The sequence below is a fragment of the Streptomyces sp. NPDC030862 genome (assembly GCF_055571835.1).
On the sequence record NZ_JBVIEN010000004.1, the window covers coordinates 166370 to 279452 of the forward strand.

The 113083-nt window shown below is 73.5% G+C and carries 104 protein-coding genes (1 of these 104 only partly in view); 54 read left to right on the plus strand and 50 right to left on the minus strand.

Annotated elements, in window-relative coordinates; genetic code table 11:
- Nucleotides 1-130: 130 nt before the first annotated feature.
- The 4 genes from ACZ42X_RS12585 to ACZ42X_RS12600 form a co-directional block, all read right to left on the minus strand.
- Nucleotides 131-1123: a TIGR04222 domain-containing membrane protein gene (locus ACZ42X_RS12585; RefSeq protein WP_468287807.1), complete on the minus strand. Its 993-nt coding sequence runs from the start codon at nt 1121-1123 to the stop codon at nt 131-133.
- Nucleotides 1124-1128: 5 nt separating this feature from the next.
- The gene (locus tag ACZ42X_RS12590) at nt 1129-2502 is read right to left on the minus strand and encodes an MbnB/TglH/ChrH family RiPP precursor modification enzyme (protein ID WP_468288747.1); all 1374 of its coding nucleotides are present in this window, start codon (nt 2500-2502) and stop codon (nt 1129-1131) included.
- A gap of 123 nt (nt 2503-2625) precedes the next feature.
- The gene (locus ACZ42X_RS12595) at nt 2626-3387 is read right to left on the minus strand and encodes a DUF4142 domain-containing protein (protein ID WP_361424818.1); all 762 of its coding nucleotides are present in this window, start codon (nt 3385-3387) and stop codon (nt 2626-2628) included.
- Between the two features lie 66 nt (nt 3388-3453).
- On the minus strand, nt 3454-4122 hold the full coding sequence (locus ACZ42X_RS12600; protein WP_468287811.1) for a peptidyl-tRNA hydrolase: 669 nt from the start codon (nt 4120-4122) through the stop codon (nt 3454-3456).
- 166 nt (nt 4123-4288) lie between these two features.
- On the opposite strand from ACZ42X_RS12600, the gene ACZ42X_RS12605 reads away from it, so the two are divergent.
- Complete coding sequence (locus tag ACZ42X_RS12605) at nt 4289-4480, plus strand: hypothetical protein (protein ID WP_468287814.1); 192 nt, start codon at nt 4289-4291, stop codon at nt 4478-4480.
- Nucleotides 4481-4501: 21 nt separating this feature from the next.
- Here the strand turns inward: ACZ42X_RS12605 and ACZ42X_RS12610 are convergent, their stop codons facing one another.
- From ACZ42X_RS12610 to zapE, 5 genes are all read right to left on the minus strand, one after another.
- Nucleotides 4502-4768, minus strand: coding sequence for a DUF2087 domain-containing protein (locus ACZ42X_RS12610; protein ID WP_468287818.1), 267 nt, complete (start codon nt 4766-4768; stop codon nt 4502-4504).
- A 59-nt stretch (nt 4769-4827) separates the two neighbouring features.
- Entirely contained in the window at nt 4828-5673 is an 846-nt protein-coding gene (locus ACZ42X_RS12615) for a polysaccharide deacetylase family protein (protein ID WP_468287821.1), read from the minus strand.
- 94 nt (nt 5674-5767) lie between these two features.
- Nucleotides 5768-7123 carry an alkaline phosphatase PhoX gene (locus ACZ42X_RS12620; RefSeq protein ID WP_361424700.1) on the minus strand — a complete coding sequence of 452 codons (1356 nt, stop codon included), beginning with the start codon at nt 7121-7123 and terminating at the stop codon, nt 5768-5770.
- Between the two features lie 226 nt (nt 7124-7349).
- Nucleotides 7350-7775: an OsmC family protein gene (locus ACZ42X_RS12625; protein WP_468287824.1), complete on the minus strand. Its 426-nt coding sequence runs from the start codon at nt 7773-7775 to the stop codon at nt 7350-7352.
- A 41-nt stretch (nt 7776-7816) separates the two neighbouring features.
- The gene (gene zapE / locus ACZ42X_RS12630) at nt 7817-8881 is read right to left on the minus strand and encodes a cell division protein ZapE (protein ID WP_468288750.1); all 1065 of its coding nucleotides are present in this window, start codon (nt 8879-8881) and stop codon (nt 7817-7819) included.
- A 60-nt stretch (nt 8882-8941) separates the two neighbouring features.
- Between zapE and ACZ42X_RS12635 the strand changes: the two genes are divergently transcribed.
- From ACZ42X_RS12635 to msrB, 4 genes are all read left to right on the plus strand, one after another.
- Entirely contained in the window at nt 8942-9739 is a 798-nt protein-coding gene (locus tag ACZ42X_RS12635) for a pyrimidine reductase family protein (RefSeq protein WP_468287827.1), read from the plus strand.
- Nucleotides 9740-9875: 136 nt separating this feature from the next.
- Nucleotides 9876-10361: an indole-3-glycerol phosphate synthase gene (locus ACZ42X_RS12640; RefSeq protein WP_468287830.1), complete on the plus strand. Its 486-nt coding sequence runs from the start codon at nt 9876-9878 to the stop codon at nt 10359-10361.
- Between the two features lie 43 nt (nt 10362-10404).
- Complete coding sequence (gene murC, locus ACZ42X_RS12645) at nt 10405-11835, plus strand: UDP-N-acetylmuramate--L-alanine ligase (RefSeq protein ID WP_468287833.1); 1431 nt, start codon at nt 10405-10407, stop codon at nt 11833-11835.
- A gap of 10 nt (nt 11836-11845) precedes the next feature.
- Nucleotides 11846-12253: a peptide-methionine (R)-S-oxide reductase MsrB gene (gene msrB / locus ACZ42X_RS12650; protein ID WP_468287836.1), complete on the plus strand. Its 408-nt coding sequence runs from the start codon at nt 11846-11848 to the stop codon at nt 12251-12253.
- On the opposite strand, the gene ACZ42X_RS12655 is transcribed toward msrB, so the two are convergent.
- From ACZ42X_RS12655 to ACZ42X_RS12670, 4 genes are all read right to left on the minus strand, one after another.
- The gene (locus ACZ42X_RS12655) at nt 12213-13700 is read right to left on the minus strand and encodes an alpha/beta hydrolase family protein (protein ID WP_468287838.1); all 1488 of its coding nucleotides are present in this window, start codon (nt 13698-13700) and stop codon (nt 12213-12215) included. The two genes, msrB and ACZ42X_RS12655, sit on opposite strands and share 41 nt — an antisense overlap.
- Nucleotides 13697-15010 carry an MFS transporter gene (locus ACZ42X_RS12660; protein WP_468288753.1) on the minus strand — a complete coding sequence of 438 codons (1314 nt, stop codon included), beginning with the start codon at nt 15008-15010 and terminating at the stop codon, nt 13697-13699. Before ACZ42X_RS12660 ends, ACZ42X_RS12655 begins: the two co-directional genes overlap by 4 nt.
- A 309-nt stretch (nt 15011-15319) precedes the next feature.
- Nucleotides 15320-16150 (minus strand): PaaX family transcriptional regulator, encoded by an 831-nt coding sequence (locus ACZ42X_RS12665; RefSeq protein WP_468287841.1) that lies wholly within the window; start codon nt 16148-16150, stop codon nt 15320-15322.
- 33 nt (nt 16151-16183) lie between these two features.
- Entirely contained in the window at nt 16184-16582 is a 399-nt protein-coding gene (locus ACZ42X_RS12670; protein WP_361424727.1) for a VOC family protein, read from the minus strand.
- Between the two features lie 49 nt (nt 16583-16631).
- Between ACZ42X_RS12670 and ACZ42X_RS12675 the strand changes: the two genes are divergently transcribed.
- Both ACZ42X_RS12675 and ACZ42X_RS12680 read left to right on the plus strand, forming a co-directional pair.
- Complete coding sequence (locus ACZ42X_RS12675; protein WP_468287844.1) at nt 16632-17267, plus strand: nucleoside/nucleotide kinase family protein; 636 nt, start codon at nt 16632-16634, stop codon at nt 17265-17267.
- A 99-nt stretch (nt 17268-17366) separates the two neighbouring features.
- Complete coding sequence (locus ACZ42X_RS12680) at nt 17367-18491, plus strand: M24 family metallopeptidase (RefSeq protein WP_468287847.1); 1125 nt, start codon at nt 17367-17369, stop codon at nt 18489-18491.
- 16 nt (nt 18492-18507) lie between these two features.
- Here ACZ42X_RS12680 and treZ read toward each other — a convergent pair whose 3' ends face one another.
- Both treZ and ACZ42X_RS12690 read right to left on the minus strand, forming a co-directional pair.
- The gene (gene treZ, locus ACZ42X_RS12685; RefSeq protein ID WP_468287850.1) at nt 18508-20262 is read right to left on the minus strand and encodes a malto-oligosyltrehalose trehalohydrolase; all 1755 of its coding nucleotides are present in this window, start codon (nt 20260-20262) and stop codon (nt 18508-18510) included.
- A gap of 129 nt (nt 20263-20391) precedes the next feature.
- Entirely contained in the window at nt 20392-21300 is a 909-nt protein-coding gene (locus ACZ42X_RS12690) for a GNAT family N-acetyltransferase (RefSeq protein WP_468287852.1), read from the minus strand.
- Nucleotides 21301-21429: 129 nt separating this feature from the next.
- Here ACZ42X_RS12690 and ACZ42X_RS12695 point away from each other — a divergent pair, with 129 nt between their 5' ends.
- Entirely contained in the window at nt 21430-21987 is a 558-nt protein-coding gene (locus tag ACZ42X_RS12695; protein ID WP_468287855.1) for an FHA domain-containing protein, read from the plus strand.
- A 25-nt stretch (nt 21988-22012) separates the two neighbouring features.
- On the opposite strand, the gene ACZ42X_RS12700 is transcribed toward ACZ42X_RS12695, so the two are convergent.
- From ACZ42X_RS12700 to treY, 3 genes are all read right to left on the minus strand, one after another.
- Entirely contained in the window at nt 22013-24859 is a 2847-nt protein-coding gene (locus ACZ42X_RS12700; protein WP_468287858.1) for a M48 family metallopeptidase, read from the minus strand.
- A 5-nt stretch (nt 24860-24864) separates the two neighbouring features.
- Nucleotides 24865-25416 carry a hypothetical protein gene (locus tag ACZ42X_RS12705; RefSeq protein ID WP_468287861.1) on the minus strand — a complete coding sequence of 184 codons (552 nt, stop codon included), beginning with the start codon at nt 25414-25416 and terminating at the stop codon, nt 24865-24867.
- Between the two features lie 142 nt (nt 25417-25558).
- A complete protein-coding gene (gene treY / locus ACZ42X_RS12710) occupies nt 25559-27883 on the minus strand; it encodes a malto-oligosyltrehalose synthase (protein ID WP_468287863.1) in 2325 nt (774 codons plus the stop codon).
- A 90-nt stretch (nt 27884-27973) separates the two neighbouring features.
- On the opposite strand from treY, the gene ACZ42X_RS12715 reads away from it, so the two are divergent.
- Complete coding sequence (locus ACZ42X_RS12715) at nt 27974-29188, plus strand: MFS transporter (protein ID WP_468288756.1); 1215 nt, start codon at nt 27974-27976, stop codon at nt 29186-29188.
- Here the strand turns inward: ACZ42X_RS12715 and glgX are convergent.
- Nucleotides 29185-31353, minus strand: coding sequence for a glycogen debranching protein GlgX (glgX, locus tag ACZ42X_RS12720; RefSeq protein WP_468287865.1), 2169 nt, complete (start codon nt 31351-31353; stop codon nt 29185-29187). The genes ACZ42X_RS12715 and glgX overlap by 4 nt on opposite strands.
- A 414-nt stretch (nt 31354-31767) precedes the next feature.
- Between glgX and ACZ42X_RS12725 the strand changes: the two genes are divergently transcribed.
- Nucleotides 31768-33009, plus strand: coding sequence for an SAV2148 family HEPN domain-containing protein (locus ACZ42X_RS12725; protein ID WP_468287868.1), 1242 nt, complete (start codon nt 31768-31770; stop codon nt 33007-33009).
- Nucleotides 33010-33128: 119 nt separating this feature from the next.
- Entirely contained in the window at nt 33129-33863 is a 735-nt protein-coding gene (locus ACZ42X_RS12730; RefSeq protein WP_468287871.1) for an exonuclease domain-containing protein, read from the plus strand.
- A 7-nt stretch (nt 33864-33870) separates the two neighbouring features.
- Here the strand turns inward: ACZ42X_RS12730 and ACZ42X_RS12735 are convergent, their stop codons facing one another.
- Nucleotides 33871-34719, minus strand: a complete 849-nt coding sequence (locus tag ACZ42X_RS12735; RefSeq protein WP_468287874.1) for an alpha/beta fold hydrolase — start codon at nt 34717-34719, stop codon at nt 33871-33873.
- A 41-nt stretch (nt 34720-34760) separates the two neighbouring features.
- Complete coding sequence (locus tag ACZ42X_RS12740; protein ID WP_468287877.1) at nt 34761-35612, minus strand: phosphotransferase enzyme family protein; 852 nt, start codon at nt 35610-35612, stop codon at nt 34761-34763.
- Nucleotides 35613-35786: 174 nt separating this feature from the next.
- On the opposite strand from ACZ42X_RS12740, the gene ACZ42X_RS12745 reads away from it, so the two are divergent.
- From ACZ42X_RS12745 to mgt, 4 genes are all read left to right on the plus strand, one after another.
- Nucleotides 35787-36743 (plus strand): carbohydrate ABC transporter permease, encoded by a 957-nt coding sequence (locus ACZ42X_RS12745; protein WP_468287880.1) that lies wholly within the window; start codon nt 35787-35789, stop codon nt 36741-36743.
- A gap of 122 nt (nt 36744-36865) precedes the next feature.
- On the plus strand, nt 36866-37807 hold the full coding sequence (locus ACZ42X_RS12750) for a carbohydrate ABC transporter permease (RefSeq protein WP_468287884.1): 942 nt from the start codon (nt 36866-36868) through the stop codon (nt 37805-37807).
- On the plus strand, nt 37807-39105 hold the full coding sequence (locus tag ACZ42X_RS12755) for an ABC transporter substrate-binding protein (RefSeq protein WP_468287887.1): 1299 nt from the start codon (nt 37807-37809) through the stop codon (nt 39103-39105). The genes ACZ42X_RS12750 and ACZ42X_RS12755 overlap by 1 nt, the downstream gene beginning before the upstream one ends.
- Before the next feature lie 56 nt (nt 39106-39161).
- A complete protein-coding gene (gene mgt / locus ACZ42X_RS12760; protein ID WP_468287890.1) occupies nt 39162-40361 on the plus strand; it encodes a macrolide-inactivating glycosyltransferase in 1200 nt (399 codons plus the stop codon).
- A 43-nt stretch (nt 40362-40404) separates the two neighbouring features.
- Here the strand turns inward: mgt and ACZ42X_RS12765 are convergent, their stop codons facing one another.
- Nucleotides 40405-40833: a VOC family protein gene (locus ACZ42X_RS12765; protein ID WP_468287893.1), complete on the minus strand. Its 429-nt coding sequence runs from the start codon at nt 40831-40833 to the stop codon at nt 40405-40407.
- Nucleotides 40834-41421: 588 nt separating this feature from the next.
- Here ACZ42X_RS12765 and ACZ42X_RS12770 point away from each other — a divergent pair.
- From ACZ42X_RS12770 to ACZ42X_RS12780, 3 genes are all read left to right on the plus strand, one after another.
- Nucleotides 41422-42624 (plus strand): S8 family peptidase, encoded by a 1203-nt coding sequence (locus ACZ42X_RS12770; protein WP_468287896.1) that lies wholly within the window; start codon nt 41422-41424, stop codon nt 42622-42624.
- 76 nt (nt 42625-42700) lie between these two features.
- The gene (locus ACZ42X_RS12775) at nt 42701-43261 is read left to right on the plus strand and encodes a DUF1697 domain-containing protein (RefSeq protein WP_468287900.1); all 561 of its coding nucleotides are present in this window, start codon (nt 42701-42703) and stop codon (nt 43259-43261) included.
- Complete coding sequence (locus ACZ42X_RS12780) at nt 43254-43661, plus strand: nuclear transport factor 2 family protein (RefSeq protein ID WP_468287903.1); 408 nt, start codon at nt 43254-43256, stop codon at nt 43659-43661. Before ACZ42X_RS12775 ends, ACZ42X_RS12780 begins: the two co-directional genes overlap by 8 nt.
- On the opposite strand, the gene ACZ42X_RS12785 is transcribed toward ACZ42X_RS12780, so the two are convergent.
- The 16 genes from ACZ42X_RS12785 to ACZ42X_RS12860 all read right to left on the minus strand — a co-directional run bounded on the left by ACZ42X_RS12785 (nt 43654) and on the right by ACZ42X_RS12860 (nt 61884).
- On the minus strand, nt 43654-44514 hold the full coding sequence (locus ACZ42X_RS12785; protein ID WP_468287906.1) for an aldo/keto reductase: 861 nt from the start codon (nt 44512-44514) through the stop codon (nt 43654-43656). The genes ACZ42X_RS12780 and ACZ42X_RS12785 overlap by 8 nt on opposite strands.
- 38 nt (nt 44515-44552) lie before the next feature.
- Entirely contained in the window at nt 44553-45287 is a 735-nt protein-coding gene (locus ACZ42X_RS12790; RefSeq protein ID WP_468287909.1) for a sirohydrochlorin chelatase, read from the minus strand.
- A gap of 5 nt (nt 45288-45292) precedes the next feature.
- Complete coding sequence (locus tag ACZ42X_RS12795; protein WP_468287912.1) at nt 45293-46192, minus strand: ABC transporter permease; 900 nt, start codon at nt 46190-46192, stop codon at nt 45293-45295.
- Nucleotides 46179-46970 carry an ABC transporter ATP-binding protein gene (locus ACZ42X_RS12800; RefSeq protein ID WP_468287915.1) on the minus strand — a complete coding sequence of 264 codons (792 nt, stop codon included), beginning with the start codon at nt 46968-46970 and terminating at the stop codon, nt 46179-46181. The genes ACZ42X_RS12795 and ACZ42X_RS12800 overlap by 14 nt, the downstream gene beginning before the upstream one ends.
- A 64-nt stretch (nt 46971-47034) precedes the next feature.
- Entirely contained in the window at nt 47035-48150 is a 1116-nt protein-coding gene (locus ACZ42X_RS12805) for an aliphatic sulfonate ABC transporter substrate-binding protein (RefSeq protein WP_468287917.1), read from the minus strand.
- 229 nt (nt 48151-48379) lie between these two features.
- A complete protein-coding gene (locus tag ACZ42X_RS12810) occupies nt 48380-49714 on the minus strand; it encodes a sulfate adenylyltransferase subunit 1 (protein ID WP_468287920.1) in 1335 nt (444 codons plus the stop codon).
- Nucleotides 49715-49716: 2 nt separating this feature from the next.
- Nucleotides 49717-50658, minus strand: coding sequence for a sulfate adenylyltransferase subunit CysD (gene cysD / locus ACZ42X_RS12815; protein WP_361424802.1), 942 nt, complete (start codon nt 50656-50658; stop codon nt 49717-49719).
- Nucleotides 50655-51212, minus strand: coding sequence for an adenylyl-sulfate kinase (cysC, locus tag ACZ42X_RS12820; protein WP_468287923.1), 558 nt, complete (start codon nt 51210-51212; stop codon nt 50655-50657). Before cysC ends, cysD begins: the two co-directional genes overlap by 4 nt.
- Nucleotides 51212-51913: a phosphoadenylyl-sulfate reductase gene (locus ACZ42X_RS12825; RefSeq protein ID WP_468287926.1), complete on the minus strand. Its 702-nt coding sequence runs from the start codon at nt 51911-51913 to the stop codon at nt 51212-51214. The genes cysC and ACZ42X_RS12825 overlap by 1 nt, the downstream gene beginning before the upstream one ends.
- Nucleotides 51910-52089, minus strand: a complete 180-nt coding sequence (locus ACZ42X_RS12830) for a hypothetical protein (RefSeq protein ID WP_468287929.1) — start codon at nt 52087-52089, stop codon at nt 51910-51912. Before ACZ42X_RS12830 ends, ACZ42X_RS12825 begins: the two co-directional genes overlap by 4 nt.
- Entirely contained in the window at nt 52086-53783 is a 1698-nt protein-coding gene (locus tag ACZ42X_RS12835; protein WP_468287932.1) for a nitrite/sulfite reductase, read from the minus strand. The genes ACZ42X_RS12830 and ACZ42X_RS12835 overlap by 4 nt, the downstream gene beginning before the upstream one ends.
- Nucleotides 53784-53909: 126 nt before the next feature.
- Nucleotides 53910-53993, minus strand: coding sequence for a putative leader peptide (locus ACZ42X_RS12840; protein WP_312846103.1), 84 nt, complete (start codon nt 53991-53993; stop codon nt 53910-53912).
- 130 nt (nt 53994-54123) lie between these two features.
- On the minus strand, nt 54124-54702 hold the full coding sequence (locus ACZ42X_RS12845; protein WP_468287935.1) for a GNAT family N-acetyltransferase: 579 nt from the start codon (nt 54700-54702) through the stop codon (nt 54124-54126).
- Between the two features lie 43 nt (nt 54703-54745).
- Nucleotides 54746-58651 (minus strand): wHTH domain-containing protein, encoded by a 3906-nt coding sequence (locus ACZ42X_RS12850; protein ID WP_468287939.1) that lies wholly within the window; start codon nt 58649-58651, stop codon nt 54746-54748.
- On the minus strand, nt 58648-59943 hold the full coding sequence (locus ACZ42X_RS12855) for a helix-turn-helix domain-containing protein (RefSeq protein ID WP_468288761.1): 1296 nt from the start codon (nt 59941-59943) through the stop codon (nt 58648-58650). The genes ACZ42X_RS12850 and ACZ42X_RS12855 overlap by 4 nt, the downstream gene beginning before the upstream one ends.
- A gap of 303 nt (nt 59944-60246) precedes the next feature.
- Nucleotides 60247-61884, minus strand: a complete 1638-nt coding sequence (locus ACZ42X_RS12860; RefSeq protein ID WP_468287942.1) for an acyl-CoA dehydrogenase family protein — start codon at nt 61882-61884, stop codon at nt 60247-60249.
- A 17-nt stretch (nt 61885-61901) separates the two neighbouring features.
- Between ACZ42X_RS12860 and ACZ42X_RS12865 the strand changes: the two genes are divergently transcribed.
- From ACZ42X_RS12865 to rsgA, 7 genes are all read left to right on the plus strand, one after another.
- Nucleotides 61902-63101: a YihY/virulence factor BrkB family protein gene (locus ACZ42X_RS12865; protein ID WP_468287945.1), complete on the plus strand. Its 1200-nt coding sequence runs from the start codon at nt 61902-61904 to the stop codon at nt 63099-63101.
- A 117-nt stretch (nt 63102-63218) separates the two neighbouring features.
- A complete protein-coding gene (locus tag ACZ42X_RS12870; RefSeq protein WP_468287948.1) occupies nt 63219-63911 on the plus strand; it encodes a response regulator in 693 nt (230 codons plus the stop codon).
- Nucleotides 63904-65019 carry a sensor histidine kinase gene (locus ACZ42X_RS12875; RefSeq protein WP_468287951.1) on the plus strand — a complete coding sequence of 372 codons (1116 nt, stop codon included), beginning with the start codon at nt 63904-63906 and terminating at the stop codon, nt 65017-65019. The genes ACZ42X_RS12870 and ACZ42X_RS12875 overlap by 8 nt, the downstream gene beginning before the upstream one ends.
- 123 nt (nt 65020-65142) lie before the next feature.
- Nucleotides 65143-65724: a DM13 domain-containing protein gene (locus ACZ42X_RS12880; RefSeq protein ID WP_468287953.1), complete on the plus strand. Its 582-nt coding sequence runs from the start codon at nt 65143-65145 to the stop codon at nt 65722-65724.
- A 70-nt stretch (nt 65725-65794) separates the two neighbouring features.
- The gene (locus ACZ42X_RS12885; RefSeq protein ID WP_468287955.1) at nt 65795-66265 is read left to right on the plus strand and encodes a cation:proton antiporter regulatory subunit; all 471 of its coding nucleotides are present in this window, start codon (nt 65795-65797) and stop codon (nt 66263-66265) included.
- A gap of 1 nt (nt 66266) precedes the next feature.
- Nucleotides 66267-67532, plus strand: coding sequence for a cation:proton antiporter (locus ACZ42X_RS12890; RefSeq protein WP_468287958.1), 1266 nt, complete (start codon nt 66267-66269; stop codon nt 67530-67532).
- A gap of 277 nt (nt 67533-67809) precedes the next feature.
- Nucleotides 67810-68961 (plus strand): ribosome small subunit-dependent GTPase A, encoded by a 1152-nt coding sequence (gene rsgA, locus ACZ42X_RS12895; RefSeq protein ID WP_468287961.1) that lies wholly within the window; start codon nt 67810-67812, stop codon nt 68959-68961.
- A gap of 146 nt (nt 68962-69107) precedes the next feature.
- On the opposite strand, the gene ACZ42X_RS12900 is transcribed toward rsgA, so the two are convergent.
- Nucleotides 69108-70010 carry a hypothetical protein gene (locus ACZ42X_RS12900; protein ID WP_468287963.1) on the minus strand — a complete coding sequence of 301 codons (903 nt, stop codon included), beginning with the start codon at nt 70008-70010 and terminating at the stop codon, nt 69108-69110.
- Between the two features lie 228 nt (nt 70011-70238).
- Between ACZ42X_RS12900 and ACZ42X_RS12905 the strand changes: the two genes are divergently transcribed.
- Nucleotides 70239-73589: a tetratricopeptide repeat protein gene (locus ACZ42X_RS12905; RefSeq protein WP_468287966.1), complete on the plus strand. Its 3351-nt coding sequence runs from the start codon at nt 70239-70241 to the stop codon at nt 73587-73589.
- Nucleotides 73590-73779: 190 nt separating this feature from the next.
- Nucleotides 73780-75063 (plus strand): bifunctional transcriptional activator/DNA repair enzyme AdaA, encoded by a 1284-nt coding sequence (locus tag ACZ42X_RS12910; protein WP_468288764.1) that lies wholly within the window; start codon nt 73780-73782, stop codon nt 75061-75063.
- A gap of 2 nt (nt 75064-75065) precedes the next feature.
- Here the strand turns inward: ACZ42X_RS12910 and ACZ42X_RS12915 are convergent, their stop codons facing one another.
- Nucleotides 75066-75548 (minus strand): DUF456 domain-containing protein, encoded by a 483-nt coding sequence (locus ACZ42X_RS12915; RefSeq protein ID WP_468287968.1) that lies wholly within the window; start codon nt 75546-75548, stop codon nt 75066-75068.
- A gap of 42 nt (nt 75549-75590) precedes the next feature.
- Nucleotides 75591-76616 carry a helix-turn-helix domain-containing protein gene (locus ACZ42X_RS12920; protein WP_468287971.1) on the minus strand — a complete coding sequence of 342 codons (1026 nt, stop codon included), beginning with the start codon at nt 76614-76616 and terminating at the stop codon, nt 75591-75593.
- A 156-nt stretch (nt 76617-76772) separates the two neighbouring features.
- Here ACZ42X_RS12920 and ACZ42X_RS12925 point away from each other — a divergent pair, with 156 nt between their 5' ends.
- From ACZ42X_RS12925 to ACZ42X_RS12935, 3 genes are all read left to right on the plus strand, one after another.
- The gene (locus ACZ42X_RS12925) at nt 76773-78035 is read left to right on the plus strand and encodes a protein phosphatase 2C domain-containing protein (protein ID WP_468287974.1); all 1263 of its coding nucleotides are present in this window, start codon (nt 76773-76775) and stop codon (nt 78033-78035) included.
- 37 nt (nt 78036-78072) lie between these two features.
- On the plus strand, nt 78073-79818 hold the full coding sequence (locus ACZ42X_RS12930; protein ID WP_468287977.1) for a pyruvate dehydrogenase: 1746 nt from the start codon (nt 78073-78075) through the stop codon (nt 79816-79818).
- 163 nt (nt 79819-79981) lie between these two features.
- Nucleotides 79982-80401 (plus strand): ATP-binding protein, encoded by a 420-nt coding sequence (locus tag ACZ42X_RS12935; RefSeq protein WP_468287980.1) that lies wholly within the window; start codon nt 79982-79984, stop codon nt 80399-80401.
- Between the two features lie 82 nt (nt 80402-80483).
- Here ACZ42X_RS12935 and ACZ42X_RS12940 read toward each other — a convergent pair whose 3' ends face one another.
- Together ACZ42X_RS12940 and ACZ42X_RS12945 are read right to left on the minus strand one after the other, a co-directional pair.
- Nucleotides 80484-81596, minus strand: a complete 1113-nt coding sequence (locus ACZ42X_RS12940; RefSeq protein ID WP_468287983.1) for a DUF2637 domain-containing protein — start codon at nt 81594-81596, stop codon at nt 80484-80486.
- Between the two features lie 201 nt (nt 81597-81797).
- Nucleotides 81798-82760 carry a (2Fe-2S)-binding protein gene (locus ACZ42X_RS12945; protein ID WP_468287986.1) on the minus strand — a complete coding sequence of 321 codons (963 nt, stop codon included), beginning with the start codon at nt 82758-82760 and terminating at the stop codon, nt 81798-81800.
- Between the two features lie 149 nt (nt 82761-82909).
- Between ACZ42X_RS12945 and ACZ42X_RS12950 the strand changes: the two genes are divergently transcribed.
- The 3 genes from ACZ42X_RS12950 (at nt 82910) to ACZ42X_RS12960 (ending at nt 86162) form a co-directional block, all read left to right on the plus strand.
- On the plus strand, nt 82910-83719 hold the full coding sequence (locus tag ACZ42X_RS12950) for a GntR family transcriptional regulator (RefSeq protein ID WP_468287988.1): 810 nt from the start codon (nt 82910-82912) through the stop codon (nt 83717-83719).
- A complete protein-coding gene (locus tag ACZ42X_RS12955; RefSeq protein ID WP_468287990.1) occupies nt 83716-84843 on the plus strand; it encodes a WD40 repeat domain-containing protein in 1128 nt (375 codons plus the stop codon). The genes ACZ42X_RS12950 and ACZ42X_RS12955 overlap by 4 nt, the downstream gene beginning before the upstream one ends.
- Before the next feature lie 89 nt (nt 84844-84932).
- Nucleotides 84933-86162, plus strand: a complete 1230-nt coding sequence (locus ACZ42X_RS12960; protein ID WP_468287993.1) for an SGNH/GDSL hydrolase family protein — start codon at nt 84933-84935, stop codon at nt 86160-86162.
- Nucleotides 86163-86229: 67 nt separating this feature from the next.
- Here ACZ42X_RS12960 and ACZ42X_RS12965 read toward each other — a convergent pair whose 3' ends face one another.
- On the minus strand, nt 86230-87441 hold the full coding sequence (locus ACZ42X_RS12965) for a L,D-transpeptidase (RefSeq protein ID WP_468287996.1): 1212 nt from the start codon (nt 87439-87441) through the stop codon (nt 86230-86232).
- A gap of 212 nt (nt 87442-87653) precedes the next feature.
- On the opposite strand from ACZ42X_RS12965, the gene ACZ42X_RS12970 reads away from it, so the two are divergent.
- From ACZ42X_RS12970 to ACZ42X_RS12995, 6 genes are all read left to right on the plus strand, one after another.
- Nucleotides 87654-88823 carry a lipid II:glycine glycyltransferase FemX gene (locus ACZ42X_RS12970; protein WP_468287999.1) on the plus strand — a complete coding sequence of 390 codons (1170 nt, stop codon included), beginning with the start codon at nt 87654-87656 and terminating at the stop codon, nt 88821-88823.
- Entirely contained in the window at nt 88820-90544 is a 1725-nt protein-coding gene (gene murJ / locus ACZ42X_RS12975; RefSeq protein WP_468288001.1) for a murein biosynthesis integral membrane protein MurJ, read from the plus strand. Before ACZ42X_RS12970 ends, murJ begins: the two co-directional genes overlap by 4 nt.
- 89 nt (nt 90545-90633) lie before the next feature.
- On the plus strand, nt 90634-91320 hold the full coding sequence (locus tag ACZ42X_RS12980) for a response regulator (RefSeq protein WP_468288004.1): 687 nt from the start codon (nt 90634-90636) through the stop codon (nt 91318-91320).
- Between the two features lie 125 nt (nt 91321-91445).
- The gene (locus ACZ42X_RS12985; RefSeq protein ID WP_468288006.1) at nt 91446-92924 is read left to right on the plus strand and encodes an ATP-binding protein; all 1479 of its coding nucleotides are present in this window, start codon (nt 91446-91448) and stop codon (nt 92922-92924) included.
- A complete protein-coding gene (locus tag ACZ42X_RS12990; RefSeq protein ID WP_468288009.1) occupies nt 92921-93505 on the plus strand; it encodes a hypothetical protein in 585 nt (194 codons plus the stop codon). Before ACZ42X_RS12985 ends, ACZ42X_RS12990 begins: the two co-directional genes overlap by 4 nt.
- Nucleotides 93506-93632: 127 nt before the next feature.
- Entirely contained in the window at nt 93633-94802 is a 1170-nt protein-coding gene (locus ACZ42X_RS12995) for a DUF4241 domain-containing protein (RefSeq protein WP_468288012.1), read from the plus strand.
- Between the two features lie 36 nt (nt 94803-94838).
- On the opposite strand, the gene ACZ42X_RS13000 is transcribed toward ACZ42X_RS12995, so the two are convergent.
- The gene (locus ACZ42X_RS13000) at nt 94839-95573 is read right to left on the minus strand and encodes a hypothetical protein (RefSeq protein WP_468288015.1); all 735 of its coding nucleotides are present in this window, start codon (nt 95571-95573) and stop codon (nt 94839-94841) included.
- A gap of 158 nt (nt 95574-95731) precedes the next feature.
- Between ACZ42X_RS13000 and ACZ42X_RS13005 the strand changes: the two genes are divergently transcribed.
- Nucleotides 95732-96580 (plus strand): arylamine N-acetyltransferase family protein, encoded by an 849-nt coding sequence (locus ACZ42X_RS13005; protein ID WP_468288018.1) that lies wholly within the window; start codon nt 95732-95734, stop codon nt 96578-96580.
- On the opposite strand, the gene ACZ42X_RS13010 is transcribed toward ACZ42X_RS13005, so the two are convergent.
- Nucleotides 96567-96755: a DUF397 domain-containing protein gene (locus ACZ42X_RS13010; RefSeq protein WP_468288021.1), complete on the minus strand. Its 189-nt coding sequence runs from the start codon at nt 96753-96755 to the stop codon at nt 96567-96569. The genes ACZ42X_RS13005 and ACZ42X_RS13010 overlap by 14 nt on opposite strands.
- The gene (locus ACZ42X_RS13015; protein ID WP_468288024.1) at nt 96752-97573 is read right to left on the minus strand and encodes a helix-turn-helix domain-containing protein; all 822 of its coding nucleotides are present in this window, start codon (nt 97571-97573) and stop codon (nt 96752-96754) included. The genes ACZ42X_RS13010 and ACZ42X_RS13015 overlap by 4 nt, the downstream gene beginning before the upstream one ends.
- A 130-nt stretch (nt 97574-97703) precedes the next feature.
- On the opposite strand from ACZ42X_RS13015, the gene ACZ42X_RS13020 reads away from it, so the two are divergent.
- The 4 genes from ACZ42X_RS13020 to ACZ42X_RS13035 all read left to right on the plus strand — a co-directional run bounded on the left by ACZ42X_RS13020 (nt 97704) and on the right by ACZ42X_RS13035 (nt 99669).
- On the plus strand, nt 97704-98144 hold the full coding sequence (locus ACZ42X_RS13020) for an ATP-binding protein (protein WP_468288027.1): 441 nt from the start codon (nt 97704-97706) through the stop codon (nt 98142-98144).
- A 22-nt stretch (nt 98145-98166) separates the two neighbouring features.
- Entirely contained in the window at nt 98167-98388 is a 222-nt protein-coding gene (locus ACZ42X_RS13025; RefSeq protein WP_468288030.1) for a hypothetical protein, read from the plus strand.
- Between the two features lie 203 nt (nt 98389-98591).
- Complete coding sequence (locus ACZ42X_RS13030) at nt 98592-99002, plus strand: RidA family protein (protein ID WP_468288033.1); 411 nt, start codon at nt 98592-98594, stop codon at nt 99000-99002.
- Between the two features lie 88 nt (nt 99003-99090).
- A complete protein-coding gene (locus ACZ42X_RS13035; protein ID WP_468288036.1) occupies nt 99091-99669 on the plus strand; it encodes a TetR/AcrR family transcriptional regulator in 579 nt (192 codons plus the stop codon).
- A gap of 14 nt (nt 99670-99683) precedes the next feature.
- On the opposite strand, the gene ACZ42X_RS13040 is transcribed toward ACZ42X_RS13035, so the two are convergent.
- From ACZ42X_RS13040 to ACZ42X_RS13050, 3 genes are all read right to left on the minus strand, one after another.
- Nucleotides 99684-101108: a hypothetical protein gene (locus ACZ42X_RS13040; protein ID WP_468288038.1), complete on the minus strand. Its 1425-nt coding sequence runs from the start codon at nt 101106-101108 to the stop codon at nt 99684-99686.
- Between the two features lie 70 nt (nt 101109-101178).
- A complete protein-coding gene (locus tag ACZ42X_RS13045; RefSeq protein ID WP_468288041.1) occupies nt 101179-101940 on the minus strand; it encodes a hypothetical protein in 762 nt (253 codons plus the stop codon).
- Nucleotides 101941-102117: 177 nt separating this feature from the next.
- A complete protein-coding gene (locus ACZ42X_RS13050) occupies nt 102118-103386 on the minus strand; it encodes a hypothetical protein (protein WP_468288043.1) in 1269 nt (422 codons plus the stop codon).
- 112 nt (nt 103387-103498) lie between these two features.
- Between ACZ42X_RS13050 and ACZ42X_RS13055 the strand changes: the two genes are divergently transcribed.
- From ACZ42X_RS13055 to ACZ42X_RS13100, 10 genes are all read left to right on the plus strand, one after another.
- Nucleotides 103499-104491, plus strand: coding sequence for an ABC transporter substrate-binding protein (locus ACZ42X_RS13055; protein WP_468288046.1), 993 nt, complete (start codon nt 103499-103501; stop codon nt 104489-104491).
- A 56-nt stretch (nt 104492-104547) separates the two neighbouring features.
- On the plus strand, nt 104548-105483 hold the full coding sequence (locus tag ACZ42X_RS13060) for a FecCD family ABC transporter permease (RefSeq protein WP_468288767.1): 936 nt from the start codon (nt 104548-104550) through the stop codon (nt 105481-105483).
- Nucleotides 105480-106493, plus strand: coding sequence for a FecCD family ABC transporter permease (locus tag ACZ42X_RS13065; protein WP_468288048.1), 1014 nt, complete (start codon nt 105480-105482; stop codon nt 106491-106493). The genes ACZ42X_RS13060 and ACZ42X_RS13065 overlap by 4 nt, the downstream gene beginning before the upstream one ends.
- Before the next feature lie 4 nt (nt 106494-106497).
- Complete coding sequence (locus ACZ42X_RS13070) at nt 106498-107337, plus strand: ABC transporter ATP-binding protein (protein WP_468288051.1); 840 nt, start codon at nt 106498-106500, stop codon at nt 107335-107337.
- Between the two features lie 77 nt (nt 107338-107414).
- Nucleotides 107415-107552: a streptamidine family RiPP gene (gene amiA / locus ACZ42X_RS13075; RefSeq protein WP_468288054.1), complete on the plus strand. Its 138-nt coding sequence runs from the start codon at nt 107415-107417 to the stop codon at nt 107550-107552.
- A 177-nt stretch (nt 107553-107729) separates the two neighbouring features.
- The gene (locus ACZ42X_RS13080) at nt 107730-108527 is read left to right on the plus strand and encodes a hypothetical protein (protein ID WP_468288057.1); all 798 of its coding nucleotides are present in this window, start codon (nt 107730-107732) and stop codon (nt 108525-108527) included.
- Nucleotides 108524-109906 carry a CocE/NonD family hydrolase gene (locus ACZ42X_RS13085; RefSeq protein WP_468288060.1) on the plus strand — a complete coding sequence of 461 codons (1383 nt, stop codon included), beginning with the start codon at nt 108524-108526 and terminating at the stop codon, nt 109904-109906. Before ACZ42X_RS13080 ends, ACZ42X_RS13085 begins: the two co-directional genes overlap by 4 nt.
- Nucleotides 109903-111252 carry a YcaO-like family protein gene (locus ACZ42X_RS13090; protein WP_468288062.1) on the plus strand — a complete coding sequence of 450 codons (1350 nt, stop codon included), beginning with the start codon at nt 109903-109905 and terminating at the stop codon, nt 111250-111252. Before ACZ42X_RS13085 ends, ACZ42X_RS13090 begins: the two co-directional genes overlap by 4 nt.
- A complete protein-coding gene (locus tag ACZ42X_RS13095) occupies nt 111252-112379 on the plus strand; it encodes a nitroreductase family protein (RefSeq protein WP_468288065.1) in 1128 nt (375 codons plus the stop codon). The genes ACZ42X_RS13090 and ACZ42X_RS13095 overlap by 1 nt, the downstream gene beginning before the upstream one ends.
- A protein-coding gene (locus ACZ42X_RS13100; protein WP_468288067.1) for an ABC transporter ATP-binding protein/permease crosses the window boundary here: on the plus strand, nt 112376-113083 show its 5' end (the start). 1026 nt of this gene lie beyond the right edge of the window; only the first 708 of its 1734 coding nucleotides appear in the window; its start codon is at nt 112376-112378; its stop codon lies off the right edge, out of view. Before ACZ42X_RS13095 ends, ACZ42X_RS13100 begins: the two co-directional genes overlap by 4 nt.

The following is a 113083-nucleotide window of genomic DNA, read 5'->3' on the forward strand; positions in this document are numbered from 1 at the left end:
CGGGACCCCCCCCCCCCCACAAACCATGAAAGGCAGAAGGCGGGACGCCGCCCCCCACCCCCCCACCACCCCCTTTCCACCCCCCGCTCCCCCCCCCCCCCCCCCCCCCCGCACCGGCGTCCTCAGAAGGCTACGAGCTGGAGCCGCCACCGCAGCTCGATCCGCCGCTGCTTCCGCAGCTCGATCCGCCACTGCTCCCGCAACTGGAGCTGCTGCCGCCGCTGCTTCCGCAGCTCGATCCGGTGGAGGAGCCACAGCCGGAACCGGAGCCACAGCTCGAACGCCCGGGGTCGGAGCCTCCGCACCAGATGCCGCCCGGCGCACCGTCGGCGAGCAGCGCGGCCGAGGACGAGCCGCTGCCCGAGCCGCCGCCCCCGTACATCCGGCCCACAGCGGTCAAGGGCCCCCGGAGGCCCGCGTCCGGGACCGCCCGCACCCCGCGCAGCGCCACCAGATGTGCCGGGTCGCCGAGGTGGGCGTGCCTCCTGCCGTACGCGGTGAGGGCCGTGCGGCCCTCACGTGTGCCGAGCGCGGCGGCGAGGCGCCCGCACCAGAGGGCGACGACACCGCCGACGGCGAGGGCCGGGCCCACCGTGACGATGAGCGGCAACGGCGGGTCATCGTCCACCATGCGCCACATCAGCTGCACCAGGGTCACGGGAATGCCCGCGAGGAGCAGCAGGAGGCAGACCATCCCCTGGGCGAAGCTCCACCTGCGCCACAGGCGCCCGCTGCCCGGCGGCATGAGCAGGCCCCGGGCGGCCAGATCGTCCCCCACCTCCTGCACCACCGGGTGGCGCATGGCGGCCGACCGCACCAGGTACAGCGCGCTGCTGGGCGCCGCCTGGTAGGCGTCGATCACGGCGCGCTCGATCGCGTCGCGCGGCACCGGACGCGGTACGGAGACGACGCCGGGCCCGGCGACGACCAGGCGCCCGTCCGCGTGGAGCGCGGCGATCGCGGCGTCCACGACGCGGGCGGGCCCGCCGCTCAGGAAGGCGGCCTCCGCCCAGTCGTGGACGTCTCCCGTGGAGCCGCGCGGCCGGGAGGCGAGGGTGCCCCACAGGAGCACCGCGGAGGAGACCAGGACGCCCGCGACGATCACGAGGGCGATGACGTCCACGGCGCTCACCGCCGGGCCAGCACGGACCGGACGAGACGGGTCATGCGCCCCGGTGGCCGGGCCCCCGCGCGCTCCTTCCACCACCGGGTGAGCCGCCGCCGCGCGACCGGGTCGGCCGGCTCGTCTGCCGCGAGCAGGTGCTCGACGAAGTCCAGCGCGTCGCGCCGGTAGCCGCCGCGCATGGGCCGGGCCAGGGCGTACTCCACGAACGAGGCGCGGTAGCCGTCGCCGAGGATCTCCGGCACCTCGGGCGCGAGCTTGGCCACCACCCGGGCCCGCTTGGCCGCCAGCGCCCGGCTCTGCACCCGCACCCGCGCCCGGTCGAACCCCTCGGGCACGGGCGTCCCGGCGACGAGCGCGGACAGCAGGGCGGTCTGCGCGACCCACAGCCGCTCGCGGGCCGCGCCGGGCGCGCCGTCCTCGCGGGGGCGGGGCGCGGCGGGGGCGGGGACGCGCGCGCCCCTCCCGACGCCCGCGCCCACGCCCGCACCCACCGGTGTCGCCACCGGTATCGCCGCGGCCACCGGTATCGCCGCCGGTGTCGCCGCACCCCGCCGTACCGCGTGCGCCCCGAGGCGCACCGTCTCCCGTATCGCCGTCAGCTCCGCGGCCAGCTCCGCCGCCGGCGGGAAGTCGTCGTCGCGCTCCAGCAGGACGCCCGGCGGCGAGACGCGGGAGGACAGGTCCGCGAGGATGTCGAGGACCGGGCGGGGGACGGGGTGGGCGTGGGTGTCGTGCCAGACGCCGTCCCGTTCGACGCCGCCCGCGACGTGGACGTACGCGATCGCCTCGACGGGGAGCTCGTCCAGCGCCTTCGCGGGGTCCTCACCGCGGTTGACGTGGTTCGTGTGGAGGTTGGCCACGTCGATCAGGAGCCGCACCCCCGTGCGGGCGACCAGCTCCGCGAGGAACCGGCCCTCCGTCAGCTCCTCGCCCGGCCAGGAGACCAGCGCCGCGATGTTCTCCAGCGCCAGCGGCACCGGCAGCGCGTCCTGCGCGATGCGGACGTTCTCGCAGAGCACGTCCAGCGCGTCCCAGGTGCGGGGCACCGGCAGCAGGTGCCCCGCCTCCAGCGGCCCGGCGGGGCCCCCGGCCCGTACGAAGGCGATGTGCTCCGTGATCAGCGGCGCGCCCAGCGCCTCCGCGGTGGCGGCGAGGGCCGCCAACCGCCCCGCGTCCGGGCGGTCCGCGCCGCCCAGGCCGAGGGACACGCCGTGCGGGACGACCGTGACCCCGCGCTCGCGCAGGCGCAGCAGCGGATCGGGGAGGTGGTCGGCGCAGGTGTTCTCGGCGACCACCTCCACCCAGTCCACCCCGGGCAGTCCCGCCACCGCGTCCGCGATCTCCGGACGCCAGCCGATGCCGGTACCCAGCCTCAGTTCCGTCATGTCCCTGTCCCCCTCTGCACGTTCGTGGAGGGGTGATGGCCCCGGGGGGGAGTGATCAACCCACCCCGGGGAAGGTTCAGAGGTTGATTTGAGCTTCCGCCCGCCGGAGGGGCCTTACGGGCGGTTGGTGTTGATCGCGGTCGGCGGCCCGGGCTGTGTCGAGGGCCGGGAGGTGAACTGCTGGTCGCCCGAGGGGACGGCCGGCGACGGCGCCGGCGGCAGGTTGCCGTTGGGCGCCGGGGGACCGGACGGGCTCGCGGTCGCCAGCCCCGCCGCCTCGTTGGCGATCGCGTCGAAGTCGACCTTGCCGGTGGCTTCCAGCATCGTGATGTGGTCCAGCACCGTCTGGTTGGCGTCGCTCGCGAGCTGCCGTATCAGCGTGTTGCGGGTGGTGTGCCGCACCTGGGCGACGAGCGCGAAGACCTTGCCGTGCGCGTTGCGCAGCAGGTTGGCGAACTTCCGCTCGTACTCCTCGCCGCTCGCCGCCGACAGCTCCCGCAGCCATCCCTGCTGCTGCTCCGACGGCTGGTTCGGCAGCTCCACGCCCAGCTTCGCCGCGACGTCCCGCGCGCGCTGGTCCAGATCGGTGTGGCCGACGACGAGGTGGTCGCCGGCCTCCTTGATGGCCTGGCTGGGCGCCCGCTCGATCGCCTGCTGGCCGGCCGGCAGCTCCCACAGGCCGGCCAGCCGCACCTTCACCAGGAAGTCCCGGTCGGTCGCCGACAGCGGGCCCCACTGGGTGGCCACGGTCGACGCGTTGAGGTTGGCCTCGCCGGTGCCGGAGCGGTCGGCGTACGACCAGACCGGGAACGCCAGTGCGCCGACCGTGGCGACCAGTGCCGCGATGATGAGTGCTGTGCCGTTGATGCGTCGCAACAACAAGGTGGTGCCTCCCGAACCGAATGGCATTACTGGGAGGTACGTATACCGGTGGTGCGGCGTTCAGTTGACCCGTACGGAAAAGTCGGCGACGACCGTACTGCTGTTTGGAGCGACCTCCGTGAATCCGGCGTCCCGCACCACGGGCCGCCCGCTCGCGGTCAGCTCCGCCCACCGGCCGGGGTCCGCGGTGCGCACCGCGAGCGGGAAACCGGCCTCGCGCCAGGCCTTGCGCCGGGCGTCGTCCAGGGCCCACCACAGCAGCTGCGCGCCGTGCCCCACCTGGGCCATCTCCTTGCCGGTCGACATGCGCAGCCCCGGGTTGAGCCACAGCACCGCCTGGCCGGGCCCGACGTCCGGCAGCGCTCCGGTGTCGTCCAGTTCCGTGCCGGAGACTTGGAGCTTGGCCAGCTCCTTGGGCCAGCCGTCCACCGGTACGGGCGGGAAGACCCGCACCTCGGCGGTGCCACCGGTGACGGTGATGCCCGGCAGCTGCGACGCCTTGCGCCACTCCGCGCCGCGCGCCCGGCGCACCACCTTGCGGATCCGCGCGTCCTCCCAGTCCCGGACGGCCTGGGCCCAGGCGCCGTCGCCCAGGGACCGGTCGTCGGAGAGCATCACGACCACCGCGCGTGCCGCGGTCTCGAGGGCGTCGGTACGCGCGGGCGGACCGTCCCGCTCGATGCGGACGACGAGGGGGAGGGCGAACTCGGGGGCTTCACTGCTGGTCACCCGGACAGTGTGCCAGCCTGGCCGAAGCCCTCGCCGCGCCGCCGGCCCCGGTCGTCACGGGCTCCCTCGGCGGCACGGCCGGGTACCACTGGCGGGCCCTCGCGGCGGTGGCGGCGCTGCGGCCCGCCCGGCTCACCGCGTGGCGCGAGTGAGTACGCTCGTATGTATGGACGATCCGTACGACGACGCGTACTGCGAGACGGAGACGAAGCCGGTCCCCCCGGTCGCCGGCGACGGGCCGTACGCCGCGTGCGTCCTGTGCCAGGAGCCGACCGAGTACCCGGAGTCGACCAAGGGCATCACGCTGTGCCCGGTCTGCGAGTGGCGCGAGGCCGAGCGCACCGCCTGCTCCGGCTAGTCTCCGGCGGCGCCCCGCGTCCTACGCGGCGCGGCGGTAGCTGCTGCCGTCCCTGGTACGGGTCAGCAGTCCCGCCACCACCAGGTACCGGCGCAGGGCGGAGCAGTCCTCGTGGACGGTCAGCAGCGCGTCGTTGACCTCGCGCTCGGTGTAGCCCCGGTCCCGCTCGAACAGCGTTTCCGTCAGGTGGTTGAGCAACTGCTCGCGGCGGGCCGCCTTGCGCGGGATGGCGGTCAGCCGGCCGCGCGAGAAGAGGGCGGCCACGCCGCCGTGGGTGTTGTCGGACATGACCGGAAGCCTGGCAGCCGGGCCTCCGTCCGGGCAACGCCTTTTCGTACGACGCCGTTTCACCTGCCCATCAGCTCCGACACCTTCACGAACCGGTAGCCGCGCCTGCGCAGCTCCGGCACGATCGTGCGGACCGCCTGTTCGGTCACGGGCGCCGCGCTGCGGGTGCAGTGCAGCACCACCAGGGAGCCGGGTCGCACCCTGGCGAGGACCTGTTCGGCCACCGCGTCCGGGTCGGTCGCGAAGGCGTCGCCGCCGACCACGTCCCACTGCACGGCGGTCACCCGCGCAGGCGCGAGGGCGCGCAGCGCGTCGTCGTCGTAGCAGCCGCCGGGGAAGCGGAAGTACGGCACCACGTTGCGCACGCCCGCCGCCCGGAAGGCGTCGAAGGCGCGGCGTACGTCGGCGGCCATGGCCCGCCCGTCGCCGGCCTCCAGGGCGGGGAGCCCGTAGCAGGGCGCCTTGAAGGCGTAGTGGCTGTAGGAGTGGTTGGCGACCTCGAAGCGCGGGTCGGCGCCGATGGCCTTCGCCTGGTCGGGGTACTGCTCGGCCCAGCGGCCCGTCATGAAGATCGTCGCGTCGACCTCCAGGCGCTTGAGCGTGGCGATCAGCTGCGGGTTGTCGAACCGCTCGCCGCTCGCCGCCCGCGGCCCCTGGCCGGCCGTCATGTCGGCATCGAAGGTCAGGGCGACCGTCTTCTCGGTCCGGGCGGGTCCCCGGGTGAACACGGGCGTGAGGCCGCCGGGGCCGGGCGCCATCGTCGGCGGCGTACGCGGGGCGACGCGTGCGGGGGAGGGGGACGGCGAGGCGGTCGACGACCCGGCAGGCGGCGGGGCGTGTGCGACGCCGGAGCCGCTCCCGCCGCAGCCGGTCAGAGCGGCGGCGAGAGCGGCGAGAGCGGTCACCGACGACAGCTTCCGGGCAGCACACCGTACAGGTTCGATCACATAGTGAAACTATATGATTAATGGACGTATGGGGCGGAGCGCTGCGCCCGTGTCACCGCCACGGACCGGTGACGGCGAACGTCGTCCCCGGGGAGTAGCAGTTCACGTACATCGTCCCGCCGTCCGGCGAGAAGGTGACGCCCGCGAACTCGCCCCACTCCGGCGCCTCGGGCGTACCGATGTTCTGCGCGTTGCGCGCCATCGGGTACACCTCGCCGTGCTTGGTCAGCCCGTACACGTGCTGACCGCCGTCGCCGTCCTCGCACACCATCAGCCCGCCGCTCGGCGCCAGACAGATGTTGTCGGGCGACTCGCCCGGCAGCTGGAGGTCGGTGCTCGGCCCGAAGACGACGACCAGCGTGAGCCGGCGCCGGTGCGGCTCGTACCTCCACACCTGGCCGTAGTGGTCGGCCGCCGAGCCCTGCGAGGCGCGCGCGAAGCTGGAGACGAAGTAGACGGACCGGCCGCCCCAGTAGCAGCCCTCCAGCTTCTGGGCGTGCGTGATGCCCTTGCGCCCGAAGTCCTGGATCCGGATCGGGGTCTCGCGCGCCTGCGGGTCCGGTACGGGCACCCACTCGATGCCCTCGAACACCGCCCCGGTCTCCTGGATCGCGGACAGGTCCGGCACGCCCGGCACCCGCATCGCCTCCAGCTCGCCGCCCGCGCGCAGCGAGCCGGTGCCGCCGAGCGGCTTGTCCGGCAGGAAGCGGTAGAAGAGGCCGAACGGCTGCTGGAAGGCGTCCTCCGTCTCGTACACGATCCCGCTGTACGGGTCGACGGCGATCGCCTCGTGCTGGAAGCGGCCCATCGCGGTCAGCGGGACGGCCCCGGTGCGCCGCGGGTCGACGGGGTCGACCTCGAAGATGAAGCCGTGGTCCTTGGTGTAGCCGTTGGTGCCCGCCTTGGACTCGTTCTCCTCGCAGGTGAGCCAGGTGTTCCAAGGGGTGGGCCCGCCCGCGCAGTTGACGGCCGTGCCGGCGACGCCGACGCGCTCGCCGAGGACGTTGTTCCGTGCGTCGAGCTCTATGACCGTGCAGCCGCCCCGGGCCCCGGGGTCGTAGGTCAGTCCCCCTATCGTCGGCACCGGGGCTCTGCCGCTGTGGCTGTTCTCGTGGTTGCGCACGAGCAGGACCCGGCCGCGCGGGCCGCGGAAGGCGCCCATGCCGTCGGGGTTGCTCGGCACCCGGCCCTCGGAGCCGAGCGGCCCTCCCTCGCGGGAGAGGACCTTGTAGCGGAAGCCCTTCGGCAGGTCGAGCAGGCCGGCGGGATCGGGTACGAGCGGGCCGTAACCGGCGTGGCCGCGGGCGGCGGCCGTACCCGCGAAGAGCTCGGAGACGGCCCCGGTGAAGGCGATGGAGGCGACGGACGCCCCCGTACGGGCCAGGATCTGACGGCGTGTTGCGGACATGAGGCACCAACTCCCTGCTGGCGGACAGGAGGTGTGACGTGACCCGCACGTGTGTATCACGCGGTCTGGTGACACGTGAACAGTGCAGACGGTGTGAACCGTGCGGACCGTGCGGGCCACGTCGCCCCATCCGTACGAGAACAGCCGGACGGAAGCGTCAGGCGACCGTCAGGCGGCCGTCAGGCGCCCGACAGGCGGAGAGACAGGTGGAGCCTCGGGCGGAGCGTCAGGCGAGCTTCGCCGTGAGGGTGATCTCCGTGCCCGTGAGCGCCTGGCTGACCGGGCAGCCCGCCTTCGCGTCCTCCGCGGCCTTGACGAAGCCGGCCTCGTCCAGCCCCGGCACCTCGCCCTCCACGGTGAGGTGGATGCCCGTGATGCCCTTGCCGGGCTGGAAGGTCACGTCGGCCTGGGTGTTCAGGCGGGTGGGAGGGGTGCCCGCCTTGGTGAGGGAGCCGGTGAGGAACATCGAGAAGCAGCTGGAGTGGGCGGCGGCGATGAGCTCCTCCGGGCTCGTCTTGCCGTTCGGCTCCTCGGCGCGGGCCGGCCAGGAGACCGGGTAGCTGCCGATGCCGGACGAGTCGAGGGACACGGTGCCCGTGCCCTCGGTGAGGTTGCCTTCCCAGACGGTGTGCGCGTGACGCGTGGTGGCCATGTGGGTTCCCTTCGGAAGGACGGTCCCGACTGGCCCCAAACCTACTGCTCCACCAACCGCTTCGCGTCGCGCGCCAGCGCGGTGAGCCGCGAGATCGCCCGGAAGTACTTCTTGCGGTACCCGCCGTTCAGCATCTCGTCACTGAACAGCCGGTCGAACGGCAGCCCGGAGGCGAGGACCGGCACCTCCCGGTCGTACAGCCGGTCGGCCAGGACGACCAGGCGCAGCGCCGTCGACTGGTCCGGCACCGGCTCCACGCCCGTGAGGCAGACCGCCGCGACGCCGTCGGTCAGCGCCCCGTACCGGCTCGGGTGGACCCGGGCCAGGTGCTCCAGCAGGCGCGGGAAGGAGTCGAGCGACGCGCCGGGCGTGGCGTGCGCCGCCTTCGCCACCTGCTCGTCGGCGTACGGCGGCGGGGCCTCGGGCAGCCCGCGGTGGCGGTAGTCCTCGCCGTCGATGCGCAGCGGCCGGAAGTGGGCGGAGAGACCCTGGATCTCGCGGAGGAAGTCCGCGGCGGCGAACCGGCCCTCGCCGAGCTTGCCCGGCAGCGTGTTGGACGTGGCGGCCAGCGCCACGCCCGCGTCGACCAGCTTGCCGAGGAGCGTCGACACGAGCACGGTGTCGCCCGGGTCGTCCAGCTCGAACTCGTCGATGCACAGCAGCCGGTGCCCGCTGAGCGTGGCGACGGTCTGCTGGAAGCCGAGCGCCCCCACCAGGTTCGTCAGCTCCACGAAGGTGCCGAACGCCTTGAGCGACGGCTCCGCCGGGGTGGCGTGCCACAGCGAGGCCAGCAGGTGCGTCTTGCCGACGCCGTACCCGCCGTCCAGGTACACCCCGCGCGGCGCGGCGGGCGCGGCGGGCTTCCGCTGGAACCAGCGGCGCTTGCCGGCGCCGCTCGCGTGCGCGCCTCCCAGCCCGGCGGCGAACGAGCTCAGCACCTCGACCGCCTGGGTCTGGCTGGGCTGGTTCGGGTCGGGGATGTACGTGTCGAAGCGCACCGCGTCGAACCGCGGCGGCGGCACCATCTCGGCGACCAGCCGCTCGGCGGGGACGCGCGGCTCGCGGGCACACAGGGACAGCGGGGCCGGGGCCGCTTCGGTGGTCATGGCACGGGGGGCACTGGTGGACACGTTTCCCACTCTAAGCGCCGTGTCAGACTGCACGGCATGCGACGCCTGTTCCCTGTGACCGACCCGACACCCGCGGCGGCCGAGCACCGCGAGTGGTCCCTCGACGAGCTGGCCGAGGCCTACGCGTACCCCGACCGGCCGGGCCCCCGGCCCGGTGCCTCTCCGGCAGGGCCGTCGTGGCTGCGCGCCAACATGGTGTCCTCCCTGGACGGGGCCGCCCAGCACGACGGCCGCTCCGAGCCCATCTCGTCCGCCGCCGACATGCGGATCTTCGGCACCCTGCGGGCGCTCGCCGACGTGGTGATCGTCGGCGCCGAGACCGTACGGGCGGAGGGCTACCGCCCGGCACGCGCGCGTGAGGCCTTCGCGGCGCGCCGGGCGGCGGCCGGACAGGGTCCCGCGCCCGCGATCGCGGTGGTCAGCGCTTCGCTGGCCCTGGACTTCTCGGCTCCGCTGTTCACGCAGCCCCTCGTGCCGACGCTGCTGCTCACCGGGGCCGCGGCGCCCCCGGAGCGGGTGCGGGAGGCCGAGCGGGCGGGCGCCGAGGTGCTCGTCGCGGGCGACGGGCCGGGCGTCGAGCCGGCGCGGGCGGTACGGGTGCTCGCCGAGCGCGGCCTGTCCCGGCAGCTCACGGAGGGCGGCCCGCGGCTGCTGGGGCAGCTGGTGGCGGCCGGGGTGCTGGACGAACTGTGCCTGACGGTTTCGCCCACCCTCACTGCGGGGAACGCGCAGCGCATCGCCGGCGGGCCGTCGCTGGCGGTGCCGGAACGTTTCGCGCTCGACTCGATCCTGGAGGAGGAAGGTTTTCTCTTCACCCGGTACCGGCGCCCCTGAGGGCGTGCCCCGGGGACCCTCCCGCTGGTGGCAATAAGCGGAATAGGTCGTTCCGGTTCGCTCCGGGTGGGCACACTAATCTCGCAGTCCCCGTGCGGCCACGGGGAAGGATGGTTTCCGCAGAAGGGCATCCGAGGTGTTCACAAGCGTTCTCATGATCGAAAAGCCGCTGTCCCGGGTGGACGTGGATTTCGTCACGGACCTGCACGGAGACGAGGGCGCTTCCTTCATCGTGCTGATGCAGCCCCGCGGCGACCAGTCCGTCGTCCTGCTCCGGGCCATCGACGACGTCGCCATGGGCGACCTGAAGGAAGCGGTCCGTGAGGGCAAGCAGCCCGAGGGAAGAGCCGCCGAGCTGCCCGCCCAGCAGGCCCTGGAGCACTCGCTCCAGGCGCTGCGCGACGCGGGCTGCGAAGCCGTGGGCCAGGTCGTCGAGGACCACCCCCTCGACAAGCTGAAAGCCGTCGTGGAGGAGGCGCAGGCGGACGAGGTCATCGTGCTGACCGCACCCCACTACGTCGAGGAGTTCTTCCACCGCGACTGGGCCTCCCGCGCCCGCCACAAGGTCGGCGTACCGGTGCTGAAGCTGTTCGCGCACAACGACGAGGCGCCGACCGAATAGGCTGGGGCCGCTCACGTACCGCCACACCCGGGGAGACACACGCATGGCACCCGCCATCCCTGCCGCCGCTGCCGCGATTCCCGCAGCCATGGAACGGCCGCACTTCATCGGCATCGGCGGCGCCGGAATGTCGGGCATCGCCAAGATCCTCGCCCAGCGCGGGGCGAAGGTCGCCGGCAGCGACGCGCGCGACTCCGAGACCGCCGCCGCCCTGCGCGCCCTGGGCGCCACTGTCCACATCGGGCACGCCGCCGAGCACCTCGCCGCGGACACCAGCTGCGTCGTCGTCTCCAGCGCCATCCGCGCCGACAACCCGGAGCTGGCCCGCGCCACCGAGCTCGCCATCCCCGTCGTCCACCGCTCCGACGCGCTCGCCGCCCTCATGACCGGCCAGCGCTCCATCGCCGTGGCCGGCACGCACGGCAAGACCACGACCACGTCGATGCTCGCCGTCGCCCTCACCGAGCTCGGCCTCGACCCCTCGTACGCCATCGGCGGCGACCTCGACGGGCCGGGCACCAACGCGCTGCACGGCGACGGCGGGATCTTCGTCGCGGAGGCGGACGAAAGCGACCGCAGCTTCCAGAAGTACGACCCCGAGGTCGCCATCGTCCTCAACGTCGAGCTGGACCACCACGCGAACTACGCCTCCATGGACGAGATCTACGAGTCCTTCGAGGCCTTCGTCGCCAAGATCCACCCGGGCGGGACCCTGGTCGTCGGCGAGCACGCGGGCGCCCGCGAGCTGGCGGGCCGGGTCTCGGGCCGGCCGGACCTGCATGTGGTGACCGTGGGCGAGGCGGAGCACTCCGACGTCTGGATCCGCAGGATCACGCCCAAGGGCATGACCAGCGAGGTCAGCGTGGTCCTCCCGGACCACCACGACGAGATCGTCTTCACCGTCTCGGTGCCCGGCCGCCACTACGCCCACAACGCCGCCGCCGCCCTCGCCGCCGGCGCCCGCCTCGGCATCGACCCGGCCGCCCTCGCCCAGGCCCTCACCGCGTACACCGGCGTCGGCCGGCGCCTCCAGCTCAAGGGCGAGGCGGCGGGCGTCCAGGTCATCGACTCGTACGCGCACCACCCCACCGAGATGACCGCCGACCTGGAGGCGATGCGCGCCGCCGCCGGGTCCGAGCGCCGGCTGCTGGTCGTCTTCCAGCCGCATCTGTTCTCCCGCACCCAGGAGCTGGGCACCGAGATGGGCCAGGCGCTGGCGCTCGCCGACGCCTCCGTGGTCCTCGACATCTACCCGGCCCGCGAGGACCCGATCCCGGGCGTGACCAGCGCCCTGATCATCGACGCGGCCCGCGCGGCGGGCGCCGACGTCACGCCGGTCTCCGACAAGGCCACCGTGCCCGACGTCCTCGCGGGAATGGCCGGGCCCGGCGACCTCGTTCTGACGATGGGCGCGGGCGACGTCACGGACCTCGGGCCGAGGATCCTGGACCGCATCGCCCGCCTGGCGAACTGAGGAGGGCCCGATGGCGTACGAGGTCGAGAAGCCGGACGAGCAGTGGCGTGCGGAGCTGTCCCCGGAGGAGTACCACGTCCTGCGCGAGGCCGGCACGGAGCGCCCCTTCACCGGTGAGTACACCGACACCAAGACCAAGGGCGTCTACTCCTGCCGGGCGTGCGGCGCGGAGCTGTTCACCTCCGAGACGAAGTTCGCGTCGCACTGCGGCTGGCCCTCCTTCTACGACCCGAAGGACAGCGACGCCGTCGAGCTGATCGAGGACCGCTCCTACGGCATGGTCCGCATCGAGGTGCGCTGCGCCCGCTGCGGCTCGCACCTCGGGCACGTCTTCGAGGGCGAGGGCTACCCGACGCCGACGGACCAGCGGTACTGCATCAACTCGGTGTCGCTGCGCCTCGTCCCCGACGGGGACTGAGGAAGCCCGCGACGGGGGCCGAGGTGTCCCCGCGGTGGGCGAGGTCGTACGGCCGCGGGTAGGGGCCCGGGCGGTACCGCACGTAGCGGGGCTCGGTCGTGGGGTCCGCCTGCCGCGCACGGGCGTTGAGCATGCCGGGTGCGGTGTCCCAGCGGCCGGTGTCCAGGCGGTGCTCCAGGGTGCGCAGGGCGCCGAGTACCTCGCCCGGCGTGAAGGTGCAGTGCCCGGGGCGGTCGACGTAGGCCTGGCTGAGCAGAGCGCCCGCACCAGCGGCGTTGGCGGCCCGCCGGTAGGCGCTCTCGGACTGCACCGGGATCAGCGCGTCGCCGGTGGTGTGGACGGTGAGCTGCGGGTCGCTCAGCCGGCCCGTGAGGACACTGGTGTGCCGCATCCACCGTACGGCCGTGGGGTCGGCGGAGATCCGGGGAGCGCGGGCCAGGGCCGTGAGGTCGGCCGCCAAGGACAGGCCCGCCTTCCGGTAGAGCGCCGACACCTCGGCGTACCCCGGTGAGCGGTGGAGCATCGCCGTGTAGTCGACGCCCGTGTTCCAGGAGGGGTTGCCGCCCGCCCGGTGCTCGGCCTCCTGCCGCCAGCCGAAGGCGGGGAACTGGAGGAGCCCCCTGACGGCCGCGTACTGGTTGGCCTGCCGGGCCTCCCAGTCGGTCGGTGCCGGCTCGGCCTGCGCGACGTCGTTGTGGCCGGGGATGCGGTGCAGGGCGGCGGCGAGCGCGATGCGGGCACGGCCCTCGGGGGTCTGCTGGGCGGCGGTGACCTTCGAGGTGAGCGCGTCGGCGGCGCTCCGCGCGGCCGCCTGGTCGGCGAACCCGGTGAGCGGGATGTCCGTACGCGGAGCGAGCAGCGTCTTCAGCGCGAACACCGGATCCAGCGTGCTGTTCCAGTTGGCGACTCCGCCCTGTACGAGCCCGCACATGGACAGGGAGCCGTCGAAGCGGTCGGCGTGCCGCTCGGCGAGCCTCGTGGTGACCAGCCCGCCGTACGAGGTGCCCCAGGCGAGCGTCCGCCGCGCCGTGCCGAACTTCTCCGTGAACAGGTCCAGGGTGGCGAGTTGGTCGGGCACCGCGTCCGTCACCGCCCAGCCGTTCGTCGCGTACGAGGAGCCGATGAGCGCGTATCCCCGGGCGAGCAGCCTGGCCCGGGCCTCCGGACTCGGAGCGTTCTCGGCGGGGTTGGGCCACCCGGCAGCGCGGTAGCCGTGGCTGTAGAGGAGGACGGTGCCGTTCCAGGCGGCGGGCACGTCCATCAGGTACGCGGCGCCGGAGGGCAGCTTGCCCTCGACGTGGGCGTCCGTGGCGGCCTGCCTGGCCTCGGCGGCCCGTGTGAGCGGCGGGGGCAGTGCGGTCGCCACGCACAGGGCCAGGGTGAGCACGGCGGTACGGGCACGGGTCCGGGATCGGCTGCGGCTGCGGGTACGGGGTCCGGTTCTCAACGGGGTGTTCCTTCCGAGATCGGGGTGGCGTCGGCTCGGTGCGCGGGGGAGTCCAGGGCATCCGCGTGTGTCTCGCGCAGGCGCCACACGGCGAGTGCGGTGATCGCCGCGCCGCCGCACAGCAGCAGCGAGACCGGTGTGCCGCTGCCGCCGTACGACGCGACGAGGCTGCCGGCGATCAGCGGCGAGAATCCGGCGCCCACCAGCGTCGCCGCCTGGTAGCCGAGGGAGGCGCCGGTGTAGCGGACGCGGGTGCCGAACATTTCGGTGAGCAGGGCGCCGAGCGGGCCGTACATCGTGGACTGGGCGACGCCGTGACCGAGGACGAGGGCGAGGATCAGCAGGCCCGGCGCGCCGGAGTCCACCAGGGCGAGCACCGGGAAGGCGAGCGCGGCCGAGGCGACGGCGCCGGCGAGGACGACGGGGCGGCGGCCGACCCTGTCGGAGAGTGCGGAGGCGGCGGGCAGCACGAGCAGGGCCACGCAGGAGGCGATGGTCACCGCCGTGAGCACCTGCGGTCGGCTGTAGCCGCGGTCGACCGCGTACGAGATCATGAAGCCGGTCAGGAGCGACTGGGCCGTGAACGCGCCGATGCCGGCGCAGGCGGCGCGGAGCACCGGCTTCGGACGGCGCAGCACCTCGACGACCGGCGGCCGGTCGAGCGGCTCGCGCCTCATCTGCTCGAACAGCGGGCTCTCCGCGACCTTCAGACGTACGAACAGGCCGACGGCCAGCAACACGATGCTCAGCAGGAACGGCACGCGCCAGCCCCAGGAGCGGAAGTCGTCGTCGGGGAGAGCGGAGACCACGGTGACCACCCCGGCCGAGAGCACGGAGCCGAGCGGGGCGCCGAGCTGGGTGAAGCTCGACCACAGCCCCCGGCGGCGCGAGCCCTGGGCGTGTTCGGCGTGCTCCACGACCATCAGGGTCGCGCCGCCCCACTCGCCGCCGATCGCGATGCCCTGCACGACGCGCAGCGCCACCAGCAGCACGGGCGCCCACACACCGATCGCGTCGTAGGTCGGCAGCACGCCGATGAGGAAGCTGCCGCAGCCCATCAGGGCCATGGTCAGCAGCATCATCGACTTGCGGCCGAGCCGGTCGCCGAAGTGGCCGAAGACGATGCCGCCCAGCGGGCGGGCCACATAGCCGGCGGCGAAGGTGCCGAAGGCCGCGATGGTGCCGACCGCGGGGTCGGCGTCGGGGAAGAACAGGTCGCCGAAGACGAGCGCGGCGACGGTGCCGTACACGAGGAAGTCGTAGAACTCGACTGCCGTGCCGAGCAGTCCGGAGAGCGCGACACGGCGCAACTGCCCCGCATCGGATGCGGGGTGGGGGGTGGTGGAAGGGGCGTGGGCGGATGAGCGGGATGGCTGCACGACGAGCTCCCTTGGTGCCGGTGCCGTGACGGAGCCCCGAAGTTAGGCAAAGATCGTGCGGCCGTCAATCTTTTGCACAACCTCAGAAGACAGGTAGACGCGTGGCCGGGGCCCCACCGGTGAGCGGAGCCCGGTGGCGAGGGCGGCCTGGGGCCCTGTGCGGAGGGGTTGTCGTGGGTCCCCGCGTGCTGGCGTGCTTCCCCGCAGTGCTCGCGTGTTCCCTCGCGTGCTCGCGCGCTGCTATGCGTGCTCGTCGCGTACGGGTACGAGGTCGAGAAGGCGCGCGGAGGCATCCTCGGCGAGTGGCGTGAGCCGCTCGTGCACCGTGCGGAACGTCTTCTCCGCCTGCTCGGCCGGCCACGCGGCAGGCAGGTGCTCGACCGGCAGACGCGGGTCGCGGCGGATGACCTCCAGCCACTCCGTCTGGAGCCGCAGGCGCAGTGCGAGGGCGTCGTCCGCCTCCGGCGGCTGCGTCTCCCACGGCCGCCAGCGCAGTGCGAACGCCTCGTAGCGCGCCGCCAGTTCGGTCAGCTCCCAGGTCTCCCCGATCATCGCGCCGATGTCCATGCCGGCGTCGGCGTGCGCGCGGAAGACCTTCACGTGCCCGGACAGGCCGAGCTCGGCCACCAGTGACGACACGTCGACCTCGCCGGGTGCGATCCACAGGCCGCTGAACAGCGGTCCGAAGCCGCTCCAGGTCAGCTGCGAGCGCAGGTCGTGGCGCTGGCGCTGCCAGGACTCGGGCAGCGAGAAGCCGAGCAGGGTCCAGGTGCCGTCCCAGTGCCGGTTCACGGCACCCGTCCGCCAGATCCGCTGCTCGCCGTCGCGCAGCACGGCCGCGGAACGTTCGGTCAGGCCGAAGTACATCCGGCGGCCCTCCCGCTGACGGCGCAGCAGTCCCCGGGCGGCCATGCGGGTCAGCGTCGAGCGCGTCGCCTGCTCGCCCACCCCGGCGCGGGCGAAGACCTCGATGACACTGCCCGAGTACACGCACACGTCTCGCCCGAGCACCTGGTCGCCCAGGAACGTCAGCATGAGGGACTGGGGCCGCAGCGACTCTTGCGTGGTCACGCGGCCACCGTACGCCCCCGCGTCAACCAGGAGTCACGCGGGCTGCAGCAGGTCCCAGCGGTTGCCGTACAGGTCCTCGAAGACCGCCACCGTGCCGTACGGCTCGTGGCGCGGCTCCTCCAGGAAGCGCACGCCCGCCGCGCGCATCCGGGCGTGGTCGGCGGCGAAGTCCCCGGTGTGGAGGAAGAACCCGACGCGCCCGCCGGTCTGGGCGCCCACGCTCGCCTCCTGCTCCTCGCCCGCCGCCCGGGCGAGGAGCAGCCCCGTGCCCGCGCCGGCGCCGCGGGGGCGGACGACCACCCAGCGGCCGTCGTCCGGCCGGGGGCTGTCCTCGACGAGCTCGAAGCCGAGTGCGCCGGTGTAGAAGGCGAGGGCTTCGTCGTAGTCACGGACGACGAGGGTGACGAGGGCGATGTACGAGGTGGGGCTCATGGAGTCAGGTTATACGTATGATGGGCACCAGGTGGGGCACCTGGGAAGAATGCCGTCCATGGATGCGCAGCAGCTCGCCGAGCTCACCGCCCGTGCCCGCCGCCTCGCCGTGCCCGGGGCCCGCCGCGTCCTGGGCCTCGCCGGCGCACCCGGCGCGGGCAAGTCCACGCTCGCGGGCCGCCTGGTCGACCGCCTCGACGGGCTGGCCGTCCTCGTCCCGATGGACGGCTTCCACCTTGCCCAGGCGGAGCTGCGGCGCCTCGGTCGCGCCGACCGCAAGGGGGCCCCCGACACCTTCGACGCCGCCGGATACGTCGCCCTCCTCACACGGCTGCGCGCCGCCGAACCCGGCGTCACCGTCTACGCGCCCGCCTTCGACCGCGCCCTGGAGGAACCGGTCGCCGGCAGCATCCCCGTCGCCGCCGACGTCCCGCTCGTCATCACCGAGGGCAACTACCTGCTGTACGACGAGGGGGAGTGGGCCGCCGTGCGGGGACTCCTCGACGACGTCTGGTTCCTGGAGCTGGACGACCGCCGCCGCGTCCGCCGGCTCGTCGAACGCCACGTCCGCTTCGGCAAGGCGCGGCCGTACGCCGAGCGCTGGGTACGCGAGTCCGACGAGGCCAACGCCCGCCTGGTCGCCGCCGGCCGCGACCGCGCGGACCTCGTGGTGCCGGTGTCCTGAACGTTTCGCACGTGGTCGTCGGTCGCGAGCGTCTCGGTTGCGCGGCCGGCGAGCCGCCGCGGAGGATGGCCTGGCCGAGGACCAGGGAGGAAGCACCCCATGGACAGCACGCCCGCTCCGTTCACCGCCGACGACTACCGTGCCCGCATGGCCCGCGCCGCCGACGCCGCGGCGTCGGCCGGGCTCGCGGGGCTGCTCGTCGCGCCCGGCCCCGACCTGGTGTACTTCACCGGGTACCGCGTTCCCGCCGACACCGAGCGGCTCACGCTCCTCGTGCTCGTGCCCGGCGAGGAGCCGGTGCTCGTCGTACCGGCGCTGGAGGCGCCCGACGCGGCGGGGGCCGCGGGCGCCGCCGCGCTCACGCTGCGGGACTGGACCGACGCCGTGGACCCGTACGCCGTCGCCGCGCCGCTCCTCGACCCCAAGGGCCGCTTCGGCGTCAGCGACAACGCCTGGGCCATGCACCTCCTCGGGCTGCAGCGGCGGCTGCCCGACAGCGGGTACGCCGCGCTCACCGAGGCGCTGCCCATGCTGCGCGCCGTCAAGGACGCACGGGAGCTGGAGCGCATGGCGGCGGCCGGGGCCGCCGCCGACGCGGCGTACCGCGAGATCCTCAAGGTGCGCTTCTCCGGGCGCAAGGAGACCGACGTCGCCGCCGACCTCGCGGCGCTCCTGCGGAACTTCGGCCACTCCCAGGTGGACTTCACCGTCGTCGGCTCCGGCCCCAACGGCGCCAACCCGCACCATGAGGCGGGCGACCGCACCATCGAGGAGGGCGACATGGTCGTCCTCGACTTCGGCGGCCTGAAGCACGGGTACGGCTCCGACACCTCCCGCACCGTCCACGTCGGCGAGCCCACCCCCGAGGAGCGCCGCGTCCACGACGTCGTACGGGAGGCGCAGCAGGCCGGGTGCGAGGCGGTCCGGCCCGGGGTGGCGTGCCAGGAGGTGGACCGGGCCGCCCGCGCCGTGATCACCGAGGCGGGGTACGGCGAGCACTTCATCCACCGCACCGGCCACGGCATCGGCGTCACCACGCACGAACCGCCGTACATGATCGAGGGCGAGGAGCTGCCGCTCGTCCCCGGCATGTGCTTCTCCGTCGAGCCCGGGATCTACCTCCCGGGCCGCTTCGGCGTGCGGATCGAGGACATCGTCACGGTCACGGAGGGCGGTGCCCGCCGCTTCAACACCACCCCGCGCGAGCTCGCGATCGTGGAGTGACCGCGGGTGGACGCGCTCAGTGGTCGGTCGCGTCCGTGAGGACCACGCAGGACTCCGGGGGCAGGAGCACCGTCCCCTCGCCGTCCGGGTCCTCGACCGGCTCCCAGGCCGCCAGCACCCGCGCCGGCGCCCCCAGCGGCACCCGGGCGGGCTCCTTCGCGAAGTTGACGACCACGCGCAGGTCTCCGCGCCGGTACGCCAGCCAGCGCGCCGACGCGTCGTAGGAGACGCGGATCGCCGCCAGGTCCGGGTCGGTCAGATCGGGCTGGGCGGCCCGCAGCGCGATCAGCTCCCGGTGCCAGGCCAGCAGCCGCGCGTGCGGCTCCCGCTCCCGCTCCGCCCAGTCCAGGCAGGACCGGTCCCGCGTGGCCGGGTCCTGAGGATCCGGCACGTCCTCCTCGGCCCAGCCGTGCGCCGCGAACTCCCGCCGCCGCCCGTTGCGTACGGCCTCGGCCAGCTCCGGGTCCGTGTGGTCGGTGAAGAACTGCCAGGGTGTGCCCGCGCCCCACTCCTCGCCCATGAAGAGCATCGGCGTGAAGGGCCCGGTCAGCACCAGTGCCGCCGCGCACGCGAGCAGCCCGGGGGAGCAGGACGCCGAAAGCCGGTCGCCGGTGGCGCGGTTGCCGATCTGGTCGTGGGTCTGGGCGTAGCCGAGGAACCGGTGCGCGGGCGTCGTCTCCCGGTCGACCGGCCGGCCGTGTGTGCGGCCCCGGAAGGTGGAGTAGGTGCCGTCGTGGAAGAAGACGTGCTGGAGCGTCTTGGCGAGCGCGGCGAGCGGGGCGCGTGCGAAGTCGGCGTAGTAGCCCTGGGACTCGCCGGTGAGCGTGGTGTGCAGGGCGTGGTGGAAGTCGTCGTTCCACTGGGCGTGCAGCCCGAGGCCCCCCTCCTCGCGCGGCCTCGTCGTGCGCGGGTCGGCCTGGTCGGACTCGGCGATCAGGAACAGCTCACGGCCCTGCTCGGCGGCGAGTTCGTCCACCGCCGCCGACAGCTCCTCCAGGAACGGCAGCGCTCGCGTGTCGGCGAGCGCGTGCACCGCGTCGAGGCGGAGGCCGTCGATCCGGTAGTCGCGCAGCCAGGCGAGCGCGCTGCCCAGCAGGTACGCGCGGACCTCGTCCGACCCGGGCGCGTCCAGGTTCACGGCCGCACCCCACGGGGTGTGGTGGGTGTCGGTGAAGTACGGACCGAAGGCGGGGAGGTAGTTGCCGGACGGGCCCAGGTGGTTGTGGACCACGTCCAGCACCACGCCGAGGCCCAGGCCGTGGGCGGTGTCGACGAACCGCTTCAGCGCCTCCGGGCCGCCGTAGGGCTCGTGCACCGCCCACAGCGACACCCCTTCGTAGCCCCAGCCGTGCCGGCCGGGGAAGGGGCACAGCGGCATCAGCTCCACGTGCGTGATGCCCAGCTCGACGAGGTGGTCCAGCCGCGCGGCCGCCGCGTCGAACGTGCCCTCGCGCGTGTACGTGCCGATGTGCAGCTCGTACAGCACGGCGCCGCGCAGTCCGCGCGGGGGCGAGCCGTGCCGCCACTCGTACGCCGCGTGGTCCACGACCGCGCTCAGCCCGTCGGGCCCGTCGGGCTGGCGGCGCGAGCGCGGATCCGGCAGGACGGGCCCGCCGTCCAGCGCGAAGCCGTACCGCGCGCCCTCACCGGCCGCCGCCTCGGCCAGCCACCAGCCGTCCCGCCGCATGTCGCGCGCCATGGGGTGCCGGGCACCCTCCAACTGGAGCTCGACCCGTTCCTCCGCCTCCGGCGCCCACACCTCGAACAGCACTGGCGATCCCCTTGTCGTCGAATCCCCCGATGCCTCCATCCTGGCAAGATCGAGAACCGGAAGCACGACACTTGGCCGAACGCGCGAGCCGCGTCGCGAGGCGCGTCGCGAGTTCGCGTCGGCCGTCGGTCACACCAGGTGCACGCGCTCCTGCACGATGGGGTGGTTGGCCCGGGCGAAGTGCTTCGCCATGGGGAAGTTGCCCTGGTCGGTCGCCCCGGCGATGAACTGCGCGCCCCGCTCGGCCAGGAAGTGCGTGCACTCGACCAGCAGGTCGTACGCGTACCCGTGTCCGCGCTGCTCCGGTACGACGCCGATGAAGCCGACGATCGGACCGGCGGTGTTGCGCGCGGGTATCTGGAGGCCGACGACCTCGCCGTCCGGCGTGTACGCCACCTGCCACCACTCGCGCGGCGACGGCCACCAGCGGAAGAAGTCCAGCTCCTCCTGCGCGGCCGCGTCCGGGCCGCCCTTGGCGATGGCGTGGAGCGCGTGCGCGTCCAGCGTGACGGAGTGGACCCGGCGCAGGATCTCGAAGATCACCTCGTCGTCCGGCTCCGGCCGGAACTCCAGCCGGCCGGGCCGCTCCGGGAGCCCGCACTCCGGCGTCCAGTGGTACCGGAACCGCTCGACGAGGAGCCGCATCCCCGCCGCCTGGGCGGCCGCTATGCGTGCCTCACCCGCCGCCCGCACGTCGGGCTGCTCGCGCCACCCGGCCGGCAGGATCAGTTCGTACTCGGTCCGGTGTGCGGCGCGGCGCAGCAGTTCGGCGCCGGCCTCGTCCTCGCCGTCGGCGAAGTCGAACCAGTTGAGCAGTATGGGCTCGGTGTCGTCCGGCCCGCCCCACCAGGCGGCGCGGGCGACCACCTCGCCGTCCCGCTCGGCGACCCAGGTCCACTCCGGGCGGTAGTCGCCGCCCTCCGCCACCGTGCGGTAGTCGACACCGGTGATGACCCGGCCCACCAGCCCGGGGTCCCGCAGCGTGTGGAACAGCTGCGCCTCGTCCTCGTCGAGAGCGCGTACGGTCAGATCGCTCATGTGCTCTTCTTCCCCCTGGAGTTCCCCGCGGTCCCCTCGCAGGGAGCACGTATCAAGACCGTACCAAGGGCCTCTGACAACGGGGTTCTGTCTGGACACCCAGGCCCGACCGGGCCGACAATCACACATGTGACGTCGCATTCCGAGTTCCACACGTATTCCGCCCGGCTGTCGGACGCCGAACGGGACCATGTGCTCGGGATGCTCCGCGAGGGCGCCGCTCAGGGCAAGCTGTCGCACGACACCTTCCTGCACCGCATGGAGCTCGCCCTCGTCGCCCAGCGCCCCGACCAGCTGGCCGCGCTCACCGCCGACCTGCGCACCGAAGGCCGCTGGGCGAAGCGGGTGTTCGGCGTCGTCGAGCGGATGTCCGCCTTCACCGTACGGCTGGGGCGGGCGTGGCAGGCCGAGCGGCTGCCGAAGCTGCTGCTCCCCGAACCCGGCCCGTACCCCCTGCGCATCGGCCGCGACCCCGCCAACGGCCTGCGGCTCAGCCACGAGACGGTCTCCCGCATGCACGCGGAACTGTCCCTGCGGGGCGACCACTGGCTGCTGCGCGACCTCGGCTCCACCAACGGCACCACCGTCAACGGCCGTCGCGTCACCGGCACGGTCGTCGTACGGGCCGGCGACCTGGTGGCGTTCGGACAGATGAGCTTCCGCCTCACCGCGCGCTCCACCCGCTGACGCGCGGTCCTCCGCCCCCGCCGGGTCAGGGCCGTCCTGTCCTGGTCGCGGTCACCCATGCGGTGACCGAGGCGCCCGCGCCCGTCGCCTGCGGCAACCTCTCCAAACCGGCGGCGATGAGGGCGTTGTTCTTCTGCGCGAGGCCGGTCAAGCAGTCCTCACCGGCTCGGGCCGCCGTGGTCGTGAAGGTTTTCCAGCTCGGCTGTACGTGAGGGGCGGGCACGGGGAAGTAGGACTCGGCGTCCTCGGCGATCGCCCCGAACTCGGCGCAGATCGCCGGAAGCCTGGACTCGATCAACGCTTGGGCGTCCGAGGGCCGCTGCTGTCCTTCTTGCCCGAGAGCACGCAGCTTCGCGAGGTTGTCGTTGTAGCGGACGATAAGTTCCCGGCCGCCCAAGCCGTACCAGGCTTCGGCGAAAATCGACGCCGTCTGCGCTGCGAACCGCGGATGTGCGGCGGTCCTCGCGCGTGACGCAGTGGCGCCGTGGCGAGAGGGCTCCGGGAAGGACAGGACCGCGGCGGACATCCCGAGGGCTCCCGCGCACAGCACCCCTACGGCCAGGCGGCGCGGGAGCGGCCGCCGCGGCTCCCGCCCGGCCTGGGTGGAGGCCCGCGCGGGGAGGGGCGACCGCGGGAACCCCCGTCGGGCGGCGGAGACGACCGCGGCCGAGGCGATGCCTCCGAGGGTGACGAGAATCAGGACGATACCCAGGAGGTACTGGAACGCCTGCCAGGCCGCCACCGGCCTCCAGTCGCAGGCGGACGCGAAGATGCTGATGCTCGCGACGCAACCGTCCGACGCGGTCAGCACCCACACGCCGCCGTAGCCCACCAGCGCGGCGGCATGGGCCGCGACGAGCGCGGCGATCAGCCGGTAGCGGACGGCGAGCAGACTGGCGGCGAGCGCCGCGACCGCGGCTCCCGCCAGAAGGGCGGCGCTCACCCCGTACTGGTACAGGAGGGCACCGGCGACGCCCCGGAGCCGGACCGATGGCTGCCAGGCGTGCATGTGGGCCTTCACCCCCACGACGCCCACCCAGCACACGACGCCGCCGAGCAGTCCGGCGGACAAGACCCGACGCAGCGGCGGCAGAGACCCGTCGGGGACCGCCGGCCCATCGGTGACCGGCGCGGCGTCGCGCCCGCCGGCCGGGGACAGCTTACGAACCGTCCAGGCCAGTAGGGGCAGCAACCACAACACGGCGACCGCCGGCAGCGCGAGCGGGACGGCGACCGTCGTGCTCAACAGCGCTTGCGTACGTTGGGCCGTGGTGAGGATCGCGGTGTGCTCCCCGGTGGGGTCGAGCACGAGTGCGCCGGAGCCCTGCCCCAGGACGTTCGTCAGGAGCCCGGGCATGTTGGCCAGGATCACACCGGAGTCCTGCCACCACCAGAACCACGCGCACAGTGCCAGGCACCCTCCCGCCAGGGTCGGCAGCATCGGCGTGCGGATCGTTCGACCGCGCCAGGCAGTGGCCCACAGGGAGGCACACTGGGTCACCCACCAGGTGAACGTCAGTGCCGCGAGCGCCGACAGCAGCAGCACCACGGGATTGCCGGGCAACCAGCGGAAGATCGCGACCCGGTTGCCGAAGAGTTCCCCGACCATCATCCCCATGCCGAGCCACAGGCCCGCCCACGCCCCGGACAGCCTGCGGCGCCCGTGCAGCAGCCGGTGTACCGCCGAACGCCACAGGACCGTGCCCACGACCCCGGTGACCAGCACGGCGGGCGGAAGCGCCATCACCACGTTCCACTCCCACCGCCCCACACGGGCGATGTCCCCGACGAAGAACCACAGCTGACCGTTGACCGTGACGACGGCGGCTCCCGTCAGGAACATCAGCAGCGCGGGCACCTCGAACAGCGGTGTGGAGTCGGCCAGGGCCTCCCGCCGGAAGTCCCACCGCGGGTGCGTGCGCCAGAGCTCCGTGAACGACCGCAGCGCGCGAGGCAGCACCCGCGCGGGCGGAGCCGGCTCGACGAAGCCCCAGATACGCGGGTCCGCACCCCAGCGGGCAGCGGTGAGGTCGGCATGGAGCTCCCGGCTGCGCAGCACGTCCGACCTCGCGAGGTAGACGACCACCGTCATGAACAGGGGCAGGACGAGGGCACGCCACGCGGGAAGCGCGACCTCGTAGGCCGGCCTCTCGACGGCGTACGAGTGGGAGACGAGGATGCCGAAGCCCACCGCGTAGGGAACGAGTACGGCGCCGAGGAACGTCCTCCACAGCGCGACCGTGGCCCAGGTGAGAGTGACGTCGCGATTGCGGATGTGGGCCAGCTCGTGCAGCAGCACCGCCTCGAACTCTTCGGGAGCCGACGCCCGGCGGGCGAGGAGACCACCGTGCAGGCACACGGTAGGCCGGCCGGTGCGGCCGAACACCGCGGCTCCGGTCGACGCGGCGGACGGATCCACGACGACCCGCGGCACCCGCTTCAACCCGGCGATCCGCGACAACTCGCCCAGGTGCCGCAGGATCCGGCCGTCGTGATCCACCGCTTCCAGGGGGACGACCCGGTTCCCGCGCGCCTTCCACAGCGGAAGGGCGAAGAAGAGCCCGCAGGCCAAGGCCAGCAGAACACCGGGCACGGCCGGCCCGATCCACCAGGGCAGCATCCCGTGCTCGTCGACGCACGCCCGGTAGGCCTCGCTGCGAAGAACGTCGTCACCGGGCAGTTCGCCAGGGGCGACACCAGCCGCGTGCAGGCAACCGCTGCCCTTGTCGAGTCCGGCGGCGGTGAACGCCACGGGCACCAGGGAGACGCAGCTCGCGAGCATCAGGACGACCAGCAGGACGAAACGCATCGTCGTACCGGCCGGGAGACCCGACTCGTCCGGCCCCGCCCGGAGAGTTCCTTCGGCGGCCACCGCTCTCAGCGTTCGCCCGAGGCGTCGCCGTCGGCCGGATCGTCCCGTCTCTCCGGAGCCGGGTCCGCCGACGTGAGCGCCAGCCTGGCCACCACCGCGTCGGCGACCGCCTCGGCGCACTCCGCGGTCAGACCGCGGCGCGTCGCGGTCTCCAGCACGCGCGTACGCACCTCGATGAGCTGAGCGGTGGTCAGCGGAGGCACCACCAGCGGCTCTTCAGACCTGCGTAACGCCTTGCGCAGCACCTTCCGGGCACCCCTGAGGGATCCGTCCACCGCGGACTCCGCGAACTTCCTCGCGGTCTGGTCGAGCACGAGCCACACCACCGGGGTCACCAGCGCCGCCACCTCGCCCAGACCGAACCCGAGAGGCTCCCGCCGCCCTCCGCCGCCGTCCAGCCGCCGTACCGCCGTCGCGTCGTCGAACAGGGCCAAGCCGTCCACCAGGACCAGCTCGGCCGGCGCGACCACCGCCACCACGTCGCGGACCACCGACCGCACCCTGACCTGTCCGGCTCCGTTCGTGCCGTCGGCGGACGAACCCGCTTCCATGACCATGACGCCCCCGCGAATCGGTCGTACACCGTGTGGCCGTGACAAGGCAGGAGAGTAGTGGCTCGACCGCCCGCCGAACCCACGGTCCGATGAACTCGTACCCATGGCGCGGAGCGGACCAACGGCGTCCCGTCACGCGCCGCGCTCAGTCCGCCGACGCACGCTCCCTGGTCAGCAGCGCCACCGGCCGGGCGGCGAACAGCTCCGCCAGGGGCACCACTCCGCCGAACTCCCGCCCGTCCAGCGCGTCGTACCAGACCCCGTCCGGCAGCCTCAGCGCCGTGTCGCCCCAGCCGCCCGCCTCCGTCAGCCGCAGCGCCAGCCGGGTCACCGCCGTGACCGCCTCCCCGGAGCGGCAGAAGGCCACACAGTGCTCCGCCGCCGGCCCCGCCGCGATCAGCGGCTCGTACGTCCCCGACGTACCGAAGGCGTCCGGACGGCGCCGCCGCAGCAGGAGCGCCGCACGCGTGAGCGCCGTCTTCTCGTCGGGCGGGCCCTCCCGGAACGGGTCCCGGTTGTCCGGGTCGACCAGCGCCCGGTACTCCCGCTCGGTGCCCTGGTACACGTCCGGCACCCCCGGCATGGTCAGGTGCAGCAGCGCCGCGCCCAGCACGTTGGCCCGTACGTACGGCTCCAGTTCACGCGCCAGCTCCCCGGCCAGGTACTGCGGCGCACCCGCCGGACCCGCCGCCGTGAAGTCGGCCACGGCCCGCTCGTACGCCGGGTCGGACTCCGTCCAGCTGGTGTGCAGCCCCGCCTCCCGTACGGACTTCAGCAGGGCCTGCTCCAGCCGCTCCGGCGCGGCCCGTCCGAGCCCGAACGCCGTCTGCCACGCCACCCACGCGAGCTGCCCGTCCGGCGCCGGTGCCGCCGTCCGCCCGGCCACGTCGTCCAGCAGCTTCTCCCACCGCTGCGGGCACTGGGACAGGACCGCGATCCGCGCCCGTACGTCCGCGCTGCGCTTGGTGTCGTGCGTGGACAGCGCGGTGCCGGTGGCCGGCCAGTCGCGGGCCAGCCGTGCGCAGTACGCGTGGAACTCCTCCGGGCTCACGGCGGGCCGGCCGGGCTCCCCGCCCACCTCGTTCGCCGACACCAGGGGTGTGTACCGGTAGAAGGCCGTGTCCTCGACGGACTTCGCCCGCAGCGCCGACGACGTCTGCGCGAAGCGCACCAGGAACGCCCGCTGGTCCGGACCGTCCCCCAGCCGGCCGAGCGCCAGTTCCCGTACGACGTCGACCGCGTCCGCCTCCTCCGGCACCGTGAAGGTGGCCTTCGCCTCACGGGCCGCGTCGGCGGTGAGGACGTCCTCCGCACCGGGCCCGTAGGGCCGGTAGACCGGCACCCGGATCAGCAGTTCCCGGACGGCGGCCCGCAGCGCCCAGGGCGCGTGGTCGCGCAGAGCCGGGTCGGCGGCGCAGACGCGGGCGGCCGTCCGGGTCAGGAAGGCCACCTCCGAGGCGAGTGCGTGCGTCACCACCTTGTACGCCGCGCGGCGCGCCGTCGCCTCCCAGTGGCCGCCCCGGTCTCCGGCCGGGTGCGCGGAGCGCCGGTACAGCTCGGCCAGTTCCTCCGCGCCCGCCTCGTCGACGAAGAGGCCGTCGACGCGGTACAGCGCGTCATAGCCGGTGGTGCCCGCGACCGGCCACCGCGCGGGCAGCCGCTCCTCCCCGGTGAGGATCTTCTCCACCACCGTCCAGCAGGCCCCGCCCGTCGCCTCCCGAAGCCCGCTCAGGTACGTGCGCGGATCCGCCAGCCCGTCCGGGTGGTCGATCCGCAGCCCTTCGATCACCCCGTCCCGCACCAGTTCCACGATCTTGGCGTGGGTCGCGGCGAACACCTCCGGATCCTCGACCCGCACGCCGATGAGGTCCGAGATGGTGAAGAACCGCCGGTAGTTCAGCTCCGTACGGGCCAGCCGCCACCAGCCGAGCCGGTACCACTGGGCGTCCAGCAGCTCCGGAAGCGCCAGCCCCTCCGTACCGGCGCGCAGCGGGAACTCCTGGTCGTAGTAGTGCAGCGTCCCGCCGGCGACCCGCAGGCGGCCCAGCTCGTCGCCGATCCGCCCGCCCAGCACCGGCAGCAGCACCTTGCCGCCGCCCGCCGCCCAGTCGATGTCGAACCAGCGGGCGTACGGGGAGTCCGGGCCCTCCCGCAGGACCTCCCACAGGGCCCGGTTGTGGCGGGGCGCGGCGGCCATGTGGTTGGGCACCAGGTCCACCACCAGGCCCATCCCGTGCGCGCGTGCGGTCCGGGCGAGGGCACGCAGCCCGTCCTCGCCGCCCAGCTCCTCACGCACCCGGCTGTGGTCGGTGACGTCGTAGCCGTGCGTCGACCCGGGGACGGCCTCCAGGACCGGCGACAGGTGCAGGTGCGACACCCCCAGGGAGGCGAGGTACGGCACCGCTTCCGCGGCGGCGGAGAAGGGGAACTCCGGCTGGATCTGGAGCCGATAGGTCGAGTTGGGCGTCATGCGAACGTACGTACCCGGTTGGGGGGCTTCTGGTGCATCACCCCATGCGATTTACGTCCGACGCTACGTTACGTTCGCGTGATGTTCCGGATGTATCGCGACGTCATCGCCCTCATAGGGCCCGTGCTCCCGGTGGTGTCCTTCCTCGGACGGCTGCCCACCGCCATGTGCCAGCTCGGCAGCCTCCTGCTGGTCGCCGAGACGAGCGGCTCCCTGACCACCGCCGGGCTCGCGGGCGGGGCGCTGGCCGCCGGACAGACGGTCGCCGGGCCCCTGCTGGGCCGCGCCGCCGACCGGCACGGCCAGCGGGGCGTGGTGCTCGTCGCCTCCCTCGCCAACGCCGCGGCCGTCGCCGCGCTGGTGGCCGCCGCCCTGGCGCAGGCCGCGACGGGCTGGCTGGTGGTGCTCGGGGCGCTCGCCGGGGCGACCGTGCCGCAGGTGGGGCCGCTGGCCAGGACCCGCTCGGTGGCGCTGGCCCGGCGGGCCGGGGCCGACGACCGGACGGTGGGCGCGGTGCTGTCCTTCGAGGGCACGGTGGACGAGGTGTCGTTCGTGCTGGGACCCGCCCTGGTGGGCATCGCCGCCGCCCTCGCGCACCCGGCGGCCGCGCTGCTCGTCGCCTCGGGGCTGCTCGCGGTGTGCGGCACCGCCTTCGCGCTGCACCCGACGGCGACGAAGGTCGGGCCCGCCACCGCCCGCGCGGGCCGGGACCGTACGAAGCTGCCGGGCGCCACGCACGCGCTGCGCGTGACGATGGTCCTCCAGGGCGCCATGTTCGGCGCCTCCCAGGCGGGCATCACGGCCCTCACCGAGAGGCTCGGGCAGCCCGCCCAGGCGGGGCTCGTCTACGCCGCCATGGGCGTCATGAGCGCGGCGGCCGGCCTCGCGATGGCCGCCGTCCCCTCCCGCATCGGCCTGACCGTACGCTGGCGGGCGGCCACCGTCGCCCTGGTGGCACTCTCCGTCCCGCTGCTCTTCGTGGACGCGCTCTGGTCGCTGTACGCCGCGGTGGTCGTCCTCGGCGTCGCGTACGCCCCGCACCTGATCACCGTCTTCGGCCTCACGGAGCGGATCGTCCCGCCCGGCCGCCTCGCCGAGTGCATGGCCTTCCTGACGAGCGGTATCGTCGGCGGCCAGGCGCTGGCGCTGGCCCTGTCCGGACGCCTCGCGGACACCTACGGCCCGGCCGCCGCCTTCGCGGTGGCGGCGGCCGGGGCGGTGGCCTGTGCGGTCCTGTCCTGGACGGTCCGCACCCGGCCCCGTACCTCCGCTGCCGCCGCCCCCGTCGTCACGGGAACCGTCTAAGCCGGCCGGCGCAGGACCGTCAGGCTGCGGCCGATCAGTGTGAGCCGGTCGCCCGCGGCCAGCTTGGCGCCCTGGCCCGGTTCGATGCCCTCCGGGACGGCGGTGTCGACGATCACCTGCCACTGGCGCCCGTGGTTCACCGGAACGGCGAACTCCAGCTCCTCGGCGCTCGCGTTGAACATCAGCAGGAAGGAGTCGTCCGCGATCCGCTCCCCGCGCGGGCCCGGCTCGGAGATGGCGCTGCCGTTCAGGAACACCGACAGGGCCTTCGCGTGCGCCGCCTGCCAGTCGCGCACCCCCATCTCCTCACCCTCGGGGGTGAACCAGGCGATGTCCGACAGCTCGTCGTGCGTGCCCTCCACCGGCCGCCCGTGGAAGAACCGGCGGCGCCGGAAGACCGGGTGGTCGCGCCGTAGCCACACCATCGAACGGGTGAACTCCAGCAGCGACCTGGCCTCCTCCGCGTCCAGCCGGGGTCCCTCCCCGGACCCGGTTTCGGCCCCCGGTTCCGGCCCCGGCTCGGGCCAGTGCACCCAGGCGATCTCGTTGTCCTGGCAGTAGGCGTTGTTGTTGCCGCCCTGCGTACGCCCGAACTCGTCGCCGTGGCTCAGCATCGGCACACCCTGGGACAGCATCAGGGTGGCGATGAAGTTGCGCATCTGGCGCATGCGCAGCTCGCGCACGCCCTCGTCGTCGGTACCGCCCTCCACACCGCAGTTCCACGAGCGGTTGTAGCTCTCGCCGTCGCGGTTGCCCTCGCCGTTCGCCTCGTTGTGCTTGTCGTTGTACGAGACGAGGTCGCGCAGCGTGAAGCCGTCGTGGCAGGTCACGAAGTTGACCGAGGCCAGCGGGCGCCGGCCGTCGTCCTGGTAGAGGTCCGAGGAGCCGGTCAGCCGCGAGGCGAACTCCGCGAGCGTGCGCGGCTCGCCCCGCCACAGGTCCCGTACGGTGTCCCGGTACTTGCCGTTCCACTCGGTCCACAGGGGCGGGAAGTTGCCCACCTGGTAGCCGCCCTCGCCGACGTCCCACGGCTCGGCGATCAGTTTCACCTGGCTGACCACGGGGTCCTGCTGTACCAGGTCGAAGAACGACGACAGCCGGTCCACCTCGTGGAACTGCCGCGCCAGCGTCGCCGCCAGGTCGAAGCGGAACCCGTCGACGTGCATCTCCGTCACCCAGTACCGCAGCGAGTCCATGATCAGCTGCAGTACGTGCGGCGAGCGCATCAGCAGCGAGTTCCCGGTGCCCGTGGTGTCCATGTAGTACCGGGGATTGTCGGCGAGGCGGTAGTACGAGGCGTTGTCCAGGCCCCGGAAGGAGAGCGTCGGGCCCAGGTGGTTGCCCTCGGCCGTGTGGTTGTACACCACGTCCAGGATGACCTCGATGCCCGCCTGGTGCAGCGCGCGCACCGCCGACTTGAACTCCAGCACCTGCTGGCCCCGGTCGCCCCAGGAGGCGTAGGCGTTGTGCGGCGCGAAGAAGCCGATGGTGTTGTAGCCCCAGTAGTTCGCGAGCCCGGAATCCACCAGCCGGTGGTCGTTGACGAACTGGTGGACCGGCATCAATTCGAGCGCCGTCACCCCCAGTTCGGTCAGGTGCTCGATCACGGCGGGGTGCGCGAGCCCCGCGTACGTACCGCGCAGCTCCTCCGGAAGGGCCGGATGGAGCATCGTCAGGCCCTTCACATGGGCCTCGTAGATCACCGTGCGGTGGTAGTCGGTACGCGGCGGGCGGTCGTCGCCCCAGTCGAAGTACGGGTTGACCACCACCGACGCCATCATGTGCGGCGCCGAGTCGAGGTCGTTGCGGGAGTCCGGCCTGCCGAAGTGGTAGCCGTACACCGCCTCACCCCAGTCGATGGCGCCGGCGACCGCCCGCGCGTACGGGTCGAGGAGCAGTTTCGCGGAGTTGCAGCGCTGCCCGCGCTCCGGCGCGTACGGTCCGTGGACCCGGAACCCGTACCGCTGGCCCGGCATCACGCCGGGCAGGTACGCGTGCCGTACGAACGCGTCGGTTTCGCGCAGCTCCACCGCGGTTTCTGAGCCGTCGTCGTGCAGTAGGCACAGCTCGACTCGGTCGGCGGCCTCGGAGAAGACCGCGAAGTTGGTTCCGGCGCCGTCGTACGTGGCGCCGAGGGGATACGCCTGTCCCGGCCAGACCTGCATAGATAAGACTCTTCCACTTCTGATCCGGGTTCTGGGGATGGTTCGAGCCAGATCCTCCACGAAAGTGGAGCGAGCGCATAGGACTGCGGTGGCCGTGTCCGGTGGGCCCGTGGCCGGTGTGGCGGGAGGTGCGCGGTTGCCCGGGTCAACCTCGCGTTCCGGCGTGTCGCCCGGAGCGCTGAGCGGAGCGCGGCCGGTGTGCGGGGGCCGCCCGGGCGGCCGGGCGGCGGCCGGGCATGGACGCGACCATTATGAATCCGCTCACTCCGTCCGGGCGGCGGCCCCGGAACGGCCGGTTCCGAAGCGGACGTTGGGAAAAGAGCCTGTGCATCCGGCTGCACCGGCTCCCGCTCCCGGAGTACCCTTCCTTGATCGTTGGAGACGGGTGTCCGGAGAGCTGAAGGCGGTGCGCGGGTGAGCTCGGGAGGGTTGGAGCTGCCCCCAGGTGACGCAGGTCATGAGGGGGACTCCACTGACCCCGCTGATGTCCCGCCCGGCGCGGTCTCACTCGCCCGGCCGATGGAGATCGGTGCGGAGCTGGACTGGGGTGCGGAGGCCTGGAACGAGGTGCGCACCCGCGCCCAGCGGGCGGGACGCGCGTACATCTGGCTGAATCTCGTCGAACAGCGGCTGCGCGCGGTGGTGGCCGCCGTGCTGCGGCCCATCTACGAGCCGGTCCACGGCGAGGACTGGGTGGTGGCCGCGGCCGGGCCCGCCGGGCAGGAGTGGGTGCAGCGCGCCGTCGCCGTGCGCGAGGTCTCCCGCCGCAAGGGCTACCTCCTGGACCCCGCCGACGACAACGTCCTCAGCTTCCTCACGCTGCCGCAGCTGCGGGAGCTGATGGTCCAGCACTGGCCCTGCTTCGAGCCGTACTTCGACGACCGCCGCGAGGTGGAGCTCGCCCTCGACGAGCTGGAGGTCACGCGCAACGTGGTCTCCCGTAACCGGGCGCTGTCGCGCACCGTGCTCGACCAGTCCGAGCGGGCGTCCGCCCGGCTGCTGGAGATCCTGGGCGGCAGTGCGGGCGTGCCGTCCGCGCACCGGCTGCCCGTCGACGCGGTGGAGGACCTCGTCGGCGACCGGTACGCGGACGTGGTCTCGGTCCACCCGGACCGGGTGCGGCTCCAGCGGCAGCTGCCGGCCGAGGACCTCTTCGGCGGGGCGCGGCGCCTCGACGCCATCGGCATAGGCCTCAACCTGCTGGTGCAGAACTTCTCCGGGCGGCGGCTGGTGCGGCTCGCCGAGTCGGGCTGCCGGATACGGCTGCTCTTCCTCAACCCGGCCAGCAGCGCCGTCAAACGGCGCGAAAGGGAATTGGGGATCAAAAAGGGCGAATTGAGCCGCTCGGTGGAGATGAACATCCTCCACATGCGGCGCGTCCGGTCCCGGCTGCGCGACCCCGGCGCCTTCGAGATCCAGGTCTTCGACGAGACGCCCCGCTTCACCGCGTACCTGGTCGACGGGGACGGCCCGGACGGCGTCGGCGTCGTCCAGACGTACCTGCGCCGGGCCCGGGGCATGGAGGCGCCGGTCCTGGTGCTGCGCGGCGGCCGGCGACCGGTCGTCACCTCGGGAACCGAGCCGGACCACGGGCTGTTCGAGACCTACCGCGAGGAGTTCGAGTCGGTGTGGGCCGACTCGCGCCCGGTCTCCTGACCTGCGGTCCCCGTTCTTTCGGGCCGATTGTCAGTGGTGCGTGCGAAGGTGAAGACCAAGACGCGACGGGGGGAGTGCACCGCACGGGGGCGCACCACCGCACCACAAGGAGGTTCAGCATGGGCTGGCACGGGGAGACGCTGGTCGGCTTCGACCTGGAGACGACGGGCACGGAGCCGCTCGAAGCGCGCATCGTGACGGCCGCGATCGTGGAGGTACGGGGCGGGGAGACGGTGGTGCGCCGCGAGTGGCTGGCCGACCCGGGCATCCTCATCCCCGCCCAGGCCTCGGCGATCCACGGCATCAGCAGCGAGCGCGCCGCGGCCGAGGGCCGCCCCGCCCGCGAGGTGGCCGACGAGCTCGCCGACACCCTCGTCGGCTACTGGTCGCGCGGCGTGCCGGTCGTGGCGTACAACGCCGCCTTCGACCTGACGCTCCTCACGGCCGAGTTGCGGCGGCACGGGCTGCCGGGCCTGGCCGAACGGCTGGGCGGCGCCCCGATCGGTCCGGTGGTCGACCCGTACACCATCGACCGCGCCGTCGACCGCTACCGCCGCGGCAAGCGGAACCTGGAGGCGGTCTGCGGGGAGTACGGGGTCGCGCTGGACGGCGCCCACGAGGCGGCCGCAGACGCGCTGGCGGCCGTGCTGGTGGCCTGCGCGATAGCGGAGCGGCACGCCCCGGTCGGGGCGCTGACGGCGGCTGAGCTGCACGAGCGGCAGATCCGCTGGTACGCGGAGTGGGCCGCCGACTTCCAGAGCTTCCTGCGCCGCAAGGGCACACCGGACGCCGTCATAGACCCGGCGTGGCCGCTGCGCGACCTGGCGCCGGCGGCCGCGCCCACTGCGGGCTGAGCGCGCGTCAGCGCTCCGGGGAGCCGTGCTCGGCCAGGAAGTCGAGCAGCAGCGCGTTGACCCGCTCCGGGGCGTCCAACGGGAGCCAGTGACCGGCGCCCTCGACCCGCTCGTACCGCCAGGAGCCGGCCACGTACTTCTCCGTGCCGGTCATCGACCGCTCGGTCAGGAACCGGTCGCCCGTGCTCCACAGGCCCAGGACCGGGCCGGGGAGCGGCGGCAGCGGCAGCGGCGGGCCGAACGCCACCTCGGGAGGCAGGCCCTTGCGGTACAGCGCCAGTGCGGCCGTCAGCGCACCCGGCGCGCGCAGTGCGTCGACCCGCTCGTCCCGGTCCGGGTGCTCGGTGAGCATCTCGCGGAGGTTCGCGAAGTCGTCGCGGGACAGCCATTCCTCGGCGAGCCCCTCCATCCGGAACAGCAGCATGTACCAGGACCTCGCCCGCTGCTCCCAGCCGGCCGACAACAGCCCGCCCAGGTGCCCCACCGACAGCAGGGAGAGACTCGCCACCCGGTCTGGGGCCGCCCCGGCCAGCCCCTGCACGATGCCGGAGCCCCAGTCGTGCCCGACGAGGTGGGCGCGCTCGACCTCCAGCCGGTCGAGCAGCCCCAGCAGATCGGCCACGAAGCGGCCGGGGGCGTACGCCTCGATGCCCTCCGGGCGGTCGGAGCCGCCGAAGCCGCGCAGGTCGGGGGCGATGGTGCGGTAGCCGGCGGCGGTCAGCGCGGCCACCTGGTGGCGCCAGAGGTCATGGCTGTCCGGGAAGCCGTGCACGAGGAGGACGGGGGCGCGGCCGTCCGCCGTCGCCACCCCGCTGTCCTGCACCTCCAGCGCCACTTCGCCGAGTTCCACCCGCATCGCAAGCCTCCGGTCGGGGAAGGGAGTTGATCACCATCATGTCAGAACGGGTACCAGCGCACCCCGGGGTCGCCCTCCCGCAGCGACGCCACCCGGCGGCGGAACTCCGCGAGCGCCTTCGGGTTGGTGGGGGCGTGCTGGGCGACCCAGGCGCAGCTCGCCGTCTCCCGCGCGCCGCGCAGCACGGCACACCCCTCCCACTCGCGTACGTCCCAGCCGTACGCCGCGGTGAAGGCGTCGTACGCCGCCGGGTCGAGCCCGTACCGGTCCCGGGAGAGGGCGAGCACCACCAGATCGTGCTCCCGCAGGTCCGACGAGAAGGTCTCCAGGTCGACCAGGACCGGGCCGTCCGGGCCGACGTGGACGTTGCGGGTGAGCGCGTCACCGTGGACGGGGCCCGGCGCCAGGCGCGGGGTCAGCGCGGCCGCCGCCGACGCGAATCCGTCGCGCCGCTCCCGCAGGTACTCCGCGTCCGCCGGGTCGATCGCGTCACCCGCCAGGCGCAGCCAGCGCTCGACCCCGCCGAGCAGGTCACGGCGCGGCAGCCCGAACGCCGGTCCGGGCAGCGCGTGGACGCGGCGCAGCAGCGGTGCGAGGTCCCTGGGTTCGGCCGGGCGCACGGCGTCCGGCAGCCGGTGCCAGACGGTCACCGGGTGGCCTTCCACCAGCCGGGGCTTCGGCTCGGCGGCCCGTACGGCAGGGACACCGGACTGCTCCAGCCAGGAGGCGACGGCCACCTCCCGCGCGGCCCGCTCCAGCAACTCGGCCCCGCGGCCCACCTTGACCACCAGGTCACCCGCGGCGAAGACCGCGTTCTCACCCAGCGCCAGCAGTGCCGCCCCGGGCTCCACTCCGGCGGCGTCCAGGACCTCGCGCGCCCGCGCCTCGTCCATGGCGTCCCTCCTGTACCCGGCTGTACACGGCCGTACCCGTCGGTGCCGTTGTCATCCGTTCCGCATCCGTTCCGAACGGCACAGTCTCGCATTCGCGCAGGCCCGCTTGACGAACCGACGGCCCCTCAGGACGATGACGCAAGGCTGGCTCACCTTTACAAAGGGGGCGATTCCGTGACATTGGCCACCGCGACGGAGCGGTCCGGTGGGAAAGCGGGCGGACCCCCACGTCGGTCGGAGCGCCGACCGGTGCGGCGCCGGCCCCTGGACCACGGGGCCTGGTTCCTGGTCCTGCCCGCCCTGATCCCCATCCTGGTGCTCAGCGTCGGCCCCCTCCTCTATGGCATCGCTCTGGCCTTCACGGACGCCCAGTCCGGGCGCACCCAGGCCACGCGCTGGGTCGGCACGCTCAATTTCCAGGACCTGCTGCACGACACGCTCTTCTGGGAGTCGTTCCGCATCGGGCTGCTCTGGGCGCTGGGCGTCACCGTTCCGCAGTTCTTCCTCGCCCTGGGCCTCGCCCTGCTGCTGAACCAGAACCTCCGCTTCCGCTGGCTGGCGCGGGCGCTCGCGATCATCCCCTGGGCCATGCCCGAAGTGGTCGTCGGCATCATGTGGCGGCTGGTCTACCACCCGGACGCCGGGGTCCTCAACGAGACCCTGCGCGACCTGGGCCTCGGTGACGGCCGCGCCTGGCTCACCGGCCTCGCCACCGCGCTGCCCGCGGTGATCCTCGTCGGCATCTGGGCGGGCATGCCGCAGACGACGGTCGCGCTGCTCGCCGGGCTCCAGAACACCCCGCGCGAACTCCACGAGGCGGCGGCCCTCGACGGCGCGGGCGCGTGGCGCCGGTTCCGTACCGTCACCTGGCCCGCGCTGAGGCCCGTCGCCCTCGCCATCACCGCGCTCAACTTCATCTGGAACTTCAACTCCTTCGCGCTGGTGTACGTCCTGACCAGCGGCGGCCCCGGCGGCCGCACCCGGCTGCCCATGCTCTTCGCCTACGAGGAGGCCTTCCGCTACGGGCAGTTCGGCTACGCGGCGGCGATGGGCTGCGTGATGGTCGCCGTCATCTCCGTACTCCTGGCGCTGTATCTCGTGGGGCGGCTGAGGGGAGGCGAGGAGCGGTGAGGGATCCACGCACGGACCTCGGCGCCCCCGGCGCGGGTGCGCGGCCCGAAGGGGCCCACGGTGCGGGTGCGCGGCCGGGAGGCGCCCGGGCGGCGGGTGGTTGGCTCGGGCGAGTCCGGGACATGGCCGCCCGGCTCGGACGTGCGCACCGTGCGGGCACCTCGGCCGGCCATCTAGGCCATGTCGGCCATGCCGGCCGGTTCCGGCGTACCGCCCCGGGCGGCCATGTCCGGCGGTCCCGGCGGGCCGGCCGGGCCGGGCAGTACGCCGCCCTCCTCGCGTACCTCGTCTTCCTCGCCTTCCCCTTCCTCTGGCTGGTCTCCACCGCCTTCAAGCCCGCCCGCGAGCTCGGCTCCCTGCACCCCACCTGGATCCCCGAGGACCCCACCCTCGCCAACTTCCGGCAGGCCTTCGGCGAACAGCCCCTGCTCCAGGCCGCCGCCAACAGCCTGACGGCGGCGCTCGGCGCCGCCCTGATCACCGTCACCCTCGCCACGCCCATGGCCTACGTCATGGCGCGGCACCGCGGGAGACTCTCGGCCGCCGCGACCGGGTGGGTCGTGGTCAGCCAGGCGTTCCCGTTCGTCCTGGTGATCATTCCGCTCTTCCTGGTGCTGAAGAACCTGCACCTGATCAACACGCTGCCCGGGCTGGTGATGGTGTACGTGGTGTGGTCGCTGCCGTTCGCGCTGTGGATGCTGGCCGGTTACGTACGGGCCGTGCCGGCCGAGCTGGAGGAGGCGGCCGCCGTCGACGGGGCGGGCCGGCTCCGTACGCTCGTCTCGGTCACCGCGCCGCTGCTGGCGCCGGGCATCGTCGCCACCGCGCTCTTCGCCTTCATCACCGCGTGGAACGAGTTCTTCTTCGCGCTCGTCCTGCTCAAGACCCCGGAGAAGCAGACGTTGCCGGTCGTCCTCACCCACTTCCTCGGCGCGGAGGGCGTCGCCGACCTCGGCCCGCTCGCCGCGGCCGCGTTCCTCGCGACGCTGCCGTCGCTGGTCGTCTTCGCCGTCATCCAGAAACGGATCACGGGCGGCATGCTCGCCGGGGCGGTGAAGTCCTGATGGATCCGCGACGGACCGTCATCGCCGTGGTCGCCGCGCTCGGGCTGCTGCTGGCCGGCTGTTCCGGCGGCGGAGACGACCGCACGCCCGGGCGCATCGTGCTGCGCTTCCAGTCCCTCGCCTGGCAGCAGGAGTCCGTCGAGGCCAACAAGCAACTGGTCGCGGAGTGGAACGCCGCCCACCCCGACGTCCAGGTGCGGTACGTCCAGGGCAGCTGGGACAGCGTCCACGACCAGCTCCTCACCTCCTTCGAGGGCGGCGAGGCGCCCGACGTCATCCACGACGCCTCCGACGACCTCGCCGACTTCGCGTACGGCGGCTACCTCGCCGACCTGCGCGGCCTGCTGCCCGCCCGTCTGACGGCGGACATACCCGAGCGCAGCTGGCAGACGACGACCTTCGGCGGCGGCGTGTACGGCGTGCCGTTCCTCCAGGAGCCGCGCGTGATCATGGCGAACAAGAAGCTCCTGGAGGCGTCGGGCGTCCGGATCCCCACGCCCGCGAAACCATGGAGCTGGGAGGAGTTCCGTCAGGTCGCGCGCGACCTCACGGCGACGATGGGGGAGGGCCGGTACGCCGTCGCCTGGCCGCTCAAGGAGCCGGTCTCCGTCTCCCTCAACCTGGGCCTGTCGGCGGGCGGGCGGCTCTTCCACCGCGAGGGCGACGGCAAGGTCCGCATCCGCTTCACCGACGGCGACGCCGTCATGCCCGGCACCGTCCACGACCAGATCACCGCCGACCGCACCGCGCCCCGCTCCACCCTCGGCATGGGCGGCTCGGACACCCTGCCCGGTTTCTTCGGCGGCCGGTACGCGATGGTGCCGCTCGGGTTCTCGTACCGCCAGCAGATCGCGCAGCAGGCACCCGAGGGCTTCGAGTGGATGGTGCTGCCCGCGCCGGCGGGGGAGGGCGGGCTCGCCCAGGGGGTCAGCCCGCAGACCCTGTCGATCGCCGAGGACAGTCCGTACAAGAAGGAGGCCGCGCGCTTCATCGACTTCCTGCTGCAGCCGCGCAACATGGTCCGCCTGGCGCGCGGTGACTGGATGCTGCCGACCGGGACGGAGGCGCTCGGGGACCCGTCGCTGCACACCGCGAAGGACGGCTGGGCGACCGGCGTGGCGCTGGCGGAGCACCTGCGTCCGGCTCCGGCGCAGTCCGTACGCGGGTATCCGGAGTGGAAGGACAAGGTCGCCACCCCCGCGTTCCAGGAGTACTACAGCGGCGCCATCGACGCCGAGGAACTGGAGAGACGCCTGGTGCGGGACGGGAACCTGGTGCTGGCCCGCTACCAGAGATAGGCCGACCCGGATATTCGACGTTGCACGAGACGTCTCGTCTCGCCTAGGGTGTGGGTATGACCTCAGTCGCCCGCGCCCACATCGCCATGTTCTCCATCGCCGCCCACGGCCATGTGAACCCCAGCCTCGACGTCATCCGGGAGCTCGTCGCCCGGGGTCACCGCGTCAGCTACGCGATCCCCGCGTCCTTCGCGGACAAGGTCGCCGCCACCGGCGCCGAGCCGGTCGTCTACACCTCCACCCTGCCGACGGACGACGACCCGGAGGCGTGGGGGACGGAACTGATCGACAACATCGAGCCGTTCCTGCACGACGCCATCCACGTCCTCCCGCAGCTCGCCGCGGCGTTCGACGGCGACGAACCGGACCTCGTCCTCCACGACATCACCTCCTATCCGGCGCCCGTCCTCGCCCACCGGTGGGGCGTCCCCGCCGTGTCGTTGTGGCCGAACCTCGTCCCCTGGGAGGGGTACGAGGAGGAGGTCGCGGAGTCGATGTTCGCGGAGCTCAAGGCGTCCGAGCGCGGCAAGGCGTACTACGCCCGCTTCGAGGCGTGGCTCGCCGAGAACGGTGTCGACACCCATCCCGACCGGCTGATATCCCGGCCCCGCAAGGCGGTCGTCCTGATCCCCAAGGCGCTCCAGCCCCACGCCGACCGGGTCGACGAGTCCGTGTTCACCTTCGTGGGCGCCTGCCAGGGCGACCGCGTCGAACAGGGCGACTGGCAGCGGCCGGCCGACGCGGAGAAGGTCCTGCTGGTGTCGCTGGGCTCGACGTTCACCAAGCAGCCGGACTTCTACCGGGAGTGCGTCAAGGCCTTCGGTGACCTGCCCGGGTGGCACGTCGTCCTCCAGATCGGCAAGTACGTCGACCCGGCCGAACTCGGTGACGTACCGGCCACCATCGAAGTCCACGACTGGGTGCCCCAGTTGGCGATCCTGCGCCAGGCCGACGCGTTCATCACCCACGCGGGTGCGGGCGGCTGCCAGGAGGGCCTCGCGACGGGCACGCCGATGGTCGCGGTTCCGCAGGCCGTCGACCAGTTCGGCAACGCCGACATGCTGGAGTCCCTCGGCGTCGCCCGCCACCTCCCGAGGGCCGACGCCACGGCCGACGCCCTGCGCACGGCCGTGCTCGACCTGGTCGCCGACCCCCGGGTCGCCGAGCGCGCCGAGGCCATCCGCCACCAGATGTCGGCCGAGGGCGGCACGCCGCGCGCGGCGGACCTCATCGAGGCGGAGCTTCCGACGGCGTGACCCTTGCCGGGTCCCGAGGTGCCGGGGGCCGGGGCGGGGGCGCTCAGTCCAGACAGAACTCGTTGCCCTCGATGTCGAGCATCGGGATGCACGCGTCATTGCCGTCATACAGCGTCTGCACGTGAACCGCGCCGAGCGCGACCAGCCGTGCGCACTCGGCCTCGAGCTTGGCCAGGCGCTCTTCGCCCACGAGCCCGGTGGCGACCCGTACGTCGAGATGCACCCGGTTCTTGACGACCTTCCCCTCGGGGACGCGCTGGAAGAACAGGCGCGGGCCCACCCCCGAGGGGTCGACGCAGGCGAACGCCGCACCCCGCCGCTCAGGAGGCCGAGAGCGGTCGAAAGCCTCCCACGAGGCGAACCCCTTCGGCGGAGGAGCCACGACGTACCCGAGCACCTCGCACCAGAAACGAGCGACGCGCTCGGGTTCCGCGCAGTCGAAGGTGACCTGGAACTCCTTGATCGATGACATCGGCGCACCATAGCAAGGTGCTCCGTCTCCCCAACACGCCGCCGTCCGACGGTGCTTCGCATGATCCCCGTCGCTCGACGAACTCCTCGCGCACTGTGAGGAGTACCGGTGGGCGACGGCCCGGGGCCCGCGGTGTAGACGTAGGCGCGAGCGGTCGGGCCAGCCGCTGACGAGCCGAGTCGGCGTCCGTGTCGTCCGGCTCGGGGAGGGCGACATCGAGGCGGAGCTGTTCATCCGGATCGACCCCGCCTTCATTCCAGGGCCGTGAGGAAAAGCCGGCCCCGGCTGAGCGCCCGGTGTGGTCGGCGAACGCCTCGGCCCCGGTGCGGAGTTGGGGACGAAGAGGGTTCCTGGCCTGCGCACTTCTCGTGGAGGTCTCGTGAAGTCGATGGGGTCGTAAAGGATTCAAGGAGACCGCTTTACTCGACTTGCCCCCATTTCTTATTACGAACACTTGTTGAGTAAGTCACAGGCGTATGAAGCTCTTGATCTAGGCGCGTCAATCGGTCAGGGTTTCGAACCAACCCCCGGAGATTTTCCGTCCGGAGGTCAATCCCCCCACAAATGATGACGAGGAGACCCCTCTTCATGACCACCCACAAGCGCGCCCGCCGGATCAAGCTCGCCACGGCCATCGCCGCCGTCGCCGGAGTGACCGCCCTCAGCGCGCCCCACGCCTCCGCCGGTACCGCGCCCGAGGCCGCGGCCGAGGGCTCCGTGTACGGCCTGGGCGCCGAAGGCGCCGTCGCCGGGAGCTACATCGTCCTGCTGGACGAGAAGGCGGACAAGGCCAAGCTCGCGCAGGAGTACGGCGGCAAGCTCCAGCGCGCGTACAGCTCGGCCGTCAACGGCTTCTCCGCCAACGGGCTTTCGGAGACCGAGGCCAAGCGACTGGCGGCCGACCCGGCCGTCGCCAAGGTCGTCCAGAACAAGAAGTTCACGATCGACGCCACGCAGGCCAACCCGCCGTCCTGGGGCCTCGACCGCGTCGACCAGGCCGACACCGCGGGCGACAGCGCGTACACCTACCCCGACGGCGCGGGCGAGGGCGTCACCGCGTACGTCATCGACACCGGCGTCCGCGTCAGCCACAAGGACTTCGAGGGCCGCGCCGTCTCCGGCTTCGACGCCGTCGACAACGACAACGATGCCGACGACGGCAACGGCCACGGCACCCACGTCGCCGGCACCATCGCCGGCGCCGCCCACGGCGTCGCGAAGAAGGCGAAGATCGTCGCCGTACGCGTCCTCGACGACAACGGCTCCGGCACCACCGAGCAGGTCGTCGCGGGCATCGACTGGGTCACCAAGAACCACCAGGGCCCGTCCGTCGCCAACATGAGCCTCGGCGGCGGCGCCGACGAGGCCCTCGACGAGGCCGTCCGCAAGGCCATCGCCGCCGGCGTCACCTTCGGCGTGGCCGCCGGCAACGAGTCCCAGGACGCCGGCCAAGGCTCCCCGTCCCGCGTCCAGGAAGCCATCACCGTGGCCTCCTCCACCAAGGACGACCAGCAGTCGGACTTCTCCAACCACGGCGCGGTCGTGGACCTCTACGCCCCGGGCTCCGACATCACCTCCGCCTGGAACGACAGCGACGAGGGCACCAAGACCATCTCCGGCACCTCCATGGCGACGCCCCACGTCGTCGGCGCCGCCGCCGTCTACCTCGCGGGCCACAAGGACGCCACCCCGGAGCAGGTCGCCAAGGCCCTCGTCGACGGCGCCACGTCCGGCAAGATCTCCAACCCCACCGGCTCCACCCCCAACAAGCTGCTGAAGATCGTCGAGTAGCAGCTCCGCGGAGCCCTTGACCGGCGGCCGCCGTGCCCTCCCCCACGGGGCACGGCGGCCGTCCTATGGTGTGCCCATGGCGACGAGGTACGCCGCGCTCCTGCGCGGCATCAATGTCGGCGGCCACCGGAAGGTCCCGATGGCCGAGCTGCGCACGGTCCTCACGGGCCTCGGACTCGGCGACGTACAGACGTATCTGCAGAGCGGCAACGCGGTCTTCAGCAGCGGGTCCGACGACGGCGAGGACGGCGAGGAGGCGCTCCGCGCCCGGCTGGAGCAGGCCATCGAGAAGCACTTCGGCTTCCCCGTCGACTGCCTCGTCCGTGAGGGAACGTATCTGCGCGCCATCGCCGACGCCTGCCCCTTTCCCGCCACCCAGCTGGAGGGCAAGCAGCTGCACGTCACCTTCTTCTCCGAGCGGGTCGGCCCGGAACGGTTCGCCGGGCTCGACCAAGCCGCCTTCCTGCCCGAGGAGTTCCGGCTCGGCGACCGGGCGCTCTACCTGTACGCCCCCGAGGGCCTGGGCCGCTCCAAACTGGCCGAGGCGCTCGGACGCCCGGCCGTGACCAAGGGCATCATCGGCACCACCCGCAACTGGAACACCGTCGTCAAACTGGTGGAGCTCACCCGTGACTGACCGCACCCACGCCCACGACCGCGCCCGGGACCACGACCACACCCCGGCGGTCGCGGCGGCGATCGAGGGGGAACTCCGCCTGCTCGACCCCGCCGTACGCAGCGACCCCGCCCTCTTCGCGGCGCTGCTGCACCCGGACTTCCACGAGTTCGGCAGGTCCGGCCGCCACTGGGACCGGGCCTCCATGATCGCCGAGATCACCACGGCCACCGCGGACGACGCCTCGCCGTCCGCGCCCTTCACCACCTCGCGCATGCGCGGCGTGCAGCTGGCCGACGACGTGGTGCACCTGACCTTCGACACCGAACACAACGGCCACTGGACCCACCGCAGTTCGGTGTGGCGCCGCACCGGCCGGGGCTGGCTGCTCTACTTCCACCAGGGCACGCCGTTCAGCTAGCGGCGGCGAGCCCGTCCAGCCGCGCCAGATCGTCCGCGTCCAGGCGTACGGACGGGGCGTCGAGGTTCTCGTCGAGATGGGCGAGCGAGCCGGTGCCCGGGGTGGGCAGCAGGACCGGTGAGCGGTGCAGCAGCCACGCCAGGGCGATCTGGCCACGGGTGGCGCCGTGCCGGGCGGCGACCGCGTCGAGGCCGGCCGCCGGGGAACCGGTCAGGGAACCGTTCGCCAACGGGAACCACGGCAGGAACGCCAGGCCATGCGCCTCGCACACCCGCAGGACGTCCTCCGAGGACCGGTCGAGCAGGTTGAAACGGTTCTGCACGGAGACGACCGGCACCACGTCCAGCGCGAGCGCCCGCTCCAGCTGTCCGGCGGACACGGTGTCGAGCCCGACGTACCGGATCTTCCCCTCCCGCCGCAGCTCCGCCAGCGCCCCGAGCTGCTCCTCCAACGGCACCTCGGGATCGAGCCGGTGCAGTTGGTACAGGTCGATCGTCTCCGTACGCAGCCGCCGCAGACTCGCCTCGCACATCGCGCGCAGCTGCTCGGGGCGGCCCGCCACGTGCCAGGCGCTGTCGCTGGTGCGCACCACGCCGCCCTTGGTCGCCACGACCAGACCCGCCGGGTACGGGTGCAGCGCCTCGGCCACCAACTCCTCGGCGAGGCCGGGACCGTAGTTGTCGGCCGTGTCGATGAGCGTGACGCCCCGCTCGACCGCCCGGCGCAGCACCGCGACCGCGTCCGCGCGCGTGCCGCGCGGCCCCCAGTAACCGGGACCGGTCAACTGCGCCGTACCGAAGCCGAGCCGCCGTACGGGCAGATCGCCGCCGAGCCTGAACGTCTCCGAGATCATGGCGCCACTGTACGGTGCGACCTGCGGGGCCGTGCGTGTTACGCCACGGCCGCCCGCTCCTCCGCGCGCGCCCCGTCGTACCGTTCGACCAGCAGCCGCGCCAGCTCCGGTGACGGGCCCAGCACATCGGCGAGGACGTCCGCCCCGGCCGCGCCCTCGGCGATGCGGTCCGGCAGGCGGCCGGGCGCGATGACGTACGGCGCCACCGCCACGCGGCGCACCCCGTCGGCGCGGAGCGCCCGTACCGCGTCCTCGGTCCTGGGAAGAGATGCGGAGGCGAACGCAGGCCGCACGGCACACCAACCAGTGCGCCGCAGCTCCCGCGCCGTTTCTGCGATCACTGCGATCGCCTCCGGGTCCGTGGAGCCCGCCGAGGCCAGGACGACCCCGGTCGAGCCCTTGTCGGCGGGGGTGAGCCCCGCCTCGTACAACCGCCGCTCCACCGCCGCCAGGAGCAGCGGCGACGGGCCGAGGACCTCCGCCTGCCGCACACGCAGCGACGGAGGGGCCTCGCGCAGTACGGCGGGGATGTCGGCCTTCGCGTGGAAGGCGCGCGTCAGCAGCAGGGGGAGCGCGACCACGTCGCGCACCCGCTCCGCCGCCAGCCGCTCCAGCACGGCCGGTACCGACGGGACGTTGAAGTCCAGGAACGCCGTCTCCACCCGCAGCCCCGGACGCAGCGCGCCCACCGCCCGCACCAGGGCGTGGACGGTCGCGGCGTGCCGCGGGTCGCGGCTGCCGTGGGCGATGACGAGCAGGACCGGATCGTTCATGGGACTCAGCTCTTCACCAGCAGGCCGCGGCTGCGCAGCGCGGCCCGCTCCAGGGGGCTGAAGATCAGCAGGTCGATGGCGATGCCGACGACCAGGATCAGGATGATCGCCAGGAAGATCCCCGGCATGTCGATGTTGTTGCGCCCGTGCTCCAGCAACTGGCCAAGACCCAGGCCCAGCTCGGGGGAGGAGGCGATGATCTCGGCGGCCATCAGCGACCGCCACGAGAACGCCCAGCCCTGCTTCAGACCGGCCAGGTAGCCGGGCAGCGCGGCCGGCATCACGATGTGCCAGGCGCCCCGCAGCCCGGTCGCGCCGAGCGTCCGCCCGGCCCGCAGGAACAGCGGCGGCACCTGGTCGACGCCCGCCACCAGGCCGTTGGCGATCGACGGCACGGCGCCCAGCAGGATCACCGTGTACATCATCGAGTCGTTGAGGCCGATCCAGAGCACCGCGGGAGCCACCCATGCCACCGACGGAAGCGACTGGAGCCCCGAGAGCACCGGCCCGATCGCCGCCCGGACGAACTTCACCCGGGCGACCAGCAGGCCCAGCGGCGTACCGATCGCCAGCGCCATCAGGAAGCCCAGCAGCGCCCGCGACACGCTGGTCCACAGCACGTCGAAGAGCGTGCCCTGCAGCCACATGGTGGACAGGCTGTCCCACACCGCGGACGGCGCGGGGAGCTTGTACTCGTCCGTGACCTTCGCCCACACCAGCAACTGCCACACCACCAGCACCAGCGCGATGGCCAGCAGCGGCGGCAGGACCTTCTTCAGCAGGACGTCGCGCACCGGAGTCCGCGCCACCTGCACGGCGTCCAGCGCGTCGAGACCCGCCTCCAGACCGGCGAGGTCGTCGGACTGGGAACCCTTCGTGACGGTCGTCGTATCAGTGCTGGCCATGACGGCGGATCTCCCCACGCAGTTCTTCGGTGATCTCGATGGACAGCTCCGCCACCGCGGCGTCCTCGATGCGGCGCGGCTGCGGGATGCCGATCTCCCACTGGCGGGCGATGCGCCCCGGACGGGACGACAGCAGCACCACGCGCTCGGCCAGCCGTACCGCCTCACGCACGTTGTGCGTGACGAACAGCACCGACAGCCGCGTCTCACTCCAGATCCGGGTCAGCTCGTCGTGCAGCACGTCCCGGGTGATGGCGTCCAGCGCCGCGAACGGCTCGTCCATCAGCAGCAGGTCGCTGTCCTGCGCGAGCGCCCGCGCCAGCGCCACGCGCTGCCGCATGCCGCCGGACAGCTCGTGCACCCGCTTGCCGTACGAGCCCTTCAGCCGGACGAGCTCCAGCAGCCGCTCCGCCTCGTCGCGCCGCTCGCTCTTCGGGACGCCGCGCAGCCGCAGCGCCAGCTCGATGTTCTTGCCCGCCGTCAGCCACGGGAAGAGCGCGTGCTCCTGGAACATCAGCGCCGGCCGCCCGCCCGGGGTGTCGATCGACCCCGCGGACGGCCGGTCGAGACCCGCGACCAGGTTGAGCAGCGTGGACTTGCCGCAGCCCGAGGCGCCCAGGAGGGTCACGAACTCGCCCGGCGCGACATCGAGCGAGATGTCGTCGAGGACGAGCTGCCGCCCGGCCGGGGTGGTGAAGGACTTCGAGACGTGCTCGAGACGGGCGGCGTGCGTGGTCACCGCGGTACGGTCCTCGGCCTTGGCGAGCGTGGTGGCCATGGTCGTCACCTCCTGGAAGAGTCGTTCAAAGCGGGTGCGGGTGCGGGGGAGAGGCGGGCCGGGGTCACTTGACGCCGAGACCGGCGTCGGCGACCGCGGGCTTGCCCTCGGCCTTGAGGACCTTGTTGAGCGGCCCCAGGTCGTAGATGCCGTTCAGGTCGGGCTTCTCCAGCAGACCTGCCTGCACCGCGTGGTCGGCCTGCGCCTTGAGGGTGGCGGCCAGCGGGTCGTTGACGAACTGGATCGACGGCCAGGCGGCGTCGATCACGTCCGCGCCCAGCGGCTTGCCCGTGATGGTCTTCAGCTTGGCGTTTGCGGACGCCTTCGCCTTGTCGGGGTTGGCGTTGATCCAGTCGTTCGTCCTCACCACACCGCGCAGCACCGCCTCGACGACGTCCGGGTGCGCCTTGAGGAACTTCTGCGACACGACGATGTTGGTGATCACGAACTTCTTCCCGGGCCACAGCGCCGACTCGTCGAGCAGCACCTTCGCGCCCTCGCTGACCAGCTTCGACGCGGTCGGCTCCGGCACCCAGGCGCCGTCGATGGCGCCGGTCTGGTAGGCGTTCGGCGTCACCTTGTTGTCCGTACGGACCACCGAGACGTCGCCCTGGCCGCTCTGCGAGTCGACCTTCCAGCCCTTCGTGGCGGCCCAGTGGAGGAAGGCGACGTCCTGCGTGTTGCCCAGCTGCGGGGTCGCGATCTTCTTGCCCTTGACGTCGTCCAGGGTCTTGATCTTCTCCGGGTTCACGACCAGCTTGACCCCGCCGGAGGCCGCCCCGCCGATGATGCGCAGGTTGCCGCCCTTGGACTTGGTGTAGCCGTTGATCGCGGGGGAGGGGCCGATGAAACCGATGTCGATCGAGTCGGCGTTGAGCGCCTCGATCGCGGACGGGCCCGCGTTGAACAGCGACACGTCCAGTCGGGTGCCGCCCAACTCCTTCTGGAAGATGCCCTCCTGGTCACCCACGAGAGCCGTGCCGTGGGTGAGGTTCGGGAAGTACCCGAGCCGCACCCGGTCGGCCGAGAGCTTCTCGCCCTTGGCCTCCGCCCGGGTCTCCTTGGGGGCCTGCGAGCCGTAGCCGCAGGAGGCGAGCGTGCCGAACAGCAGCGGCAGGGCGATCGCCGCGGCGAAGCGGCGGCGCAGGCGCAGGGCGGTGACGCGGATCGTGGCAGGCACGGGAGGGCGTTCCTCTCGTCGGCCCGGCGCTACGCCCTCCTGATCGTCGTCAGGGGCGCGGCCGGGAAGTCGGCAGTGGTGTCATTCTTCGGCGGTACGCGTGGTACGGGAGCGGGCGCGGCGTCATCGGGCACATCGCGCGACACCCCCGGTTCCCGCGCCGAGGGTGCCGCTGCCGACCCGGCCGCCCTCCTTGGCGAAGGTCGCGTAGACGTCGGTTGTGGTCACGTCAGAAGTCCCAGCCCTCGTCGTCGGCCTCGACGGCCGCGGCCGCCTTGGCCCCGGCGAAGGACTCGCCCGCCATGCCGGCCGCGAGCGTGGTGCCGTCGGCCGGGTCGATCAGCAGGAAGGAACCGGTACGGCGCGAGTCGGCGTACGCGTCGAGCGCGAGCGGCTCGGCCGTACGGACCCGGACGCGGCCGATGTCGTTGGCGACGAGCTGCCCCGGCGCCGGGTGCTGGGAGAGGTCGTCCAGCGTCAGCTTGGACGGGATGTCCTTGACGATGGCCTTGACCGTGCGGGTGGTGTGCTTGAGCAGCACCCGCTGCCCCACGGTGAGCGGCTGGTCGGCGACGTGGCACACGGTCGCCTCGACGTCCTGCGTGGTGGCGGGCGCGTCCGAGGCGGGCACGATCAGGTCGCCGCGCGAGATGTCGATGTCGTCCGCGAGCAGCAGCGTCACCGACTGCGGGGTCCACGCCACGTCCACCGGCTCGCCCAGCAGGTCGATCCCGGTGATCGTCGAGGTCCGCCCGGAGGGCAGGACCTTCACCTGCTCGCCGACCCGGAAGGTACCGGCCGCGATCTGGCCGGCGTACCCGCGGTAGTCGGGGTGCTCGGCGGTCTGCGGACGGATCACGTACTGCACCGGGAAGCGCGCGTGGCAGCCCGTCAGGTCGTGGCTGACCGGCACCGTCTCCAGGTGCTCCAGGACGGTCGGACCGCCGTACCAGTCCATGTGCGCCGACGGCTCCACGACGTTGTCCCCGGCGAGCGCCGAGATCGGGATCGCGGTGACCTCCGGGACGCCCAGCTCGGTCGCGTACGCCGTGAACTCCTCGGCGATGGCGGCGAAGACGGACTCCTCGTAGTCGACCAGGTCCATCTTGTTGACGGCGAGGACGGCGTGCGGGACGCGCAGCAGGGCCGCGAGGGCCGCGTGGCGGCGGGTCTGCTCGACGACGCCGTTGCGGGCGTCGACCAGGATCACGGTCAGCTCGGCGGTGGAGGCGCCGGTGACCATGTTCCGGGTGTACTGCACGTGCCCCGGGGTGTCGGCCAGGATGAACCGGCGCCGCGCCGTGGCGAAGTAGCGGTACGCGACGTCGATGGTGATGCCCTGCTCGCGCTCGGCGCGCAGGCCGTCGGTGAGCAGCGCCAGGTCCGGCGCCTCCTGGCCGCGCTTGATGGACGCGGCCTCGACGGCCTCCAGCTGGTCGGCGAGGACCGACTTGGAGTCGTGCAGGAGCCGGCCGACGAGGGTGGACTTGCCGTCGTCGACGGAGCCCGCGGTCGCGAAGCGCAGCAGCGTGGTGGCGCTGAGCTGCTCGGTGGTGCTGGTCATGGTTAGAAGTACCCTTCGCGCTTGCGGTCTTCCATCGCGGCCTCGGACAGCTTGTCGTCGGCGCGGGTCGCGCCCCGCTCGGTGAGCCGGGAGGCGGCGATCTCGGCGATCACGGCGTCCAGCGTGGTGGCGTCGGAGTCCACCGCGCCGGTGCAGGACATGTCGCCGACGGTGCGGTAGCGGATGAGCCGCTTCTCGACCGTCTCGGTGTCCTTCGGGCCGCCCCACTCGCCGGCGGTCAGCCACATGCCGTTGCGCAGGAACACCTCGCGCTCGTGCGCGAAGTAGATCTCCGGCAGCTCGATGTTCTCGCGGGCGATGTACTGCCACACGTCCAGCTCGGTCCAGTTGGACAGCGGGAAGACGCGCACGTGCTCGCCGGGCGCGTGGCGGCCGTTGTAGAGCTGCCACAGCTCGGGGCGCTGGCGGCGCGGGTCCCACTGCGAGAACTCGTCGCGCAGCGAGAACACCCGCTCCTTGGCGCGCGCCTTCTCCTCGTCGCGGCGCCCGCCGCCGAACACGGCGTCGAAGCGGTGCTGCTGGATCGCCTCGGTCAGCGGCACCGTCTGCAGCGGGTTGCGCGTCCCGTCGGGGCGCTCGCGCAGCTTGCCGGCGTCGATGTACTCCTGCACGGAGGCGACGTGCAGCCGCAGCCCGTGCTTCTCGACCGTGCGGTCGCGGTACTCGATGACCTCGGGGAAGTTGTGCCCGGTGTCCACGTGCAGCAGCGAGAAGGGGACCGCCGCGGGGGCGAACGCCTTCAGCGCCAGGTGCAGCATGACGATGGAGTCCTTGCCGCCGGAGAAGAGGATCACCGGCCGCTCGAACTCACCCGCCACCTCGCGGAAGATGTGGACCGCCTCGGACTCGAGGGCGTCCAGGTGGCTCAGGGCGTAGGGGGTGTCGGTCGCCTCGTCGAGGGCGTTGGCAGCGGTGGTGGTCACGCGAGACCCCTTTCGGTGAGCAGCGCATGGACCGCTGCCGCGGACTCCTGCACGGTCTGGTTCTGGGACTCGATACGCAGATCCGGGGACTCCGGCTCCTCGTACGGGTCGTCGACGCCGGTCAGGCCGCTGATCTCGCCCGCCGCCTGCTTGGCGTACAGGCCCTTCACATCGCGTTCCGAGCACACCTCGACGGGCGTGGCCACGTGCACCTCGACGTACCCGGTGCCCTCCCGCTGGTGGCGCTTGCGCACCGCCTCACGGCTGTCCGCGTACGGGGCGATGACCGGCACCAGGACCTTCACGCCGTTCGACGCGAGCAGCTCGGCGACGAAGCCGATCCGCTGCACGTTGGTGTGCCGGTCCTCGCGGCTGAAGCCGAGGCCCGCCGAGAGGAACTCGCGGATCTCGTCGCCGTCCAGCACCTCGACGCGGTGGCCCTCGGCGCGCAGCCGGTCCGCCAGCGCGTACGCGATGGTGGTCTTGCCGGCGCTCGGCAGCCCGGTGAGCCAGATGGTGGCCCCAGTCACGTTCTCTTCTCCCACAGTCGTCATCAGCCGTGCAGCCCGCACTCGGTCTTGGCGCGCCCCGCCCAGCGGCCGGCGCGCGCGTCCTCGCCCTCCAGCACCCGGCGCGTGCAGGGCGCGCAGCCGACGGAGGCGTACCCGTCCATCAGCAGCGGGTTCGTCAGGACGCCGTGCTCGGCGACGTACGCGTCCACGTCGTCCTGCGTCCAGCGGGCGATCGGCGACACCTTGACCTTCCGGCGCTTCTCGTCCCAGCCGACGACCGGGGTGTTCGCCCGGGTCGGCGACTCGTCGCGGCGCAGCCCGGTCGCCCACGCGTCGTACGCGGTCAGGCCCTCTTCGAGGGGCTTGACCTTGCGCAGCGCGCAGCACAGGTCCGGGTTCCGGTCATGCAGCTTCGGGCCGTACTCGGCGTCCTGCTCGGCCACCGTCTGGCGCGGGGTCAGCGTGATGACGTTGACGTCCATCACGGCGTCCACGGCGTCACGGGTGCCGATGGTCTCCGGGAAGTGGTAGCCGGTGTCGAGGAAGACGACGTCGACGCCCGGGAAGGCGCGGGAGGCGAGGTGGGCGACGACCGCGTCCTCCATGGAGGAGGTGACGCAGAAGCGCTTGCCGAACGTCTCGGCCGCCCACGTCAGGATCTCCAGGGGCGAGGCCTCTTCGAGGTCCCGGCCCGCCTGCTCGGCGAGCGCCTTCAGCTCTTCCTTGCTCTGAACCGCCGTCATGACGTTTCCCCTCCGCCGTCGTTGCGCTGAACCCCCCGGGCCAGCAGCCCGAGGAACTTCAGCTGGAAGGCTCGATTGCACCCCGCGCATTCCCAGGCGCCGTGCCCGGTCTCGCTGGGCCGCAGGTCCTCGTCGCCGCAGTAGGGGCAGTAGAACGGGGCCGCGCGCTCGCTCATGAGAGAGCCTCCTCCGACGCGCGCGCCGCCCAGGTGGCGAAGCGCTCGCCGTCCTCGCGCTCCGCCTGGAAGCGCTTGAGGACCCGCTCGACGTAGTCGGGCAGCTCGTCCGAGGTCACCTTCAGACCGCGCACCTTGCGGCCGAAGCCGGGCTCGAGGCCCAGCGCGCCGCCGAGGTGGACCTGGTAGCCCTCGACCTGGTTGCCGTCGTCGTCCAGGACCAGCTGGCCCTTGAGACCGATGTCCGCCACCTGGATACGGGCGCAGGCGTTGGGGCAGCCGTTGATGTTGATGGTGATCGGCTCGTCGAAGTCCGGGATGCGGCGCTCCAGCTCGTCGATGAGCGAGGCACCGCGCGCCTTGGTCTCGACGATGGCCAGCTTGCAGAACTCGATGCCGGTGCAGGCCATCGTGCCGCGCCGGAACGGCGACGGCGTGACGGTGAGGTCCAGCGCCTCCAGGGCGGAGACGAGCGGCTCGACCTGCGCCTCCTCGACGTCGAGGACGATCATCTTCTGCTCGACGGTGGTACGCAGCCGGCCGGAGCCGTGCGCCTCCGCGACCTCGGCGATCTTGGTGAGCGTGGCGCCGTCGACACGGCCGACGCGCGGCGCGAAGCCGACGTAGAAGCGGCCGTCCTTCTGCCGGTGCACACCGACGTGGTCGCGCCACTGCTGTACGGGCTGCGCGGGCGCGGGGCCGTCGGACAGCTTGCGCTTCAGGTACTCGTCCTCCAGGACCTGGCGGAACTTCTCCGCACCCCAGTCGGCGACGAGGAACTTCAGGCGGGCGCGGTTGCGCAGCCGGCGGTAGCCGTAGTCGCGGAAGATCGAGATGACGCCCTCGTACACGTCCGGGACCTCGTCGAGCGAGACCCAGGTGCCGAGCCGCACACCGATCTTGGGGTTGGTGGAGAGGCCGCCGCCGACCCAGACGTCGAAGCCCGGGCCGTGCTCGGGGTGCTCGACGCCGACGAAGGCGATGTCGTTGATCTCGTGCGCCACGTCGAGCAGCGGCGAGCCGGAGACCGCAGACTTGAACTTGCGGGGCAGGTTGGAGAAGTCCTTGTTGCCCACGATGCGGCGGTGGATCTCGTCGATGGCGGGGGTGCCGTCGATGATCTCGTCCTCGGCGATGCCGGCGACGGGGGAGCCGAGGATGACACGCGGGGTGTCACCGCACGCCTCGGTCGTGGACAGGCCGACCTCTTCGAGGCGGCGCCAGATCTCGGGCACGTCCTCGATGCGGATCCAGTGGTACTGGATGTTCTGCCGGTCGGTGATGTCGGCGGTGCCGCGCGCGAACTCCTGCGAGATCTCGCCGATCACCCGCAGCTGCTGCGTCGTCAGCCGGCCGCCGTCGACGCGGACGCGGAGCATGAAGTACTCGTCGTCCAGCTCCTCCGGCTCCAGGATCGCGGTCTTGCCGCCGTCGATCCCGGGCTTGCGCTGGGTGTACAGGCCCCACCAGCGCATGCGGCCGCGCAGGTCGTTGGGGTCGATCGAGTCGAAGCCGGCCTTGGAGTAGATCGTCTCAATGCGTGTCCGCACGTTGAGACCGTCGTCGTCCTTCTTGAACTGCTCGTTGCCGTTGAGGGGCGTGAAGTGGCCCCTGGCCCACTGACCCTCACCACGGTGCCGCCCAGGCTTGCGGCGGGGCGTGGCGGAGGCGGGCGTTTCCGGGGTGGAGGCCATGACGATACGTCCTTCGGGACTGCAGGAGGGCGGCTCTGACCTGCACACTCGCGCGCGGCACAAGGCGCGGCGCGGCGGTGCGCAGTGGATTGCGGGGGTTCGGGGATCGCGGTGGTGCTGCTGGGCTCAGCTCACCGGACAGATGGCGCTGGACATGCGGCCGAGGTCGACGTGCCGCCGACTCACCAAGGCAATTCCAGCTCGAGACATGACGGAAGCGTGGCATGGGACTTTGGACCCAGTCCACCTTTGTCCACGATGCGGACATGGATGTCTCGAAGTGTGGACCAATGTGTCATGCGTCACTCATATCGGACGCTTGCGGGGCTGCTTGCCCGGCTCAGGCGGGGTGGGCCCCCGGCCACGGCCCCGGAACCGGAGTATCCGGCTCCTCCGTGACCTTGGTGTCGAAGAGGCGGAAGCCCCGCCTCAGATAGTTGTCCATCGCGTGCTCCCCGTCCAGGGAGCACGTGTGCAGCCACACCCGCTTCGTCGGCACCCGCTCCGGCCACCGCTCCGCCAGGTCCCAGGCGCGGGCCGTGCCGTACGACAGCAGATGCCCGCCGATCCGCCGGCCCCGGAACGCCGGGATGAGCCCGAAGTAGACGATCTCCACGACCCCGTCGTCCTGCGGGTCCAGCTCCACGTACCCGGCGGGCGTCCCCTTCTCGTACGCCACCCAGATCTCGGCCCCGGGCCGCTCCACGATCTCCCGCCACTGGTCGTAGGTCAGCCCGAGCCGGTCCATCCAGCGGATGTCGCCGCCCACCGCCGTATAGAGGAACCGGCTGAACTCCGGCGACGGCACCTCGGCCCGCCGGATCACGACGTCGCCAGGCGGCACGGCCGCGGGGCGCAGGTCGGCGGGCGAGGTCTGCTCGAGGGACCAGGTGGTGACGGTGAGGCTGCTGCTGCTCATGGGGGCCAGGGAAACACGGGGCGCGGGGCCGTGGCCAGCGGCGTCAGCCGGCGGGGGTCTGTGGGATGAGGGGGATGCGGGGGAGGGCGGCGCGGATGGCTTCGGCGGGGTCGGTGACGGGGATGCCGAGCTGGGTGAGCCAGTGGTGGACGCGGGCGATGGGTTCGCGTACCTCCCTGGCTTTCTCCATGAGGACCTGCAGCGTGACGCCCTTGCGGCTGGTCGTGTCCCCGAAGTCGTCGATCAAGAGGAGGGCCACGTCGTACGAGAGCCCCTCGGGCAGGTCCTGGCGCGAGGGCGTGATCCCGTACTCGGCCAGTCGCCCGGCGATCTCCCGGGGGCGGACGCCCAGTGTCTCCGCGGCGAGCAGGATGCGGCCGAAGGGTACGGGCTGGTCGGCGCGCAGGTCATCCCACAGAAGAGGACCGTCGTCCGCGAACAGTCGTTCGTCCATGTCCGACGGGGTGGCGGGGCGCAGCTCGGGAACCATGAGACCGAACGCGCGCAGACGGGACGCCGCCTCGGCCAGGGAGACGCCGCACCGGCGTGCGGCCGCCAGCACGTGGCTGTACTCGACGGGCCTGCCCGGCCGCACGGGTTCCTCGGTGCGACCATGGCCCTGCGGCGGGGTCAGCAGGTCGAGGTCATGGGGTTCCACCTCCGCGGGGAACCCGTCCGGCGCTGCGAAACCCAGGCCCTCGTACCAGGTGATGGCCTCCGCCGGAGTCATCCCCCCTGCCTGCGCCGCCTCGAGCACATGCGCCGGGGACACGGGATCACCGGCCGCCAGCCACGGGGAGGTCCCCGTCAGACAGGCGCTGAGGACTGGGCCCAGCTCAGGTGCGGGCCGGGCGGGCAGACCGGTCCCGTCCGCATTGAGTCCGCACGCGCGCAGCCGGGCGCAGAGATCCGGGACGGTGACGGCCAAGGCGTTCGCCATCATCACCAGCAGACCGGGCTCGACGTCGACGCCGGGCGCGAACCACCGGTTGCCCTCGTGCTGCCGCAGGAAGGGGCCGAGCAGATCGTCCGCGGCGGCTGCCTCGGCGGTTCGGACCATGGCGTCCGGGACGTCGACACCCGCGTTTCTCCACCGGTCCACGATGGAGCCGAGTGACGCTCGTTCCTGTCGGGCGGTCCGGAGGAGCAGACTCACGCCGGGCTGTGGGCGCGCGCGGCGCCTGGCCGCCCTTCTCGCCCCCGTACCCGCCGGTGGAAGCTCGGAGGGGAACGCCTCGCAGGAACCGTCGAACAATCCCAGCTGGGCGGCGCGCACGGCGACGGCCCGGGAGGACCGGCCGAGGGCCCGGGCAAGCTGCCGGACTGCATCGCCCTGCATCCCGCGTGAGAGGCCACGCAGCTGCCGTAGCAGGCGAGCGTCGGACGGCAGGGCGGGCGCCACGGGGCCGACGGCGTCCAGCTCGGGGCAGAGCCCGATCAGCTCACTCAGCACCGGGTGCGGGCGATGCGCCAGCAGCCGCCACAACAGGATGTGGTCCGGCACGGAGAGCCTGGTCGCCGTGCGCCACCTCCGTGCGTCGTACACCCCCTTCAGCTCCGGGAAGAGCAGCGGGAGGTCCTCGATGAGGTAGCCGGTCCGGGCGTCGCAAAAGGTCATCTCCGGCACCGCGATCACGCGGCCCTCGGCGATGCAGCGCTCCACGACCAGGTCCGCCAGCACCTCGTTGTCCTCGGCGAGCCGGGTCAGCCACTGGTGGTCCAGCAACGGGCTGTCCAGGAGGTGGCCCACCGCGTCAGTCAGCAGCAGCCGCAGCGGCTCACGCAGGTCGTCCAGGATCTGGGACCGGTCCGCCGTGAGGCGCTCCGGTGCGAACGGCCCCGAGAGGTTCACCACGGCGCCCGGCAGGTCGGCGCCTCGGGTCGACACCAGGCCAGCGTGCTCGGCCGGCCGGACCACCAGGCCGTCCACCAGCAGTCCTCCGCCGCTCGCGCACCAGAAGACCTGGATCCCGGGCGGAGCGTCCGGCCAGGCGTCGATGGCTCCGGAGACGTGCAGACCGAGCTCTTTGTCCCTGGGTGTTTTGCTCTCGTGCAGCCGCCCCGGCTCCCACCTGAGGACATCGACGCCGTGCCGGGCCACCGTCGGGAACTCCGCGACGCCCAGCAGCCGGTCCAGTACGCCGGGGCAGGACCAGTCGCTGTCACCCGCCTCCCGCAGATACAGCCGGACGGTGGTGCCCGGCTCCTCGCCGCGCTCCGCCCGTCTCACGATGCGGAACAGGTGCCCGGGGCCGAAGATCGACGCCTCCAGCACCGGCCCCGGGCGGCCGTCGCGGCCGAGGCGGCAGGTGGTCACGCGCAGCTCGTCGGCCAGCATGAAGTAGCTGAGCACACCGATCCCGAACCGGCTGTTCGGATAGAGCTCGACCGGCGGGTCCAGCCGTGCCCACTCCGCGTGCTCCTCGCGGAACTCCGGCTGCTCGGCGAAGCGGGCGCCCGCCCGCGAGAACACGCCCCGCAGCTCCGCCTCGCCCATCCCGATGCCGTTGTCGCGGCACTCCACGTACGCGCGGCCGTCCTCGTCGACGCTCTGCTCGAAGACGATGGAGCCCTCGTACGCGTACGTCGCACCCGCGTGCGTCCGGTCCAGGTACTCCGTCCTGGCCCGCCGGTAACGGCAGGCGTCCAGGGCGTTCTGGTACAGCTCGCGGACCGCCAGGTCCGGGTCCTTGTAGAGCTGGACGCCCATCAGCAGCTCGCGTACCCGGCGTTCGTCGAGGCGGAAGCTCGCCCAGCCGGTGAACGTGCCGTCGGCCGGGACCACTCCGTCGGCCGAGAGCCGCACCGGCAGGCGCGGCATCGGGTGCGTGATCCGCTCCCGTACCGTACGGGTCACCGCGTGCAGGGTCTCGTCCATGCGGGCGGCGGCCGTGCGCAACCCCTCCACGACCGCCTCGTGCGCGCACTCGGCGCGCAGCACCGGCAGGTCCGCCGGGCCGCCCCACGACGACTCCTCCAGCGTCGTGCGCAGCGCGGCCAGGTCGACCGGGTGCGGGATGCCCAGGTGCTCGGCCACGATGTCCGGCAGCGTCGTCACCTCGGCCGTCAGCGCGTACGCCAGCGAGCACAGCAGCGCCAGCCGCTGGTCCCGCACCCGCTGGACGCCCAGCGACTCCTCGGAGGGCAGGGCGTCCAGGAACTCCGGGTTGCACACGTCGGGGCCGCGCCGCAGCGCGTGCAGCAGCCGGCTCACGCGACGCGGGGTCACCACCCGGTGCAGCGGGGCGTCCGGTGTGCCGAGCGCGTCCAGCAGCTCCCGCACCGTCTCCTCGTGCGCATGGCTCTCGTGCCGCACCAGCCACCGGTGGTACAGCCACCAGCCGATCGGAGCCTCGGCCTCCGGGCGCAGCAGCGCCCGCTGCACCAGCAGCCGGTGGCCGTCGGCGTACGCATCGAACGACGCCCGCTCCGGCGCCCGTCCCGGCACGCCCAGGAGCCACGGCTCGACGTCCAGCCGGGCCGCCGCCTGCCGCAGGTCGTGCACCCGTGACAGGAGGGGGACCAGCGCGAACAGTGCCGCCTCGGCCGGATGGAGGTCCAGCCCCGGCTCCTCGCCCAGCAGCCATTCCACCCGCTCGACGAAACGCAGGGCGCTGTGCGGGTCCTGCCATGGATCGTCGGTCAGGCGCGCCTCGGCCGCGTCGCGCAGCCGGGCCAGCGAACCGGCCATCGCCGCGGCGGCCTCGCGGTGCGGCCCGGCGTCCCGGTTGTCCGGCACGTGCTTCCAGACGGCGGAGCCGCGGACCGCCGACACCCACGGGTCCTCCGCACCCGACGGAACGAGAGGCACGGGCGCCTGATGGATCGTCAGCTGCCCGATGCTCTGGGCCTGTACGACGGAACCGACCACCGTGCTGTCGCCCACCACGTTCCGACCGCCCGCGTCCTGCATCCGCCGCGCCTCCCCGCCCCGCCTTGTGCGGCTCACAGCTTAGAAGCCGCACCACCCCGCGCCGCCACCACCGCCGGGGCCGTCGAATGCGGCAGCAGCTCGGACAGATCGTCCGGATGACGGACGATCACCTCCACCTCCTCGCGGAACCGGTACGGCCGGTGCGCCAGCACCCCGCCGAGCGTGCGGCGGACGCGTGACATCTCCGCGCGGACCGTCACCGTGCGCGTACTGTCGCCGAACACGTCCTCCGCCAGTTGCGCCGCGCTGCGCCCCTCCGGATGCCGGGCCAGGACGTACAGCAGCTCGGCGTGGCGCGGACTGAGCTCCTGCGTCCAGCCGCCCGCACCGCCCGACACCTCCAGGGACCAGCGGCGCGGCCGGCTCACGTCCAGGACCACCCGCCCCGGGCCCCCGGCCGCCGCCGCGCCGTCCTCGTCGTCCTCCACCCGCAGCAGCCAGCCGCCCGGCAGCGGCTCCACCGCGCACCGCCCCAGCGAGGGCACCAGCACCCGGCCCGCCCCGAAGCCGCGGGGCAGTGTCAGCCGGCCCACGGGCGGCATGCCCGTCACCGCGGCCATCCACCCGTGGGCGTCCACCGCCACCGCCCGGCCCCCCACCCGGCACAGCACCGGCGCCGCCACCGAACGCAGCCGCTCCAGCGCCGTGAAGTGCCGGTTGCGCAGCTCCGCCTCGGCGAGTTTCGCCACCGAGCTCACCAGCAGCAGCGTCGCGGGGTGCATCGTCGCCAGCGGCCCGCTCACATCCACCGCGCCGAGCAGCCGCCCGTCCCGCGGATCCGTGATCGGCGCGCCCGCACACGTCCAGGAGTGGTGCGTCGACACGAAGTGCTCCGCCGAGTGCACCTGCACCGGGCGGCGCGTCACCAGCGGCGTACCCAGGCCGTTCGTACCGACGGTCGCCTCCGTCCAGTCCGCGCCCGGCTCGAACCCGTGCCCGTCCGCCTTCCGCAGGACCGCCGGACTGCCCTCCCGCCACAGCACGCGGCCGTCCGCGTCCGCCACGACCATGATGTGCGGCACCGACCCGGAGGCCGATCCCGGCGCCGCCATCAGCCCCTCCCGCAGCAGCGGCAGCAGTTCCGCCAGCGGCGAGGCGCTGCGGCGGCGCTCCAACTCGACCGACGACAGCAGCCGCGAGCGGTGGTCCCTGTCCGGATCCACGCCCTTGCGCAGCATCCGCTGCCAGGACTCGCGGATGTCGGCGCGCGGCGCCAGCGGCGAGGGGCCGCCTCTCAGCGTGGCCTCCCGCACGCCTTTGAGCAGCAGCGCCGCCTCCCGCGCGTCCATGGCGGCGAGTCGCGCCATGTCGACAGTCGCCCTGCGCACCTGTCCCTCCCCGCTGCCCCGCACACGGTGGCCGGTATACGTCACCCCATCCTCCCCTGACCGCCACGGGCGTGCACCGGCTTTGCCCATGACGCTGCAACCCCTTGCAACTCTCGCGCAGGGGCGTGCGCCCGTACGAAAGTGGTGTCGTACCGGTCGTCCGGCGACGGTCTCCGGTACGAGCACTGGGTTGGTGCCGTGTCGGCGCAGCACCACCCCACTCTCCCTGGGCGCGGGCCGTATGGACACAGCGGCCCGCGCCCGCTTGCTGTCGGGCCGGTGTCAGACGACCGCCCGCGCCCGCTCCACCACCGCTCCCAGGTCCAGCGTGTGCGGCAGCGTCCCGAACGCCGCGCCCCAGTCGCCGCCCAGGCGCGACGCGCAGAACGCGTCCGCCACCGGCGCCGGGGCCCACCGCACCAGCAGCGAGCCCTGGAGGACCAGCGCCATCCGCTCGACCAGCCGGCGGGCCCGCGCCTCGACGCCCTCCAGGTCGGCCAGTTCGGTCAGCAGGTCCTTGATCGCCGCGTCCAGCCGGTGGTCGGCGCCCCGCGCCTTGCCGACCTCCTCCAGCAGCGCGTTGAGCGCCAGGGGCTCCCTCTGCAGCGCCCGCAGCACGTCCAGCGCCTGGACGTTGCCCGAGCCCTCCCAGATCGAGTTCAGCGGCGACTCGCGCAGCAGCCGCGGCATCCCCGACTCCTCGACGTAGCCGTTGCCGCCCAGGCACTCCAGCGCCTCCGCCGTCACCGGCGTACACCGCTTGGTCACCCAGTACTTGGCCGCCGGCACCGCGAGGCGCAGGAAGGCCTTCTCCTGCTCGCTGTCGGAGTCGTACGCGGCCGCCAGGCGCATCGCCAGCGCGGTCGCCGCCTCCGACTCCAGCGCCAGGTCGGCCAGGACGTTGCGCATGAGCGGCTTGTCGATCAGTACGCCGCCGAACGCGCTGCGGTACGCGGCGTGGTGCACGGCCTGCGCCACCGCCTGCCGCATCAGCGCCGCCGAACCGACCACGCAGTCCAGCCGGGTCGCCGCCACCATCTCGATGATGGTGCGCACCCCGCGGCCCTCCTCGCCGACCCGGCGCGCCCAGGTCCCGTCGAACTCCACCTCGCTCGACGCGTTCGACCGGTTGCCCAGTTTGTCCTTGAGTCGCTGGATCATGAAGACGTTGCGACTGCCGTCGTCGAGGACGCGCGGCACCAGGAAGCAGGTCAGCCCCCCGGGCGCCTGCGCCAGCACCAGGAAGGCGTCCGACATGGGCGCGGAGCAGAACCACTTGTGGCCCGTCAGGACGTACTCGCCCGCCGCGGCCAGCGGCGTGGCCGTCGTCGTGTTGGCCCGTACGTCACTGCCGCCCTGCTTCTCGGTCATGCCCATCCCGAAGAGCACGCCGTTCTTCTCGGCGGGGGACCGCAGCTCCTCGCCCTCGTACACCTGCGAGGTCAGCTTCGGCTCCCACACGGCGGCGAGCTCGGGGTCCGTGCGGAGCGCCGGGACGGCGGCGTGCGTCATCGACAACGGACAGCCGTGCCCGGCCTCGGTCTGCGTCCACACCAGGAACCCGGCGGCGCGGCGGACGTGGCCGCCGGGCCGGCCCCAGGCGTTGGTGAGGCCGTTGGTCACGGCGTGGCCCAGCAGCCGGTGCCAGGACGGGTGGAAGTCGACGTGGTCGATCCGGTGGCCGTACCGGTCGTGGGTGCGCAGCTTCGGGGGGTTCTCGTTGGCGAGGAACCCCCACTCCTGCGCCTGGACGGACCCGGCCGTGGTGCCGAGCTTCGACAGCTCGCTGCGGGCGTCGTCGAGGAGTTCGAGCGGAAGGTGGCGTTCCACGGCCTCGGTCAGTGCGTGATCGGCGGCGAAGACGTCGTACCCGACCAGGGGCGGAGGCTGGTTGGTCACTGTGTGGGTGGTGGCTGCCATGCGGATACGGTAAGGAGGTGCAGGCAGCAAAAGAAACACCCCAGTGGCACCCCAGGTCACCGGGCCGACTCCACCGGGCGCGGGCCCTCTACCGCAACGTCTCCAAGCGGAAAATGGCGTGGCTCCTCCTGAAGGACACCGTCAATTCGTGCATCGAGTACCGCATCCTCGGTCTCGCCGCCGAAGCGGCGTTCTTCACCCTCCTGTCGCTGCCGCCCCTCATGCTGGGCCTGCTCGGGCTGCTCGGCTACATCGACGAGTGGACCGACACCACCACGGTCGCCTCCATCGAGAAGAACATCCTCGCGGCCGTGGGCACGGTCCTGTCCGAGCGGGGCGTCAACGACATCGCCAAACCCCTCCTGGAGGACGTCACCAAGGGCGGCCGCCCGGACGTCATCTCGATCGGTTTCGCCATCGCCCTGTGGTCGGGCTCGCGCGCCGTGAACGTCTTCATCGACACGATCACCGTGATGTACGGCCTCGACGGCCACCGCGGGATCGTCGCGACCCGGCTGCTCGCCTTCCTCCTCTACATCGTGGCCCTGCTGATCGGCGCGGTCGTCCTGCCGCTGGCCGTCGTGGGCCCCGACCGGGTGGTGGAGCTGATCCCCTGGGGCACGGAAGTCGTCTCGATCCTGTACTGGCCCGTCGTCATCCTCCTGTCGATCGCCTTCCTCACCACGCTTTACCACGTGTCCGTCCCGGTCCGCTCGCCCTGGATCGAGGACGTGCCCGGCGCCCTGGTGGCCCTCGGGATGTGGGTGCTCGGCAGCTTCCTGCTGCGCATCTACCTGACCAGTACGGTCGAGGGGCCGACGATCTACGGCTCGCTCTCCGCGCCGATCGCGGTCCTGCTGTGGATCGGCATCTCCGCCTTCGCGGTCCTGGTCGGCGCCGCGGTGAACGCCGCGATCGACCGCGTCTGGCCGTCCGTCGCCACCGCCGCCGCCCGCGCCGAGAACGAGCGCGCCCGCGCGGCCGAGGCCGCCGCCCTGGTGGCCCGGGCGAAGGCGGCGGTGGAGGACCTGGACGACGAGGACCCGGACATGCCCTCGGAGTTCCCCGAGCGCTGGTCGCGGTTCCTGCCGCCGGACGACGTGGTGGCGCGGCTGCACTCGCCGAAGGAGAAGGAGAAGGAGAAGGACAGGGAGCGGGACCGGGACAGGGACCGGGACCGGGACAAGGGCCGTGGAGGCAAGGAGCGGCCGGCTTAGACGGGGACCCCCGTCGTCTCGCGGGACCACGGTCGGTGGTACGGGCCGTGCGGGCGTCACCGAACGGTCATCACCGGCGCCGCGGGCGTTGTCAGTGCCGTCCGCCAAACTGGCGGCATGCGCAACATCCTCGTCGTGGACGACGACCCCACCGTCTCGGAGGTCGTCACCGGCTACCTCGAACGGGCCGGTTTCTCCGTCGCGCGCGCGGCCGACGGGGCCGAGGCGCTGCGGCTGGCCGCCGCGCGGTGGCCCGAGCTGGTGGTGCTGGACCTGATGCTGCCCGGCATGGACGGCCTGGAGGTGTGCCGCGCGCTGCGCGAGCGCGGGCCGGTGCCGGTCATCATGCTCACGGCGCGCGGTGACGAGGAGGACCGCGTCCTCGGCCTGGAGATAGGCGCCGACGACTACGTGACCAAGCCGTTCAGCCCGCGCGAACTGGTGCTGCGCGTCGAGTCCGTGCTGCGCCGGGGTGCCGCGCCCCCACCCCCCGCGCCGGCGAGGAGTGCCGGCATCGTGCTCGACCCGGCCGCCCGGCGGGCCACCAAGGACGGCCGCGAGCTGGCGTTGACGCTGCGCGAGTTCGACCTGCTCGGCCACCTCATGCGGCACCCGGGGCAGGCCCACAGCCGGGAGGCGCTGATGCGCGAGGTGTGGGGCTGGGAGTTCGGCGACCTGTCGACCGTCACCGTCCACGTACGGCGGCTGCGCGGCAAGATCGAGGACGATCCGGCGAGCCCCCGGCTGATCCGGACGGTGTGGGGGGTCGGCTACCGCTTCGACCCCGGGCCGGGAGGCGCCGATGAATGACCTGCTCCTCATCGCGGCCTACGCCTTCGCCGGGGCGGCCGCCGCCGGGATCGTCGGCGCCCTGGTGCTGCGCGCCCTGCGCCACCGGTCGCTCGTCGTCTCGCTGACGGTCGTCGCCGCCGTCACCGTGGCCGCGATGCTGGCGGGCACCCTCACCGTCTGCAAGGCGATGTTCCTGGAGCCGCACGACTTCTCCGTCATGACCACCGTCGTGGCGATGGCCGGGGTCGTCGCCCTCGCCACCGCCCTGCTGCTGGGCCGCTGGGTCGTCGCCCGCAGCCGCGAACTGGCCCGGGCGGCCCGCTCCTTCGGCGACGGCGGCAGCTTCGCCGCACCCGGCGGCGCCGCCACCGCCGAGCTGGCCGAGCTCAGCCGCGAGCTGGCCGCCACCAGCGCCAAGCTGTCCGCCTCCCGGGCGCGGGAGCACGCCCTGGAGAAGTCCCGGCGCGAGCTCGTCGCCTGGATATCGCACGACCTGCGCACGCCGCTCGCCGGGCTGCGCGCCATGTCCGAGGCGCTCGAGGACGGCGTCGCGCCCGACCCGCAGCGCTACTTCCGGCAGATGCGCACCGAGGTCGACCGGCTCAACGCCATGGTCGGCGACCTCTTCGACCTCTCCCGCATCCATGCGGGCGCGCTCTCCCTGACCCCGGCCCGCATATCCGTGGACGACCTGGTGGAGGAGGCCCTCGCGGGCGCCGATCCGCTCGCCCGCGAGCTCGGCGTACGGCTCGTCGGCGACCGCGTCGACACGGTGCCGGTCGAGGTGGACAGCCGCGAGATGACCCGGGTGCTGGCCAACCTGCTGGTCAACGCCATCCGCCGCACCCCCGCCGACGGCACCGTCGCGGTCGCCGCCGAGCGCCGCGCCGACCAGGTGGTGCTCTCCGTGACCGACGGCTGCGGCGGCATACCGGAAACCGACCTTCCCCGGGTGTTCGACACCGGCTGGCGGGGCACCGCGGCCCGGACACCCCCCGCGGGAGCGGGCCTGGGCCTGGCCATCGTGCGCGGCATCGTCGAGGCGCACGCCGGCCGCGCGGACGTGCGCAACGTCCACGGCGGCTGCCGCTTCGAGGTCGTCCTCCCGGCCGCGCCGGGAGCGTAGGCCCCGGGCCGTACGCCCCGGTGACGTAAGACTTTCGTCATGGCGTGAGCCGCCTCCGACGCCGGTACTCCGCGTTGAATGGGCCGTGCATGCGATCGGACCCGTGGATACCTGGAGGCAGTGATGAGTCGCGTACGACGTCGGATGACCGGCCCGGTGGTGACAGGCGCCGTGGCGCTCGTGCTGGCGGCGGCCGGCTTCGGGCTGTACTGGGTCCAGCCCTGGAAGCTGTGGACCGATGCGACGGTCGACGAGTCGGCCCCGTCGGCCGCGGCGCCGCCGCCCACCGCGCCACCCACGGTGGACCCTTCGGCCGCGGCGACCCCGGCGACCCCGGCCACCCCGGCCGCGCCCCGCACGGTCGCCACCGGCAGCCTCATCAGCCATGAGCACCGCACCTCCGGCACCGTGCGCGTGCTGCGGCTCGCCGACGGCTCCCACGTCCTGCGGCTGGAGAACCTCGACACCAGCAACGGCCCCGACCTGAAGGTCTGGCTCACCGACGCCCCCGTCCGCGAGGGCAAGGCCGGCTGGCACGTCTTCGACGACGGCGCGTACGTCAGTCTCGGTGACCTCAAGGGCAACAAGGGCGACCAGAACTACCCCCTGCCCGCCGACATCGACCCGGCCGAGTACACCAGCGTCAGCATCTGGTGCGACCGCTTCGACGTCTCGTTCGGCGCCGCGCCACTACAGAAAGTGTAATGATACGGTAAAGAAGATCCTTTTCTCGTCGTCATCGACCGCGCACACGCGCCACCCCGGGAGGGCGATCATGGGAACCCGTCGGACCCCGCTGCCGGGCGTCGGCACGCAGTACGACTTCACCACCGAAGCGGGCCAGCACATCTCCGTCGTCGTCCACAACGACGGCCGCCGCTTCCTCGGCTTCTACCGCGCCGACGACCCCGACACCTGCGAGGCGTCGGTGCCGCTGACCCCCGACGAGGCCACCGCCCTGGCCCACTTGATCGACCCGGCGCCGCTGGAGGCCATCCGTACCGACGGCCTCGACCTCGTCACCGAACACATCCCCGTCAACAGCCGCTCCCCCTACGCGGGGCGGCTGCTCGGCGACACCCGGGCCCGCACGCGCACCGGCGCCTCCATCGTCGCCGTCCTGCGCCGCACCAGCGTCCACCCCTCACCCGGCCCCGACTTCCGGCTGGCGGTGGGGGACACCCTCGTCGCCGTGGGCACCCGCGAGGGCGTGGACGCCCTCTCCGTGATCATCGCCGGAGGATGACATGCACGACACCACCGCGCTCCTCATAGAACTGGGAGCGGTCATCCTCGGCCTCGGACTCGTCGGACGGTTCGCCGGGCGCATCGGCCTCTCCCCGATACCCCTCTACCTCCTCGCCGGACTGGCCTTCGGGCACGGCGGCCTCCTCCCGCTCAAGGCCAGCGAGGACTTCGTCGCCGTCGGCGCCGAGATCGGCGTCATCCTCCTCCTGCTCCTCCTCGGCCTGGAGTACAGCGCCACCGAGCTCGTCACCAGCCTCAAGACGCAATCCCGGTCCGGTGCCGTCGACTTCCTCCTCAACGCCACCCCCGGCGCCGTCGCCGCCCTCCTCCTCGGCTGGGGACCCGTCGCCGCAGTCGCCCTCGCCGGCGTCACCTGGATCTCCTCCTCCGGCGTCATCGCGAAGGTCCTCACCGACCTCGGCCGCCTCGGTAACCGCGAAACCCCCGTCGTCCTGGGCGTGCTCGTCATCGAGGACCTGTCGATGGCCGTCTACCTCCCGCTCCTGACCGCCCTGCTCGCGGGAGTCGGCCTCGCCGGCGGCAGCATCACCGTCCTCATCGCCCTCGGCACGGTCGGCCTCGTCCTGTACGTCGCCCTCCGCCATGGCCGCCTCATCAGCCGCGCCGTCTCCTCCGACAACCCGGAGATGCTGCTCCTGGTCGTCCTCGGCCTCACCGTGCTCGTCGCCGGTGTCGCCCAGGAACTCCAGGTCTCGGCGGCGGTCGGCGCGTTCCTCGTCGGCATCGCGCTCTCCGGCGAGGTCGCCGAGGGCGCCCGCAAGCTCCTCACCCCGCTGCGCGACCTGTTCGCCGCGGTCTTCTTCGTCTTCTTCGGCCTCTCCACCGACCCGGCCGCCATCCCGCCGGTGCTGGTGCCCGCGCTGCTGCTCGCCCTCGTCACCGCCCTCACCAAGATCGCCACCGGGTGGTACGCGGCCCGCCGCGCCGGCATCGGCAGCCGCGGCCGCCTCCGCGCGGGCGGCGCGCTGGTCGCCCGCGGCGAGTTCTCCATCGTCATCGCGGGCCTCGCGGTCGCCACGGAACCGCGCGTCGGCCCCCTCGCCACGGCGTACGTCCTCATCCTGGTGATCCTCGGCCCGCTCGCCGCCCGCTGGACGGAACCGGCCCTGCGGCGCGTACGCCTGCCCCGCCGCTCCCGGCCACGCACGGATCCGCCGCCGTCCGGGCAGGAGCCGATGACGGACGGCGCGAGGGAGGGAGCGAGGGGCGGCGTGACCGTCAGCGGGCCGGCCGAAGGCCGATGAACAACGGGCCGACTGCCGCACGCCGGAAAAAAACATTGGCGCGGGTGTGCGGAAGTGCCCTACGGTGAAGCCGTTCGCACGACCACGACGAGAACGTCAGAACTATGGGCGGGAGGTGTTGACCGATGACTGTCATTGCGCTGGGCGCTGCCCGCATCCAGTCCTATGTCACCGCCATTCCCGTGGCCTCCGGTTGACGCAACGCAACCCTGAGACCGCGCGCCCGTCCGGGCTCGCGCCCTCGCCGGAGGTCACCCTTCCCTGAAGGGTCTCCCCCTTGTCTTCGTCGACTTCGTCGTCGTCTTCGTTCTCTTCGTCTTCTTCTTCCTTCTCTTCCTTCTCTTCTTCCTCCGCGCCGCGTTCCCTCGCCCCGTACGGCTGGGACGCGGCGTGGGAGGCGGAGTTCGCCCCGTACGCCGCCCAGGGGCTGCTTCCCGGCCGGGTGGTACGCGTCGACCGCGGCCAGTGCGACGTCGTCACCGCCGACGGGCTCGTCCGCGCCGACACCGCGTTCGTGACGCCGCACGATCCGCTGCGGGTCATCTGCGCCGGTGACTGGGCCGCCGTCGAGCGCGACGGCACTCCCCGGTACGTACGCGCGTATCTGCCGCGGCGCACCGCGTTCGTGCGCTCCACCTCCTCCAAGCGGTCCGAGGGGCAGATCCTCGCGGCCAACGTCGACCACGCCGTCATCGCGGTCTCCCTCGCCGGTGAGCTGGACCTGGGCCGGATCGAGCGGTTCCTCGCCCTCGCCTGGGAGTCCGGCGCGCAACCGCTCGTCGTGCTCACCAAGGCGGACCTGGTGCCCGACCCCGTCGGGCTGTCGTACCTGGTGCAGGACGTCGAGACCACCGCACCCGGCGTGCAGGTCCTGCCGGTCAGCTCCGCCACCGGCGAGGGCGTCGACGTGCTCGCCGCCGTCGTGGCGGGCGGCACCAGCGTGCTCCTCGGCGTCTCCGGCGCGGGCAAGTCCACCCTCGCCAACGCGCTGCTCGGCGAGGACGCCATGGCCGTCCAGGCCATCCGCGACGTCGACGGCAAGGGCCGGCACACCACCACGACCCGGAACCTGCTCCTCCTGCCGGGCGGTGGCGTACTGATCGACACGCCCGGGCTGCGGGGCGTCGGGATGTGGGACGCCGGGACGGGCGTGGGGCACGTCTTCTCCGAGATCGAGGAGCTGGCGGAGGAGTGCCGGTTCCACGACTGCGCCCACCAGGCGGAGCCCGGCTGCGCGGTCCTCGCCGCCGTCGAGGCCGGCACCCTCCCCGAGCGGCGCCTGGACAGCTACCGCAAGCTCCTCCGCGAGAACCGGCACATCGTCGCCAAGACGAACGCCCGCCTGCGCGTGGAGATGCGCAAGGAGTGGAAGCGCAGGGGCGCGGAGGGCCGTGCGGCGATGGAGTCCAAGCGGGGGCGCGCGCGCTGACACCGTACGACCGGTACGGCTGATACGAGCGGGACGGGGTGCTCGTGCCTCCCTGGCGCGGGCGCCCCGCCCCGGCGCCCCGTCCCCGCCTCGGCACCCCGTCCCCGCCTCGGCACCCCGCCCCGGCGCCCCGCCCTGGCGACCCGTCAGCTGACGGCGGCCGCCTCCGAGACGCCGTCCCGCAGCGCTTCGGCCAGAGGCAGCACCGTCTCGCCGTGGCCGAGGTACTTGACCGCCGGGTGCGCGTCCAAGCCGGGGTTGGAGACCTTCCTCGTCTCCTCCAGCGCCTCGCACGGCCCCGTCAGCACCTTGCGCAGGTTCATCGACGCCACGATGTAGTCGTCCCGGTCGGCGACGTTCACCCAGCGGGCCACCCGCGGGGGCGCGAACGGCGGCTGCGGGCGGACCCGTTCCCGCACGATGGTGCGCAGCCCCAGCGGCGAGCCGAAGGTCACCAGCAGCGGCAGCGGCGCGTCCAGCCGGTGCAGTGCCTCGTACGCGACGACCGTCCCCAGGGAGTGCGCGTACACCGCCCGTGTCTCCGGCCCGATCTCGGCCAGCACGGCCTGCTGCGCCCGCTCCCGGATGTCCTCGTCCTCCAGGTACGCGGCGACCTGGGCCAGGTTCCGCAGGAGGGTGGTCTTCAGCGCGCCGAAGACCGAGCGCGCGACGATGCCGCAGCGGGCGAGGCTGCCCACCGTGAGCCGGAGCAGCTCCGGCACGCCCTGCTCGGGCCCGAGGTCCTCACGGAACGCCGTGAGTTCCCGTGCCGCCTCCGCGCGGTCGCCGGGGTCGGCGGCGTGCTCCTCGACGTTCTCCAGGAGGTCCTGGCCGACGCGCTGGGCGGTGGCCGCCATCGTCTCGGGCAGCGGCTGGTCCCACTCGTCGCGGGGCGTGTACGGCGTGAAGAGGTCGCGGTAGTACGCCATGGCGCTGCTGACGCGCCCGGTCGTGAGCCGGTCGGCGAGGTCCGCCTCGCCCGCCGCCCGCAGGGTTTCGCCGATCGCCGCGGTCCACTCGTCGTGGAGTTCGCCGACGGTCTGGCCCAAGGGGCCGATGCCATGAACGAGAACGACTTCTGCCACCGTGCGCGGTCCCCCTCCGCCGGCCCGGCGCCGACCGTCACCGGCCCGGGCTTCTCGCTGTCGCCTCGCTGCGACTGCATCTGTCGCGTCAGTGCAGCCGTAGCCGCCGCACCAGCATCCCTTCCGGCCCTGCGGGCGGTCAACTCGCCGCTGTGCAGCCTTCTTTGCGCGCCCCTCCCAGATAATGGCGCGATGTCGAACCGCTTCTCCTTGGTGATCGCCGCGCAGTGGGACGGCTCCGGCCGGCACCTGGACGACCTCGCGCGTCAGGCGGAGGCGCTCAACGCGTATCTGCTCGACGACGACCGCGGCGGCTGCCTGCCCGCCCACGGCGGCGGCCTGCTGCTCGACCCGGACGGCGTCGAGGCCGTCCGGGAGGCGGTCGCCGCCGCCTTCGCGCACACCACGGCGTCCGCCCAGGACGGCCCCGCCACCCTCCTGCTCGCCTTCCTCGGCCACGGGCTCGGCGTCCGCCACGACGACTTCCTCTACCCCGTGGCCACCAGCCCGGCCGTGCCCGACGCGCGGACGGCCTACTCCGTCCCGGAGGGCCTGCGCGACGGTCTGACCCGCCACGGGGACGTCCGCGCGCTGGCCGTGCTCATCGACGCCTGCCAGTCCGGCGTCGCCGCGCTCGCCGCCGCCCGGGAGTGGTTCCCCGCCTCCGTGGAACGGGGCCGCGAGATCGCGGTCCTCACCTCCGCCTCCACCGACCAGCCCGCCTACGGCCTGTCGTTCGTACGCGAGGTCAACCGGGTGCTGCGGGACGGCCACGCCCGCCTCGACCGCCTGCTCTACCACGACCAGCTGCGCTGGGCGGCGGGCTCGGCCGCCAGGGGGCAGCAGCCGCAGACGGTGGCGCACGGCGGCGCCTACAGCGGCCCCGACCCCGCGCGGCCGCACTGGATCGCCCGGAACGCCGCCTACGTCAAGGCGTTCAGCGTGCTCGCCGCCAGCCCGCCCGGTGAGGCGCAACTGACCCATCTGCGCCGGTTCCAGACGCCCGAGTCGCTGCCGAAGGTCATCGACGCGGTGACGAGGCACCGGGCGGTCGCCGTCGTGGGCCGCAAGGGCTACGGCAAGAGCGTGCTCGCCGCCGCCCTGTGCCGGCCGGAACTCCTCGCGTACGCCGCGGAGTTCCGCGTCACGGCCCTGCACCACCTGGGCCCGACGTCCGCGGACGAGCGCGTCCTCTCGGACATCGCCCGCCAACTCGCCGCCCACCTGCCCGGGTTCGCGGACGCCCAAGCGGCGTTCCGCCGCGATGTACCGCAGCCCGAGCGCAACGCGATGCCGCCGCAGCGGCGCCTGCTGGCCGAGCCCCTGTCCCGCTGCACGTCCACCGAGCCCGTACGCGTCGTCGTGGACGCCCTCGACCAGATGGAACCGAGCCAGATCCCGCGCCTGAACGAGGCGCTGGACAGCCTCGTCGCGGGCACGCCCCCCTGGTTCGGCATCGTCGTCACCAGCCGCGACGGGCTCCGGCTGCCCGACTCGTGGCACCAGCTGCCCATGGACCCCGCCTCCGACGAGCAGATCAAGGGGTACCTGCGCACCGAGGGCGGCGGGGCCGGGCGACGCGGCGACATCCTCCTGCGGGCCGCCGGCAACTGGCAGACGGTCCGCCTGCTGGTCCAGGCCGGGGCCGCGGCCGGCTCCGAAACCCTCCACGACGCCCTGTACGAGGAGGCCTGGGACCGCGCCCGCAGGAACGCGCCCGGCGGCCGCGCCGCATGGGTGGACGCCGTGCTCAACGTCCTGGGCGCCGTGGGCCAGGGCCCGGTGCTGCCCCGCCCGCTCCTGCTCCGGGCCGCCGCGCACCTCCACGGCCCCGGCACCGAACCCGAGCTCGACCAGGTGCTGGAGCTGCTGCCCGGGCTGCTGAGCCGGGTCCCCGAGCCCCGCGTCGGGGAGATGATCGGCGCCGACCACCAGACCATGGTCGACCACATCGCGGAGGCGGCCGAGACCGAGGGGCGGCTGTCGCCGACGGAGGGCCACCGCGCCCTCGCCGAAGCGCTCGGCACAATGGCACCCATGATCCACCACGATCCGGACGACCCCCTCCACGCGTACGCGCGCGACGCCGAACCCGTACACCTGTGGGAGCTCGGCGACTACCAGGGCGTACTCGCCAGCCTGGAGGCCCGGCCGTCGCCCGACGCGGCCGCCAACCGCGACCGGTGGCTGGCCTGGTGCGAGCGGTTGTCCGCCCGGCCCGGCCCGGAGCACATCGCGACCCTGCGGGCCCGCCAGCACGCCGCCTACTGGGCGGGGCGCGCCGGGTCGTACAGCACCTCGCGCCAGATGTACGAGGCGGTGCTGGAGGTCCAGTCGCGCGTGCTGCCGCCCGACGACGAGGACATCCTGGAAAGCAGGCACCGCATCGCCTACGCGACCGGCCAGACGGGCCGCTTCGCCGAGGCGGTGGAGCTCCACCGGGAGCTCCTCGCCACCCAGACCCGCGTCCTGGGCCCCGACGACCGGCGGACCCTCGAAACCCGCCACCACATCGCCTACTGGACCGGGCGCGGCGGGGCGATGGCCGAGGGCCTGCGGCTCCACGAGGAGCTCCTGCCGCACCAGATCCGGGTCCTCGGGCCCACGCACCGGGACGTCCTGGAGAGCCGCCACTACATCGCGTACTGGTACGGCCGCCTCGGCCGGCCCGACGAGGCGCTCGCCATGCACGAGCAGCTGCTGCGCGACCGCGTCGAGGTGTTCGGCGAGGACCACGAGCAGGTGGTCTTCAGCCGCATGAACATCTGCAAGTTCACCGCCGAGGGCGGCCGGCCCCGGGAAGGCCTCGCCGCCTACCGGGAACTGCTCCCCCAGGTGGAGCGGGTCAAGAGCCCGCACCACCCCGACGCGCTCCTCGTACGGCTCAACATCGCGCGCTACACCTGGGAGCTCGGCGACCCGGTGGAGGGGCTGCGGCTCCACGAGGAACTCCTCGCCGACCAGCGCCGCGTCAACGGGGACCGCCACCCCACCGTGCTGATCACCCGGCACAACATGGCCTGGATCCACGGCGAGACCGGCGACCCGGAGCGCGCGGTGCGGGAGCTCACCGCCCTGCGCGACGAGCGCATCGAGGTGTACGGGTCCGCCGACCACCCCGAGGTCCTGACGACCCGCCTCGGCATCGCGTGGTGGACCGCCGCCGCCGCTGACCCCGAGGCGGGGGTGGCGCAGCTGCGCACGGTCCTCGCGGACCGGTCCCGCGTGCTGGGCGACGGCCACCCCGACGCGCTGGACGCCCGCTCGCGCCTCGGCGAGCTGCTCGGGCGGGCGGGGGCGGGACACGCGGAGGAGGCCGCGGAGCTGCTGTCCGCGACGGCGGCCGAGCAGGCGGAACGCAACGGTGCCCGGCACCCGCACACCCTCGCCACCCGGGCCCGCCTCGCGGACGTCCTGCTGCGCACGGGCCGCCCGTCGGAGGCCAGGGAACTGCTGGCCGGGCTGCTCCCGCACCAGGCCGAGGTGCTGGGGTCCCGGCACCCGTCCACGCTGGCGACCGAGACCGCGCTCGCCCCGGGGTGAGGTCCGGGGCGAGGGCCCCGGTCCGCGCCGCGCCACGAACGCGGTGTCCGAAAACCGCCGGACCGCACCCCGGCGGCCCCGCGACACTGGAGGCGTGACAGGGACGTACGGCGAGACGGACACCCGGTGCGAGGCGGAGACCCGGTACGAGACGGAGGCCCGGTACGGGACGGACACCCGGTACGAGGCGGTGCGCAGCCGGGACGCCCGCTTCGACGGCGTGTTCTTCTTCGCGGTGGCGACCACCGGCATCTACTGCCGGCCCAGCTGCCCGGCCGTCACGCCCAAACGGCAGAACGTCACGTTCTTCCCGACCGCCGCCGCGGCCCAGCGCCACGGCTTTAGGGCCTGCCGCCGCTGCCGCCCCGACGCCGTGCCCGGGTCCGCCGCCTGGAACGTACGCGCGGACGTGGTGGCGCGGGCCATGCGCCTGATCGGTGACGGGGTCGTGGACCGCGAGGGCGTCCCCGGCCTGGCGGAGCGGCTCGGGTACAGCGCGCGGCAGGTGCAGCGCCAGCTCAACGCCGAGCTCGGCGCGGGGCCGGTCGCCCTCGCCCGGGCCCAGCGCGCCCACACCGCGCGGACGCTGCTTCAGACCACGCCGCTGCCGGTGACGGAGATCGCCTTCGCGTCCGGATTCGCCAGCGTGCGGCAGTTCAACGACACGATCCGGGAGATCTACGCACGCACGCCGAGTGAGCTGCGCGGCGAGCGGCGCGGCCGCGGGGGCAGTGGCGCCGGCGGGGTCCCGCTGCGGCTCGCGTACCGGGGCGCGTACGCCGCGCGGGAGGTCTTCGACCTGCTGGCGGACGAGGCCGTCGACGGTGTGGAGGAGGTCGCCGGCCGGCCCGGCGCGCGCACCTACCGGCGTACGCTGCGGCTGCCGTACGGCTCCGGGATCGCCGCCGTCGACGAGCGGTCCTCCGGGCCGTGGCTGGAGGCCCGCATCCACCTGAGCGACCTCCGCGACCTGACGACCGCCGTCCAGCGGCTGCGGCGGCTGTTCGACCTGGACGCCGACCCGTACGCGGTCGCCGAGCGGCTCGGGTCCCTCGCGGCCGCGCGCCCGGGCCTGCGGTCGCCCGGCGCCGCGGAGCCGGAGGAGTTCGCGGTACGGACCTTGGTCGGGCGCGCGGAGGCGCGTCGGCTGGTCGCGGCGCACGGCACGCCGCTCGACACCCCGTGCGGCGGCCTCACGCACCTGTTCCCCGCGCCCGCCGCGCTGCTCGGACACCCGCGGGCGGGGGCGCTCGCCGCCGCGCTGGCGGGCGGTGACCTGCGGCTCGACCCGGGCGCCGACCGCGACGAGGCCGAGCGGGCGCTGCGCGCGCTGCCCGGGGTCGGCGCCCGGCCGGCCGCGCTGATCCGGATGCGCGCCCTGGGGGACCCGGACGTGGCGCTCGACGAGCGCGCGGACCGGGAGGAGTGGCGGCCCTGGCGTTCGTACGCCACGCGGTACCTGGGCAGTCGGTAGCCTCAGCCGCCAAGCACCGCGCCGATCCAGCCGCCGACGACCAGCAGGCATGCGAACAGCTCCACCAGCACACTCGCACCGATCGCCCGCATCACCGTCCGGGTCGAGCTGACGGCCGGCCCGTGGCCGCCCAGCCGGAGCCGCTCCGCGAGGTAGATGCCGCCGATGTAACCCGGTACGGCTCCGACCACCGGGACCAGCACGAAGCCGAGCACCGCGCCCACCCCCGCGTACACCACCATCCGGACGGTGACGCCCGCGCCGCGCAGCCGCCGCGCGGGCAGCTGCCAGACGATGACCTGGGTCAGCAGGAGGAGGGCCGTCGCCGCGACGAGCAGCCACCAGGCGAGGCCGCTCTTCTCGTGGAGCGCCCACCACGCCGTCGCCGCCCAGACGAGCCAGGTGCCGGGCACGCCGGGCACCAGCACGCCGAAGAGGCCGAGCAGCATCACCGACCCGACGATGACGAGCTGCCACGCACCCACGCGTCCAGCCTGCCGGACCCGCTGCCTCCGCGCAGGTCGGAGTCAGCTGCGCGCCACCCACCCGCGTTCGTACGCGTGCCAGCCCAGCTGGAGGCGCGTGGTCACGCCCGCCGCCTCCATCAGGGCCTTCACCCGGCGCTGGACCGTGCGCAGGCCGAGGTCGAGCTGCTTGGCGACGCTCGCGTCCGTCAGGCCCGCCAGCAGCAGGGAGAGGATCTCCAGGTCCGTGGCGTCCGGACCGGGGGCCGCGCCCTCCGTCACGCGCTCTCCGGAGCCCGGCCGCAGCGGCACCGCCTCGCGCCATACCGCCTCGAAGAGGGCCGTCAGCAGGTCCAGCAGCCCGCTCGCGTGCACCACCAGCCCCGCCGGCTCGGCGTCCCGGCCGCCCGTCAGCGCCACCATGGCCAGGGTCCCGTCGGCGATCACCAGGTCCGCCGGGAGCCGGTCCGCGACCCGGAGCCGCCCCGCACGGGGGAGCCCGGCCACCCCGTCCGGTCGCGACAGCACCTCCCGGGCCACGACCGCGCGGTACGCCACGGGCGCGAGGCCCTCCCGTTCCGCGGTCTCCCCGTCTGCGGCCCCCCGTTCCGCGGCCTCCCGGTCTGCGGTCTCCCGTTCCGCGTCCTCCCGGCCTGCGTCCTCGACCGGCTCCGTCACCAGCGCGCACACCTCCCGCGCCGCCCCCAGCCGGAGCTGCCGGAGCCGGTGCGCCACCGCGCTCGCGCCCGTCACCACCTCCACCAGGTCGTGCGCCTCGGGCCCGGCCGCCTCCGCCCGGTACCCCTCGGCGAGCACCGCCGCCGCCCGCTCCGCCCGCTCCAGCTCGTGCCGCTGCCGCGTCAGCAGCGCCCCCAGCGCCACGGCGGGCGGCGCCGCCACCCAGCGCCCCGCGCCCGCCGGGGACCGGGCGGCCAGGCCCCGCGACTCCAGCCGCCGGAGCGTGCGTTCGGTGTCCGGCTCCGGCAGCGCCAGCCGGTGCGCGAGATCCGCGACCTCCGCCGCACCCAGCGACACCAGCGCGCGGTACGCCGACTCCTGCCGTTCGTCCAGGCCTATCGCGGACAGCACCCCTGAAGCCCCCTCGTTCCCGCGGCCGTGGCGTGAAACGGCCACGGCGTGAACCCGCCGCGCTCATCATGACCGCCCCACCCGCCCCGCTGCCATGGTGCGGTCATTTTCCGGATGACCGTTTTCCTCCGCACCGGGCGGTGGACAATTAAGGGCATGAGCCCACAGGGGGAGACGCCCACCACCGGCGGGGACGACTGGTGGGAGAAGCTGTACGACGACGGCACACCGGACACGGCCCCGGCCGCGACGGGCGACACTCTGGACGACCGCTTCGACTCGGCGTCCGACACGGTGGCCGACCCGGTCTCCGCCCCGGCCCCCGGTTCGGCGTCCGACACGGTGGCCGGCCCGGCGTCCGACCCGGCCTCCGGCATAGCGGCTGATGCGGCGTCACCCCGGCTCCCCGGCCCGCGCGCCGGCTACGTCGGCGACGGGCCGCCGACGTACGACGCCGAACCGACGGCCCTGCCGCCCGCCCAGGCCGGGCAGCTGGGGCAGCTGGTCGCCGACACCGTGCTCGACGGCGCCCGTTACGGCACGTACACCCTGCGCGCCGCGTCCGTACGCGGCGACTCCGCGCGCTACCGCGGTGAGCCGCGCCGCGACGCGCTGCTGACCGCCCGGTTCGGCGGCGGAGACGCCGCCCTCGTGCTGGTCGCGGTCGCCACCGGTGCGCGCGCCGCCGAGGCCGCGCACCTCGCCGCCGCCGACGCCTGCCGGCGGATCGGCGACGCGGTGGGCCGCAGCCACGCGCGGCTGTCCGAGGACATCAGGGCCGGCCGCCGCCGTGACCTCAAGTCGGGCCTGCACCGGCTGACCGACCGCACCTACGGCAAGCTGCGCGCCCGCGCCGCCGAGCTGGGCGTCGCGCCGGAGGAGTACACCGCCGGGCTGCGCTGCCTGCTGATGACCGCCGATCCGGGCTGCCGTACGCGTGTCTTCTTCGGCGTCGGCGACGGCGGGCTGTTCCGGCTGCGCGACGGCGTCTGGCAGGACATCGAGCCGCGGCCGCCCGAGCCGGGGGACGTCACCGGCGAGCCCGTCGTCGGTTACGGCTCACCTCCGGCCGCTGCCCCCGCGGGGGAGGCGACGCCCGCCGAGACCCCGGAGGGCGACCGGCTGACCATGGACCTGGGCGTCCCCACGCCGCCCTCCCCGTACATCGAACCTCCCGTCCCGCCCCCGGCGGAGCCGTTCCGCTTCCGCGCCTCCGTCGCCCGCCCCGGCGACACGCTGCTACTGGCCGGCCCCGGGCTCGCCGAGCCGCTGCGCGGCGAGGGCGCGCTGGCGAAGGAACTCGCCGAGCGGTGGGGGAGCGGCGGGCCGCCCGGCCTGGCGCGGTTCCTCGCGGACACCCAGCTGAGGGTGAAGGGCTACGCCGATGACCGTACGGCCGTGGCCCTGTGGGAGGAATGAAGAGGCGGGAACGCGGCGGCCATGAGATGGATGGACCATGGCCAAACAGAGCGTGGCGGAACAGTTCGTCGAGATCCTCGTGCGCGCCGGCGTCCAGCGGGTGTACGGCGTCGTCGGCGACAGCCTGAACCCCGTCGTCGATGCCATCCGCCGTACCCGCGGCATCGACTGGGTACAGGTGCGCCACGAGGAGGCCGCCGCCTTCGCGGCAGGCGCCGAGGCCCAGCTCACCGGCCGGCTCGCCGCCTGCGCCGGCTCGTGCGGCCCCGGCAACCTCCACCTCATCAACGGCCTGTACGACGCGCACCGCTCCATGGCCCCGGTCCTCGCCCTCGCCTCGCACATCCCCTCTGGCGAGATCGGCCTCGGGTACTTCCAGGAGACCCACCCCGAGCGGCTGTTCCAGGAGTGCAGCCACTACTGCGAGCTGATCTCCAGCCCGCAGCAGATGCCCCGGGTGCTCCAGACCGCGATCCAGCACGCCATCGGCCGCGGCGGGGTGAGCGTCGTCGCCCTGCCCGGCGACCTGGCCGCACAGGCGGCCCCGGACAAGCCCGTCGAACAGGCCCTGGTCACCACCCGCCCCACCGTCCGCCCCGGCGACGCCGAGATCGACGCGCTCGTCCGGCTCATCGACGATGCCGACAAGGTCACGCTCTTCTGCGGCGCCGGCACCCAGGGTGCCCACGCCGAGGTGATGCAGTTCGCGGAGCGCGTCAAGGCACCGGTCGGCCACGCCCTGCGCGGCAAGGAGTGGATCCAGTACGACAATCCGTACGACGTGGGGATGAGCGGGCTGCTCGGTTACGGCGCCGCCTATGAGGCCACCCACGAGTGCGATCTGCTCCTGCTCCTCGGCACGGACTTCCCGTACAACGCCTTCCTGCCGGACGGCGACGTCAAGATCGCCCAGGTCGACGTGCGGCCGGAACACCTCGGCCGCCGCTCCAAGCTGGACCTGGCCGTCTGGGGCGATGTGCGCGAGACCCTGCGCTGCCTCGTGCCCCGTGTGCGCCCCAAGTCCAGCCGCAAGTTCCTCGACAAGATGCTGAAGAAGCACGCCGACGCCCTGGAGGGGGTCGTCACGGCGTACACGAGGAAGGTGGAGAAGCACACGCCGATCCACCCGGAGTACGTCGCCTCCGTACTGGACGAAATGGCCGATGACGCGGCGGTCTTCACTGTCGACACGGGAATGTGCAACGTGTGGGCCGCCCGCTATCTGACCCCCAACGGACGGCGTCGCATCATCGGCTCGTTCCGGCACGGCTCGATGGCCAACGCCCTGCCGCAGGCCATCGGTGCCCAGCTCATCGACCGCAAACGGCAGGTCGTCTCCCTGTCGGGCGACGGCGGGTTCTCCATGCTGATGGGTGACTTCCTGACCCTGGTGCAGCACGACCTGCCGGTGAAGGTGGTGCTCTTCAACAACTCCTCCCTGGGGATGGTGGAGCTGGAGATGCTCGTCGCGGGCCTGCCGTCGTACGGGACCGAGAACCACAACCCCGACTTCGCAGCCATCGCCCGGGCGGCCGGCGCGTACGGCGTGCGCGTGGAGAAGCCCAAGCAGCTCGCGGGCGCGCTGAAGGACGCCTTCAAGCACAAGGGTCCGGCGCTGGTCGACGTGGTGACGGACCCCAACGCGCTCTCCATCCCGCCGAAGATCAAGGCCGACATGGTGACGGGCTTCGCGCTCTCCGCCAGCAAGATCGTGCTGGACGGAGGGGTGGGCCGGATGCTCCAGATGGCCCGCTCCAACCTGCGCAACATCCCCCGGCCGTGACTCGCCGCCCGACCGATGCTCCCCGCACGCTCGCGTACTACCCCGATGCGCCCCCCTGACCGCCCCCCTGGCCTGGCAATCGCAGGCGTGACGGCGTGTGGGCGGGGGCATGCATCCCGTGAACCAGTTCGAGCGAAAGGGCCGAGCCGTGCGGGTGGGGGCAATGAGCAGGCGTCAGACAGCGGCACGACCGGCGCGGTGGCGCAAGCACGTGAGCGGCGACGACCTCACGGCCGTACGGGAGGTGAGGCACGGATTGCGCGAGCTGCTGCGGCACTCGGGCCAACCGGGCTCCGCCGACGCGGCGGAGCTGCTCACCAGCGAACTGGTGACGAACGCCCTGGTCCACACCCGGCACGGCGCGGTCGTCACGGCCACGGTCGAGCCGGGAGGCGGATTACGGGTGGAGGTACGGGACTTCGACGGGGTGCCGCCCCTGCCGCACGTATCCGTCGCCGATGACAGCACGCACGGCAGAGGCCTCTTCCTGGTGCAGGCGCTCGCCGACGCGTGGGGGGTACGGGGCCACGGGGTGGGCAAGACGGTGTGGTTCGAGGTGTCCGGCGCGGTCGGGCCCGCCTGACGCGCGAGCGCCAGGACGGACCCGCCGGACCCGCCGGACCCGCCGGCCATGCACCTGGTCCCGGTTCCGGTGCCCGGGTGCTTCAGCCGAACTGCTGCTCCAGGTGCGCGAGTTTCTGCTCCAGGGAATCCAGCCGTGGCAGCGTCTGCGTGTCGTCCTCCGCGGTGAGGTCGACCATGCGCGGCTCAGTGTCCTTCACGGCCTGGAGGGAGGGCCGGGATCGAGGCGGCGGCTCCGCCGTCCCTGGTATGGCAGGCTCCGCGATGGGGGACCCCACGGCCGTCGACGCGGAGCCGGAGCCGGAGGGGCGGTTCGCCACGTTCACGGCCTGCACCTCGACGTGCGTGGAACCCATGGCGGGGTTCATGGACCGCATGTCGACCTGTCGGCCGCCGCGCCCGAGCCCCCAGGCCCGGTGCTGCCGGTTGAACGCCCGCAGGCGCGCCCGCTCGCGCTTCGCCTCCTCGCGCCGCCGCAGCCGGCTCTGCTGCTTCTGCCGCCGGTCCTCGCGGACCTCGTCGACGGCCTCGTCCAGCGTCCGTACGCCCTCCAGCAGCATCAGCGACCACGCGCCGAACGTCTCGCGGGGCGCCCGCAGCCACCGTACGATCCGGATCTGCGGCAACGGCCGGGGCACCAGGCCCTGTTCGCGCAGCGCGGCCCGGCGGGTCTGCTTCAGCGCCCGGTCGAACAGCACGGCCGCCGACAGCGACATGCCCGCGAAGAAGTGCGGCGCGCCCGCGTGGCCGGCGCCCCGGGGCGCGTGCACCCAGTTGAACCACGCCGCCGCGCCCGCGAACGTCCACACCAGCAGGCGCGAGCCGAGCGCCGCGTCACCGTGGCTGGCCTCGCGCACCGCGAGGACGGAGCAGAACATCGCGGCGCCGTCGAGGCCGAACGGCACCAGGTACTCCCAGCCGCCGGACAGACTCAGGTTCTGCCGGCCGAAGCCGACCAGTCCGTGGAAGGAGAGCGCGGCGGCGACCGCGGCACAGCAGAAGAGGAGCAGGTAGGAGGCGGTGCCGTAGACGGCTTCCTTACGGCGGCGGCGCTCCTCGCCGCGCTCCCAGGAGTCGTCGGCGGCCTTCTCGCCGGCCCGCTTGCCGCGGGTGAGCACCGCCACCGCCGCCACGACCCCCACCAGCATCACGCCGCCCGGAAGCAGCCAGTCCAGCGATATGTCGGTCAGTCTCATGCGGTGTCCCTCGCATCGTCGCTCGCGGTAGGGCGGTCGGCCGCCATAGTGGCCGAAGGCCGCGGGGCACCACGGGGGTTTCGGAGGAAGAGGACGCCATCGGGGCCGCACGGCATACGAATAGGTGCGATCTGATCGAACTGCCGTAGGGAAAGCGTGAGTTGCGTTCGATTCACACCACCCGGGCGGGTGGCGTGGAGGTCACGCCGATGCGCTCAACTTGCGTACGCGGTCGGCGTCGCAGGTACGCGGACAGGTGACGCAGGTGTCCTCGGGGCGCAAGGTGTAGAAGAGGCAGCAGCTGGCCCGGTCACGGGTCGGCAGCGTCTCGCCGTTCGGCCCGGTCAGCTCGCGGAACCCGGCGGAGCCGACGTACGGCTTGAGCGCGGCGGCGCGGGCGGCGGCTTCGGCTCTCGCGTCCGGCCCGGAGCCGCTGCCGGCCTTGGCCCCGGCGCCCGTGCCCGTGTCCCTGCCGGCCTTGGCCCCCGTGCCCGGCAGCAGCAGCTCCAGCTCCGCCATCGCGCGCGGCTCCTCGCCCAGCAGGTGGCCGACGTACCAGAGCCCCTCGACGATCTCGTCCGTGACCATGCCCCACAGGGCCCGCTTGCCGCGCCGCATGCGCGGCCCGAAGCCCTCCAGGACCGGGGCCAGGTGCTCGGCGACGGCCGCCCGCACCTCTGCGCGCAGCGCCTCCTCGTCCGGGACGACCCGGGCGCCGGGCAGCGCGGCCGCGGGGTCGCCGGGCAGGCAGGCGAACTCCCGTACCCGGACCGTCATCCGGCCCAGCGCCCGCTGGAACGCCACGTCCGCGACCGGCAGGCGGGGCACGCGGCGGTGCAGGAACCACGGCACGGTGACGAGGAGGCAGGCGGGCCACGCGTACCGGTGCAGCGCGAAGCTGGCGACGACGTCGGGCCGGGCCCGCTGCCCGTAGTCCCGCACCACCTGCGCGTCGTCCCAGGCGAGGAACGCGTCCAGGGCCTCCCCGCCGTCCGCGAGCTCGTCCGCGCCGACCCAGCCACCACCGCGCGGCGCCGACTCACCGTCCGCCAGCTCGCGCACCCGCAGCCCGGGGAACACCTCGGCGAGGCGGGCGTACGCCTCCGCCACGGGCGAGGCCGTAACGGCGGGGCGGGGAGTGGAGAGGAGCGCGGGGACGGTCATGCAGGGACCACCGATCACGATCGTTGGCAGGTAAGCCTTACCTTACCCGATCTGATCGACATGGGAACTGCGACTCCGTGGCCTTATCGTGCACACGGGCCCTTTCCACCGCGAGCCGGGCCCTGGCACCAGGCACCAGGAGGACCCGAGTGGAGCAGCAGGGCAGCGCGCGCGAGAGGGCCACGACCCCGCCGCACCCGCCGCACCAGTCACTGCCCGGGCAGCGCCCCGGCGGGCACCCGGCGGCCCGCCTCCCCGAACAGCAGGCACGCGGCGAGCACACCCACAGCGAGCCCCCGGCCCCCGGCGTCCCCGCCCCTGGTGCCGCCGCCGGGCCGCTCGTGCAGCGGCACTCCGTACGCGGACAGATCCTCGACGCCCTGCGCACCGCCCTGGTCAGCGGAGAGCTCGCCCCCGGCGAGGTGTACTCGGCACCCGCGCTCGGCGCCCGCTTCGGCGTCTCTGCCACCCCGGTCCGCGAGGCGATGCAGCAGCTCGCGCTCGAAGGCGCCGTCGAGGTCGTGCCGAACCGCGGCTTCCGCGTCACCCGCCGCACCCCGCGCGAGCTCGCCGAACTCGCCGAGGTCCGCGCCCTCATCGAGGTGCCCGTCATGCTGCGCCTGGCCCGTACGGTCCCCGCCGACCGCTGGACGGAGCTGTGGCCCCTCGCCGAGGCCACCGCCGCGGCCGCCGCCCGGGGCGACATCGCCCACTACGCCGAGTCCGACCGCGCGTTCCACCGCGCGGTCCTCTCCCTGGCCGGCAACGCCCAGCTCGTCGACATCGCCGACGACCTGCACCGCCGCGCCCAGTGGCCGCTCTCCGACCAGCCCCGGGCCCGCCGCGCCGACCTCGTCGCGGACGCCGCCGAGCACAGCGCCCTGCTGGAGGCGCTGATCGCCCAGGACCTGCCGGTGGTGCAGTCGCTGGTACGCGAGCACTTCACCAGCGCCAAGTGAGCGGCACCGGCGTGACCCGGCGCGCCGCCGTGTGGACGCTGGCCAACCGGCTGGGCGTGGTCGCCGGGACCCCGGCCGAGCTGCTGTCCGCGCTCCTGGCCGGGCCGCCCCGCACGGTACGGGTGGACCTCGCCCCCGACGACGACCTCGTCCACGCGCTCCGCGCCCTGGGCCACCTCGACGTCGTCGCGACCGGCCCGCCGCCGCCCCCTGCTCCCTACTCCCCGCTGAACCTCGACGACCCGGCGGCCGTCTGCGCCGCCGACCCGCTGTCCGTGACCGAGGCGTACGAGTCGGGCGGCGACCCCCACGGGGGCCTGCGCGCCGCGTGGCTGCGCGCCGGGCAGTCCCTCATCCGCGACGGGCAGACCCCGGCGGCCCGCGCACTGGTCCTGCTCACGGCGCTCGACGACACCGCCGACCCGCGGCTCGCGCCCGCCCTCGCGGAGTCGGCCGCCGGGCAGCCGTGGCACCTGGCATGGTCACGCCGTACGCCCGGCACCGCGCTGACGACCACGCCGGACGGCCGCCTGGTCGTGGCGGACGAGCCGCGCGCCACGGCGGTCGCGTGCCTCCCCGACGGAACGCGGCTGGCGCTGGACGAACGGGGCCGGCTGCACACGCGCGGCGGCCCGCCGACCCGGCTGACCGAGGCCGTGACGGCCACCCTGGCCCGGCACCCCGCGACGGCCCTCGGGGCCGCCGGCCCCACGGTGCTGACCGGCGACCGGATGGGCACGGTGCACGCCTTCGGCCTCGGCGGGGTGGACCAGGCCGCGCTGCACTCCGGCCGCGTCACCGCGCTGGCGGCCTCGGCGTCGACCGCGTACAGCGGCGGAACGGACGGCACGGTACGCGCCTGGCGCCCCGGCCGCGCGCCCGCGCGCCGTCCGGTGGCCGCACGCCCGCACCCGGTTGTCGCCCTCCACGCCGCCGACCGGTTCCTCGCGGTCGCCTGGGCGGACGGCCTCGCCGAGCTGCACGGCCTCGGCACCCGCCGGGTCCTGCGCTTCCGCCCCGGGCCCCGGGTCCGCGCGGTCGCCGTGACGGGCGACGGCTCGCTGGTCGTCGGCCTGGACGACGTACTGCTCTGCCTGGCGCAGGCGGAACGCTCCTGCGGGTGATCGGGCGTCCCACCCCACGCCGTGGGCACTCGTCGTGGTCAGGATCCCCTCGAACCCGCATCCTGCCCGCCCGAAGGGACGCCGCCCTCATGAGCTCCTCGCGCCGCCGCCGTCGCCGTACCGCCGCGCTCTGCGCGCTGGTCGCGCTGCCCGCCTCGCTCACGGCCATGGCCCCCGCCCCCGTGCCCGCGCCGGGGGCCGCCACGGACGCCGTCTACGCGGTCGCCCTCGGCGACGGCTTCATCGCCGGCGAGGGGGCCCGCTGGAAGGGCAACGCGGAGGGCGACTGGGCAAAGGGCGGCGTCCCGGCCGAGCTGCGCGCCGCGACGGACCGCACGCAGGCCGAGAACCTGCCGCTCGACTCGGTGTACGCGCCCAGCGCCTCGGACTGCCACCGCTCCGACACGGCCGAGATCCACGGCGCCAAGGGCGCGCCCAGCCCGCACGGCGAGATCGCCCACCCCCTCAACCTCGCGTGCTCCGGCGCGCAGACCCGGCACGTACTGAGCGAGCCCTACCGCAGCGAGCGGCCCCAGCTGGAGCAGCTGAAGGCGCTCCTCGCGCTGGAGCGCACCAAGGTCGGGTACGTGGTCGTCTCCGTCGGCGGCTCCGCACTCCCGGAGGCCGCCCGCAGGTGCGCCGCGTCCTGGAAGGCGAACGCGTACTGCTCGGTGGACCCGGCGGTGACCGAGCCCGTCCTCAAGAGCGTCAAGGCGGCGGAGCAGGAGGCCGCCGACACGGTCGCCAAGGTCAAGGAGGTCCTCGCGGCCGCCGGTTCGTCGGCCCGGATCGTCCTCCAGTCCTACCCCGCCACGCTCGCCCCCGGAGACCCGGCCACGACCGCCGGCGACGAGCACAGCTGGACCCGCTGGGGCACCTACGGCTGCCCCTTCTACAACCGCGACCTGGCCTGGCTGAACACCCAGGTCTACCCCGCCCTCTCCGCCTCCCTGAAGAAGGCCGCCACGGCCCAGCAGGTCTCCTTCCTCGACGTCCGCAGGGTCGCCGAGGGCCACGAGGTCTGCCACACCTCCACCCACCAGGCGGAACTCACCACCCGCGGCCGCGTCTACCTCCCCTCCGCCGCCGACGCCCAGTGGGCCCGCTACTTCGAACGCTCCAAGACCCCTCTCCCCGCCACCGACGAGGCCGAGTCCCTCCACCCCAACTTCTACGGCCAGCAGGCTCTGCGCACCTGCCTCTCCGACGCCCTGCGGCAGCTGGCGCAGGCCGACAAGAACCTCGCCCTGCAGTGCACGGGCGCGCCGCGCAAGGCCCCTTCGGCCCTGACGGCGACGGCGACGGCGGCGGCGGGCTGAGGGGCCCGCGGGACCTCACCCGGACGAGGTGCGGCTCGGGGAGACGCGCGACCGAACCGGCGGGTGGTCAGGCGCTCTTTGCCAGCGCGCTCTTGGCCTTCCACCGCTCCCACGGCACGTTCCAGGCGCCGTAGCCGTTGCCCTCGGCCACCGTGCCCTTGGTGTCCTCGCCCGTGATCTCGAACGGGTCGCCCACGCGTACCTGGCCGTAGAAGTACGCGGCGTCGGAGGTGTTCATGCCGATGCAGCCGGAGGACTTGTTGGCCCGCCCCATCCACCGGGCGTTCCACGGCGCGGCGTGCGCGTACATGCCCGACCAGGTCAGCCGCATCGAGTGGTCCACCATCTTGTCGTAGGCGTCGCCGAGGCCGACCGTCTCGGAGTTCATGTTGATCGTCCCCTCCTTCGCCATCAGCACGGCCGTGCCCCGCCAGGAGCGCTTGTCGCCGCCGGGGGTCCCGCCGGAGACCGGGATCTCGCGCACCGTCCGGCCGTCGCGCTCCAGCGTGAGCTTCTTGGCGTCGAGGTCGACCCGGACGACCTGCCGTGCCCCCACGGTGAACCCGGTGCGGTAGTCGCGGACGAACCAGCCGCCGGTGCCGCCGGAGTCGGTGCCGTTCAGCCGGGCGTCGAGGGTGACCTTCGTACCCGCCTTCCAGTACTCCTTCGGCCGCCAGTCCACCCGGTCCTTGCCCGACCAGTCCTTCAGCCAGCCCCAGGATCCCTCGGTGCCGTTGGAGGTGGTCACCTTCAGCTGCTTCTCCACCTCGGCCTTGTCGCGCACCGGCCGGTCGAAGACGATCGACAGCGGCTGCGCGACCCCGACGGTGGTGTTCTTGCCGGGCGCGAGCGTCAGCTTGTTGACCCGCTCGGCCGCGGCGGTGGAGAACGACGCCCGGCTCGTGTCCGTACGGCCGCCCGGCGTCCGGGTCGTGGCCCGCACCGTGTACGTGGTGCCGGGTGCCGCCTTGCGCTCCGACGTCCAGGACGCCCCGTCGGCCGCGAGGCGGCCGGGCAGCGCCGCGCCCTCACCGTCGGTCACGCTCACCGCGCGCAGGGTGCCGCCCCGCGCGGTCACCACCACCGGCTTACCCGCCGCGACGCCCTTGCCCGAAGGCGTCACGGCCACCGCCGCCGGGCGCTCGTCCGCGGCGGGCGCCTTGGCGTCGTCCGGCGGGGAGACCTGTACGCCGCCGGCGGACGAGCAGGCCGAGGCCGCGAGCGTGACGGTCAGGGCGACGACGGCCAGGGCGGCGGGCCGCGTGCGTATGGAACTCACGAATCCTCCGTGGGAGAGGGGCGGACGGGGTGGGATGTCCGGACCTTAAGCCGCTCGTCCGGCCCCCGGAACGGCTCCCGGCCCGTGTGACGGCGGCTGGAGGAAAACGGTCATCGTCCGGTCACATACGCCGCGCGGGACGGTCACGGGCGGCTGTGAACCTCCTGTCCGTCCCACCCACCGACGGGACGGAAACTACGGAGGCTTACATTGTGTCAGCGCTGCTCGTGACGGCCGGCCGCGGTCAGGAAACCCAGCTTCGCCCCCTCACCCCCGAGGCCTACGCCGCCTTCGTCGCCGCCCGCGCGGCAACCCCCGGCGGCCCGAGCTTCCTGCAGTGCCCGTCCTGGGCCCGCGTCAAGGAGGGCTGGCGGCCCCTGTTCCTCGGCTGGGGGCCTCGTGAGGGCGAGCTGTCCGGGGCCGCCCTCGCCCTGCTGCGGACCTTCCCCGGCACCCGCAAGTCCTTCGCCTACCTGCCCGAGGGGCCCGTCGCCGACTGGACGGACCCGGACGTCGACCACTGGCTCAACCCGCTCCTCGCGCACCTGCGCGCCGAGGGCGCCTTCGCCGTCCGCATCGGCCCCTCCCCGGCCTTCCGCCGCTGGAACGCCGCCCGCCTCAAGACGCTCACCGCCCCCGGCCGGCGCCTGTCCGACGTCCTCGCCTGCGAGGTCGACCCGCTCGGCACCGCCGTCGCCGAACGGCTGCGGGCCCGCGGCTGGCGCCGCTGCGGCGACGACGGCGCCGACGGCGACGCCCAGCCCCGCATGGTCTTCCAGGTCCCGCTCGCCGGACGCACCCCCGAGGACCTGTGGAACGGCCTCAACCAGGAGTGGCGGCGCAACGTCCGCAAGGCCTGTGCACGCGGCGTCGAGGTCGTCGTCGGCTCCGCCGCCGACCTCCCCGACTTCTACCGGCTGCTGCGGATCACCGAGGAGCGCGACGGCTTCCGCCTCGGCCGCTCACTGGCCTACTACGAGCGCCAGTACGCCGTCCTCAACGCCGAGGAACCCGGCCGGATGAAGCTCTACCTCGCCCGCCACGAGGGCGAGGTCCTCGCCGCCCACACCATGGTCACCGTCGGCCGGCGCGTCTGGTACCAGACCGGCGCCTCCGCGGACCACCGGCGCGAGGTCCGCCCCTCCAACGCCCTGCAGTGGCGGATGCTGATCGACGCCCACGCGCAGGGGGCCGACGTGTACGACATGCGCGGGGTACCCTCCACCCTTGATCCCGACGACCGCGGATTCGGGCTGATGCGCTGGAAGCTCGGCACCGGCGGACAGGTCGTCGAAACGCTGGGGGAGTGGGAGACACCATTGGCGGGCACGACCAACCACGCGCTGTACCGCGCCTTCCAGGCGTACCTGGCCCGCCGATGAGCGGGACCACCACGTCCACGAGCGGCACCCCCGGCTCCGCCCCGCCCGCCGGCTCCGCCCCGCCCGCCGGGGGTGCCGCGCCCACCGGGGATACCGCGCGCCGCGCCTCCCTGCTGCGCGGCGGTGCGGTCATGGCCGCCGGCTCCCTGGTCTCCCGCGCCACCGGATTCGTCCGCTCCGCCGTCGTCGCCGCGGCCCTCGGCATCGGACTGACCGCCGACGGCTACGCGGTCGGCAACTCCGTCCCCACCATCGTCTACACGCTCCTGATCGGCGGCGCCCTCAACGCCGTCTTCGTACCCGAGCTGGTCAAGGCCGCCAAGGAGCACGCCGACGGGGGCCGCGCCTACACCGACCGGCTGCTGACCGCCTGCGCCACGGCGCTCCTCGTCCTCACCGCCGCGGCGGTGCTCGCGGCCCCCGCCCTCGTCGACCTCTACACCGACTACACCGGCGCGCAGGAGTCGATGACGGTCGCCTTCGCCCGCTACTGCCTGCCGCAGATCTTCTTCCTCGGCCTGTTCACCCTCCTCGGCCAAGTCCTCAACGCCCGTGGCCGGTTCGGCGCCATGATGTGGACCCCCGTCCTCAACAACGTCGTCGTCATCGCCGTCTTCGCGTTCTACCTGTACGCGGGCGACGGCGGCTCCCTCGATCCGGCGGAGGCCGCCCTCCTCGGCTGGGGCACCACCGCAGGCATCGTCGTCCAGGCCCTCGCCCTGCTCCCCGCCCTGCGGGCGGCCCGCTTCCGCTACCGGCCGCGCTTCGACTGGCGCGGCAGCGGCCTCACCCATCCCCTGCGCTCGGCCGGCTGGCTGGTGCTGCTCGTCCTCGCCAACCAGGGGGCGTACTGGGTCACCACCCGGCTCGCCACGGCCGCCGGGCAGAGCGCCGCCGCTCAAGGCCTCGACGGCGGCGCCGGGTTCAGCGCGTACAACAACGCCTACACGCTCTGGATGGTGCCGCACGGCATCGTCACCGTCTCCCTCGTCACCGCCCTGATGCCCCGCATGAGCGGCTCGGCCGCCGACGGGGACCTGGCCGCCGTCCGCCGCGACGTCGCCGGGGCGCTGCGCAACGCCTCCGCCGCCGTCGTCCCCGCCGCCTGCGCCCTGTTCGCGCTCGCCGGACCGCTGACGGAGCTCGTCTTCGGGTACGGCGCGACCGACCCCGAGGACACCGCCGCCATGGCGGGCGTCCTCATGGCGTTCGCGCCCGGACTCGTCGCCCTGTCCGGGCAGTACGTCCTCTCGCGCACCTTCTACGCCCTGCGCGACACCCGCACCCCGTTCCTGCTCAACCTGGTGATCGCCCTCCTCAACGCGGGCCTGTCCACCGCCGCGTACGTCCTGCTCCCGGCGCGCTGGGCCGTCACCGGCATGGCCGCGGCCTACGCCCTGGCCCTGTGGGCGGGTTGGGCGGTGACCGCGCTCGTCCTCGGCCGCAGACTCGGCCGCGCCGACGCAGGGGGCGGCGCCGGGGGCCGCGCCGGGGGCGGCACCCTCGCCGCCCTCGCCCGGCTCCTGACCGCCGCCGTCCCGGCCACGGCACTCGCCTACGGAGCCGTCACCTGGACCCAGCCGGCCGGGCCCCTGGCCGCCGCGGCCGCCGGCGCCGCGGCGATCCTCCTGCTCTTCGCCGCCTTGGCCCGGCCGCTGCGCCTGACCGAGCTCGACGCCCTGCTCACCGGGGCCCTGCGGCGCCTGCGCCGCAAGCGCTGACACCCGACACCCGACGCCTGACACCTGACGCATGGCACCGCACACCCGGCACCCGACACCGCTTCCGACGACGACTGGGATACTCCACAATGCCCCGCGTGCTGCTCATCGAAGACGACCCCTCCGTCCGGGAAGGGGTGGAGCTCGGACTGCGCCGCCGGGGCCACGAGGTCCGGACCGCCGCCACCGGCGAGGCCGGGCTCGCCGCCCTGCGGGAGTTCCGGCCCGACCTGCTGCTGCTCGACCTCATGCTCCCGGGCATGAACGGCGTACAGGTCTGCCGGCGCGTCCGCGAGGACAGCCAGCTGCCGATCATCATGCTGACCGCGCGCGGCGACGACTTCGACGTGGTCGTCGGCCTGGAGGCGGGCGCCGACGACTACATCGTCAAGCCCGCTCGTACGGAGGTCATCGAGGCCCGCATCCGCGCCGTCCTGCGCCGCCTGGAAGCCGCCCCCGGCGGTGGCCGCGCGGCGGTCGAGTTCCACGGCGAACTCGCCGTCGACCGCACCGGCCTGACCGTCGCCAAGGCCGGCCGGCGCATCGCGCTCGCCCCCTCCGAGCTGAAGCTGCTGCTCCACCTGTCCGCGGCCCCGGAACAGGTCTTCAGCCGCCAGCAACTCCTGGAGCACGTCTGGGAGCACAGCTACCACGGTGACGCGCGCCTCGTCGACGCCTGTGTACGCCGGCTGCGCAACAAGATCGAGGACGTGCCGGGCAGCCCCCGCTACATCCAGACCCTGCGCGGCTTCGGCTACCGCTTCGGACCGCTGTGACGGCCGCCGGCACGGCATCGACGGCGGCCACCCCCGCGAGCGCGGACCGCCCGGCGGCACCCGGCACACCCGACGCACCCGGCGGGGACCCGGCCGCGCCCCGGCGCCGGTTCACGCCGGGCGGAGTGCGCGGACGCTGGCGCCGGGCCCGGTACGGGCTGCGCACCCGCCTCGTCGTCGCGTTCCTGCTCGTCGCCGCCGTCGGCTGCGGCACCACCGCGGCCCTCACCTACCGCGACGCCCGCAACGCCATCCTCGAACAGACCCAGAACACGGCCGTCTCCCACCTGCGGGACCAGGCCCAGAGCCTGACCCTCGACCTCCCGGTCCAGCCCGACGACCTCACCGGGACCGTGCGGCGCATCGCCCGCGAGGGCAAGCCCCGCACCTGGATCGTCTTCGCCGAGTACGGCTCCCTGCGCGTCTCCTCCGGCACCCGCCCCGTCTCCACCGTCATCACCCCCGAACTGCGCCGCGCCGCACGCGACCGGCCCTACGGCGCCTTCCAGCGGGTGGTCTCCGGGGGCAGGCCCTATCTGACCGTCGCCGTGCCCACCGTGTTCAGGCCCGACGCCACGGCGAGCCGGGCCACCCGCCCCACCGGCCTCGTCCTGTACGCGGTGATGCCGCTCGACGAAGAGGAAGCCGGCATCCAGGCGATGGTGGTCGCCGCCCGCGACGGCGCCCTGCCCGCCCTCGCCATCGCCCTCGTCCCCGCCCTGCTCGCCGCGCGCAGCGTGCTCCGCCCGGTCCGGGACGTGCAGCGCGCCGCCCGCCACATCGGGCAGGGCCACCTCGACACCCGCATCCAGGTCAAGGGCGGCGACGAACTCGCCGACCTCGCCCGCACCTTCAACGAATCGGCCGCCGCCCTCGAACGGACCGTCGAGGAGCTCCGGCAAGCGGAGGCCCGCGCCCGGCGCTTCGCCTCGGACGTCTCCCACGAACTGCGCACGCCCCTCGCCGGCATGCTCGCCGTCACCGAGGTCCTCGACGAGGACGCGGCCCGCCTCGACCCCGACACCGCCGCCGCCGTACGCCTCATCAGCTCCGAGACCGGAAAGCTCGCCGTCCTCGTCGAGGACCTGATGGAGATCTCCCGGTTCGACGCCCGCGCCGCCGAACTCCACACCGACGAGATCGACGTGGCCGAGACCATCCGCCGCACCCTGGCCGCCCGGCGCTGGACCGACCCGGCCACCGTCGTCACCGACCTTCCCGCCGGCATCCGCGCCCGCCTCGACCCGCGCCGCTTCGACGTGGTCGTCGCCAACCTGGTCGGCAACGCCCTGCGCCACGGCCGCCCGCCCGTCACCGTACGGCTGTCCACCGAGTCCCGCGCCCACGACGCGGGCACCTGGCTCGTCACCGAGGTCGTCGACCAGGGCCCCGGCATCCCGCCGGACTCCCTGCCGCACGTCTTCGACCGCTTCTACAAGGCCGACCCCTCCCGCGGCCGCTCGGCCGGCAGTGGGCTGGGCCTGGCGATCACCCAGGAGAACGTACGGCTGCACGGCGGCACCGTCCGCGCGAGGAACGGGCCGGGCGGCGGAGCCGTCTTCGTCGTGGAGATACCGCTGAGGACCGGGGAGGACACGGCATGAGACGGGCCCTCGCGCTGGCCGGGGCTGCGCTGGCCGCCGCCACCGGCTGCGGCATCCAGCAGACCGACGTCATCGAGGCGGGCTCCGCCGCCACGGTCGAGGTGATCCCGCTGGCCCACGACCGCACCCTGCTCTTCTTCGTCGACCCGGAGGGCACGGTACGGCCGGTGGCCCGCCCGATCGAGCACCCGATCGAGAAGGTGCCGATCCCGTCCGAGACGGGAAGCGGCGGCCAAGGAGCCTTCGTCCGGCGGCAGATCGGCATCGGCACCGACAAGACGCTCGCCATGCTGCTCCGCGGCCCGCTGGAGAACGAGCGCGCCGCAGGCCTGCGCTCCCTGCTCCCGCCGGGAAAGACCCCCTCGTTCCGGATCACCACCCGGCCGGACGACGGCACCCCGCGGACTCCCGGATCCCGCCCCAGGCTGTGGGTGCGTACGGACATGGACGTCAGGAAGCTCGAACCGGCCGCGGTGCGGCAGCTCGTGTGCACCGTGGCGTACGCGGAGGACCGCACGGGCCGGGTGGAGATCGCCCTGCGGGGCGAGGACGGCGAATACCCCCCGGCTTCCTGCGCGTAGCCGGTTACCCCGGGCTGCCGGCCTCCCACGATCCCCTGTGTCACACCTCGGTGGCAGACTGGCGGCGCCCCTGTCGAGCGCCACTGCTCGGGGGCGACCGGTGTCACACGGGGGGAGATGCGCGGCTGTGATCTTCGACAGTCTTGATGTGTCGTACGGCGACATGTGGGGTTCCCTGCAGGAGATGACCCATCCGGACCCGATGTCGCGCGGGCTCGCGGCACGCAGACATGCCGCCGGGATGGAGTACGCGGTTCTGCTGTCCGCGCGGGAGCGACCGCTGGCACTGGTCGAATACTGGCCGCGCCGGATGTGGCGTGTGTATCTGTTCGACGACAGGTCCTGGCGCATGCAGATGATCGACCTCAAGCCGCACGGTACGGGGATGCTGTTGGCTCACCGGCACATCCGATGGCAGTTTTCCAGCGAGCAGGAGCACTCGTCCTGGAAGTGGGATGTCCAGGAGACCACCACCGTCTCGGCCGACGGGCAGGTCGAGGTGACGTCCGAGTTCGCCGGGCCGAGGGGCCCGTCGAGCGTCCCCGTGCGGCGGTTCGCGGCGCCCGTCGAAAGCTTCCTCTGCCCCGTACCGGAATTCGGGGACTGGCAGGTGTTCGTGCCGTTCCTCGCCCAGCAGGGCCACGAGCCCGCCACGACCGTAGTCCTGAACGACGTGTCGGTGGACGAAGGATCGGGACCGCTGCGTGCCACCGGGATCGAGCAGCTGTTCAGTCCGGGCGCGTGCGACACCCCGGATGGGCCGGCCGTCGTCGAGTCCGTCGACGCCGGCCTGCTGCGGATCACGTCAGGGCGGCTGGCGGTCTCGGACCCCGGCTTGATCGGAGAGATGTCGCGGACCGTCGCCGTGCCACCGGGCGAGTTCCCGGTCACGCTGTCGCTCTTGCGCACGACACGCGGGGCCGCTGTCGCCGCGGCCAGGGTGACGTTCCTGGACGTCCCGCCCCACACGTGGGACATGGCCCTCCGGCCCGACGAGGATCCGGGGCTGCTCGGCGAGGGCCAGTTCTACGGGGTTGGCGTGGATACCGGCACAGTGGCCTTCATGGATGCGACCCGGACGGTGAGCGAAGACCAGCTGGGCGAGGACCTGTTCATGCCCCTCGACAGCCATGTCACCGTCGAACTGCCCGGCACGGAACCCGAGCCGAACCTCATCGCCTTCCGCGCCGGCCAGGGCGACGGGTCCTACCCCGTCTGGATCGGCCGCACCGATGACGGACAGGTCGGTTGCGTCGTCGTCGACTTCCAGCTCCATTCCGCCGACGGGGGAGAGTGAGGGCATTTCGTCGGTACGCCACCGTGGGCGGTGGGGTCAGCCCTCGTTCCGGTGGCTCACGTACCAGTGGGTGTCGAAATAGCGGGCCAGCGTGAACCGGTGCTGCGGGTCGACGAGGATGCGGCAGACGAACTCGGCGGTCTGGCAGTCGAAGGCGACGTCCTCGCCGTCGAACGTCTGGACCACTACGGGCCAGCGGTCGGGGTCGTCGCCGTCCATCCTCCAGCAGTACGCGTCCTTGTGCTCCGTACCCGCCCAGACGAGCAGCCCGTCCTCCCTGAGGTCCGTCCACGGCTCCTGGTTCAGGGCCAGCCACGCGTCGAAGGCACCCTCGCCGAAGGTCTCGACCATGCGCTTGTAGTCGCTCGGCAGCGCGGTGCCCAGGCGCGACTCCACTTCCGCCCAGTCCACGTCCGGCCGCTGCGCGGGCCGTGTCCAGCCGGTGATCCGTATGAGCCGCCGCACCCAGTCGACGTCCTCCCCCGGAGCGGCCGCCACCGGCTCGGGCACCACCCTCCGCGCAACCGCCAGCACCGGCCGCTCGGCCCCCTCCGCGTCCCGCGCCGTACCCGCGCCGATCCACTGATCGCCGTACGTCCACGCACGTATCTTCACGGCCCGGCCCTCGAAGAAGGCGAGCAGCGCCGCACCCCTGGACTCGTCGACCGTCGGATCGGTGAAGCCGTCGAGGACGAGGGTGCGCGGAGCGCCGAACATGCCGGAGAGCAGGTCGGTCAGGACCTGCGGGTCCATGTCGCTGGGCAGGTACATGAAGCCGCCCGGCGGGTCGAGTCGGGCCAGCAGATCATTGACGTCGGCATGCGTGAGCTCTCTGGAGCACAGTGAAGCGCACGGCACTGACAACGGGCGTGCCCCGCTGTGGAGGCGGGTGCTGGTCGGACCGCCCCGCACATGCGTACGGTTGGATCATGCCCAGACCTGACGACACTGCGCCCTTCGACCTCGACGCCTACCTGGCCCATGTGGGGCTCCGGGGCGACCACAAGCCCGACGCCGACACGCTGCGGGCCCTGAACCGCGCGCACCTCTACGCCGTCCCCTTCGAGAACCTGGATCCGATCCGGGGCGTCGCGCCGTCCCTCGCCCTCCCGGACCTGGTCGCGAAGCTGGTCCACGGTGGACGCGGCGGCTACTGCTACGAGCACAACACTCTTTTCGCCGCCGCCCTGGAAGCCCTCGGCTTCCGCGTGACCCGGCTCGCCGCCCGCGTCCTCGTCGGTGCCGACGGCGCGATCCGGCCGCGTACGCACATGTGCCTGCTCGTCCACGTACCGGGCGAGGGCGACTTCCTCGCGGACGTCGGCTTCGGCGCGGCGGGTTCGCTCATCGAGGCGGTGCCGCTGGTCGCCGACACTGAGTTCCGCGCGGGCGCACGTCGCCACCGTCTCGTGCACGCGCCGCACGACGGGCCGCTGGAGATGTGGGTCCTCCAGGCGTACGAGCCGGCCGAGGACGGAGCCGCCGGGACGTGGGCCGATCAGTACGCGTTCACGGTCGAGCCCTTCGAGGCACCCGACTTCGAGGTCATCAACTGGCACATCGCCACCAACCCCCGTTCCCCGTTCTCCCGCACCCTCTACGTCCAGCGCGTCACCGACGACACGCACCTGTCCCTCGCGAACGGCCGCCTCACCGAGACCCGCGCGGACGGCAGCCGCACCGAGCGCGACGTGACCGACGAGGAGCTGTCCGGCGTCCTCGCCGACATCTTCGGCATCACGCCGCCCGACGATCTGCCGCCCGTCACCCCAAGCTGACGTGCGGCACGAAGGCGGCCCAAGCGGCGGGCGAGAGTGCCAGCTGCGGGCCCGCCGGGTCCTTGGAGTCGCGCACGTGGACGGTGGTGGGGCAGGTGGCGACCTCGACGCAGCTGTCGTTCTGCGAGCTGCTGTAGCTGCTCTTGAACCAGGCAAGTTCCGTCGTGTTGTTCATAGGGCCTCTCGCATTCTCTTCAGCAAGTCCAGGGAATCCGCAGGGGTGAGTGCCTGTGAGCGCAGTTTGGCATAGCGCTGCTGGAGCCTGCTGACGGCTCTCGGGTCCGTGATCAGGGCTCCGGATTCCTGGCCCTCCACGTAGCCGAGCCATTTGTGGTCCGGTGTTTCCGCCAGTTGCATGGGGCCGTCCTGGGCGGCGTGGTCGGGGAGTTGTAGCGGCACGATTTGCAGTTCGATGTTGGTACGAGACGCGCAGGCCATCAGGTGGTCGAGGAGCTCCCGCGTGACCTCGACCCCGCCCGCTTGGCGTTGGAGCAGGGCTTGCTCGACGATGAAGCTGAACGCGATGGGCTGCTTGCGGGCCAAGAGGGACTGGCGTGCCAGTCGCGTGGACACCCGGTTTTCGACCTCCTCAGGTGTCGGAGGCGGCGGAACGCTCAGGATCAGTGCTCGCGCGTACGCCTCGGTCTGGAGCAGACCGGGAATCACTCGGCACTCGTACGTGCACACGGTCCGTGCTGTTTCCTCCAACTTGAACCAGTGGCGGAACCAGGATGCCAACCTCTCCCGCGACAGGTGCTGCGCCGCACCCCGCAGCGCCCCGAACGCGTCCAGCACCTCCTCCGCCAGCTCGACGAACTCCGGCGACGGCATCCGGCGGCCCTGTTCCACCGAGGCCACGAAGTGGACGGAGTGGTGGACCCTCGCGGCGAACTCCTCCTGCGTCAGGCCCGCCCGGATGCGGAAAGCCTTGAGTACCGCGCCGAATGCCTTGAGACTGTCGGACGACTCGGGTTCCGTGTTGTTGGCTGTCATAAGGCAACACCTCCGCCCCGTATCGTCACGGACCGTGACGCGTACTGTCCACAGGGTGAGCCCGTACGCTGCGGCAGCGTACGAGTGGTTGGGCTGGTCAACCCCCTTGCGCGGCCGCCACGGTGGGCACATGAGCGGTCATGTGACAGAGCAAAGCCCGGTTACCGTACGTGTGTTCACCCAGCGGTTCAGCTCCACCCGGCGCGGTGCGCGTCTCGCCCGGCACTTGGCCGGGCACCGGCTGGACGTGTGGGGTGTTCCGTACGGCAGCGACGGCGCCGAGGCGGCCGCGCTCGTCGTGGGGGAGCTGGCGGCGAACGCCGTGACGCACGGGCGGGTGCCCGGGCGGGACTTCGAGGTGCGGCTCGCGCTGTCGGGGGACGGTGTCCTGCGGGTCGAGGTCAGCGACACCCGAGGCGAGCGTCGGCCGGTGGTGGTGGCGCCCGAGCCGTACGGGGACGGCGGGCGCGGGCTGCTCCTGGTGGCGGCACTCGCCAGCGCGTGGGGCGTGGCGGACCGGGTGCCGGTGGGCAAGACCGTGTGGGCCGAGCTGAAGGTGTGGGCGGAGTAGCTGCCGACCTTACGATCGGCCCGTGACTGAAACCCCCGAGCACTGGACCGTGCGCCACTTCTCGCTGGCCAACCCCGCCGGTCCGGGCTGCGACAGTGTTCCGGCTCTCCTGCGGCGACTGGCCGATGCCGTCGAGGCGTTGGGGCCCGTCGAGGTCCAGGATGTCGTCATCGAGGCGGAGATGACGGAGTACGGCGCCTGGCGCTCGGGGACCGTCTACTTCCATCTGCCGGAGGACGCATAGGGGTTATCGCTGGGGTCACCGCCCCGCGTGCGCCTCCGGTCCGGCCTTGGTTTTGAAGCATTCGCTTCATAACGTGCTACGGTCCCTGCCGGGGCGAGGTGCTTGATGTCTCGCGCCGCGTTATGAAGCGCTCGATCCAAAACGTGGGGCCTCCCCGGCACACATCCGAATCCGACCACCACGTCACGCCAGAAGGAGCAGACATGACACCGCTTTCCACGCCGCCCCTCACCCGTACCCGCGTCACGGCGGACCCCGACTGGTACGCGCAGGACGGCATCTCGCTCGGCATCCGCGCGGGCGGGCTGGTCTTCACCTCCGGTCAGGCGCCGGTCGACACGACGGGCGCCACCGTCGGGCGCGGGGACTTCGAGGCGCAGGCGCGGCAGGCCCTGGCCAACGTCGCCACTGTCCTGGCCAACGGGGGCTCCGGTCTCGACCAGGCGGTGAAGGTCACCGTCTTCGTTACGGACCTCTCCCACCAGGACGTCTTTGCGGCCCTCCGTGCGGAGTACTACGTTCCGCCGTTCCCCGCGGAAAGCTTCGTCCAGGTCGCCGCGCTCGCCGACCCGGACTGGATGATCGAGATCGAGGCGGTGGGTGCCGTGGCCTGACACCCGGACTGTGGGCGGCGCGTACCGCCCGAAGGCCGCCCATAGCCGCGTTTTGTCAGCCTTTTCCAAAACGCCTAGGGTGGGGGACATGGCCAGGCCCCGACAGTTCGACGAGGACCGCGTCGTCACCGCCGCCATGGAGACCTTCTGGCGCCATGGGTACGAGGGCACGTCGACCCGCGACCTGTGCGACAGCACGGGCCTCGGGCCCTCGAGCCTCTACAACACCTTCGGCGGCAAGCGCCTCCTCTACCTGCGTGCCCTCAACCGGTACTACGAGACCAGCACCGCCGAGCAGATCGCGCTCCTCCGGCGCCCGGGCCCCGTCAAGGACCGGCTGCGCGAGATGATGATCCACGCCATCGACGCGGACCTCGACGAGACCGACCGAAGGGGCTGTTTCGCGATCAACGCGGCCATCGAGGCGGCCGGACTGGACGAGGACATCAGGGAAGCGGTACGACGCAGCTTCGACCGGGTCGAGGACGAGCTGTACGCGGCCCTCACCGCCGGCCGCCACACGGGCGAGATCCGCGCCTCCGGTGATGTCCGCGCCCTGGCGCGCCGGATCCAGAGCACGTACTACGGACTGCGCGTACTCGGCAGGGTCCGGGACGACAGGCAGGCCCTGCTCGCCACCGTGGACAGCACCCTCGCCGACCTGTGACACCCGAGGCCCGGTCAGGGCTTCCTCGGTATCGCCGCCACCAGGCGGCCCCCGGCCACGAAGTGGAGGCGGTCCAGGGAGTCCGCGCCGTAGGGCCACAGGTCGGAGCGGTGGAAGCAGAGGTCCGTGGGGATGGGGGAGTCGCGCAGGTCGGCGACGTGGGTGCCCGCGGGGAGGGCGGCGAGCGCGGCGCGGAGCGGGTCGGAGGAGTCGGACCACTCCTCGACGGGCACCGGGCGGGTCCACGGCTCACCGGTGTTGGGCATAAACCAGCAGAGGGCGGAGGAGACGTGGCGCCCGAAGTCAGGGGAGGCGGCCGCCTCGCGGGCCGTGCGGGCGACGGTCAGCAGCAGGTGCGGGAGGGACTCGGCCAGCAGGGACAGCTCGGGTTCCTCGCCGAGGTCGCGCAGGCCGGAGGGGATCGAGACGGCGTAGCCCCACTCGCCGGTGTCCGGGTCGATGCGGATCTGGGCGAGCGCGACGCTGAAGCCGTACGTGACCCGGGCGATCGGCCAGTACGTGCCGTCGCCGCCCATCATGCGGTGCACCTCCGGGTCGACCGTGTGCTCCGGTGCCCCGGGCAGCAGGCGCAGGGCGTGCAGGCCCGGCATGCGGACGCCGCCGATCTCGCGGAGGACCGTGCGGATGTCCTCCGGGACCGGGACCGGCCAGGTGTCCATCTCCTCGTCGGTGCAGCCCGGTTCGAGGGTCACCAGGTCGGGGTGGTCGGCGGCGAGGGCGCGCAGCTCGGTGACGGCGCGGCGCGGCGCGTCTGCGGGGACCCGGTGGCGGCGCACCGGGCGGTCCAGGAAGTCGCCGCAGGGCACGCTGCGGAGCAGCAATGCCCGTCCCCCACCGATGAGTTCGTACTCGATGTCGCTGCTGCCCGTGTCGGCGGTCTCGTACTCCAGGGAGTAGTGCGGCTCCCACGCCACCCGGCACGGGTAGCCGGGGACCGCCCGCAGGTCCACCAGGTCGGTGAGGGAGTCCCCGCCGTCGGCCAGGGCGGCGAGCTCGGCGTCCGGACCCTCGGCCGCCTCGATGGAGGGGATGGCGGCGAGGGTCGCCTCGGGGGCGGAGCGCTCCGCGCCCAGGGTCAGCAGCCAGGAGGTGAACGTCGGCGCCTCGATGACGATCTCCACGCCGTCGTACTGCTCGACGCGGACCATCGGCCCCCAGTCCTCGTCGCCGCCCACGCCCACGAGCAGGTCCCCGGTGCCCCACTGGCCGACGTCGAGCCCGCGGGGCTCAAAGTCGTAGCGCTCGCGGCCGTAACGGATGCCGCCCACCTCGCGCAGCACCGCGCGGACGGCCGCCGGTATCGCGATCGGCCAGGTGTCGAGTTCGGTGTCCGGGATGCCGTCGAGGAGTTCGACGCCCTCGCGTGTCCGGAGGGCGTCGAGGGCTCTGCGTGCCTGGTCGAGGCTGGTGTCGCTCATGCCGCCGATCATGGCAGAGCCCTCTGACAACGCCCTCTGACAACGCCCCCTGACGCCGGGCGCGCGCCCCTCAGGCGGCAGGCCGGACCGCCAACTGCGCAGCCAGCCACGTCGGTACGCCGCCCAGCAGCCGGAACAGCCGCCGCGCCTCCTCGCGCAGCCGCGCCGCCTCCGGCTCCGGCTCGGCCTCCGCGAGGGCCGCCAGGGCCGGGGCCGTACCGACCAGGTAGCCGAGCTCCTCGCGCAGCCGCAGCGACTCGGCGAAGCCGTGCCGGGCCTCGGCCAGCTCCCCGTCGCGCAGGGCCAGCCCCGCCAGGTGCCGCCAGGTGAAGGACATCAGCAGCCGGTCGTCCTGGGCGGTGGCACCCGCGTGGGCGCGGCGGTACGCGGCGCGGGCGGCCTGCGGCGAGTCGGCGAGGTTCTGGGCGAGCAGGCCGCGCCGGAAGTCCAGCAGCGGGCGGCCCGGCGCGGTGGGGCCGATCAGCGCGGCGGCGCGGCCGAGCGCCGCGCGGGCCTCGTCGGCCCGGTCCCGTACGCCGTGCAGCGTCGACGCGTAGGCGAGGTAGCCGCGTTCGCAGGCGGCCGCGCCGCGCTCGCCGTCGTCGTGGGCGAGCGCCTCCGCCACGCGCAGGGCGTCCTCCGCCTCGGCCCAGCCCTGTTCGGTGTACAGGCACCGCTCGATCAGCAGGGCCGCCCGCTGCAGCGCCGCCGCGGGTTCGTCCGCGCGGGGTGCGAGCAGGGCGGCCGCGTCGCTCCAGCAGCCGCGGGAACGCAGCCGCCATACCGCGGTCTGGAGGGGATCGTCGCTTGCGGTCGTTCCGGAACCAGACATGGCGGTATGCGCCACATTGCCCTCCCCGAGCGCGCCATTGAGCTGTTGAGTGCTGTGAGTGCCGTTGAGCCCGGACGAATCTCAGCACGGAACGGCACGCCCGGCCAAGAGGGTCAGGTGAATTAATTCACAATCAGTGGGCGGCCGGCCACCGTCGGCCGCGCCCGCCGCAGCCCCTCAGCGGCCCACCGGGTCGCCCCAGGCGCCGTCTCCCGGGGCCGTCAGGGCCAGGTGGCCCCCGTCGTCGAGGGGGGTCGGCAGGGTGTACGTGGCCACCGGCTCGGTTCCGTCGAAAAGGTGAACCTCGCCGTGGCCGCCCCGGGTGACGGCGGTGAACCCCGCGCCAGGCGAGGCGGCGATCGCCCGCCGCTGCACCCCGTCCCAGGGTGTGGCGCCGGGCTTCGGCGCGCCGTCCATCGGCGGCAGCGGCCGGCGGGCCACGACCCTCGGCTCGTCGCGGTCGAGCAGCACCAGCTCGTCGCCGTCCGGGTGGACGCGCGCGTACGCCACGTGCCGCGCGGCGACCGCGAGCCGGAAGACCAGACCGGGCCCGAGGGGCACGCGTCCGGTGCGGCCGCCGTCGAGGGCGTGGAACCAGGCGTCGTTGGTCCACTCGGGCCAGCGGCCGGGGTCGGCGGGCCCGCCGCGCACGCAGGACCACAGCACCCGGCGTACCGGATCGAGGCGCAGGTAGTAGCCGCGTCCCGGGCCCGCCCAGGGCAGCGGCTCCTCGGCCACCAGCCGGTCGCCGTCGCGCCGGGCGCGGTGCACCCCGGACCCGGCGGCCGCGAACAGCCGCCCGGTGAGCGGGTCGTGGGCGTCGCCGTGGCCGTCGTGGTCCGGCAGCCGCGTCTCGTACGCGGGCGTCGCGGGCGGGCACGCGGGGGCGGCGGCCAGCAGGTCGTCGTACCGGTACGCGGCCAGGGCGCCGGGCTCCCGGTGCCGCAGGACGACGAGCGGGCCGCCGGGCTCGCCGGGCCCGCCCAGCACCGTGACGCCCGGCTCGCCCACTCGCGTGCGGACCCGGACGGACCTGCCGCCGTCGAGGTCGACCACCGTCAGCAGGTCCGACCACGGCTCCCAGCTGCGGCCCAGGCCGGTCGTGACCGCCGCGTACCGCCCCGACGGGTCGACGGCCAGGTGCTCGGCCGGGATCGCCACCGGCGTGGTCGCCGCGACGAGCGGGCGGCCCGCGTCGGGGCCGTACGGGTCGAGGACGACGAGCTCGCCCGCGAGGTCGTCGACGAACGCCCAGCGGCCGCCGGGCAGGGCCAGGAACCCGGCGTGCTCGGCGAGGTGCCGGCCTTCCACGACACCGCGGACGCGGCCGTCCGGAAGGTCCAACACGCTGATGGATCCGGCGACTTGATCGGCTACCAGCAGGCGTGGGGCGAGCGGCATGGCGGGGCTCCCGGTGAGGTCGTAGGGGTGGTGGAACGGCGGCATTGTTGATAATGATTATCATGTGGCACATCTGTGTGGTGGGGGGAGCGGCCCGGGGCGCCCTTGCCGCACGCCCGATCCCGCCCCGGGACCGAGACAGGGAATCGAGAGCCATATGTCACGCAGAATGCTGGGGATCACCGTGCGCCGCTGGGCCGCCACGGCCGTCATGGGGGCGCTGCTCGTCGGCTGCGGCGGGGCCGCCGACACCACCAAGGGCGGCGCCGAGGACGGTGCCAAGGCCGGGCCGAAGACCGAGGGGAAGGTCGAGCCCATCGCCGCCGCCCGCTCCGTCACCGACGCCAAGGGCGTCACCGTCACCACCAAGGCCCCGCCGCAGCGCGTCGTCTGCCTCGTCGCGCTCTGCGACGACATGCTCGCCGAGCTCGGCATGACGCCCGCCGCCACCAACTCCAAGCTGCTCGCCCACCCGAAGTTCCTGGGCAAGGAGAAGGCCGCGAAGATCCCGGTCGTACCGGGCGGGTTCCTCGCCCCCGAGGCCGAGGCGATCCTGTCGTACAAGCCGGACCTCGTCATCGGCCTGGAGGACACGCACGGCAAGCTCGCCCCCGCGCTCAAGGGCGCCACCGTCTTCTGGCCGGTGCAGCCCGACAAGTGGGAGGACAGCGTCGGCTACCTGCGCAACCTCGCCGCCCTCACCGGGCGTACGCAGCAGGGCGAGGCGGCCGAGAAGGCGTTCCGCGCCAAGCTCGCCAAGGCCGAGAGCGCCAAGAGCGACAAGACCGCGCTGATCATCTTCGGCAGCGACGAGAACTTCGGCGTCGCCACCCCCGGCAACGACGTCGCCGCCGGCCTCTTCCCGAAGATCGCCCACTACCCGTGGAAGAGCCGCGGCGTCGACGGCACGTACAGCATGGAGGAGATCCTCGCCGCCGACGTCGACGTGATGTTCGTCGAGACGCTCTCCTTCGGCGGCCCCTCCGACGGCAAGCTGTCCGACAAGCTCGCCAAGAACCCGCTCTGGTCGCGCATCCCGGCCGTCAAGAACGGTGACGTCCACGAGGTCGACTCCGAGGTCTGGGCCAAGGGCCGCGGTACCCGATCGCTCGGCATCGTCCTCGACGAGGCCACGGCCGCGCTGAAGTGACCGCACGAGTGTCCGCACGAGTCTCCGTACGCCATGGGGCCGCGGTGGCCGTCGTGCTGCTGGCGGTCATCGGCTGCGCGCTCTGCCTCGGTACGCCGTACGTGCCCCCCGCCGCGCTCGCCGACGCGCTCGGCGGGGACGGGCTCGCCGGCGTCATCGTGACCGAACTGCGGCTGCCCCGGCTCGTGCTGGCGCTCGTCGCCGGCGCCTGCCTGGGCGCCGCCGGGCTCGTCCTCCAGGAGGCGCTGCGCAACCCGCTCGCCGTCCCCGAGATGCTCGGCGTCTCCAGCGGGGCGGCGCTCGGCGTCGCCGCCCCGCTCGTCCTCGCGCTGTCCGTGCCGCTCGCCGTGCAGCCGCTCCTCGCCCTCGCGGGCGCGGCCGCCGGCGGCGTACTGACGCTGCTCGCCGCCGGGTTCGGGCGCAGCCCCTCCGCCGTGCTGCTCACCGGCGCGGCGGTCGCCGCCGCGCTCCAGGCCGCGCTGCTGGTGCTGATGGTGCTGGCCGACCAGCTCGACCTCCAGCTCATCTATCGCTACCTCCTCGGCAGCCTCTCCGCCCGGACCTGGGACGACGTGACGGGCCTCGCGCCCTGGCTGGTGGTGGCCGTCCCGGCGCTGGTGCTCTGTGCGCCGGTCCTCGGCGTGCTGCGGCTCGGCGACGACGACGCCCAGGCCCTCGGCGTACGGGTACGGCGCGCGCGGCTCGCCGCGCTCACCATCTCCGTGCTGCTGATCGCGCCGGTGGTCGCCGTGTGCGGGCCGGTCGCCTGGGTCGGCTTCCTCGCGCCGCATCTGGCGCGGAAGCTGCGCCCCGGCTCGGACGCGGTCGGCTGGCTGCCCTGGTCGGCGGTGTGGGGCGCGCTCGTCGTGGCCTGCGCCGACCAGCCGGCGCGGCTCGCCCTCGCGCCGATCGAGACGCCGGTCGGCGCCTGGACGGCGCTCGTCGGCGTCCCGGCCGGGGTCGCCCTGCTGAAGGCGAGGTCGCGCCGGTGACGTACGCACGACGCACCACCGCCCTGTTGCTCCTCGCCGTCGCCGTGGCGGCGGCCGGGCTGGTCGCCGGACGTGCTGTCCCGGCCTCCGGCGTCTGGGACGTCCTGAGCGGCGGCGGCGACGCCACCGCCCGGCACGTCGTCCTCCACCTGCGCCTGCCGCGCACCCTGGTGGCCCTGGCCGCGGGCGCCTCGCTCGGGCTCGCCGGTACGGTCCTCCAGTCGGCGCTGCGCAATCCGCTCGCCGGGCCGGAGGTCACGGGCGTCACGCCGGGCGCCGTGCTCGGCGCGGTCGCCGCGTCCGGGCTCGGCCTGGCCGGGTGGGAGTCCCCGGCGGCCGTGGTGACCGCCGCCTGCGTGGGCGGGTTCGCCGGGGCGAGCCTGCTGTGGCTGCTGGCCGGGCGGGACAAGGGCGATCCGGCGCAGATGGCCGTGTACGGCGTACTGGTCTCGGCGGTCCTCGCCGGCCTCACGGCCGTGATGCTGCTGGTCGCACCCGGCGAACTCGGCAGCGTCGTCCAGTGGCTCGTCGGCTCCACCGAGGGCCGGGTGTGGGCCCACTGGCACCTGCTGTGGCCGTGGGCGACCGTGTGGGCCGTCGCGGCCTACGCCCTGGCCGCGCCCCTGACCCTGCTGCGCTGCGGCGACGAACAGGCCGCCGCGGCCGGGCTACACACCGGCCGGGCGCGGGTCGCCGCGCTCGTGTGCGCGGTGGCGCTCACCGCCGGGGCGGTCTCGACGGTCGGCGCGCTCGGCTTCGTCGGACTGCTCGTGCCGCACCTCGCGTTCGCGCTCTTCGGGGCCGACCTGCGCGTGGCGCTGCCCGGCGCCGCGCTGCTCGGCGCGGTGGTGGTCGGCGGGGCGGACGCGGGGGCCCAGTGGCTGTCGCAAGTCGCGGCACGGGCCCTGGAGATGGACAGGCTGAGCGTACCCGCCGGGGCGCTGACGACCTGCGTGGGCGCGGCGCTGCTGCTGATCGTGGCGCGCCGCCGCACGGCGAGTGAGGAGTGAGAACGTGAGCGTTCTGTTGGATCCGGTGGCCACGGCCACCGGCTCGGTACGCGTCGAGGGGCTCCGCTTCGGCTACCCGGGCCGCGAGGTGCTCGACGGAGTCGACCTGACCATCGCCCCGGGTGACCTGGTCGCCCTCGTCGGCCTCAACGGCTGCGGCAAGAGCACCCTGCTGCGGCTCTGCGCCGGGCTGCTCAAACCGGCCGCCGGGCGGGTGCTGCTCGACGGCGACGACCTCGCCCGCCTGTCGCGCCGCGCCGCCGCCCGCCGGGTCGCCCTGCTACACCAACAGGCCCCCGCCGTACCGGGCATGACCGTGCGTCAGCTCGTACGTCAGGGGCGGTACGCGGCCCGCGGGCCGCTCGGCATGCTGCGGGACGGTGACGACGCGGTGTGTGTCCGTGCCATGGCGGACGTGGGCGTCACCGCGTGGGCCGACCGGCCCGTGGACGCGCTGTCGGGTGGTGAGCGCCAGCGCGTACGGCTGGCCATGGCGCTCGCCCAGGACACCCGCGTGCTGCTGCTCGACGAGCCGACCACCTACCTCGACCTGCGGCACCAGCTGGAGGTGATGCAGACCGTCGTACGGCTGCGCGAGGAGCGGGGGCTGACGGTCGTGATGGTGCTGCACGACCTCGGGCACGCGGCACGGTTCGCGGACCGGATCGTGGCGCTGCGGGGCGGCCGGGTGGCGGCGGACGGGCCGCCGGCCGAGGTGGTGACCCCGGCGCTGCTCGCCGACGTCCTCGGCGTGGCGGGCCGGGTGGGGCGCGATCCGGAGGGCGGCTGGCCGGTGTGTTACCCGGATCACCCTCTCCCGACCGTCCCACCCCTTGCGGAATGAAAATCATATTCATTAATGTCTGCAGTGCGTCGCCGGTCCGGCGGCGCGGTCACCCGGAGAAAACGGAGGCTCAACTCATGGAGCAGAACAAGGTGTTCACGCCGATCGCCGAGCAGGGTCAGCTCGCCCACCTGTCGGCGACCCACTCCAACGCCCTCGTCGAGAACCCCTTCGACGACGCTGTCGAGGCCGTCGAGGCCGACGCGGCCAAGTAAGGCCGACCAGGGCCGAGTAAGGCCCGACGCAGGCCGAGTAAGGCCGACCAAGGCCGAGTAGAGCCGAGTCGGCCGAGCCAGGCCGACACCGCGTCACCCGTGCCTGGGCCCGCCCGGATCGCCTTCCCGGGCGGGCCCGTCCCGTCCCCGTCCCGCCCTTCCCCATGGAGGAACCTCGTGGCCACCGTGCGGCTCGCCCCCGGCGTCGCCCTCGTCACCGTCCCTGACCAGGGCCTTGCCGTCCGCACGCCCGATGGAACGTTTCTGCGGGTGAACACCGGAGACGTGGACGAGACGGACCTCCTGGCGCACCTGACGACCGGTCACCCGGCGTCCGGCGAGCTGGCAGCCCTCGCCGACGCCTTCGAAGAGGCCGGTTACACCACCCGCACGCGGGCTTCCGCCCCGCTCGACGGACGCACCGTGGTCGTGCTCGGGGACCCCGGGCTGACAGGGCCGCTCACGCGGTACGTCCGCGACGCGGGAGCCCGCGTGCGGGAGGACCTTCAAGACCCGGACCTCGACCAGGACCCCGCGCGCACCGCGGTCGTCTGGTGCCTCGACGGACCCGCCCCGGCGGGCGTCTGGGACGAGGCCGACCAACTCACCGCCCACGGCACCGCCTTCCTGCGCTGCCACCGCGAAGGCGCCCACGCCTGGCTGGAGCCCCTCGCGTGCGCCCCCGGCGACGTCACCTCCGCGGACGTACGGCTCCGGCGCCTCGCCGCCACCCCCGCGCACCGCGAACTCGCCGCCTACTGGGCCGGACACACCACCCCCGACGGCGGCGGCCACACCGAGGCCTCCGCCGCGCTCACCGCCGCCCTGCTCACCGGCGACCTCATCGCCTGGGCGAACGGCGCGCCCCTGCCCGTACGGCGCCGGCTGCGCCGCCTCGACGTGCGCGACCTCACCGTCACCGAACACCCCGTCCTGCCCGTGCCGGACGTCGCCCCGCTGGACGCCCGCCCGTGACCGGCACCGTCCGCATCGACGGGCTGGCGACGGACGTCTGCCTGCCCCCGGCGCCCGGCCCCCACCCCGCCGTGGTCGTCCGCACCCCGTACGACCGCCGCCACCACCGCGCCGAGCTGCGCGGCTGGGCCGCCCGGGGTTTCGCCGCGCTCGCCCAGGACGTCCGCGGCCGGCACGCCTCCGACGGCGACTGGCAGCCGTACGGCGACCACGAACGCGCGGACGGCGAGGCGACCCTGAACTGGGTCCGCGCCCAGCCCTGGAGCGACGGCCGGGTCGTCGCCGCCGGTGCCTCCTACGCCGCCCACTGCGCCCTCGTCACACCCGGCGCGGACGCCGTGATCGCCGCCGTCCCCGCCCTCGGCCTCGCCGAGACCGCGCGCGAGGCGACCGGTCCGGAACGCCTCCAGGCCCGCGCGGGCTGGTGGTCCCAGCACGGCGGCCTCACCGCCGGCCCCGCGGCGCTGGACCACCTCCCCGTCACCGGGATCCTCGACTCCCCGGCCTGGCGGGCCCTGTGGCGGGCGCCACGCCGCGAGACACCCGCCTCCGCCGTGCCGCTGCTCGCCGTCGGCGGCAGCCGCGACCCGTTCGCCGAGGACACCCTCCGGCTGTGGCGGCGCTGGCCCGGCCCCGCCCGCCTGCTGCTCGGCCCCTGGGGCCACCGGCTCACCGCCGAACCGGCGCCCGAGGCCCGCCCCGCGCACCGCCTGTCCCTCGGCGCCCTCTACACCGGCTGGGCCCGCGCCGCACTCGCCGGCGCGCTCACCGGCCGGACCGGCGCGCTCGCCCTCGGCGGCAGCGACCACTGGTACCGCCCCCAGCCGCCCGACCCGACCCCGTACGCCTTCGGCACCGGCCTGCGGCTGCTGCGCGGCGCCGACTTCACCGCCGACCCCGAGCGCCCCGTCCGCTCCGACGACCTGGACGTCCCCGCCGACGGCACCCCGGACCGCTGCCTGCTGCTCTCGCCGCCCCTGCCGCGCCCGCTGGACCTGCTCGGCCCCGCCGACGTCTCCCTGGACGCCACCGCCGACGCGCCCAGCGCCGACTGGGCCGTACGGCTCGTCGCCCTCGACCCCGAGGGCCGGGCCGAGCCGCTCGCCACCGGCGTCGTACGCCGCACCGAGCCCGGGCCCTTCACCGTCCCGCTCGGGCACCTGGCCCGGCGGCTGCGCGCCGGTACGCGCCTGCGCCTGGAGGTCGCGGGCCACCACTTCCCGGCGCACGCCCGCAACCCGCACACCGGCGAGGACCCGGTGACCGCCACCTGCCTGCTGCCCTCCCACCGCACCGTACGCACCCGGGGCAGCGCCCTGCTCCTCCCCGTCGTCCGGGGCGCCCACCCCGTCGACCCCGTACAGGAGATCCAGACGTGAACATCGAAGCCCTCGTGGACCCGGTCTGCGGGCTGATACGCGGCGTCGAGCCCGTACCGCACACCACCGGCGCCCCGCCCCGCTACACCGCCATGACCGCCGACGTCTCCGACGCCCGCCGGTTCGGCGCCTGGCCCGCCGACCGCGTCTCGCTCGGCACCACCTTCGGCGACCCGGCGGGCGCCCGCGTCGCGGCCATCGCCGAGGCCGTCGAACGCTATTGCGGCAACCGCGTCCCGCCGCCCGGCCACCCCGACGCGCCGCGCCGCGCCACCGCCGCCGAACTCGCCGCCGAGGGCAAGCGCCTGTACGGCCCCGGCGACCTGCCCGCCTACGCGCCCTGGCAGTACGCCCGGCCCGGGTTCCCGTACCGGCCGCTCACCCCCGACACGCCCGCCCTCTGGGCGCGCGGCAGCGAGAACGGCGAGGAGGTGTGGGCCCCGGTCGCCCTCACCCACCTCAACTGGCGCCAGGGAGCCCACCGCTCGCTCCCGCGCACGCACCACCTCAACTACGCGGGCATCGCCACCGGCCAGGGCCTGGACGACGCCGTCGAACGCGCGCTCCTGGAGATCGTCGAGCGCGACGCCCTCGAACTCTGGTGGCACCTCGACGGGCCGACCCGGGGCATCGACCCGGCCAGCGTCCCCGGCCTCCTCGACGACCTCGCGGGCTGCGCACTCGACGTGTGGATCGTCGAGATGCCCTCCGAGTTCGCGCCCTGCATGGCCGCCCTCGTCCACGACCCCGCCCGCGGCCTCTACGCCGCCGGCTTCGCCTGCCGCTACGACCCGGCCGAAGCCGCCCGCAAGGCCGTCCTGGAAGCCGTGCACACGTGGGTCTTCACCCAGGGCACCACGGACGCCGACGGCTGGGTCTTCCAGGCCATCGAGGCGGGCATGCTCGCCCGGGGCCTCTACCTCGACCACCGCCCCGACCGCCGCTACCTCGACGACTGCGGCGCGGACTTCGCCGCCGTACGCGACCTCGGCGCCCACGTCCAGGTGTGGCTCGACCCGCGCATGGAGCCGTACGCGCGCCGCTTCACGGACCCGGCGCTGGGCACCGTCCCCGTCACCGACGTCAAGCCCGGCACCCGGAGCGACCTGGAGGCCCGCCTCGCCGGCCACCGGATCCTCACCTTCGACCTGACGACCGAGGACGTCCGGGAGACGCCCCTGCGCGTCGCCCGCGTCCTCGTCTCCGGCCTGATCCCCAACCAGCCCGCGGCCTTCGCCTACCTCGGCTGCCCGCGCTTCGCCGAAGCGGCCCTCGAACGCCACTGGCGCACCCAGGCGCCCGCCACGGCCGCCGACTTCACCCTCGCGCCGCCGCCCCACATGTGATGAACCTCCTGACTCGAGCCCGTTCCCCCCAGCCGCCCGGCCCGGACTTCCCGGCCGGGCACCAGGTCACCCCCTGGCCCGGCGAACCCCGGCCCGTCCCGCCGCCGCTGGACCGGCTCCTGCGGCTGTCCCTCGCGGGCGGCCGCCTGCGCCCGGCCGCGTCCGCCGGCGCCCTGCACCCGGTCAACGCCCACCTCCTGCTGGGCCCGGGCACCGCGCTGCCGCCCGGCCGGTACGCGTACGACCCCGTACGCCACCGCCTGATCCCGCGCGGTACCGCGCCCGTCGGCGCCCCGCCGGGTGCGGTCGCCGTCCTGACCGTCACCGCGCGGCGCACGGCCTCCCACTACGGCCACCGCGCCTGGCCGCTGCTGCTCCTGGACACCGGTCACGCCGCGGCCGCCCTCGCGCTCGCGGGCGCGCCGGAGTGGTGCCCCGACGCGAACGTCACGCTCCTCGCCCGGGCGGCGGGCCTCCCGCCCGACTGGCGCGGCGCCGAACCGGAACACCCGCTTGCCGCCGTCCGCCTGACACCCGGCCCCCGCGACGTACTGGAACGCTGGTCGGCGTACGGGCCCGGGGCCCCGCCCCCGCCGACGCGCCATGCGCCGCCCCCGGTCCTGGAGGACATCTGGCAGGCGCTCGACGGGCTGGGCGGCGGGACGGCGTGGCTGCGTACGGAGGCCCCCGCGCTTCCGGCGGCCGCGCTGCTCTCGCGCCGCAGCGCGGAGCCGCCTTTCCCCGTCGTACCCGAACGGCCTGCGCTGGACACGGTCCTGGCGGCTGCCCGCCGCACGACGGCCGTGCGGTGGCACCTCACCACCGAGATCCCCCCGGCCCTCGCCGCCCGCGCCGCGGGCCAGCACTGGCTCGGACACGTCGGCGCCCTGCTCCTCGCGCACGGCTGCCCCGACGACGCAGCCCCCGCCCGGGTCCGCCATGCCCACCTGCACGCCGGGTACGCCGTGGGCCTCGCCCAGGCCGTGGCCGTCCACCTCGGGCAGGCCTCGCGCCCGATCGGCTCGTGGCAGCACGGCCCCGAGGGGCCGCCCGATCTCGTGCACGCCCTCGCGCTGGGGCTCCGCACCGCCGACACCACCCACACAGAAGGGACCGACCGGCCATGATGCTCCACCCGGAGCTGCTGCGCGCCGCCAGGATCGCGCGCCGCCCCCTCCTCGGGGCCACGGCTCTGCTCGGTGCCGTGGCCGTCACGCACCTGGCCCAGGCCGTGCTCCTCGCCCTCGCGCTGGCCCGGATCGCCCGGGGCGAGACCGCCGCCCTGCCCGGCCTCCTGGCCGCCGTCCTCGCCACCGTCGCGGTCCGCGCCGCGCTGACCCGCCGTCAGCGCACGCTCGCCGTCCGCGCCGGGGCGCGCGTACGGACGGGCCTGCGCGACGCGCTCCTTCAGCGGCTCGGCGCCCTGGGCCCCGTCGGCCGCGGCACGGACGCCCGCGCCGGAGCCGTACGCGCCACGCTCGTCGACGGCGTCGAGGGCGTCGACGCGTACGTCTCCCGCTACCTGCCGCAGCTCCTGGTCACCTGCGTGCTGCCGCCGCTCCTGCTCGTGGCCGTCGCCGTGGTGGAGCCGGCCGCGCTCCTCGCCCTCGTGCCCGCCCTCGTCCTAGCCCTCTTCGCGCCCCGCTGGTGGGACGCGCTGCTGGCCCGGCGCGGGCAGGAGCACTGGGGGTCGTACGAGGCGCTCTCCGCCGACTACCTGGAGGCGCTGCAGGGCATGCCGGCGCTGCGGGCCGCCGGTGCGGTCGCCCGCGTGCGCGCCCGCCTGGAGGAGCGTTCGGCCGCCCTGCACCGCGCCACCGTCGCCAAGCTG

What these genes read in the sequence shown, in the direction of transcription:
- ACZ42X_RS12605 (WP_468287814.1), top strand. Translation starts at nt 4,289, where the DNA reads ATGGACGATCCGTACGACGACGCGTACTGCGAGACGGAGACGAAGCCG.
- ACZ42X_RS12610 (WP_468287818.1), bottom strand. Translation starts at nt 4,768, where the DNA reads ATGTCCGACAACACCCACGGCGGCGTGGCCGCCCTCTTCTCGCGCGGC.
- ACZ42X_RS12620 (WP_361424700.1), bottom strand. Translation starts at nt 7,123, where the DNA reads ATGTCCGCAACACGCCGTCAGATCCTGGCCCGTACGGGGGCGTCCGTC.
- ACZ42X_RS12625 (WP_468287824.1), bottom strand. Translation starts at nt 7,775, where the DNA reads ATGGCCACCACGCGTCACGCGCACACCGTCTGGGAAGGCAACCTCACC.
- zapE (WP_468288750.1), bottom strand. Translation starts at nt 8,881, where the DNA reads ATGACCACCGAAGCGGCCCCGGCCCCGCTGTCCCTGTGTGCCCGCGAG.
- ACZ42X_RS12635 (WP_468287827.1), top strand. Translation starts at nt 8,942, where the DNA reads ATGCGACGCCTGTTCCCTGTGACCGACCCGACACCCGCGGCGGCCGAG.
- murC (WP_468287833.1), top strand. Translation starts at nt 10,405, where the DNA reads ATGGCACCCGCCATCCCTGCCGCCGCTGCCGCGATTCCCGCAGCCATG.
- msrB (WP_468287836.1), top strand. Translation starts at nt 11,846, where the DNA reads ATGGCGTACGAGGTCGAGAAGCCGGACGAGCAGTGGCGTGCGGAGCTG.
- ACZ42X_RS12670 (WP_361424727.1), bottom strand. Translation starts at nt 16,582, where the DNA reads ATGAGCCCCACCTCGTACATCGCCCTCGTCACCCTCGTCGTCCGTGAC.
- ACZ42X_RS12675 (WP_468287844.1), top strand. Translation starts at nt 16,632, where the DNA reads ATGCCGTCCATGGATGCGCAGCAGCTCGCCGAGCTCACCGCCCGTGCC.
- ACZ42X_RS12680 (WP_468287847.1), top strand. Translation starts at nt 17,367, where the DNA reads ATGGACAGCACGCCCGCTCCGTTCACCGCCGACGACTACCGTGCCCGC.
- ACZ42X_RS12690 (WP_468287852.1), bottom strand. Translation starts at nt 21,300, where the DNA reads ATGAGCGATCTGACCGTACGCGCTCTCGACGAGGACGAGGCGCAGCTG.
- ACZ42X_RS12705 (WP_468287861.1), bottom strand. Translation starts at nt 25,416, where the DNA reads ATGGTCATGGAAGCGGGTTCGTCCGCCGACGGCACGAACGGAGCCGGA.
- treY (WP_468287863.1), bottom strand. Translation starts at nt 27,883, where the DNA reads ATGACGCCCAACTCGACCTATCGGCTCCAGATCCAGCCGGAGTTCCCC.
- ACZ42X_RS12715 (WP_468288756.1), top strand. Translation starts at nt 27,974, where the DNA reads ATGTATCGCGACGTCATCGCCCTCATAGGGCCCGTGCTCCCGGTGGTG.
- glgX (WP_468287865.1), bottom strand. Translation starts at nt 31,353, where the DNA reads ATGCAGGTCTGGCCGGGACAGGCGTATCCCCTCGGCGCCACGTACGAC.
- ACZ42X_RS12730 (WP_468287871.1), top strand. Translation starts at nt 33,129, where the DNA reads ATGGGCTGGCACGGGGAGACGCTGGTCGGCTTCGACCTGGAGACGACG.
- ACZ42X_RS12735 (WP_468287874.1), bottom strand. Translation starts at nt 34,719, where the DNA reads ATGCGGGTGGAACTCGGCGAAGTGGCGCTGGAGGTGCAGGACAGCGGG.
- ACZ42X_RS12740 (WP_468287877.1), bottom strand. Translation starts at nt 35,612, where the DNA reads ATGGACGAGGCGCGGGCGCGCGAGGTCCTGGACGCCGCCGGAGTGGAG.
- ACZ42X_RS12750 (WP_468287884.1), top strand. Translation starts at nt 36,866, where the DNA reads ATGGCCGCCCGGCTCGGACGTGCGCACCGTGCGGGCACCTCGGCCGGC.
- ACZ42X_RS12755 (WP_468287887.1), top strand. Translation starts at nt 37,807, where the DNA reads ATGGATCCGCGACGGACCGTCATCGCCGTGGTCGCCGCGCTCGGGCTG.
- mgt (WP_468287890.1), top strand. Translation starts at nt 39,162, where the DNA reads ATGACCTCAGTCGCCCGCGCCCACATCGCCATGTTCTCCATCGCCGCC.
- ACZ42X_RS12765 (WP_468287893.1), bottom strand. Translation starts at nt 40,833, where the DNA reads ATGTCATCGATCAAGGAGTTCCAGGTCACCTTCGACTGCGCGGAACCC.
- ACZ42X_RS12770 (WP_468287896.1), top strand. Translation starts at nt 41,422, where the DNA reads ATGACCACCCACAAGCGCGCCCGCCGGATCAAGCTCGCCACGGCCATC.
- ACZ42X_RS12775 (WP_468287900.1), top strand. Translation starts at nt 42,701, where the DNA reads ATGGCGACGAGGTACGCCGCGCTCCTGCGCGGCATCAATGTCGGCGGC.
- ACZ42X_RS12785 (WP_468287906.1), bottom strand. Translation starts at nt 44,514, where the DNA reads ATGATCTCGGAGACGTTCAGGCTCGGCGGCGATCTGCCCGTACGGCGG.
- ACZ42X_RS12790 (WP_468287909.1), bottom strand. Translation starts at nt 45,287, where the DNA reads ATGAACGATCCGGTCCTGCTCGTCATCGCCCACGGCAGCCGCGACCCG.
- ACZ42X_RS12795 (WP_468287912.1), bottom strand. Translation starts at nt 46,192, where the DNA reads ATGGCCAGCACTGATACGACGACCGTCACGAAGGGTTCCCAGTCCGAC.
- ACZ42X_RS12800 (WP_468287915.1), bottom strand. Translation starts at nt 46,970, where the DNA reads ATGGCCACCACGCTCGCCAAGGCCGAGGACCGTACCGCGGTGACCACG.
- ACZ42X_RS12810 (WP_468287920.1), bottom strand. Translation starts at nt 49,714, where the DNA reads ATGACCAGCACCACCGAGCAGCTCAGCGCCACCACGCTGCTGCGCTTC.
- cysC (WP_468287923.1), bottom strand. Translation starts at nt 51,212, where the DNA reads ATGACGACTGTGGGAGAAGAGAACGTGACTGGGGCCACCATCTGGCTC.
- ACZ42X_RS12825 (WP_468287926.1), bottom strand. Translation starts at nt 51,913, where the DNA reads ATGACGGCGGTTCAGAGCAAGGAAGAGCTGAAGGCGCTCGCCGAGCAG.
- ACZ42X_RS12830 (WP_468287929.1), bottom strand. Translation starts at nt 52,089, where the DNA reads ATGAGCGAGCGCGCGGCCCCGTTCTACTGCCCCTACTGCGGCGACGAG.
- ACZ42X_RS12835 (WP_468287932.1), bottom strand. Translation starts at nt 53,783, where the DNA reads ATGGCCTCCACCCCGGAAACGCCCGCCTCCGCCACGCCCCGCCGCAAG.
- ACZ42X_RS12840 (WP_312846103.1), bottom strand. Translation starts at nt 53,993, where the DNA reads ATGTCTCGAGCTGGAATTGCCTTGGTGAGTCGGCGGCACGTCGACCTC.
- ACZ42X_RS12845 (WP_468287935.1), bottom strand. Translation starts at nt 54,702, where the DNA reads ATGAGCAGCAGCAGCCTCACCGTCACCACCTGGTCCCTCGAGCAGACC.
- ACZ42X_RS12855 (WP_468288761.1), bottom strand. Translation starts at nt 59,943, where the DNA reads ATGGCGCGACTCGCCGCCATGGACGCGCGGGAGGCGGCGCTGCTGCTC.
- ACZ42X_RS12860 (WP_468287942.1), bottom strand. Translation starts at nt 61,884, where the DNA reads ATGGCAGCCACCACCCACACAGTGACCAACCAGCCTCCGCCCCTGGTC.
- ACZ42X_RS12870 (WP_468287948.1), top strand. Translation starts at nt 63,219, where the DNA reads ATGCGCAACATCCTCGTCGTGGACGACGACCCCACCGTCTCGGAGGTC.
- ACZ42X_RS12875 (WP_468287951.1), top strand. Translation starts at nt 63,904, where the DNA reads ATGAATGACCTGCTCCTCATCGCGGCCTACGCCTTCGCCGGGGCGGCC.
- ACZ42X_RS12880 (WP_468287953.1), top strand. Translation starts at nt 65,143, where the DNA reads ATGAGTCGCGTACGACGTCGGATGACCGGCCCGGTGGTGACAGGCGCC.
- ACZ42X_RS12885 (WP_468287955.1), top strand. Translation starts at nt 65,795, where the DNA reads ATGGGAACCCGTCGGACCCCGCTGCCGGGCGTCGGCACGCAGTACGAC.
- ACZ42X_RS12890 (WP_468287958.1), top strand. Translation starts at nt 66,267, where the DNA reads ATGCACGACACCACCGCGCTCCTCATAGAACTGGGAGCGGTCATCCTC.
- ACZ42X_RS12905 (WP_468287966.1), top strand. Translation starts at nt 70,239, where the DNA reads ATGTCGAACCGCTTCTCCTTGGTGATCGCCGCGCAGTGGGACGGCTCC.
- ACZ42X_RS12925 (WP_468287974.1), top strand. Translation starts at nt 76,773, where the DNA reads ATGAGCCCACAGGGGGAGACGCCCACCACCGGCGGGGACGACTGGTGG.
- ACZ42X_RS12930 (WP_468287977.1), top strand. Translation starts at nt 78,073, where the DNA reads ATGGCCAAACAGAGCGTGGCGGAACAGTTCGTCGAGATCCTCGTGCGC.
- ACZ42X_RS12935 (WP_468287980.1), top strand. Translation starts at nt 79,982, where the DNA reads ATGAGCAGGCGTCAGACAGCGGCACGACCGGCGCGGTGGCGCAAGCAC.
- ACZ42X_RS12940 (WP_468287983.1), bottom strand. Translation starts at nt 81,596, where the DNA reads ATGAGACTGACCGACATATCGCTGGACTGGCTGCTTCCGGGCGGCGTG.
- ACZ42X_RS12945 (WP_468287986.1), bottom strand. Translation starts at nt 82,760, where the DNA reads ATGACCGTCCCCGCGCTCCTCTCCACTCCCCGCCCCGCCGTTACGGCC.
- ACZ42X_RS12960 (WP_468287993.1), top strand. Translation starts at nt 84,933, where the DNA reads ATGAGCTCCTCGCGCCGCCGCCGTCGCCGTACCGCCGCGCTCTGCGCG.
- murJ (WP_468288001.1), top strand. Translation starts at nt 88,820, where the DNA reads ATGAGCGGGACCACCACGTCCACGAGCGGCACCCCCGGCTCCGCCCCG.
- ACZ42X_RS12980 (WP_468288004.1), top strand. Translation starts at nt 90,634, where the DNA reads ATGCCCCGCGTGCTGCTCATCGAAGACGACCCCTCCGTCCGGGAAGGG.
- ACZ42X_RS12990 (WP_468288009.1), top strand. Translation starts at nt 92,921, where the DNA reads ATGAGACGGGCCCTCGCGCTGGCCGGGGCTGCGCTGGCCGCCGCCACC.
- ACZ42X_RS13000 (WP_468288015.1), bottom strand. Translation starts at nt 95,573, where the DNA reads ATGTACCTGCCCAGCGACATGGACCCGCAGGTCCTGACCGACCTGCTC.
- ACZ42X_RS13005 (WP_468288018.1), top strand. Translation starts at nt 95,732, where the DNA reads ATGCCCAGACCTGACGACACTGCGCCCTTCGACCTCGACGCCTACCTG.
- ACZ42X_RS13010 (WP_468288021.1), bottom strand. Translation starts at nt 96,755, where the DNA reads ATGAACAACACGACGGAACTTGCCTGGTTCAAGAGCAGCTACAGCAGC.
- ACZ42X_RS13015 (WP_468288024.1), bottom strand. Translation starts at nt 97,573, where the DNA reads ATGACAGCCAACAACACGGAACCCGAGTCGTCCGACAGTCTCAAGGCA.
- ACZ42X_RS13020 (WP_468288027.1), top strand. Translation starts at nt 97,704, where the DNA reads ATGAGCGGTCATGTGACAGAGCAAAGCCCGGTTACCGTACGTGTGTTC.
- ACZ42X_RS13030 (WP_468288033.1), top strand. Translation starts at nt 98,592, where the DNA reads ATGACACCGCTTTCCACGCCGCCCCTCACCCGTACCCGCGTCACGGCG.
- ACZ42X_RS13035 (WP_468288036.1), top strand. Translation starts at nt 99,091, where the DNA reads ATGGCCAGGCCCCGACAGTTCGACGAGGACCGCGTCGTCACCGCCGCC.
- ACZ42X_RS13040 (WP_468288038.1), bottom strand. Translation starts at nt 101,108, where the DNA reads ATGAGCGACACCAGCCTCGACCAGGCACGCAGAGCCCTCGACGCCCTC.
- ACZ42X_RS13045 (WP_468288041.1), bottom strand. Translation starts at nt 101,940, where the DNA reads ATGTCTGGTTCCGGAACGACCGCAAGCGACGATCCCCTCCAGACCGCG.
- ACZ42X_RS13050 (WP_468288043.1), bottom strand. Translation starts at nt 103,386, where the DNA reads ATGCCGCCGTTCCACCACCCCTACGACCTCACCGGGAGCCCCGCCATG.
- ACZ42X_RS13055 (WP_468288046.1), top strand. Translation starts at nt 103,499, where the DNA reads ATGTCACGCAGAATGCTGGGGATCACCGTGCGCCGCTGGGCCGCCACG.
- amiA (WP_468288054.1), top strand. Translation starts at nt 107,415, where the DNA reads ATGGAGCAGAACAAGGTGTTCACGCCGATCGCCGAGCAGGGTCAGCTC.
- ACZ42X_RS13095 (WP_468288065.1), top strand. Translation starts at nt 111,252, where the DNA reads ATGAACCTCCTGACTCGAGCCCGTTCCCCCCAGCCGCCCGGCCCGGAC.